The sequence below is a fragment of the Rhizobium sp. P2_G9 genome (genome assembly GCF_056403475.1).
In genome coordinates this window covers 1-94,163 of record NZ_JBFUFK010000032.1, presented here as the reverse complement: position 1 = coordinate 94,163, position 94,163 = coordinate 1, and the positions used below count along the sequence as shown (strand labels likewise).

Here is a 94,163-nt window from a genome sequence, read left to right as displayed (position 1 = left end):
AAACCCGCCGAACCAGAATAAGCAAACCCAAGCGTCGGGCCGGGAGAACTATAAGCCTGACGACTTCAACCGCTCCAACCGCCCGGTGCGGACCCGCATGCCGGGTGGTGTGGGAGGGGCGGAGCTGATTGGCTCCCCCCTATCCCGATGGTGGGTATGAGGTGCAACGCCTACGGAAGTGGAGGTGGCCAACCCCGCCGTTGCCGCGCCACCATCCATTGCGCCGCCGACATCATCAGCGCTGACCCGGCATAGCACCAGAGCCCCGGCTCGGTGAACGCATTCGCCAGCCCCGACGTCTTCGCCGCAGCAATGACGATCGCCACCAGCATCACATCCATCATCGACCATTTCGACAGAAACGGCACCAGCCGCGCGAAGAAACCTTGGCGGGCATCGGGCGCGGCAAGCGCCTCGGCCGCCACCGCCACCATTTTGGCGACGGGAAAGATGATCGAGAACAGCGTCACCAGCGTGGCGAGGAGATAGTCGCCATTGTCGTAGAGCTTGCCGATAATCCCGGTCAGCGAAGGATTGTCCTCGAAGAAATAGAGTTTTTCGAGTGTCATCAGCGGCAGCAGGATGCCGAGGGTGAAGAGGATTGGCGCCGCGATGAAAAACAGCGGCAGAAGCAAGGTCATCGGCGTCCCCATTCGGCGATTGCAATGCCGGCGATCACCATCGCCATGGCGATGAGGTGGAAAGTGTGCAGCGGTTCGCCGAGGAATAGCACGGAGAGCAGGATGCCGAAAATCGGGATGGCGTTGATGAACAGGCCGGCGCGGTTGGAGCCGATCAGTTCGACGCCGCGCACATAAAGCACCTGCGAGACGAGCGAGGGCACGGTGCCGGTATAGAGGACCGCGGCCCAGCCGATGGCGTCGGGGATGATGAAATGGCCGGCGAGGATTTCGCTCGCCAGCAATGGCAGGCAGGCGAGTGCGGCGCCGATGGCGGAAAAGGCCATCAGCGTCTTCCAATGCACGTTCGGTCTCCAGCGCAACGCGACACTGTAGCCGGCGTAGAGGAGCACGGCGACCAGCATCAATCCGTCGCCCAGACCGAGCGACAGGCCGCCGATCGACGTCAGCGAGCCATTGGTGGCGGTCAGTCCGACGCCGAGCAAAGTGAGGGTGAAGCCGAGGATCTGGGCCGGCCTGGCGCTGATCCGGAAGAGCAGGAAATTGCCGATGAAGATGAAACCGGGAATGCCGGCCTGCTCGATGACGCAGTTGATCGCCGAGGTATATTTCAGCGCAGTGTAGAGCAGCGCGTTGAAGCCGGCGAAGCCTGCCGCGCCATAGCAGAGCATCAACAGCCAGTGTCTGCGGATTTCCGGCCAGTCGCGGCGGATCTGGGTGAGCGAGATCGCCAGGATCAATGCCACCGCCATCGCCCAGCGGGCGGCGGAAAGCGTGAACGGGGCGATGTGGTCGACGGAAAATTTGCCGACCACGGCATTGCCGCCCCAGCCAAGCGTGGTGATCAAAAGGAAAATATAGGCTTTCAGGGAATTTGACATATATTCAGGCAGGGCAGGCTCATCGTGATCAGGCAATAGCCATTATCCACCGGGATTGTCACGCAAAAACCCGGCTTGAGGCACAATGAGGGGTCGCTTTCGCGGAACGGAAACAGTATATCTGCGCGGGTTTGAGAGGGCTTGTCGCCCTCGGTGTTCAGTAACAGGAAGTATCTGATGGCGAATGTGGTCGTGGTCGGCACGCAATGGGGCGACGAGGGCAAGGGCAAGATCGTTGACTGGCTTTCCGAACGGGCCGACATCGTCGTGCGTTTCCAGGGCGGCCACAATGCCGGCCATACGCTGGTGATCGATGGCGTCAGCTATAAGCTGTCGCTGCTGCCGTCGGGCGTTGTGCGCCCCGGCAAGCTCGCTGTGATCGGCAATGGCGTGGTGGTCGACCCGCATGCGCTGATCGCCGAAATCGAAAAGCTTGGCGCCCAGGGTGTCGTGATCACTCCGGAAAACCTGCGCGTCGCCGACAATGCGACGCTGATTCTGTCGCTGCACCGCGAACTCGACGGCATCCGCGAGGATGCGGCCTCCAATTCCGGCACCCGGATCGGCACCACGCGCCGCGGCATCGGCCCGGCCTATGAGGACAAGGTCGGCCGCCGCGCCATCCGCGTCACCGATCTTGCCGATCCCGATTCGCTCGGCTTGAAGGTCGATCGGCTGCTCACCCACCACAATGCATTGCGCCGTGGCCTGGGCGAGAAGGAAGTCAGCCATGCGGCCATCATGCAGGAACTGACCAGCGTCGCCGAGCGCATCCTGCCGTTCTCCGAGACCGTCTGGGCGCTGCTCGACCGCGAGCGCCGCAAGGGTGCGCGTATTCTGTTCGAAGGCGCGCAGGGCACGCTGCTCGACGTCGACCATGGCACCTATCCGTTCGTGACTTCCTCCAATACGGTGGCCGGACAGGCTGCCGCTGGCTCTGGCATGGGACCGTCAGCGCTCAATTACGTGCTCGGAATCACCAAGGCCTATACCACCCGCGTCGGCGAAGGACCGTTCCCGACGGAGTTGAAAGATGAGGTCGGCCAGTTTTTAGGTGAGCGCGGTCATGAATTTGGCACAGTTACGGGTAGAAAGAGACGATGCGGCTGGTTTGACGCGGCGCTTGTGCGCCAGTCGATCGCCACAAACGGAGTCACCGGCATCGCTTTGACCAAGCTGGACGTGCTTGACGGGCTCGATGAGCTGAAGATTTGCACCGGCTATATGCTCGACGGCAAGGAAATCGATCATCTTCCGGCAGGCCAGGCGGCGCAAGCCCGGATTAAGCCCCTCTATATAACACTGGAGGGCTGGAAGGAATCGACCGTCGGCGCCCGAAAGTGGGCTGACCTGCCCGCGCAAGCCATCAAATATGTGCGCCAGGTTGAAGAACTGATCGCGGCGCCGGTTTCGCTGCTGTCGACGAGCCCGGAGCGCGACGACACGATATTGGTGACGGACCCGTTTGAAGATTAATCGACGCGCGCCGGAAGGGTGAAAACCCGCCGGCGGGCAGCATTGAGAAAGACATATGGCGGATTTTATTGCAGTCATCCGACGCGCCGTTGACGGCCTTAGCGAAAACACGCCCGAAATGCGCGCTAAGGTCTATGAACGTGCCAAGGCTGCGGTCGTGCGGCAATTGGAGAACATGAAGCCGCGTCCGCCCGAGGCCATGTTCCAGCGCCAGATCGACAAGCTCGACGCGGCAATCGCCGAGGTCGAGGCCGACCATGCCGTGGCATTGCCGGCGGATGACATCGCCGCCGTTGTTGCCGAGGAATTTGCTACGGATGTGCAGGAGCCGGTGACGGTTCAGCCTGCCGAGATGCCGATCGCGGCGCAGTCTGTCGACGTGGCGCCCGTCGAACTGGCCGTTGCGGCCAAACCCGTCGACGTGCCGGTCGAGACGGCTCCCGTTGAGACTGCCGCGGTCGATGTTGTCGTTTCAGAACAGAAGCCGGTCGTTGAAACCACCCTAGACCGGCGTCATGGATCCGAGCCCGATTTTGTCGCGCCGACGCCGGTGCAGGTGGTCGAGGCTCAAGAGCCGCCGTCGCAGCCGGTTGTCGCATCCGCGCCTATCGCTGCGGAGAAGCTGGAACCTATACTGGCTGCGAGGCAGGAATTCCTGCCGGAATCGGCCGTTCCGCCGGTCGTGCATCGCGAGCTGATCCCGGAATCGGCGCTGCAGACCTTTGGTCAGATTCGTCGCATCGAGCCTGCCAAGTCGGCGGTGGTGATCGAATTGCCGAAGAAGCAAGTGGTCGAACCGGCGCCGGAACCGATCCACGTTCCCGAGGCGCTGGCTGCGGTTGAGCCGGAAGCCGACATTCCCGCCTATGCTACCAGCGACGCCGTTGTCGAGGAGCCCGTTGCCCGGCTGCAGCCGGAAGTGCGGCCCGCACAGCTCGACGTCAGCGTCGCGGCAGAAGCGATGACGGCGGAAGACCATATCGCCGAGCTTCTCGGCGGTGCCAAGGCTTTTGCTTCGCCGGGCGGTGCTGCGCGCCAGCCGTTTGTGCCGACCGCTGAGCCGCGCATGGCGCCGGCCGTCGAAGCACGGCGCGAACCGGCTTCTATCCCTGTCGCCCGACCCGTCGTGGTGGACAAGCCGGTACCGGTCGCGCTCGACGATGTCCGTCCGAATCGCACCGAAGACGCCGAGGCGCGCGTGATGCCCGTCGATGAGGCGCCGAAGCCGATGCCGCGGGTGTCCTATGACGAGAGCGATGTCGTCGAGGGTTTCAACGATTTCCTCAAGCAGGAGCTCAACCGCCAGGTCGTGCAGCCGCCGCCGAGCAAGGCGAAAAGCAAGGGCGATTTTTCCTGGGACGAGCCGTTCGACGACCTGCCCGATATTCCGAAGCCGGAAGCCTTCGAGAAGGCGCTCGAAGCCAAGCAGCAGGAGATCGAGGCAGCACCGGAAAAGCGCAAGGGCAAAGCGGGGCGCGCCGAGCCGGCGAGCGCGCGGGCCGAACTCGAGGACCTGCTCGGACTGGAGCCGACGCAGCGCAAGTCCAACGCCGATGCCGGTCTGCCGCCCAATTTCGGCCGCGGCGTTTCACGGCTGGAAGGCAAGGCGTTCAAGACGCAGGCGCGGAAGAAGTCCAGGCAGCGCGGCCGCATGCTGGCGATCGCGCTCGGCGTGGTTGGCCTGATGATCGTCGGCGGTGGCGCCTATGGCGTCTGGCTTTATCGCGACAAGGTGGAGAGCTTCGTTTCCGGGCTGATGCCGGCGAGCAAACCGGTCGATACCGCCGAGCGCAACCTGCCGGCGGACACCAAGACTGACGACACCAAGTCGGCAACGGTAGCCGACGCCAAGCAGCCGATAAAGAGCACTGAGCTCGCCTCTCTCAACACCGATGCAGGGCCGCAGAAATTTACCGAGCGGCTGATGCCGGACGGCACGGAAACCAAGACCGAGACGGCCAAGGTGCCGGTCGATCAGGCGCTGCCGGAAGGCAAGACCGTGGCGACGCAGACTGCCAAGGACAAGGAAGTGGCCGCGGCGACGCCGACGGATACCAAGACCGATACCAGCACCACGACGCAGCCGGCGCAGACGAGCAATCAGCTGCAGAACGACGCCCAGCCGCTCGGCGCGACGCAGAAGATGTTCCTCTATGAGGAACGCCTCGGCCAGACCTCTCCGGTCGCTGTGCCCGGCACCGTCGTCTGGCGCGAGAAGGCTGACACCGACGATGGCAAGCCGGATCCGGCGATCGAAGCCTCGTTGGACGTCCCCGGACGCAAGATCACGGCGCTGATCACCTTCAAGCGCAACACCGATCCGTCGCTACCGGCGAGCCACATCATTGAAATCGTCTTCGACCTGCCGAAGGATTTCGAGGAAGGCAATGTCGACAGCATCCAGCGCGTCGCCTTCAAGCAGACCGAACAGGACCGCGGCAATCCGCTGATCGCCGTGCCGGCCAAGATCACTGACGATTTCCACATGGTGGCGCTGAACGACGACGCCGATGCGCGCAAGGTCAATCTGGAACTGATGAAGACCCGCTCGTGGATCGACATCCCGATCACCTACCGCAACGGCCGGCGTGCGCTGATCACGCTCGAAAAGGGCGCGACGGGCACGGCGGTGTTCGACAAGGTGATGGGCGAGTGGGATGCGCTGGGCTCGCAGACGAGCACGAACCAGTGACATAGGTGCTTGGGGCTTACCCCCTCAGCCCTGCCGGGTAAGGGGGAGCTTAGGAGAATGAGCCTATTCTACCGCTCGTTCCTCTTCCCCAGATGCGCCTCCCAATCGAGCGCCGTCTTCACGATAAACTCCAGGTCATCATATTGCGGCACCCAGCCAAACTCGCGCTTGGCGAGCGCCGGGTTGGCGACAATCATCACGGCGTCGCCGGCGCGGCGGCCGGCATAGCGGATGTCGAAGGGCCTGCCGTGCACCTTGGTAACGGTCTCCAGCACGTCGAGAACCGAGAAACCTCGGCCATAGCCGCAATTGGCGACCAGCGAGCCGCCGCCCGCGCGCATACGCTCCAGGGCCTTCAGATGGGCGTTGGCGAGATCACTGACATGGATATAGTCGCGGATGCAGGTGCCGTCCGGCGTCGGATAGTCGGTGCCGAAGACGTCGATATGGTTGCGCTTGCCCAGTGCTGCTTCGCCCGCCACCTTGATCAGATGCGTGGCGCCGACGGTCGACTGGCCGGTACGGCCCCGGGGATCGGCGCCGGCGACGTTGAAATAGCGCAGCGCAGTATAGGTGAAGTCATGCGCATAGGCCGTGTCGCGCAGCATGGTCTCGGTCATCAGCTTGGATGAGCCGTAGGGCGATTCCGGGTTCAGCGGTTCGGTCTCGACCACCGGCTCCGCGCCCCGCGGCGTGCCGTAGACGGCGGCCGTCGAGGAAAAGACGAAATGCGGCACCTTGTATTTCACCGCCGCGGCGATCAGCGCGCGCGATTTCACGGTGTTGTTTTCATAGTAGGCCAGCGGATTGGCGACTGATTCCGGCACGATGATCGAGCCGGCGAAATGGATGATGGCGTCGATGGTATTCTCGCTGAACACACGGTCATGCAGCGTCTCGTCGGCAATATCGCCCTCGTAAAGCCTGGCTTCTGGCGGAATGGCCCAGCGAAAGCCGGTCGACAGCCGGTCGATTACGGCGACTTGCTCGCCAGCATCGAGCAGCGCCCAGACCGTATGGCTGCCGATATAGCCGCATCCGCCCGTCACCAGTACCGTCATGTCGCCATGTCTCCCGAGATCGAATTTGCCGCATCTATAGGCAATTGCCGGGGATTAGACAATTGCGGCCTCCCGCGCCTGCCGGTGGGGCTGGGGCAATCAACAGAAAACCGTTTTCAAAATGTCCGCCAGCCTCTATCCTGTCGCCATGAACTCGCCATCGGCCCAATCGCTTACGCTCAACGAGCTTTTCCAGCTTATGCATTTCTATGTAGAGGCGGGGGTCGACACGCTCATTGAAGACGAGCCGCAGGATCGCTTCGCCGAATTCGCTGCCTTGTCTGCGCAGCGCGCAAACGCGCAGCGTATGCCAGATGCTGCTGAAGCGCCCGCCGCTGCGAACCGCGCGGCACCTTCAAGGCCTGCACCGCAGCCTGCTGCGCGGCCCAATGTCGCAATCCCCGATGCCGAGGCAGTGGCCGAGGCGCGCAGGATCGCACTTTCGGCGGAAAGCGTTGGCGGACTTGCAGCTGCGGTCGCCAGTTTCACCGGCTGCAATCTGCGCAACAGCGCCCGCAACACCTCTTTCCTGCGCGGTGATCCGGCTGCCGACATTATCATTGCCGCCGGCATGCCAAGCGCCGATGACGACCGCGACGGCCAGCCATTTTCCGGCCAGGCGGGCGCGATGCTTGAACGTATGCTCGGCGGCATCGGGCTTTCGACGAATCAGGTGATGCTTCTTAACCTCATTCCCTGGCGACCACCGGGCAACCGCGCGCCGACCCCGCACGAAGTCGATATCTGCCGGCCGTTCGGACTGCGGCTGATCGAGCTCCTGCAGCCGAAAGCCGTGCTGGCGCTTGGCAATTTCCCGGCGCGCTTCTTCTCCGGCTCGATGGAGACCATCCACGCATTGCGCGGGCGATGGCTGGACGTCGATATCAACGGCCGCCAGACGCGTGTCATGGCGACATTTCATCCGCAGGATCTTATCGCTACGCCACCCTGCAAACGGCTCGCATGGCAGGACCTTCTGGCCTTTCGCCGCGAATTAACGAATTGATAATGTTCGTTAATTTGAAAAGAAATATTCCGGTGTGGCGCATAAGACACGGGCTTTGACACAAAGCCGACACCTTGTCCCCGTACCACGCTTCAGGTCTGGAATTTTTTGCGATGCAACATATTTATGTTGCGATGCAAAAGAGATTCGCCGTCGGGAGGGAAGGAAAGGAATATGCCATGCGCGACATTCGCCGCCCCATCCATTGCGGTTACGAGACGCTGAGACTGCGTCGCGACCCGATGCAGCGTGAAGTGCAGTTCAATCGGAAGCCCTTTCCCGCCAACGAACAGATCACGGCGCTCGGCTTTGCCGCGGCCCGTCGTCCGCAGGGATTTTGGGGTGCAGGGACTTCAAGATAAGCGACAGGATGTAAGGAATCGTAAGGGTTTGTCCTGCGTTCTTTTTGTCGCACCCACTTGAAAAGGCTCGGGTTGTCAGGCTTCTAACCGGGAATGTCGTCGAAGCAGCTTTTCATCGCTTAACGAATGTGCAAGAGAAATGTTGCAAATTCGGACGCAGGTGCAAAACGTACCGGGACGACGAATAAAGGCCTGACGATTTTCCGGGCGAGGAAATCGGGCAGGCGTTGTTGCCTGCCGGAAACGGGGTAGCAGCATAGATATGCGCTGCCGGAGGGAATTTGAGTGACATGCGTCAAGCGGTAATAAACACCACGACACTGGCCCGGATGACGAAATTTGCGGCCAGCACGGCGATCGCTTTGTCTTTCGCTTTGGTTACGGGGTGTACTTCGGCAGTGCCGAACAACGGCCCCATAGCATCGGTCGTCGAGGATTCGGCGGTTCCGAAGTCCGCCTACCAGATCCCCACGAGCAAGACGGCCTATGATGTCGTCGATGTTGATGAGCGGGTCGCTAATTCGGTGACGGCGCTCGGCCAGCCGTCGCTGGCCAGGACCTTTGGCCTGGGCGGCGCGCCCGGAACGCCGGTTGTCGGCGTTGGCGACGAATTGCAGGTGACGATCTTCGAAGCCGGCCCGGACGGCCTGTTCTCGACCACCCAGCACAAGTCGACCACTATTCCCGTCATCGTCCAGCCTGATGGCTATGGGCAGATTCCCTATACTGGCCAGGTGAAATTCGCCGGCAAGACCTTGGAAGGGGCGCGCGAGGAAATCGTCGCCGCGCTGAAAGCCAAGGCCGTCGAGCCCGATGTCATCGTGAATATGTCGAAGAACACGTCGCGCACGGCGTCGGTCCAGGGCGATGTGCGTCAGCCGCAGCTGGTGCAGCTTGGCCTGTCGCCGGCGCCGCTGACCAGCGTGATTGCCGAAGCCGGCGGCGCCGCCAAGGCGTCCTACGATACCTATGTGACGCTGACCCGCGGCCACAGGTCCAGCACCGTGCTGCTGCAGAGCGTGATCGATAACCCCAAGGAAGATATCTACATCATTCCACGGGACAAAATCTTCCTCACCTACGATCCGCAGACTTTCTCGGCGCTCGGCGCCAGTGAAAAGGCCGGCCGCATTCCGTTCGAGACCAGCTCGCTCAGCTTGGTCGAGGCGACCGCGCTTGCCGCCGGCGCCAATCCGGTCCTCGCAGATCCCAAGGGCTACTTCATCTTCCGTTACGAATATGAGGCGGTCTATCGGCAGGTGGTCGGCGAAAGCCGGTTCAACGAGCTGCTTCGCAAGGGCATGATGGCCAACAAGGATGGTCGCTATCCGATCGTCTACCGCATCGACATGGCCGATCCGCAGAGCTATATTATCGCCCAGTCGTTCCCGGTGCGGAGCAAGGACGTGCTCTATCTCGCGCATCACCTGGCGACCGATTTTATCAAGTTCACCAACGTGATCGCGACACCGGTCAGCATTGCGCGCAACGTCCAGTCGATCAGCAATCTGGCAAATCGCAACTGATGGTGGCGATGTTGGCAGCGGAGACAACAGGGGCCTGAGCCCGATGACGGAAAGCCAAGGCCGGCCGCTCTATGCAGTGACCTCGCTCGGGCTCTGGAAGCAGCGCGCCGACCTTGCGATGATCCTCGAAGCCGATATAGCTCCCTGGCCGCTGGTCGGGCCGCGACGGATCGACGGCTTCGTCGGCTGGGGCCGGCGGCCGTCCGGCGCCAAGGCTGCGGCCCTCGGCGCCCGCCACGGCAAGCCGGTGATCACGCTCGAAGACGGGTTCCTCAAGAGCTACGCGCCGGGCCCACTCGAACCGGCGCATTCCTACGTCGTCGACCGCAGCGGCATCTATTTCAATTCCGCCGAGGACAATGATCTCGATCGCCTGCTCGATGGTCCCGCCCCCGATGCGGCCGGGCTTGCGCGGGCGGGGGCGGCGATCGGCCTGATCCGTGAGAGCCGACTGTCGAAATACAACAATTCACCGATGCGGGACCTCGACGAATCGGGGCTGCCGATGGGGAAACCCTTCGTGCTTATGGTCGATCAGGTCGCGGGCGACGCTTCGATCATCGGTGCCCTTGCCGACGATAACCGGTTCGGCAGCATGCTGGAACACGCGCATGCGACCTATCCCGGGGCGACGATCGCGGTTCGGGTCCATCCGGCCGCCGGCGATCGCAGCATGCTGGTGCAGGCGGCCCGCAAGTTTGGCATCGCGATCACCGTCCCGCAGCGCATGAATCCCTGGCCGCTCCTCGAAGCGGCAGAGGCGGTCTATACCGTTTCCAGCCACCTTGGTTTCGAGGCGCTGATGGCCGGCCGAAAAGTGCACTCGTTCGGCGTGACTTATTATTCGCATCGCGGTCTGACCGAGGACCATTGCGCGATCCCCGCGCCACGCAAACCTGCATCGCTCGAAGAGATCTTCCACGCCGTCTATATCGGCTATTCCCACTATCTCGACCTGCATGACCGGCGACCGGTGCAATTGGAGACGGCGATTGCTCAGTTGAGGACCGTGCGCGACCAGCGCAATCAGATCGGCCGTCGCGTCTATACCGGCGGGCTGTCGCCTTGGAAGCGGCGGGCGCTCGATCCGTTCGTGCGCGGGCCGGAAGGGGCGGCAGTGCATTGCCAGCGCATGTCCGAGGCGGTGCGGCAGGCCTCGGAGAAGGGCGGGCAGATTGCACTCTGGGGATCGGGCCGGCCGTTGCCGCAGGGCGTGTCGTCCATGCGGTTCGAAGACGGTTTCATCCGCTCGCGGGGACTGGGCGCCAATCTGGCGCTGCCCTCATCGCTCGCCATGGACGGCGACCATGTCTATTACGACGCGCGGGGCGAAAGCCGGCTCGAGCGGATCATTGCCACGCACCCGTTTCCGGAAGAGCTCACGGCGCGCGCGGCCCGGCTGGTCGAGACGATCGTGCGGCTGGGCGTCTCCAAATACAATGTCGGCGGCGCTGTGGCGCTGCCGCAACCTGAGCCGGGTCGCCTGAAAATCCTTATCCCCGGCCAGGTGGAGAAGGATGCCTCGATCCGCTTCGGCTCGCCCGCGGTGAAGACCAACAAAGGCCTGGTCAGCGCGGTGCGGAAACTGTATCCGGACGCTTTCCTTGCCTACAAGGAGCATCCCGACGTCAGCGGCGGCGTCCGCTCGGGCGGCGAGACGCCCGACGAGGCCGACATCGTCGTCCGGGACGGAGACATCAAGGACTGGATCGCCTGGTGCGACCGGCTCGAAACGATGACCTCGCTCGCCGGCTTCGAAGCGCTGATCCGTGGCAAGCCGGTCGGCGTCCATGGCATCCCGTTCTATGCCGGCTGGGGGCTGACCGACGACAGGCTGGCCGTGCCGAGGCGCAGCCGCAGGATCACCGTGGACATGCTGGGCGCCGCCGCGCTGATCCTTTATCCCTTCTATATCCATCCGCTGAGCGCCATGCCCTGCACTCCCGAAGAGCTTGTCGAGGAGATCGCCCTGAAGCGGATTGTGAAAACTTCTATGTTGCGCCGCCTGCGGCAGAGCGTCGCGCAATCAATTAATCGTGCAGCCGTCAAAATCCGTGATGCCCGAAATTAGGGCAGGCTGTCCCGATTTTGCACAGATTAGTGGGCTTCTACACCTATGGTTAACGGCCACAAGTGTTTGATTTCGTGAAAAAACTGTTAAAATGTGGCGAAATTCCGTCCTTTGTGCGGTGCAAAAACTTTAACTTTTGGTAATGATTGGCCGATAGGGTTCTGCGACGAGGCGGGCTAAGCCGGCTGTGGCATTGTTACATCAGCTGATAAGGAGCTGTCAGCACGCGGTTGAAATACCGTCTACGGTATGTAAGACCAACGCGAGCGGGTTTTCTTCTAGATAAGATTGAAGCAACTTCGACATGACCATGCCTTTTGACGAAAGAAGCCAGGACGCGGTCAATTCCCGTGGGACGCGGGATACCGAGGCCGGCAAGTCGAAGAGCTTGATAACGCTTCCATTTATGGGGCGTGCCAAGCATCGCTTTCCCAACAAGAATGCGCCGCGCGTGGTTCTCCTGCAGGGTCCGGTCGGCAGCTTTTTCCGCCGCGCACAGGAGCATCTCAACGCCAATGGTTTTGACGCCTGGCGGATTTGCTTCAACGCCGGCGACCGCATGGGTTCGCGCGGCGACAAGGTGATGAATTTCTCCGGCTCGCCGGAAAGCTGGCGCAGCTGGTTCACGGCGATCATCAAGGAGAACGGTTTCGATGCCGTCGTCCTGTTCGGCTCCGAGCGCATCATCCATCGCGTCGCCGTCGAATGCGCCGAACAGTGCGGCATTCCAGCGCTTTGCCTCGAAGAGGGCTATATCCGACCAGGCTATGTGACAATGGAGCTCGGCGGCAACAATTGGCGCTCGCCGCTTGCCGGCCAGCTGCCGCCGCCGGAATTCAATTCGCCGCGTAGCGCCGGCCCGAAAGCCTTGCCGCAGCCCGGTTCGTTCAGCGCCATGGCCTGGGGCGCTTTCCAGTATTTCACCATCCGCGCGCTGATCTCGACGCCCGGCGAGCGCCGCCTGTTCCACAAGCAGAAGCGGACGCTGGTGTCGGAAGGTTTTTACTGGATCAAGAATTATTACCGCAAATTCGCCCATGTCGGCCGCAATTACCGGGTTTCTGAGCGCATTCTTGAACATCATGACAAGCGCTTCTTCATCGTGCCGCTGCAGGTGCATGACGATACCCAGCTGGGCCGTGCGGCCAACAGCTGGAACAACCAGAAGCTCATTCTGAAGACCATCGTCTCCTTTGCTCGTAACGCGCCGGAAGACTATCAGCTGGTGTTCAAGATCCATCCGATGGAGCGCGGCCATACGCGCGACTGGAACTTCATCCGCCAGGTCAGCCAGCTCAACGACGTCAAGGATCGTGTGCATGTGCTCGACGGCGGCTCGCTCAGCCTGCTCACGCGCCATTCGGCCGGCATGATCACCATCAATTCGACCTCGGGTCTGTCGGCACTGCATCATGGCGTGCCGCTGGCGGTGATGGGGCAGGCGCTCTACCGTCACAAGGACCTCGCCTTCTGCGTCGAGAAGGGCATGGATCTCGACAAGTTCTGGACCAACAGTTTCGTCGCGCCGGAAGGCGTGCGTCATCGCTATCTCAGCTGGGTTCATCATGAATGCCTCGCCGGCGGCGATTTCTACGCCAAGGATGGCATGGAGGCAGCCGTTCTGTCGCTGACGAACAAGCTTACCAAGGCGCTGGAAGCAGAGCCGGTGCCGGAAAAATCAGCCGAGATCATCACCGCCGTCTTCGGCCAGCAAGCCAAACAGAATACCGATAAATAGACGGCGTTCCCGGAGGAGGAAGCAAAAGGCCCGGCACTGACCGGGCCTTTTGCTTTTTGACAATCCGGAGGCGATGTGGAGAATTAGGGATTGCCTTTCGCCAGCAACCGGAGATTCGATGAAGCGGGAGTTCGTCCTTGTCGAACAGGCGGCAAAGGATTGGTTCAAAGGTCGCTAGATTTGTCGCTGCATATGATGCGCCGAAGGAAGAATTCGTCCTGACCCGGTCATCATCGAAGCCAGCACGCTTATTGATCGTCACGCAGAGTGAGGCTGTAATCGCTGCTTGCCGATAGTACTGCGTTGCGGAAACGCCGTTGCCGGGTCTTATTTCCCTTCACGCCTTGTTTCGGCCACTGATAGAGACTATATCTCTTCTATTGACTTCTGCTTGCGATTTTTGTTCGAGCATCTAGGCTTTCCAGATTTCCCAACATTACTCGACGCAGCGGCAAATGATGTCGCGGCAACTGTAGCGATTGAAAGGAAATCGTCATGAACATTGGCACCGTAAAGTGGTTCAACAGCACCAAGGGCTTCGGCTTCATTCAGCCGGAAGATGGCGCGACCGATGTGTTCGTGCATGTGTCGGCTGTCGAACGGGCCGGTATCCGCTCCCTGGTCGAAGGCCAGAAGCTTCAGTATGACATCGTCAGGGACAATCGGTCGGGCAAAGCGTCGGCCGATAATCTCAGAGCGATGTAATGTCACTCGCCCAAGCTGACCACGGATGTACTGGCAGCAAGCGGTGGAGTGTTGATGGAGGTCGGGCTTAGCCCGGCCTTTTCTATCTCTGATCTCTCCGAAGTGCGAGAGCGTGGGAGCGTGCCATGAGCAAGGCGAAATATGCCGTCGGCGAATATCTCTTTCTCGTCAACGGGCCGGTCCGGACGGGCCGAGCGGATGGTGAATTCCAGGTCATCGGTCTACTGCCGGATGCCGAGGGAGGCGAGGCGCAGTACCGCGTTCAGTCCAAACAAGAAAGCTTCGAGCGTCGCGTCCGCGCGAGTGAAATCGACGCCGAACGGACCGCCAAGCCGAGAGCCGCGGCGTCCGATGGACGAGCCAGCGGCGGCGGGCGGAACTGGGTCGATATCGCCAGCATCCGCGTCAACAAATAAGGCTGCAATTTCATCCGGCCTACGAGAGCGAAACCGCGCGGGCGGCAGCCGGAGCCAGGTGCTGCGAAGGATTAGGTGAAATGGCCATCGACCGAGCGCAGATCTTCAGCCCCACGAAGACGACCCAACAGACCAAGAGCGCCGCAACCGACAATGCGGCACGCCTGATCGTGGCGGCGGAGACCTCCGCACGCGAGAAGAAGACCGCGATGCTCAAAGCATTGCGGCTGCAGCAGGAGCCGGCGGCTGTCGCCGAAATTGGCGTGCAGCCCAAGCGGACGCGGAAGAAATAAATTTTGCACTTTTCGAAGCAGTATATCCGGCATGAATAGCCCCGGTCGCCGATATGCATCCGCCGCGAGGACCGCGGGCTCTGGACGGTCTATGACGTCTTCACCGGCCAGCCCGCGGTCAGCGAAAATCGGGCCACGACCTTTCTGGACAGGGATGATGCCGTCGATGTCTGCGATCGCTTGAGCACCATCGATGTCAAGCGCCAGCCGAAGGATTGACCACGTATCCCGCGGTTAAGCCTTCGACGGCCGATCACCGCCCCGCGGTTTTGGTGCGAAAGCGTACACTGCGGGTTTCTGCGACAAATAAATTGTGCACTGCAGCATTCGTACCTACCTGTAATTCTCGCGCCCATGCCGGGCGAAGGAGATGGATGTGGCCCTGAGACAGAATTCCCGCAACCTGGTGGAAATCACGAGTTTTGGTTCGAATCCCGGCGCCCTGGGGTGCTGGCTGTTCCTGCCGACGATCATGGCCCCCAGGACGCCACTGGTCGTCGTGCTGCATGGCTGCACGCAAACCGTTGATGGGTATGACCATGGCTCGGGCTGGACTCGACTGGCCGAGAAGAACGGCTTTGCCGTTCTGTTTGCCGAGCAGCGGCGCGCCAACAACGCCAATCTGTGCTTCAACTGGTTCGAACCCGCCGACACAAGGCGCGATGCAGGCGAGGCGTTGTCGATCAGGCAGATGATCGACCACGTATCGGCGTCGCAAGGAATCGATCGCGCCAGGGTGTATATTACCGGGCTGTCGGCCGGAGGCGCAATGGCAGGCGCTATGCTGGCAACTTATCCGGATGTTTTCGCCGGCGGGGCGATCGTTGGCGGGCTGCCTTATGGCATGGCCTCTGGCGTCGGCCAAGCGTTCGAGCGCATGCAGGGCCGCAACGCCCCGGCTCGCTTGCAACTGAGATCGGCGGTGGCGACAGCCTCAGCCCATACCGGTCCGTGGCCGATGATTTCGATATGGCACGGCACCCATGATCACACCGTCAAGCCGGTCAACGCTCAGCAGATCGCCATCCAGTGGAGCGGTGTGCATCGGACTGCCGAAGCGCCTGATACGATGGAGACAGTCAACGGCCATACCCGCAAGACATGGCTGGACGAGAATGGAAAGCAGGCGATCGAACTCTATCTGATCAAGGGCATGGCACACGGCGTCCCCTTGTCGTCGGGTGCGAAAACTCCGCTCGGCAATACCGGGCCGTTCATGCTCGAGGCCGGAATTTCCTCGACGGCGAGAATTGCCAGGAACTGGGGCCTTGCCGACGATCAAGATGTCAGGAACGCCGAGGGCATTGCTGAAGCGGCGGCAGAACAGGCGCCGACCGCCGACGGCATCGAAGCCGTTATCGCCAAGGCGATGTCCTATGCGAAGCTAAGAGCCCCGCTCACGGGAACGAAAGGCAAAACCACGGGCGCCCAGGGTGTGACGAAGGTGATCAACGATGCATTGCGCGCCGCCGGGCTGATCTCATGATCGACCTGCGGCGTGTATTGTCGAGTTGAGGCAGCCGGACGTCTCGAAGCTTTTGTGAGGGGTGGGTGAGGAAAGCAAGACTACCCCTCACCAAGTGGGGTCAAGCGATCGCCGACGCTCTCGCGGCCTTGCTGACCCCTCCCACAAGGGGCAAGGAGGGAACTTGCTGCACCGTTGCGGCAGATGCTACCGCCGCGCACCCCAGGCGACGAAATGCCCGTTGGCGAAGTCGCTGTCGGTGGCTTGCGCCGTCTTGCCGTAGCGGAATTCGCGCTCGTTCGTGTCAAGCGTCATGCCGCCTGCTGCCCTGAGCACCGCGTCGCCAGCGGCGGTGTCCCACTCCATCGTCCTGCCGAAGCGCGGATAGACATCCGCCGAGCCTTCCGCCACCAGGCAGAATTTCAGCGACGAGCCGACGGATTTCATTGAGGTGATGCCGCGTTCGGCGAGGAAGTTTTCTGTCTCAGGCGAATTGTGCGAGCGGCTGGCGACGGCAGTCAGTTCGGCCGCGGCCTTGCGGCAGCCGATCGGCTCGCGCGAGGCGATGGAGAAATCGTCGGCGATGACGAGCTTCTCGGCCTGGTTGGCGATACCGGTATAGGCGACCTTGCGGGCAGGGGCGTAGACGATGCCGGCCACCGGCACACCGTCTTCGATCAGCGCGATGTTGACCGTGAAGTCATCGCGCTTGTTGACGAATTCCTTGGTGCCGTCGAGCGGATCGACGAGGAAGAATTTTTTGCCCGAAACATCAGGGATATTGCCGGCCGCCGCCGCTTCTTCAGCGACGACAGGAATATCGGGGAAGGCGGCCGTGAGGCCGGCAAGGATGATTGCCTCGGCGCGCTCGTCGGCCTCGGTCACCGGCGAGGCATCCTGCTTGTAGGATACGCTCGGGCCGGCTTGGTAGACTTCGAGGATCGCCTTGCCGGCGTCGAGCGCCAGCTTTTCAAAGGTGTCGATCACGGTCTTACCTCTTGTTTAGATAATTCTCGATCAGCACGGCCAGTTCCGCTGGCTCGTGCCCGAGCGTATGGACGTGTATTTCAGGATTTTCCGGCGCCTCGTAGGGCGACGAAATACCGGTGAAATTGGCGATCTCGCCGGACTGCGCCTTCTTGTACAGGCCCTTCGGGTCGCGGCGCATGCATTCTTCCAGCGGTGTGTCGATGAAGACTTCGACAAACTCGCCCATCGGGAAGAGATCGCGTGCCATCTGCCGTTCCGAGCGGAAGGGCGAGATGAACGAGACGATGACGATCAGGCCGGCATCGGTCATCAGCTTGGCGACTTCCGAGACGCGGCGGATGTTTTCGACGCGGTCGTCATCGGTGAAGCCCAAGTCGCGGTTCAGGCCATGGCGGACATTGTCGCCGTCGAGCATGAATGTGTGCCTGCCCTGTGCGGCGAGCAGCTTTTCGACATTGTTGGCGATCGTCGACTTGCCCGAGCCGGAATAGCCGGTGAACCAGAGCACCACCGGCTTCTGGCTCTTGAGCGCCGAACGCGCCTCCTTGTTGACCTCCATCGCCTGCCAATGGACGTTGGACGCGCGGCGCAGCGGATGGTCGATCATGCCGGCGCCGACAGTCGCATTGGTGAAGCGGTCGATCAGGATGAAATTGCCGCAGACGCGGTTGTCGCCATAGGCGTCGAAGGCGACCGGCGCCTGGGTCGAGATGTTGCACTCGCCCACTTCGTTCATGTTGAGGTGCTTGGCCGCCTCATGTGCGAAAGTGTTGATGTTGACCTGGTGCTTGAGCGTCGTCACCGTGGCGCTGACGCTGTCGACCTCGGTCCTGAGGATATAGGAGCGGCCGGGGATCATCGGCTGGGCGTCGAACCAGATCACATGCGCCTGGAACTGGTCGGCCACATGCGGACGGTTGGCCGGGTCGACCAGCATGTCGCCGCGCGAAATGTCGATCTGGTCTTCAAGGACGATGGTGATTGCCTGGCCTTCGGCAGCGTTGCGCAGGTTGCCGTCATGCGTGACGATCTGCTTGACGCGCGATTCCTGGCCGGACTTCGCCACCGTCACCTTGTCGCCGACGGCAACCTTGCCCGAGGCGACCTGGCCGGCAAAGCCGCGGAAATCGAGATTGGGGCGCACGACATTCTGCACCGGCAGGCGGAACGGCTTGTCGAGATAGTCGTTCTCGACCGGCACGTCTTCGAGATGCTGGAGCAGGTTCGGCCCCGAATACCACGGCGTCCGCGACGACCCCATGGTGACATTGTCGCCGAAGCGCGCCGACATCGGGATAGGCTGGATGCTCTTGAAGCCGAGATTCTTGGCAAATTCCATATAGTCGGCGACGATATTGTCGAAGACCTCCTGGGAGTAATCCATCAGGTCGATCTTATTGACCGCGAGCACGATGTGGCGAATGCCGAGCAGCGAGGCGATGAACGAATGCCGGCGCGTCTGGCGCAGGATGCCCTGGCGCGAATCGACAAGCACCACGGCGAGGTCGGCGGTCGAGGCGCCGGTCGCCATGTTGCGGGTATATTGCTCATGGCCGGGCGTGTCGGCGACGATGAACTTGCGCTTCGACGTTGCGAAGAAGCGGTAAGCGACGTCGATGGTGATGCCCTGTTCGCGCTCGGCTTCGAGGCCGTCGACCAGAAGTGCGAAATCGATGTTCTCGCCGTCGGTGCCGTGCTTGAGGCTGTCGCGCTCGAGAGCGGCGAGCTGGTCCTCGAAGATCAGCTTGGTGTCGTAGAGCAGGCGGCCGATCAGCGTCGACTTGCCATCATCGACGGAGCCGCAGGTAAGGAAGCGCAGCAGCGATTTCTTTTCCTGGTCGCGCAGATATTCGATCATGTCGCCGGTGACATCGGCGGGAACGCTGACGTTCATCTCAGAAATACCCCTCGCGCTTCTTCTTCTCCATCGAGCCGGCTTCATCCTTGTCGATCAGGCGGCCCTGGCGCTCCGAGGTGCGCGCGGTCAGCATTTCGCGGACGATGTCCTGCAGGGTGGCGGCGTCCGATTCGATGGCGCCGGTGAGCGGATAGCAGCCGAGCGTGCGGAAACGCACGAGCTTCTCTTCGATCACGTCATCCGGGCCGATCGGCATGCGGTCGTCGTCGACCATGATCAGCATGCCGTCGCGTTCGACGACTGGCCGCACGGCGGCGTAATAAAGGGGAACGATCGGGATGTTCTCCTTCATGATATATTGCCAGATGTCGAGCTCGGTCCAGTTCGACAGCGGGAAGACGCGGATGGATTCACCAGGGCCGACGCGGGTATTGTAGGTCTTCCACATTTCCGGGCGCTGGTTCTTCGGGTCCCAGGTGTGCTGCGCATTGCGGAAGGAGAAGATGCGCTCCTTGGCGCGGCTCTTTTCCTCGTCGCGGCGGGCACCGCCGAAGGCGGCGTCGAAACCGTATTTCTCCAGCGCCTGGCGCAGGCCGACCGTCTTCATGATATGCGTATGGGTGTTCGAACCATGGGTGAACGGGCCAACGCCCTGCGCCACGCCGTCCTGGTTGATATGCACCAGGAGATCGATACCGAGTTCGGCCGCCATGCGGTCGCGGAACTGGGTCATCTCCCTGAACTTCCAGGTGGTGTCGACGTGCAGGAACGGGAATGGCGGCTTGGCCGGGTAGAAGGCCTTCATCGCCAGATGCAGCATCACCGAGGAGTCTTTGCCGATCGAATACAGCATTACCGGGTTGGAAAAGGTCGCCGCGACTTCCCGGAATATATGTATTGCCTCAGCCTCAAGGCGCTGAAGATGCGTCAATGTCATATTGGACGTGAGCTCCGCTTCGTGGCTCAAATTAGAATTCGTGTGCGTTTATTGGCTTTGGCCCCTCAACGCAACCTCTTTGAGCAGTTTGGCCCTTTTCATCGCCTGAAATCTTGTTCGCAGCGCAACAATATGTGACAAGCAGGGGTCGGCGCTGTAGGCCGTCAAAGCACGGCGGAATGATGGCGGGCAAAGCAAAAACATGTGCATCGCCCGAAATCGTCAAAAAAACATACAGTGCTGTCGTAAAGGCACGGGGAATCGAACAGTATAGACGGTAGTTCTCCGGCAACAGAGAGCGCGATGTTTCAGGCAATCCGGACAGGTGAAGCGCCCGTTCGGCAAATGAGTGTGAGGACCAGAACTCGATGCGGTTTTCGGCGTTTTCGATCTTCAAGGAAGCATTGCGCAAGAACAGGGGTTGGGCGCCCCATTGGCGGCAGCCGGACCCGAAGCCCTCTTATGAGGTGATCATCGTCGGTGGTGGCGGCCACGGTCTGGCGACGGCCTATTATCTCGCCAAGGAATTCGGCATTACCAATGTCGCGGTGCTGGAGAAATCCTATCTCGGCTCGGGCAATATCGGCCGCAATACCACGATTGTCCGCTCCAACTACATGCTGCCCGGCAACGAGCCGTTCTACGAGCTGTCGATGAAGCTCTGGGAAGGGCTGGAGCAGGACTTCAACTACAATGCGATGATGTCGCAACGCGGCGTGATCAATCTCTTCCATACCGATGGACAGCGCGACGCCTTTGCGCGGCGCGGCAATGCGATGATGATGGAAGGCGTGGATGCCGAGCTTGCCGACCGCGAGCGTATCCGCCGGATCGCGCCCTATCTTAATTTCGACAATGCCCGTTTCCCGATCATGGGCGGGCTCATCCAATGGCGCGGCGGCACGGCGCGGCACGATGCGGTCGCCTGGGGCTATGGCCGCGGCGCCGACAGCCGCGGTGTCGACATCATCCAGAACTGCGAAGTGACCGGAATTATCCGCGGCGCCGATGGGCAGGTAACAGGCGTGGAGACGAATCGCGGCGTCATCGGCTGCGGCAAGCTCGGTCTCGCCACCGCAGGACATTCGACCGTCACCGCCGGCATGGCCGGCTTGCGGTTGCCGATCGAGAGCCACGTGCTGCAGGCCTTTGTCAGCGAAGGGCTGAAGCCGGCGATCGACCAGGTGATCACCTTCGGCATGGGCCACTTCTATATATCGCAGTCCGACAAGGGCGGCCTGGTATTCGGCGGCGATATCGACGGCTTCAATTCCTATGCGCGTCGCGGTGGATTGGCCACTGTCGAGCATGTGTTCGAGATCGGGCTGTCGATGATCCCCGGCCTGTCGCGCTCCAAGGTGCTGAGAACCTGGGGCGGCGTCATGGATATGAGCATGGACGGCTCGCCGATCATCGACAAGACGCCGATCGACAATCTCTATCTCAACACCGGCTGGAATTACGGTGGCTTCAAGGCAGCGCCTGCGTCCGGCTTTACCTTCGCCCATCTGATCGCCAAGAACGAGCCGCATGTGGTGACCCGCGAAATGCGGCTCGACCGCTTTGATCGCGGCTATGCGATCGACGAGACGGGCCACGGCCCGCAGCCCAATTTGCACTGAGGACATTATGGCAAGTCTCATTCACTGTCCCCATTGCGGTATCCGGCCCAAGGAAGAATTTTACGTCAAGGGTGACGGGACGATCGTTCGTCCGGCACCCGATGCATCCGACGAGGACTGGCTCCGCTACATGTTCACCCGCGACAATCCGATGGGCCGCCATAGCGAGCTCTGGCATCATGCATCGGGCTGCCGACGCTGGCTGGTGGTCGAGCGCGACACGCTCTCGCACGAAGTGTTTGCCGTCAGCGACGCGGCCGATGTTCGCAAACGGGGTGCGGCATGAGCGGCTATCGGTTGGACCAGGGCGGACTGATCAACCGCAGCCGCGCGGTGAATTTTACCTTTGACGGCAACACCTACAGAGGTTTCGAGGGCGATACGCTGGCCTCGGCGCTGATCGCCAACAATGTGCATCTCGTCGGCCGCAGCTTCAAATATCACCGGCCGCGCGGCATCGTGACGGCGGGTTCGGCCGAGCCGAATGCGCTGGTGACGCTCGGCAAGGGCGGCCGCACCGAGCCGAATGCACGTGCCACCGTCACCGAACTTTATGACGGGCTGACGGCCGTCAGCCAGAACCGCTGGCCGTCGCTGCAATATGATGTCGGCAGCGTCAATTCGCTGCTCTCGCCGTTCCTCTCGGCCGGCTTCTACTACAAGACCTTCATGTGGCCGAAAGCCTTCTGGGAAAAGGTCTACGAGCCTTTCATCCGCAAGGCGGCCGGTCTTGGCAAGCTGGCGATTTCCGAGCCCGATCCGGATTCCTATGAAAAATGCTGGGCGCATTGCGACCTGCTGGTCGTCGGCGCCGGCCCGACAGGGCTGATGGCGGCGCTTGCCGCGGCGCGCGCCGGCCTGCGCGTCATCGTCGCCGACGAAGGCTTTCGCATGGGTGGGACATTGCTCTCCTCCCGAGCAGTTGTCGGCGGCAACAGTGCTGCGAATTTCGCAGCCTTCACCATTGCAGAGCTGGAAAGCTTCGACAATGTCAGGCTGCTGTCGCGCACGACCGTGTTCGGCTGGTATGACGACATGGTGTTCGGCGCTGTCGAGCGGGTGCAGAAGCATTTGTCCACGCCGCTGCCGGAACGGCCGGTCGAGCGCATCTGGCGCATCGTTGCCAAGCGGGCGATCCTCGCCGCCGGCGCGGAAGAGCGGCCGCTGGTGTTCGGCGGCAATGACCGGCCGGGCATCATGACGGCGTCGGCGATGCGCACCTATGCCAACCGCTACGCTGCCGCGTCAGGCCGCAAGGTGGCTGTGTTCACCAATGGCGCTTCCGGCTATGAGACCGCGCGCGATCTTGTCGCCAACGGCATGGACCTCGTGGCGATGATCGATTCCCGCAATACGGCGCCTGAAGCAGTGCCGGACGGCGTCCGCCATATCCTCGGCGGCGGCATTGTCGACACCAAGGGCAACTGGACGCTGAGGAGCATCTCCGTCGATCGCTCCGGCTTCCATGAGAGCATTCATTGCGACGCGCTGGCGACATCCGGCGGCTGGAGTCCGATCATTCATCTGATGTGCCAGCGTGGCGCCAAGCCGGTCTGGTCGGATGAACACGCGGCATTCCTGGCGCCGGCCGATCCGGCTTTCAAGGCTGCAGGTGCGGCAGCCGGGGTTTATGGTCTTGGCGACTGCCTGGCCGATGGCTGGGCCAAGGGCGCCGATGCGATCGCTGCCCTCGGCGGCAATCCGGCGGCTTACGAAGGACCGTGGATCGAAGGTGACGTGGCCCCCGGCTTCACGCCGCTCTGGTATGTGCCCGGCGCGAAATCCAAGGCCTTCGTCGATTTCCAGAACGACGTGCATGTTGCCGATCTGGGGCTGGCGCTGCGCGAAGGCTATGGCCATGTGGAGCACGCAAAGCGCTACACGACCAATGGCATGGCGACCGACCAGGGCAAGCTCGGCAATGTCAATTCCACCGCGATCCTGGCCTCGATGCAGGGCCTGTCGCCGAAGGATACGGGCACCACGACCTTCCGGCCGTTTTATACGCCAGTGACGTTCGGTGCGCTCGTGGGTGCAGCGCGGCTCGAACATGCCAATCCGATCCGGATTTCGCCGCTGCATGGCTGGGCGAAGAAGAACGGTGCGGTGATGATGGAAGCCGGCCTCTGGTATCGCTCCGCCTGGTTCCCGAGGGCCGGCGAGACGGGCTGGCGGCAGAGCGTCGACCGCGAAGTGCTGACTGTGCGCGAGCATGTCGGCATCTGCGACGTATCCACCCTGGGCAAGATCGAGATCGCCGGTCCCGACGCGGCCGAATTCCTCAACCGCATCTATTCCAATGCCATGCTGAAGCTGCCTGTCGGCAAGGCGCGCTATGGCCTGATGCTGCGTGAGGACGGTGTGGTCTATGACGACGGCACGGTGAGCCGGCTGTCTGAGAACCATTTCTTCATCACCACGACGACGGCCTATGCGGCGGAGGCGATGGCGCATCTCGAATTCTACCACCAGACCGTCTGGCCGGAACTCGATGTCCGCTATGTCTCGGTCACCGATCAATGGGCGCAGATGTCCGTGGTCGGGCCGAAATCACGCGCGGTGTTGCAGGCGCTGATCGCGGATGACCTCTCCGATGCCGCTTTCCCGTTTATGACGGCGCGGGCGGTAAAGCTCAAAAGCGGCGTTCCGGCGCGGCTTTACCGCATCTCCTTCTCCGGCGAATTGGCCTTTGAGCTCGGCGTGCCGGCAGGCTATGGCGAGGCGGTGGCCGATGCGGTCATGGACGCGGGCAGGGTGCACAACATCTGCGCCTATGGCGTCGAAGCGCTCAATGTCATGCGCATCGAGAAGGGCCATGTCACGCATGCCGAACTCGATGGCCGTACGACAGCAGATGATGTCGGCCTCGGCAAGCTGGTCTCGAGCGCCAAGCCGGATTTCGTCGGCAAGCGGATGCTGGATCGCTACGGCCTGAAGGCGGCCGACCGGCCGCAACTGGTTGGCCTGATCCCGGTCGATCACAAGGCGGAGATGAAGGCTGGTGCGCATATCCTCACCGTCGGTACGTCGCCCTCGACACCGGTTGACCAGGGCTGGGTGTCTTCGGTCTGCTTCTCGCCGGTGCTCGGCCATATGATCGCGCTCGCTTTCATCAAGTCGGGCCGCGAGCGGATGGGTGAGACGGTGCTGGTCTGGGACAAGCTGCGCGGAATCGAAACCGAGGCGGTGATCGGGCCGACGACGTTTATCGATCCTGAGAACAAGAAGCTGCACGGCTGAGGGTGAGATGCAAATGATGATGTCAAAACACCCGCTTTCCGACGTTGGCATGCATGGCATTGAAATGCCCGGCGCCAATCATCTCGAAATGGTGGATGGCGCGTGCATCCATTCTGTGCTCGCCTTCAAAGGCCGGGAACAGGCCGTGGCCGGCGTGCTCGGAAGTTTCCCCGCGCACAGTGTCCGCACTGTCGGTCCGGGCGAATGGCTGGTGGTCAGCAGCGATCAGGCTGGAGCACCGGAGATCGATGGTGCCATGGTGGTCGACCAGAGCCATGGGCGGACGCTTTTCCGGCTCAAGGGGCCGGATTCGATCCGGCTGCTGGCCAAGGGCGTGGCAGTGGATATTGCCGGCGGCGGCTTTCCGGCTGGCGCGTCGGGCAGCATGGCCTTCGGGCATCTGACCATCAATCTCGTCCGCACCGGCGACAAGGGGTTCGAGATCATCGGCATGCGCAGCTTTGCCGAAAGCCTGTTCCACGATCTCAAACTGGCCGGTCGTGAATTCGGCCTCAGCTTCGCCGTCGTTGATGGCTGATGGCTGATGGCGCAAACAGAGTAATTCTTTTCGTCTGAGCGACAAGAACCGCAAGTGTTTGAATCTAGGCTGAGCCCGTGAACTGAAGGCGGTTCGCGGGCATTGGCCGTGACGATGGCGTGCCGGGAAGGCCTTTCCAACAACTCGTTTCTTTTGACCGGGGAATCGGCGGATTCCCCGCGCGCGGAGCTATGCTTATGAAAAGTCATGCCAAGGTCGTCGTCATCGGCGGCGGTGTCGTCGGATGTTCGGTGCTCTATCACCTGACCAAACTCGGCTGGACCGATGTCGTGCTCGTGGAGCGCTCCGAATTGACCTCCGGATCAACCTGGCACGCGGCAGGCGGCATGCACACCGCCAATGGCGACCCAAACGTTGCCAAGCTGCAGAAATATACGGTCGAGCTCTACAAGGAGATTCAGGACTATTCCGGCCAGGATGTCGGCTTGCACGTCACTTCGGGTCTGATGCTGGCCGCCACCAAGGACCGTTTCGACTGGCTGAAAACCATCCATGCCAAGGGCCGCTACGGCGGCATGAGCACAGAACTCCTGACGCCCCAGGAAGCCCTGAAGCTGATGCCGCTGATGGATGCATCGCAATTCGTCGGCGCTCTCTATGACGCCTTCGAAGGCCATCTCGACCCCTATGGCGCCACGCATGCCTATGCCCGTTCGGCAAAGAAGAACGGCGCGGAAATCTACCTGCACACCAAGGTCGAGGACCTGGTTCAGCGTGAAGACGGCTCCTGGCGGGTGATCACCAACCAGGGCGAGATCATCGCCGAGCATATCGTCAATTGCGGCGGCCTCTGGGCGCGCGAGATCGGTCGCATGCTCGGGCTCGAACTGCCGGTGCTTGCCATGGAGCATATGTATCTGATCACCGAGGACATGCCCGAGGTCGCCGAGTTCAACAAGACCGCTGGCCGCGAGATGCTGCATTGCATCGACTTCGACGGCGAGATCTATCTGCGCCAGGAGCGCGGCGGCATGCTGATGGGCACCTATGAGAAGGATGGCCGGCCGTGGTCGCCGCTCACCACGCCCTGGGATTTCGGCCATGAACTGCTGCCCGAAGACCTCGGCCGCATCACCAACGAACTCGAAGTCGGCTTCCGCCATTTCCCGGCCTTCAACAATGCCGGCATCAAGAAGGTGATCAACGGTCCCTTCACCTTCTCGCCGGATGGCAATCCGCTGGTCGGCCCGATCCGTGGCATCCGGAATTGCTGGTCGGCCTGCGCGGTCATGGCCGGCTTCAGCCAGGGGGGCGGTGTCGGCCTGGCGCTGGCCAACTGGATGATCCATGGCGACCCGGGTTTTGATGTCTTCGCCATGGATATCGCCCGCTACGGCGACTATGCGACGCTGGCCTATACCAATGCCAAGGTGCGCGAAAACTATTCGCGCCGCTTCTCGATCCGCTTCCCGAATGAAGAACTGCCGGCGGCACGACCGTTGCAGACCACGCCGATCTATGACCGCCTCAAGGATATGGGCGCAGTGTTCGGCGCTTATTACGGCCTCGAACAGCCGCTTTGGTTTGCGCCTGAGGGTGTCGAGGATAAGTTCTCCTGGCGCCGGTCGACCGATTTCGACACGGTGGCCGCGGAAGTGAAGGCGGTGCGCGCCTCCGTCGGCATGATGGAGACGTCGGGATTTGCCAAATACTGGATCAAGGGCAAGGGCGCCAAGGCTTTCCTCGACAGGATGCTGGCGTGCCGTATCCCGCCGGCCGGCAAGATGACACTGGCGCCGATGCTGAAGGATGACGGCAAGCTGATCGGCGATTTTACGCTTTCCACCTTCAGCGATACCGAATTCCTGCTGGTCGGCTCGGGCATTGCCGAGAACTATCACATGCGCTGGTTCGAACAGCACCTGCCGCAGAACGGTTCGGTGACCTTCCAGGCGGTCAATCTCGGCCTTGCCGGCCTCGCCATTGCAGGTCCGAATGCGCGCAAGGTGCTCGCCAAGCTTACCCATCTCGATCTCACGGCGGAAGCCTTTCCGTTCATGGCGATCCGCAAGATGACCATCGGCCTGGCGCCGGCGATTGTCGGCCGTGTCAGCTATACCGGTGACCTGGGCTATGAAATCTGGATGAAGCCCGAATATCAGCGGCACATTTTTGACAAGCTGCTCGAAGCCGGGGCTGAATTCGATATCCGGATGTTCGGCCTCCGAGCGCTGAATTCACTACGCCTGGAAAAGGGCTATGGCAGCTGGGCGCGTGAGTACCGACCGCTCTACGGTCCGTTCGAAGCTGACCTCGGCCGCGTCATTGCGCTCAAGAAGGATGCTGCCTTCATTGGCAAGGCTGCCGCAGCGAAAGAAAAGGCCGAGGGCGGCACGCTTCGCCTGCGTACCTTCATCGTCAACGCCAAGGATGCCGACGTCATCGGTGACGAGCCAATCTGGCACAAGGGAGAGGTCAAGGGCTGGGTCACGTCTGGCGGCTACGCACATGCGCCGGGTCTTTCGGTCGCCATCGGCTATGTGCCGAAGGAGATCGCCGATGAGGAGAGCGGCTGGCAGGTGGAGCTTCTGGGCGAAATGCTCGACGCCAAGCTGCAGGTCGAGCCCTTGTTCGACGCCAATGGCGGCATCATGCGCGGCTGACGAATTTTGGCGTCCGGCGGTTTCACCGGGCGCCGCTTTCTGTTAGAAATATTTCTGTCGTTCTTGCATTTCGTCGCAAGACGGTAATTTTCGTACCGGACGGTACGCCGGTGCTGTGCCGGAATCAGCACCGATGCGAATGCTCCCATTCACATTCGTGATTGTTCCGCCAGCACAAATCGACCAAAATTGCCGCATCTTGCGGGAAAAAACGCCGGATGAATGGCCCTCACGAAAGTTTTTTTGGGAAAGCTAACTTTTGGCTTCACATTTGTTGCGAAAGCGTTATGGAATTCTCGAACCAAAGAGCTCTTCAAGGGCCAGGTTCTAATAAAAAAGGCGGGCAGCATAAAAGCATGCGCGCAGGGGAAAAAGGCGGATGGAGTATTTTATCCAGCAGCTCCTTAACGGGCTGACACTTGGGTCTATTTATGGCCTGATCGCAATCGGTTACACAATGGTCTACGGCATTATCGGCATGGTCAATTTTGCCCATGGCGATGTTTTCATGCTTGGCGGCATGGCGGCGCTGATGGTCTATCTGTTGCTCACGGCGGCCTTCATCGGCGTTCCGGTGGCAGTCGCTTTGCTCATCATGATGGTCATGGCGATGGCAGTCACCAGCCTGTGGAACTGGTCGATCGAAAAGATTGCCTACCGGCCGCTGCGCGGCTCGTTCCGGCTGGCGCCACTGATCACTGCGATCGGCATGTCGATCCTGTTGTCGAACTTCGTGCAGGTCACGCAGGGCCCGCGCAACAAGGCGATCCCAGCCATGGTATCGCAGACCTGGACGATCGACGGCGTGACTGTCTCGCTCAAGCAGATCATCATTTTCGTCATCACCACGGTGCTGCTCACCGGCTTCTGGTATCTGGTCAACCGCACCTCACTTGGGCGCGCGCAAAGAGCGACGGAGCAGGACCGCAAGATGGCGGCGCTGCTCGGCATCAATGTCGACCAGACGATTTCGGTGACCTTCGTCATGGGCGCCGCACTCGCTGCCGTCGCCGGCACCATGTATCTCATGTATTACGGCGTCATCTCCTTCAACGATGGCTTCGTTCCGGGTGTCAAGGCCTTCACCGCCGCGGTCTTGGGCGGTATCGGCTCACTGCCGGGCGCAGTGCTCGGCGGTCTCCTGATCGGTCTCATCGAGGCGCTGTGGTCGGCTTATTTCAGCATCGATTACAAGGATGTGGCGACCTTCTCGATCCTTGCGATCGCCCTCATCTTCAAGCCCTCGGGCATTCTCGGACGTCCCGAAGTCGAAAAGGTTTGACGCCATGAGCAATGCATCTTCCCCCAAGGCGGCGACCCCCGGTTTGACCGCCTACGCCATCCGTGAATCGTTTTTTGCCGGCCTTGTCGCGCTCGGCATGTTCATCCTGTTCATCGGTCTCGAATCGCATCCGAACATGGACAACAAGCTGATCGTGCAGCCGCATTGGATATTCCTTGCGGCCTCGATCCTGCTGGTCGTGGTGGTTCGCTTCTCGCTGATCGTCTGGATCCGGCCCTATCTTGCGCATCAGAAGGAGATCAAAGCTGCGAAGCCCGCGGTTGTGCGTGAGCCCGGCTTTGTCCGCCGCCACTTCACCAAGTTCCTGATCGTAGCGCTGTTCCTCTACCCCGTCTTTATCTATGCGATAAAGGGTGCCGCGGGATCGCTGACCTATATCGACAATTTCGGCATCCAAATCCTCATCTATGTGATGCTCGGTTGGGGGCTGAATATCGTTGTCGGCCTCGCCGGTCTGCTCGATCTCGGTTACGTGGCCTTCTACGCGGTGGGGGCCTATTCCTATGCGCTTCTGTCGCAGCAATTCGGTCTGAGCTTCTGGATCCTGCTGCCGCTCGCCGGCATCCTCTCTGCCTTCTGGGGCGTCATCCTCGGCTTCCCGGTGCTGCGCCTCAAGGGCGACTACCTCGCCATCGTCACGCTGGCTTTCGGTGAAATCATCCGGCTGGTGCTGATCAACTGGCGGGATGTGACCAATGGATCGGCCGGCATTTCCGGCATCCCCAAGGCGTCGATCTTCGGTATATGGAGCTTCGATGTTGCTGCGCCGAACAATTTCGCCAAGTTCTTCCACTTGCCGATGTCCTCGGTCTATTACAAGATCTTCCTGTTCTACGTCATCCTGATGCTTTGCCTGATAACGGCCTTCGTCACAATCCGCCTGCGGCGCATGCCGATCGGACGGGCCTGGGAAGCACTGCGCGAAGACGAAATCGCCTGCCGCTCGCTGGGCATCAACACCACGAATACCAAGCTGACGGCCTTTGCCATCGGTGCCATGTTCGGCGGCTTTGCCGGCTCGTTTTTCGCGGTGCGCCAGGGCTTCGTCTCGCCGGAATCCTTCGTCTTCCTGGAATCGGCGATCATCCTTGCCATCGTCGTTCTCGGCGGCATGGGCTCGTTGGTCGGAACGGCGGTGGCTGCCATTGCCATGATCGGCGGCACGGAGCTGCTGCGCAACATGGACTTCCTCAAGGAGATATTCGGCGACAATTTCACGCCTGAACTCTACCGCATGCTGATCTTCGGCTTTGCCATGGTCGTCATCATGGTGTGGAAGCCGCGTGGCTTCGTCGGCAGCCGCGAGCCTACAGCCTTCCTCTTCAAACGTCGTGCCGTGTCCGGCAGTTTCACCAAGGAAGGCCACGGCTGAGGCAATGACAATGAATAACAAGAAACCTCTGCTCGAAGTCGAGCATCTGTCGATGAAGTTCGGCGGCCTGATGGCGATCAACGACCTGTCGTTCAACGCCTATGAAGGCGACATCACCGCACTGATCGGCCCGAACGGCGCCGGCAAGACCACGGTGTTCAACTGCATCACCGGCTTCTACAAGCCGACCATGGGCATGATTCGCTTCCACCAGAGCGACACGCGCATGTTCCAGTTGGAACAGATGCCGGATTTCCGCATCACCTCCCGCGCCAAAGTGGCCCGCACTTTCCAGAACATCCGGTTGTTCTCGGGCATGACGGTGCTCGAAAACCTGCTCGTGGCGCAGCACAACAAGCTGATGAAGGCTTCGGGCTTCACCATTCTTGGCCTGGTTGGCCTCGGCCCCTATCGCAAGGAGAGCCGGGCGGCGATCGATCTCGCCCGTTTCTGGCTGGAAAAGGCCAATCTGGTCGAGCGCGCCGACGATCCGGCCGGCGACTTGCCCTATGGCGCCCAGCGCCGGCTGGAGATCGCCCGCGCCATGTGCACCGGCCCGCGGCTCTTGTGTCTCGACGAGCCGGCCGCAGGCCTTAACCCACGTGAATCGCTGGCGCTCAATGAGCTCCTGCGCTCGATTCGCACCGAAACCGGCACCTCGATCCTGCTTATCGAGCACGACATGTCGGTGGTCATGGAAATTTCCGACCATGTCGTGGTGCTGGAATATGGTCAGAAGATTTCCGACGGTACGCCGGCCCAGGTGAAGACCGATCCCAAGGTTATCGCCGCCTATCTCGGCGTCGATGATGAAGAAGAAGCAGCCAAGATCGCGGGAGGCAAACTCTGATGTCCCAGCCTCTCCTCAAAGTCCAAGGCGTCGAGACCTTTTATGGCAATATTCGTGCGCTTGGCGGCGTCGATGTCGAGGTCAACCTGGGTGAGATCGTCTGCCTGATTGGCGCCAACGGCGCCGGCAAGTCGACGCTGATGATGACCATCTGCGGCAGCCCACAGGCACGCAACGGTAGCGTCACCTTCGAAGGCCGCGACATCACGCACATGCCGACCCATGAGATCGCCCGGCTCAGGATCGCGCAATCGCCGGAAGGCCGCCGCATTTTTCCGCGCATGACTGTCTACGAGAACCTGCAGATGGGCGCGGCGCTCGACAAGCAGAAACATTTCAACGAGGACGTCAAGCGCATCTTCGCGCTGTTCCCGCGCCTCGAGGAGCGCCAATACCAGCGGGGCGGCACGCTTTCCGGCGGCGAGCAGCAGATGCTCTCCATCGGCCGCGCGCTGATGTCCCGGCCCAAGCTGCTGCTGCTCGACGAGCCGTCGCTTGGCCTCGCGCCGCTGATATCCAAGCAGATCTTCGAGGCGATCGGCAAGCTCAACAAGACCGAGGGGTTGACCGTGTTTCTGGTCGAGCAGAACGCCTTTGCGGCGCTCCGCCTGGCCCATCGCGGCTATGTGATGGTCAATGGTCTCGTCACCATGAGCGGCTCCGGTCAGGAACTGCTCGCCAATCCGGAAGTGCGGGCTGCCTATCTCGAAGGCGGCCACCATTAATTGCAGGAAACGCTTGCGCGGATCGCGCAATCGAATAGGTTTCCGCATAAGGGAGTTTGGGACATGGGAATCATTTATGAGGAGTCGAGCTTCTGGGTCTTCGGCCTCGTGACGTTCGTGATCGGCGGCTGGACGGCGTGGCGCACGGGCAAGGGCGTGGCCACCGGCTGGGGCGACGTCTTTCCGCATCTGGTGATTTATACGTTGCTGCTCGGTATCGGCATCCGCTTCGTGCACCACGCGCTCTACGGCGGCACAATGTTCTCGCTGCACTACTATATCGTCGATACGATCGTGCTGGCGATCTTCTCGGTTCTCGGTTTTCGCTACACGCGGGCCAAGCAGATGGCCACCAACTATTACTGGCTTTACGAAAAATCCGGACCCTTCGCCTGGAAGAAAAAGAGTGTTTGACAAGTTTCGATCCGCTGTGAACAGATAGCGGAAACGAAATAACCTTTGGCGCCAAAAGGCGGGCGGCCGAGGGGTAAAAATGGAACCAGCCCGCCTCAAATATTGGGAGTTACAAATGAAGAAGATGCTTCTCTCAGCCGTGGCCGTGGCGGCCATGGTTGGCTTTGGCGGCATCGCCAGAGCCGACATCCTGATCGGCGTGGCTGGTCCGCTGACGGGCCCGAACGCTGCCTTCGGCGCCCAGCTCCAGAAGGGCGCGGAACAGGCGGTCAAGGACATCAACGATGCCGGCGGCGTCAACGGGGAAAAACTCAAGCTCGAACTCGGCGACGACGTCTCCGACCCGAAGCAGGGCATTTCGGTCGCCAACAAGTTCGTCGGTGACGGCGTGAAGTTCGTGGTCGGCCACTTCAACTCGGGCGTGTCGATCCCGACCTCGGAAGTCTATTCCGAAAACGGCATCCTGCAGATCACGCCTGCTTCGACCAATCCGAAGTTCACCGAGCGCGGCCTGTGGAACACCTTCCGTACCTGCGGTCGTGACGACCAGCAGGGCGCGGTTGCCGGCCAGTACATCTTCGATCATTTCAAGGACGCCAAGGTTGCCGTCGTGCATGACAAGACGCCTTATGGCCAGGGTCTTGCCGACGAAACCAAGAAGAAGATGAACGCTCTCGGCCTGACCGAAGTGGTTTATGAAGGCATCACCCCCGGTGAGAAGGACTATTCGGCCCTGATCGCCAAGATGAAGGAAGCGGGCGTGACCTTCGTCTATTACGGCGGTCTGCACACGGAAGCCGGCCTCATCCTGCGCCAGATGGCCGACCAGGGCCTCAAGGCTCCGATGATGTCGGGTGACGGCATCACCTCCAACGAACTTGCCTCGATCGCCGGCGACGCCGTCAACGGCACCTTGATGACCTTCCCGCCGGATCCGCGCAACAATCCGAACGCCAAGGATGCGGTTGCCAAGTTCCGTTCTGCCGGCTTCGAACCGGAAGCCTATACGCTCTACTCCTATGCTGCCGTGCAGATCATCGCCGACGCAATCAAGGCTGCCGGCGACAGCGACCCGACGAAGGTTGCCGATACGATGAAGGCCAAGGGTCCGTTCAAGACCGTCATCGGCGACATCGGTTTCGACTCTAAGGGCGATATCACCCGTCCCGATTACACCATGTATGAGTGGAAGAAGGGCGCCGACGGCAAGTACAACTACTTCGAAATCGGCCTGAAGTAAGATCCGATTTCATCAGGGAATGCTCGAGCCCGGCGGCGACGCCGGGCTTTTTCGTCGGGCGGGCGAGCGATTCACCCCTCACCAACTTCGGCCATGGGTTCGCTATGCTCACCCGGCCTTCGTATCCTCTCCCGCAAGGGGCGAGGAAAAACTCGCGGCAGCGCCCTTGCATCAACCGCGACGTTGAGTTTGGCTGCGAGAGTGCAGCGAGTCTTCCTCGCCCCTTGCGGGAGAGGATAGTAAGGCCGTGAGAGGCGTAGCCGATCACTTGGCCGCGCTTGGTGAGGGGTGACTGGCACTGGCAAAAAGGAAAGCGGGCCTCTCGACCCGCTTCCCGCATATCTTGAAATCCGTTCGACTTACTTCGAAGCGGCTGCCGTGATCTCGTCCGTGTAGGCGCCGACCGGCTTGTCTTTGATGATCTTCTGGTCGAGCAGCGCCTTCTCCGTGCGGTCGTAGAGCGTATGGTCGAGCTTGCCGTCGGCATTGCCGAGCAGTTTTGCCACTTCACCCATCATCCGCTTCTGGTGGTTTTCGTCCTGGCCGCCATTGTCCATGACGATGCCGGCGGCTTCATCCGGATGTTCCTGGGCGTATTTCCAGCCCTTCATCGACGCGCGCACGAACTTGACCATCTCGTCCTTGAACTTCGCATCCTTGAGCTTGTCTTCCATGGCGTAGAGGCCGTCTTCCATCAGGTCGTTGCCCATGGCGGCATAGTTGAAGACGATCAGGTCATCGGGCTTGAAGCCGGCGTCGATCAGCTGCCAGTATTCGTTATAGGTCATGACCGAGATGCAGTCGGCCTGCTTCTGGATCAGCGGCTGCACGTCGAAGGACTGTTTCAGCACGGTCACGCCGTCCTTGCTGCCGTCGGTCTTGAATCCGAGCTTGTTCATCCAGGCATAGAACGGATATTCGTTGCCGAAGAACCAGACGCCGAGCGTATGGCCCGGGAAATCCTTCTCGGTCTTGATCGGGCCGTTTTTCGGGCAGACGAGTTCCATGCCGGCCTTGGCGAAGGGCTGGGCGATATTGACAAGCTTGACGCCCTTTTCGCGAGCCGCGAGCGCCCCGCCGGCCCAGTCGACGATCACATCGGCACCGCCGCCGGCAATCACCTGTTCCGGCGCGATATCCGGGCCGCCCGGCTTGATGTCGACGTCGAGACCTTCATCGGTATAAAAGCCTTTATCCTTGGCGACGAAGTAGCCGGCAAATTGTGCCTGAGCCACCCATTTGAGCTGCAAAGTCAGCTTGTCGGCGGCGAGCACGCTGCCGGCCATCAGCGACATGGCAAGTGCGAGTGTGAGTTTCATCGTCTTTTTCATGTTTTCTTCCCCTTGGTTGTGGCTCTATCGATAAGACGGATGCCAGAAAGTCACGGCGCGTTCGAGAAGTGCGATTGCGCCATAGAACAACGACCCGACAATGGCCGCAAGGGCTATTTCGGCCCAGACCATGTCGAGGTTCATCCGACCCACTTCGGTCGAGATTCGAAAGCCCATGCCGACCACCGGCGTGCCGAAGAATTCGGCCACCAGCGCGCCGATCAGGGCGAGCGTCGAGTTGATTTTCAACGCGTTGAAGATGAAGGGCATGGCCGCCGGCAGGCGCAGCGAAAGCAGTGTCTGCCAGTGGCTGGCGCCATAGGTGCGCATCAGATCGCGCTCCATATGGCCGGCTGCGGTCAGGCCGGCCAGCGTGTTGACCAGCATCGGGAAGAAGGTCATGACGATGACCACGGCGGCCTTGGATTGCCAGCCGAAGCCGAACCAGATGACCATGACCGGCGCCACGCCGATGATCGGCAAAGCCGAGACGAGATTGCCGATCGGCAACAGCCCGTTCGACAGGAAACGGTAGCGATCGGCCAGCACCGCGACCAGGAAACCGGCGCCCGAGCCGACGACGAAACCAAACACGACAGCCTTCAAGACGGTCTGCTGGAAGTCGGCGGCGAGGATCGGCAGCGATGCCATGATACGCACGCCCACGGCGGATGGCGGCGGCAGCAGCACGAAGGGAATGCCGGCGCCGCGGGTGAGCGCCTCCCAGAGGATCAGGATCCAGACGCCGAACAAAGCCGGCACTATGATCCGCCCAAGAATGCCGCCACCTGAGCGCTTCGAACCATCGCCGGACAGCACGGTCACGAGCCGCCAGGCGAGCAGCCAGCAGGCGATGAGGATGAGGAAGAAGCTCGCGGTGGCAGTCCCTTCTGATCCGGCAATCGTGGAGATCAGCTCGAAGACCGCGATATGGGTCAGCAGGAACAGCGCCCAGATGCCGGCCTCGCGGCCAAAATTGATTACTGATGCCAGGATGGCGGCAGCCGTGACCACCAGGATTGCGGTCGTGGTTTCCTCCGACGCCGTCTTGCTCAGCGGCAGGAGGAAAAGTGCTGCGATGAAGAGGAGCGTGGCAAGGACCGATTGCCAGTGAAGTGTCAGCGATCTCATGACGGCCGTGCTCCCATGCCCTTGGCGGTCAGCTTGGCGACGATGTCGACGACAGTGACCAGGATAACGGCGACGATGGAGCCGGCGATCAGTGCCGCCCAGACGTCGATCGTCTGGCTGTAATAGGAGCCGGCGAGCAGTTTCGAGCCGATCCCGGCGACAGCGCCGGTTGGCAATTCGCCGACAATGGCGCCGACCAGGCTGGCGGCGACCGCGACCTTGATCGAGGTGAAGAAGAACGGCACCGAAGCCGGAACCCTGAGCTTCCAGAAGGTTTGCCATTGGGTGGCGTTATAGGTGCGCATCAGGTCGAGATGCAGGATTTCCGGCGAACGTAGGCCCTTGACCATGCCGACGGCGACCGGGAAGAAGGACAGGTAGGTCGAGATCAGCGCCTTGGGAAAGATGCCGGTAATGCCGACCGCGGCGAGCACGACGATGATCATCGGCGCCACGGCGAGGATCGGGATCGTCTGCGAGGCGATGATCCAGGGCAGGAAGGAGCGCTCCAGCGCCGGCACATGCACGATGCCGACGGCGATCAGAATGCCGAGCGCGGTGCCCATGGCAAAGCCGAGCAGGGTGGAGGAGAGCGTCACCCAGCTGTGGTAGACGAGGCTGCGCGCCGACCAGGGTTTGACGGTGAAGATGTTCTTGTAGAGGTTTTCCGCCACTTGGTGCGGCGCTGGCATGGTCGGCTTGGGCTGCGACCAGGTCTTTTCGATCAGCTCGATCGTTGTCGAGGTGACGCCCATGCGCTGGTCCTGATCGCGCTGGAAGGGCGCGTTCATGAAGATCGCGGCGAGATACCAGACGACGATGATAATGACGGTGATCGTCAGAACCGGGATGATCTTGTCGGAGGTGCGTGCGGGCCTCTGCATCTCACGCTCCGCCCCGTTGCGGCCACATCATCAGCATCACGGCGACGAGGCCAAGTGCGATGCCGCCCAACTGCACGACCGAAATCCGCTCGCCGAAGAAGCCGAAGGCGATCAGGTTGGCGAGCACCAGCTGCGCGATGGCCGAGATCGAGATGGCAAGCCCCAGCCCGCCCTCGCGCATCAGCCGGATCATGATCAGGTTGCCGACGATATAGAGCGACAGCGACAGGACCACCCAGAGCGCATTGCTGGTGGAGACATAGAGGCGCGAAGCGGTGGCGGCGCTGACGAAAATCACCGCGGAAACGCTGATCCAGAGAACAAAGCTGAGCTTCATGAGAGGGCGCCTTCAAACATGTTCTTCATAGGAATGGCCGGCGCGCAGGCCCTCCCGAACGCGATGGGCGATTTCCAGAAATTCCGGCGATTCGCGGATATCGAGCGGGCGATGGCTTGGCAGTGGTGAATCGATGATGTCGGTGACGCGGCCGGGCCGCGGGCTCATCACCACGATCTTGGTCGAGAGATAGACGGCCTCGGGGATCGAGTGGGTGACGAAACAGATGGTCTTGTTGGTGCGGTCCCAGAGTTTCAACAGTTCTTCGTTGAGATGGTCGCGGACGATCTCGTCGAGTGCGCCGAAGGGTTCGTCCATCAGGAGAAGATCAGCGTCGAAAGCGAGCGCGCGGGCGATCGAGGCGCGCTGCTGCATGCCGCCGGAGAGCTGCCAGGGGTATTTCTTGCCGAAGCCTTTGAGGTTGACGAGATCGAGCACGCGCTCGATGCGGGCTTTGCGTTCGCGCTTGGGATAGGCCATGATTTCGAGCGGCAGCGCGATGTTCTTCTCGATCGTGCGCCAGGGATAGAGCGCAGCGGCCTGGAAGACGTAGCCATAGGCGCGGTGATGGCGCGCCTGTGATGGCGTCATGCCGTTGACCAGAATGGAGCCTTCCGTCGGCTGTTCGAGATCGGCGATAGCGCGCAGGAATGTGGTCTTGCCGCAGCCGGACGGACCGATGAAGGATACGAAGTCACCCTTCTTGATATCCAGGTCGACGCCGGTCAGCGCCGTTACCGGTCCGTCATTGGTCTCGAACGTGAGCCCGAGCCCGCGCGCCGCCACCACGGTTTGATTGGATTTCGTCATGTTCACCCAGTATGTTCTTGTCGTTCCCCGAGCGGTTCGACCGCCCTTTGATTTATTTGGAAGAGGTATTTCTATGTCATCATCCGAGCTTCCCGAATGCAAGCTGATCCGTCCCCAAATTCCCTATGACGGCAAGCAGGGTTTTTCCTACCTCGAAGGCATATCGAAGGAATCCTCGGGCTCCAAGGGCATTGCCATGATGCTGCTCACCGTACCGCCGGGCGGCCGCGCCAAGGCGCATATGCATGAGGGGCATGAGACGGCGATCTTTGTTCTGTCGGGAGAAGTCGACACGTTTTATGGCGAAAAGCTCGAACATCGCGTCGTCACCAAGGCCGGTGACATGTTCTATATCCCGGCCGGCGTACCGCACCTGCCGGTCAACCGGTCGAAGACAGAGTCTGCGACTGCGGTGATTGCGCGGACGGATCCGAACGAGCAGGAAAGCGTGGTGCTGCTGCCGGAATTGGAGAAATTTGCGGATTGAGGTCATGCAAACCTCCATTTGCCAAACCCCAACCCGAAGCCGATGGCGCCGAAAAGATATGTCGCAATGATGCCTGCCGGCAGGGACGTCCATGCCATCCGCGCTAGGCCGTCGGTGATAGACGCACCACCACCCAGCAGGATGTTGAGTGTCATGAGGGCGATCGTCGGACAGAGGATGCCAACGATCATGAAGACAATCCAGTTGCGGGGCAGCAGGAACCGGAAGACAAGCGCGCCGACAATCGTATAGGGCAGTGCGAAGACCCCGCCAAAGACGAAGCCGACCACGCATAGTTGCCACATCTGGCGAGCCAATTGGCTGACATCTGCCGCCGGATCGACGAGGGACCCATCGGGGAAAAGACATTCAACCAGCGAGAACAGAAAGGTGCCTGCCGCGATTGCTACAACATATCCTAGCACGAAGCGTCCGGCGAGATTAAGCAGGCGTAAACTGCTTTGCATCGGCGCCGGATGTGGCTGTACATCGCTCATGGCTGCTCTCCCACTCGCTGCCTCATGAACGAGCGCCTGTTGTCGAGATGGCGATCTGCCCTTATTTGCATCGCTTGAACGGCCCCCATGACGTTCCGTCGCTGAAATCGACGCGGTAGCTGTCGTGGCCGGTGCGGATCACGTTCGCCGTCATCGTCGTCTCTCCCGCCTCGCCTTCGTCAGCGCAGGAGAGCGTGGTGCTCACCGTGTTGCCGGACGTCTTGTCGATGCTCTTGATACTGCAAAAGGCGACAGAACTTCTGATGGCATCGGGCGTCAGGAGAATGAAATCGCTATCACCCGTCGATTCCTCGGTCTTGCCAAATTGGCACCCCAACTTGTCGCCATATTGACCATCGATGGCCAGGGATGCAGCCCCTGCGGAAAGCGGCGCCACGCAGATCAACAAAAATGCGATGATGAGGCGGCACCGGCTCATATCAAACCCCGCTTGCCGGGATGCCGGCGCGCTGCACCTTGCGCGGCGCGGTGACCTCTTTCCACTTCGTCAGCGCGGACGACACCGCCGGGAAGGGTTCGCGGGCGACAAACTGGCCGTGGCCTTCGCGTGTCTTCACCGTCGCTTCCTCGATCGCGACATAGCCGCGGGTCAGGGTAAAGCGCGGCAGGCCGGTCACGGTCTTGCCTTCGAAGACGTTGTAATCGATCGCCGACTGCTGCGTTGACGCCGAAATCGTCTTCGAGCGGCTCGGGTCCCAGACGACGATATCGGCATCGGCGCCGACCAGGATCGCGCCCTTCTTTGGATAGATGTTGAGGATCTTGGCGATATTGGTCGAGGTCACGGCGACGAATTCATTCATCGTGATGCGACCGGTGGCCACGCCGTGCGTCCAGAGCATCGGCATGCGGTCTTCGAGACCGCCGGTGCCGTTGGGGATCTTGGTGAAATCGCCGACGCCGGTGCGCTTCTGCTTGGTGGTGAAGGCGCAGTGGTCGGTCGCCACGACCTGCAACGAGCCTGCCTGCAGGCCGGCCCACAGGCTGTCCTGGTGGCGCTTGTCGCGGAAGGGCGGGCTCATCACCCGGCGGGCGGCATGATCCCAATCGGGGTTGGCATATTCGCTCTCGTCGAGCGTCAGATGCTGGATCAAGGGCTCGCCATAGACGCGCATGCCGTTCTGGCGGGCGCGACGGATGGCTTCATGCGCCTGTTCGCAGGAGGTGTGCACGACATAGAGCGGCGCGCCGACGGCGTTGGCGATGATGATGGCGCGATTGGTGGCCTCGCCTTCGAGCTCGGCGGGACGGGAATAGGCATGCGCTTCGGGGCCGTTATTGCCTTCGCCGAGCAGCTTTGCCTGCAATTGTGCCACGACGTCGCCATTTTCCGCATGCACCAGCGGCAGGGCGCCGAGGGCTGCACAGCGCTGGAAGGACGAGAACATTTCGTCGTCGTCCACCATCAGCGCGCCCTTATAGGCCATGAAGTGCTTGAAGGTGTTGATGCCCTTTTCCTTGACGACGGTTTCCATCTCGTTGAACACCTGCTCGCCCCACCAGGTGACCGCCATGTGGAAGGAATAGTCGGCATTGGCGCGGGTCGACTTGTTGTCCCACATCTGCAGCGCTTCAAGCAGCGATTGGCCAGGCGAGGGCAGGCAGAAATCCACCACCATGGTCGTGCCGCCGGCAAGCCCTGCGCGGGTGCCGCTCTCGAAATCATCGGAGGAATAGGTGCCCATGAACGGCATTTCGAGATGCACATGCGGATCGATGCCGCCGGGCATGACATAGCAGCCGGTGGCATCGAGCGTCTCGTCGCCGGAAAGGTCTTGCCCGATCTCGACGATCTTGCCGCCGTCGATCTTCACATCAGCCTTGTAGGTCAGGTCGGCGGTGACGATGGTTCCGCCCTTGATGACTTTAGACATCTTCATTACTCCCAGTCAGATGGCTTTTCGCTTGGCGAATATAGAAGTCGTAGTGCTCGCTGAAGATGATCGGATTGAGTTTTTCGAGGCATGCTTCAAGCGCCCAAAGCGCAGTTCTTTCCGGTTCATCGAACAGTCCGATTTCATCGAGTTTTTTCTCCAATCGTTCCAGGCAATCCGAGAGAACCAGCAATTCGGCCATGCTCAAAAGCACCGGCACGTCCTGGCTCATGTCGATGGTCGGCCTCAGAGATACAGGTTCAAGCGTCATGCCTCGTCCTTGGCTGCTACGGCGACGACTTTCGAGTTTCCGCTCAATCCGGCTTTCAGAGCTACTGCAAACCAGATCACCATTGTCGGCAGAATGCCAAGCAGGAGAACAAATTCCAACGCGTCGAGATATTCTCCTCTTGCCGTTGACATATATTCGAACATGTCTGCCAAGCTATCTCCGGTCGCGCTTCTGACATTCCTTTGTCCCTGGTCGAACAGCTGCATCATGTTTTGATGCTCTCGCCAGAGACTAGTGTATGTGCTGCGCAGTTCGACGAGGTTGACGACCTTTACCAGCAACCCAATCCAGACCAGCGGGGCAAAGAGCCATATGAGCGCCAGCTCTGGAGACGGCTTTTTCACTCCACAATCCCTGCCGTCTCCACCACCGCGCGGAGTAGCACGTCGGCGCCGGCTGTGGCCCATTCCTTGGAGATGTCCTCGGCCTCGTTGTGGCTCAGACCGCCGACGCAGGGGCACATGACCATGGTGGCGGGCGCTACTTTGGAGGCCCAGCAGGCGTCGTGGCCGGCGCCGGAGATAATGTCCATATGGCTGTAGCCAAGATCTTCCGCGGCCTTGCGCACCGAGGCGACGAGGCCGGGGTCGAAGGTGACCGGGTCGAAATGGCCAACGGCCTCGATCGAACAGCCGACACCCAGCGCAGCACAAATGTCCGCCGCCTTGGATTCGATCTCGGCCCGCATCTTGTCGAGCTTGGCCTGTTGCGGCGAGCGGATGTCGACGGTGAAGATCACCGTGCCGGGCAGCACGTTGCGCGAATTGGGCGAGAATTTCACCTGGCCAACGCCGCCAACGCAGCCAGGCTGGTTTTCCATGGCGACGCCCTGGACCATTTCCATGATCCGGGCCATGGCGAGGCCGGCATTGACGCGCAGGTTCATCGGCGTCGAGCCGGTATGCGCCTCGCGGCCGGTGAGCGTGAATTCCAGCCACCACAGGCCCTGACAGTGGGTGACGACGCCGATCTGCTTGTTTTCGGCTTCGAGGATCGGTCCCTGTTCGATATGGTATTCGAAATAGGCATGCATCTTGCGCGCGCCGACCTGTTCGTCGCCGACCCAGCCGATGCGCTTCAACTCGTCGCCGAACAGCTTGCCGTCCGGGTCCTTGCGGCTATAGGCATAATCCTGCGTATGCACGCCGGCGAAGACGCCGGAGGCGAGCATGGCGGGGGCGAAACGGGCGCCTTCCTCGTTGGTCCAGTTGGTAACGACGATCGGGTGCTTGGTCTTGATGTCGAGATCGTTCATCGAGCGGACGACTTCCAGCGCCGAGAGCACGCCGAGCACGCCGTCATACTTGCCGCCCGTCGGCTGGGTGTCGAGATGCGAGCCGACATAGATGGGCAGCGCATCCGGATCGGTGCCGGGGCGGGTGGCGAACATGGTGCCCATCGTGTCGATGCCCATGGTCAGGCCAGCGGCGTCGCACCATGTCTTGAACAGGTGCCGTCCTTCATTGTCGCTATCGGTCAGCGTCTGGCGATTGTTGCCGCCCGCGACGCCGGGGCCGATCTTGGCCATGTCCATCAGCGAGTCCCACAGACGATCGCCATTGACACGCATATTTTCGCCGGGTGCAGCCACGATTCATTCTCCCTCGGGCGATCCGCCCGTTCCTGGCGCCTTGATCGGCGCAGCATGTTGTTCCCACGCGGTCTTTCGGGCTGTTGATTGTTGCTTTTCCCGAAATGGACAGTTGCGTTTCGGCGACGTTTTGTCCAATAATTTGACCGTTTGGTAAACATTACAATTTCTGACGCAGCACTCAAGCCGAAAAGAACGGATCTCTACAATTTTCGGCGTGGGATGAGGCAGGATCGGCAGACGTCATGGCAATACCCAGGGCAGCCCGGACACAGCGTCGCACGCGTATCCAGGAGGAGAAGGAAGAGCAGATCCTCGAGGCCGCCCTCGATGTCTTTTCCATGCATGGTTTCCGTGGCGCGACCATCGACCAGATCGCCGAGGTTGCCCGCATGTCGAAGCCGAACCTGCTCTACTATTTCCGCACCAAGGAGGCGATGCACCGGGCGCTGATCGAGCGCGTGCTCGACACCTGGCTGGATCCGCTCAGGGCCTTCGACGCTGAAGGTAGTCCCGAGGCCGAGATTCGATCCTATATCCGCCGCAAACTGGAAATGGCGCGCGATTTTCCACGCGAAAGCCGGCTCTTCGCCAATGAAGTGCTGCGCGGCGCGCCGCTGATCGAAGATGAACTCAAGGGGCCGCTGAAACAGCTGGTCGATGAAAAGGCGGAGGTGATCCGCGCTTGGGCCAAGGCCGGCAAGATCGCCAAATGCGACCCCTACCATCTGATCTTTTCCATCTGGTCGACGACGCAGCATTATGCCGACTTCGATGTGCAGGTGCGGGCGGTGCTAGGGCAGGAAAAGGCGGGTGAGGGGCGGTTCGAAGATGCGGCGCGCTATCTCGAACAGCTTTTCATGGGCGGGCTGAGTATTTCGAAGTAAGCGAGAGTATCATCTTTTTCCCTCCGATTCGCTCAAGATCTGCCGCCTCCAAATGCACTTCCTCGCCATCATCGAAGGCACGCTCGCGGCTTATCCGGTCAAGACGCTGGCGCTGCTGTTCATATCCATCCTGGTCGCCGGCGTCGCGCGCGGCTTTTCCGGTTTCGGTGCGGCACTGATTTTCGTGCCGCTGGCGAGCGCCTTGATAGGCCCGAAGATGGCAAACCCGATCCTGCTGGTGATCGATGCTGTTTGCGCTTCGAGCCTGCTGCCAGGCGCAACAGGCAAGGCGGACAAGAAGGATGTCGGTGCGATGTCGATCGGCGCTTTGTTCGGGGTGCCGGCCGGCGTCGTGCTGCTCGTGCATCTTGATCCGATCGTCGTGCGCTGGGTGATCTCGATCACCGCGCTCGGCTTTCTCGGACTGCTGATTTCCGGCTGGCGATATCGCGGCAAGCCTTACCCGCCGCTTGCGGCCGGGGTCGGGCTCGTGGCTGGAGTTTATAGCGGCGCAGCGCAGCTCGGCGGGCCGCCTGTGGTCGCCTATTGGCTGGGTGGTGCCAATTCGGTCGCGACTGTGCGGGCCAATATCGTGCTCTATTTTGCCATCTCGTCGATCTTCTCGGCTGTAAGCTATTATTATGCCGGCCTTTTCATCACCGACGTCTTCCTGTTGTCGGTGATCTGTGGTCCGCTCTACGCCATTGGCCTGTTTATCGGGGCGCGATCCTTCGGGCTTGCCAGCGAGCAGACGTTTCGGCGCATCTGTTACGTGCTGATCGGCGTGGCGGCGGTCAGCAGCCTGCCGCTACTCGACGGGTATCTGCGTTAGAGCTCAGTGACTAACCGATTTCGACACGAGATTGATGATCAGCACGCCGGCGATGATCAGCGCCAGACCGATCACGGCCGCCAGGTCCAGCTTCTGGCCGAACAGCAGCCAGCCGGCCATGGCAACCAGCACGATGCCGGCGCCGGACCAGACCGCGTAGACGATGCCGACTGGCACCGTGCGGGTCACCAGCGACAGGAGATAGAAGGCAAGGCCGTAGCCGAGGATGGCGAGGACGCTCGGCATAAGACGGGTAAACCCGTCCGTCCGCGCCAAGGCGGAGGTGGCAATGACTTCGGCGACGATGGCAGCGGCAAGCAGGATATAGGTCATGATGGCAGCCTGAATATCGGTTGCTACCGCCTTTCGCTACTCTCGCGCCGGCAGAAATCGCCGCCGACAGATCATCGCGTCATTGCCGACGAGACGAGTCATTGGCTCACCTTCCTTCCCATCGTCAATTCCGCTCAAAAAATAAGCGTGCACAATATTTCACTTGAAATGTTTTGTGCTCGTTAGCCGGCTTGAAATTGGCCTGAACAGGTCTACATTGGAATCATCGTCAACGTAGTGAAAGGAAGGTGATCCAATGTCTAATGAGTTTGCGGTACTCGTGTCCGGCTTTGGAAAAGTGGTGAAGATTGCGGGGCAGCCCTCGCTCTGAACCCACCTTCCTTAGGGTCGCGCCAATGCGATCCGGCCTGACACAGGCCAATTCTCATGGGGGCCGCTTTAGAAAGCGGCCCTTTTGATTTTCTGGAGGTTCGATGCCCAAAGGCGGATTCCTGATGCGGCGGACCAGCCTGCCCGGGATCGAGGCAGTCGAGGCCGATAGCAATCATCGTTTTCCAAAACACACGCATGAGCAGTTCGGTATAGGGGTCATTTTGCGCGGTGCCCAGACGTCGCTCAGCGGTCGCGGCGTGGTGGATGCCGGGCCGGGCAACGTTATCACCGTCAATCCCGGCGAAGTGCATGATGGCCTGCCAATCGATGATCAGGGGCGGGCGTGGCGGATGCTCTATTTCGATCCGGCAATCATGCTCGATGTGCTCAGCGATATTTTCGACGAAAAGGGTGTCCAGGAATTCCACCATCCGGTGCTGGCGGACGGCATGGCTGCGACGCAATTTCTGACACTCTACGCGCTGGCGACCTCTGGCCAGACGAATGCGGCTTTAGCACAGCAAAACCGGCTTTTTCTTCTCATCGAGAGCCTGGTCTTCGATCACGGCGTGGAGGCAGCATATGGTGTCCCCGATGCGCTGCGCCGCGTGCGTGCGTTGCTCGATGACGTCCCCGCAGACGATGTCACGCTTGATGATCTGGCGCGGGTCAGCGGTCTCAGCCGCTTCCAGGTGCTGCGCGGGTTCTCGCGCCTGACCGGGCTGTCGCCGCATGCCTATCTGATGCAGAGGCGGGCGGATCGCGCCCGGCAATTCATCCGGCAGGGCATGGCGCTGGCGGAGACTGCCGTGGCGAGCGGCTTTGCCGACCAGAGCCATATGACGCGCATTTTCGTCGGCAAATATGGCGTGACGCCTGGCGTCTATGCCGCGGCTTTCCGCTGATCTGCAATCCTGTTCAAGACCGCTGGCACGGTTCCGGCTCATCTCTGCGGTGTCTCACAGGGAGGTCGCCATGAGCCCGGAATTTCTGATCACCAGTTTCATCATCGTTGCTTCGCCCGGCACGGGTGCGATCTTCACAATTGCCACCGGGCTTTCGCGCGGGGCGCGGGCGAGTATGGTCGCCGCCTTCGGCTGCACGCTCGGCATCGTACCGCATCTCGCTGCCGCGATCGGTGGGCTGGCGGTGATCCTGCATACGAGCGCGCTCGCCTTCGAACTGTTCAAATATCTCGGCGTCGCCTACCTGCTCTACATGGCCTGGCATTCCCTCAGGGAAGGCGGTGCGCTGAAGGTCGAGGGCGAGAAGAAGGAGCGTTCGGCGTTGCAGGTCATTGTGCATGCGGTGCTGATCAACATCCTCAATCCGAAATTGTCGATCTTCTTCCTTGCCTTCCTGCCGCAATTCGTCACCACGCGCGATCCGCATCCGCTTCAGAACATGCTGATGCTGAGCGGTGTGTTCATGGCGATGACCTTCGTCGTCTTCGCGCTCTACGGCCTGTTCGCCGCGTCGGTGCGCGACCGGATCATTTCGAGGCCGGCGGTAATGGCCTGGATGCGGCGAAGCTTTGCTGCTGCCTTCGTGCTGCTGGGGGTACGGCTGGCCTTGGCGGAGCGTTGAAGTTAAAAGCCCGCTTGTTTCTGATGTCGGAAAGCCAGAATGATGACTTGGTCAGTGGGCCGCTCGTAGATGTAAAGCGCCACATAGCCTGAGTCACCGAAGGGGATCAGCAACTCCCGGAGCTCGGTGTTTTTCGTTGATGGCCTTCCCATTTCAGGAGAGGTCTTTAGCGACATGAAATGTGCAGTGATCTCAACAAATGCACGTTTTGCTGCTTCCGGATTTTTCGATGTCAGGAATTYTCGGCAGCGATCAATGCCTCGCCGTGCTGTTTCGGTAATGATTACTTGTGGCATTCGGGTGGATCAGTCTCTTCGTCCGTGCCCCAGCCTTTCAGCCAATCGTGTACTTCTTCGACCGTCAGATGCAAGCCGGTTTCCTTGTAATGCTGCCAAGATGCGAGCGCCTCCTTTTCGAACGAGGACCTCGCTTCTTCCGCCTCGACATATTGCCGGATAGCCTCCTTCATGATCCAGTGAGGCGAACGCTGCTGCTCTTCCGCCAGGGCGCGAACACGCTCTTTCATCGCGTCGTCAAGTTTGATGGAAAGTGCCATTGTCGCTTCCGGTATTACCTATCGATACCCACAGTATACCTGATCTCGCTGCAATGTCGACATCGTGCGGGTGAACCCACCGACCCATAGAGTCGTTACCGCCGATGTGGGCAAATCACTACTGCTTGAAACTGTCACGCTTCGGTATATCTCTTGGCTATGCGCGCTTCCGACCTGCTTCTGCCGATGCCGCAGGGCCTCTATTGCCCGCCCGGCGACTTTTATATCGATCCCGTTGTGCCGGTGGCGCAGGCGCTGATCACGCATGGCCATTCCGATCATGCGCGTTCCGGCCATGCCAAGGTGCTGGCGACGGCTGAGACGCTCGACATCATGGCAATCCGCTATGGCGACGGTTATGCCGGGCAAAGGCAGGCGGTGCGGCTCGGCGAAGTGATGGATATGAATGGCGTCACGGTGAAATTCGTACCCGCCGGGCATGTCCTCGGCTCCGCGCAGATCGTCGTCGAGAAGGACGGCATGCGCATCGTTGCCTCCGGCGACTACAAGCGGCGAAAGGATGCGACCTGCCTGCCGTTCGAGCCGGTCGAATGCGATGTGTTCATCACCGAGGCGACGTTCGGGTTGCCGGTGTTCCGCCATCCTGACGATGGCGATGAGATCGGGCGGCTCTTGCATTCCGTGGCGCAATTTCCAGAACGTACGCATCTGGTCGGCGCCTATGCGCTCGGCAAGGCGCAGCGGGTGATCAGCCTGCTCAGACAGGCGGGCTATGACCGGACGATCTATATCCATGGGGCGCTGGAGAAGATTTCTTCCTATTACCAGAGCCGCGGCGTGGATCTTGGCGAACTGGCGCCGGCGACGCTGGAGAAGGGCAACAAGGCGGATTTTGCCGGCGAAATCATCGTCTGCACGCCATCGGCCTTTTCCGACCGCTGGGCGCGGCGGTTTGCCGAACCAGTCACCTGCTTTGCCTCCGGCTGGATGCAGATCCGCCAGCGCATAAAGCAGCGCGGTGTCGAACTGCCGCTGGTGCTGTCGGATCATTCCGACTGGGACGAGTTGACGGAGACGATCACTGAGACCGGCGCCTCGGAAATCTGGGTGACGCATGGCCGCGAGGAGGCTTTGGTGCGCTGGTGCGAATTGCACCAGATTTCCGGCCGGCCGCTGCATCTGGTGGGCTATGAGGACGAGGCGGAATGAAGGCGTTTTCCGAACTCATCGACCGGCTGGTGCTGACGCCATCGCGCAACGGCAAGCTCAAATTGCTGAAGGATTATTTCGCCGAGACGCCCGATCCCGACCGCGGCTATGCGCTGGCGGCGCTGACCGATGGGCTCGACATTCCGGCGGTCAAGCCGGCCCTGCTCAGGGCGCTGGCAGTCGAGCGGATCGATGAGGTTCTGTTCGCCTATAGTTACGACTATGTCGGCGACCTCGCTGAAACGGTGTCGCTGGTCTGGCCGGAGAACGAGGTTCTGGCCGACCTCGATCCTCTGCCGCTCTCCTTTGTCGTCGAGACGCTGATGAAGGCGTCGAGGACCGAGGCACCGAAGAAATTCGCGGCCATCCTCGATCAGCTCGACGCGCCGGGGCGTTATGCGGTGATCAAGCTGGTCACCGGCGGCTTACGCATCGGCGTGTCTTCGGGGCTGACGCGGCAGGCGCTGGCGGATTTCGGCGGCCAGGACGTGGTCGAGATCGAAGAACTGTGGCACGGGCTGAAAGTGCCCTACACCGATCTGTTCGCCTGGCTGGAGGGCAAGACCGGCAAGCCCGAGAATGCCGCCAAGGCACTGTTCCGGCCGGTCATGCTTGCCAATGCGGTGCAGGACGGTGATCTCGATGGCCTGAGCCCCGAAGACTATCGCGTGGAATGGAAATGGGACGGCATCCGCGTGCAGGTGAGTTCCGAGGGCGGCGTGCGAAAGCTCTATTCGCGCAGCGGCGACGAAATCTCCGGCGCCTTTCCTGACTTGATGGCAGCGATCGATTTCGAAGCTGTGATCGATGGCGAGCTCCTGGTCGGCAAGCCGCCGGGCTATGTCGGCACGTTCAGCGAGTTGCAGCAGCGGCTGAACCGCAAGACGGTGTCGGCGAAGACGCAGGCGCAATATCCGGTCTTTGTACGCTGCTATGACCTTCTCATGGAGGGCAGCGAGGACACGCGCGACCTACCGTTTGACCAGCGTCGCGCTCGGCTGGAGACGCTGGTCACAAAACTCGATCCGGATCGCTTCGACCTGTCGCCGCAGCTCGATTATGACAGCTGGCAGCATCTCGACGATCTGCGCCGCAAGCCGATCCATCCGATCATTGAAGGCGTGATGCTCAAGCACAAGGATTCACCCTATCTGCCGGGTCGCAAGAAGGGGCCATGGTTCAAATGGAAACGTGATCCGCACACGATCGATGCGGTGCTGATGTATGCCCAGCGCGGACATGGCAAGCGGTCGAGTTTCTACTCCGACTATACGTTCGGCGTCTGGCAGGAAGAGGAAGGCATCCGCACGCTGGTTCCGGTCGGCAAGGCCTATTTCGGCTTCAGTGACGAGGAACTGGCCCAGATCGACAAATATGTGCGCGACAACACGATCGAGCGGTTCGGGCCGGTGCGTTCGGTCAAGGCGACCGAGGAGCACGGGCTGGTGTTTGAAGTGGCGTTCGAAGGCATTGCGCGCTCGACCCGGCACAAGTCCGGTGTGGCGATGCGGTTTCCGCGGATTTCGCGGCTGAGGTGGGACAAGCCGGCGGCGGAGGCCGATACGATCGAGACGCTGGAAGCGATGCTGGATGAGAAGGCGGTATCGCCGACCGCCTGAGGCACTGGCGCCTCACGAAATGGCGATGATTTCCAGTTCCTGATCGCCCACGGTCACGACGTCGCCAATAGACTTTCCCATGAGACCTCTCGCCACCGGCGAGACGAAGGAGATCGACCCCGCCTTGGGATCGGCCTCATCCTCGCCGACGATACGATAGGTCTGCACGCGCCCGTCGTCGCGGCTGAATTTGACCGTATTGCCAAAGGCGACGATGTCGAACGTGGTCGGGTCGGCGATGACCTGGGCCGTGCGCACGCGCTCGGTGAGATAGCGGGCATCGCGCAGCGGAATGGCCGCCTGCCGCCGGCGCTCATTGACATCCTCGATCCCGCTTACCGCGTCATAGGCCATGCGCGCCTCCCGAAGCTGCTGCTCCAACGCCTTCAACCCGGCCTCCGTCACGAGGTTGGGGTGCGGGGAGATGGCACGGTCGGGAAGCAGGGTTTCCGAAGCGGTTTCGGCACTCTCTTCCTTCGTGAAGGCAACGCTCAATTGTCGAACTCCCATTCGATTGCCGCGAACTCCGGCCGCGGCTGATGCGCAAGCCCGCAAGCTTGCCAGATACATAGATAGGATGGCAACCTGAGAAATCGAACTTCTCGGAGTGCGATGAGCGGTGGTCGACCTCCGCGCTCGTCAGTTCTCTTCCCCATCGTCCAGCTTCTGCGTCGCCGCCAGCACGGATCGCAGCGCATTTCTGAGCGCCTCGATCTCCTCCGGGCTCGTCAGTTCCGCCCAGCGCGCGTCGACGGCGCGACCGGCGGCGCGGGCGATGGGGCTGATCTTCTTGCCGCGTTCGGTGACGAAGACCAGTCGCGCACGCTTGTCGCTAGGGTCAGGTCTGCGTTCGACAAGCCCGAGTTTTTCCAGCTCCTCGATGGTCTGCGTCATGCTCTGCTTGCGCACATGCGCAAGCTTTGTCAGTTCGGCAACCTGGATGCCCTCGGGTGGCACGAAGGTGAAGACATTGGCGTAGTGCGGACGCAGGTCGCCGAAACCTTCCTCGGCAAGCTTGGTGTCCACGGCCAGCGTCCATTGCTGATAGGTGAGCCTGAGCAGCAGGCCGAGCGAATTGTAATGCGAATTTTCCGTCATCGATATTGACAGGTGCCTGACTAAATTCCATATTGGTCAGGTACCTTACTATATTGGTTCCGGAAAGGACAGTCCCATGCCCGACATCAATGTGCTTGCCTCCCATATCCATTATGAAGACTGCGGCGAAGGCGTGCCCTTCGTTTTCCTGCATGGCAACCCCGCCTCGTCCTTTGTCTGGCGCAAGGTGTTGCCGCATTTTGCCGATGTCCGCTCGCTGGCGCCGGACCTGATCGGCATGGGCGGTTCCGGCAAGCCTGAGATCGACTACAGTTTTGGAGATCATGCCGCCTATCTCGACGCCTGGATGGATGCGCTCGGGCTCGATGGCGTTGTTCTTATCGGCCATGACTGGGGCGGGGCGCTGGCCTTCGACTGGGCCTCGCGGCATCCCGAGCGCGTGCGCGGTGTTGCCTTCATGGAGACGATCATCCGGCCGATGGGCTGGGACGACCTGCCCGGCGCCGGCTCGCGGCCGCGCTACGAAATGCTGCGTTCGCCGGCCGGTGAGCAGAAAGTGCTGGACGAGAATTTCTTCATCGAACAGGCCTTGCGCGCCACGATCATGAGCGGCCTGAGTGATGCCGACCTCGACGTCTATCGCGCGCCTTATCCGACGCGCGAAAGCCGCCGACCGCTGCTCGCCTGGCCGCGGTGTACACCGATCGAGGGCGAGCCGAAGGATGTCGTGGCGCGGGTCGAGGCCTATGACCGCTGGCTGGCAGCCAGTCCTGACGTGCCGAAACTGCTACTGACATTCGAGGGCAGTCCGGAGACACTGCTGATCGGCCCGGCAATGATCGACTGGTGCTGCGGCAATATCGCCGGCCTGGAGGTGGCCGGCTGCGGACCGGCAAAGCATGTCGTGCCGGAGGACCAGCCGGATGCGATTGCGCACGCGGTGATCGGCTGGGCAGAGGGGAAGGGGCTTATGCGCTCTCGCAACAACATTGGCATCGGAAATGATCGGCCAAATGAGGCGAATCTGACCATCGCCTAAAGGCCTCGATCGCCTGTTTGAGGATGACGCAAGCCTCTCTCGGGAGGTTGCGACGATAAATTGGATGCGGAACCATTCTTTTCGACGTTGCGTTTGGCAGGCATTGCCAACCGTAGCGGAGCGGAGCATGAATCCCCAACCAACCGATATCCTTGTCGCCGTTCGCGCGGCGATCGCGCAGGCCGGCGCGCTGTTGGTGCAGTATTCCTTCTCGATTGTCGGTGCTTTCGTGCTGCTGGTGGCCGGCTGGGTTGCGGCACGCTACCTGCATCGCTGGGCGCTGTCCGGCATGCAGCGCATCCATGGTTTCGACGTCACGCTGGCGCATTTCCTGTCGAACATCATCCGCTACGCCATAATGATCATGGTGCTGATTGCGGTGCTCGGCCAGTTTGGGGTGCAGACGGCCTCGATCCTGGCCGCGCTCGGCGCCGCCGGCCTGGCGATCGGACTTGCGCTCCAAGGCACGCTGCAGAACATCGCTGCCGGCATTATGCTGTTGATTCTCAGGCCATTCCGGGTCGGCGAAACGATAGAGGCGGGCAATGTCTCGGGCACGGTGCAGGAAATCGGTCTCTTCGCCACCGAACTCCGGACCGGCGACGGGCTTTACCTGATCGCGCCGAATGCGACGCTGTGGAACACGCCGGTCAAGAATTTCAGCCGCCTGCCGACGCGGGGGCTCAGCCTGGCGATCATCGTCCCGGCTGATACCGATGTGCGGCAGGCCGATATCATCCTGCGCGGCATTGCCACCCGTGACCAACGGGTGATGACCAATCCCGCGCCGTCGGTCGGCGTTTCGGAGGTGACGCAGGACACGCTCAAGCTGACGCTCAGCGCCTGGACCAGCAATTTGGACCATGGCAGCGTGTCGCAGAATCTCGCCAAATCCGCCAAGATCGCGCTCGACCAGCTTCGCGGCGCAAAGTCCGAGACGGAGCCGGAAGCGAAGGTGCGCGTCGAGCCGCCGCCGGAGCTGCGGGCAGCGCAGCGGGCGCGCTGAGGTGGATCATTCCACCGTCCGAATGCTTGGAACACCATCGATCGACAACGTTATCCTGCCGCGGCCGGAATGAGCAAGCCGAACCGGGAACTGCTTCGCCTCTAGTCGCCGCCTCAGCAGCAGTAGCCGGGTTTCGAGATTGTCCTTGAGGTCGGGCAGGCGCAGCCCATCCGCCAGCCGGATTTCGCGATTGCTGAATTCCGTGCGACCTTCCCGAAGATAGCGGTCGATCAGGAAGGCGAGCAGCCGGCCTGCGACACCCTTGATGACGTAGTTGTTGTCGATGAAGACGCTATCGTCGAAGCTGTGATGGACGATCTGCACCGTCCTTCCGTTCGGCCGGACGCTCGGCGGCGATTCGGCTTCGGCCTCAACGTCATCATCGGCGTCCGCCAGCGCCAGGGCAGCCGCAGCCTGCCGCGCCAGCATTTCGATCGCCGTCACGTCCTCGTCACGGAAAGCCATGCGCTCGCGGCTTTCGACGAAGACGACGCCCCGCACGTTTGCGCGGACGATCATCGGCACCGCGAGCTGGCTCATTGCATCGGCGAGCCGCGGGAAAAGAATGGTGCGGGTGAGATTCTCGTCGCGGTTCGATTCCTTGATGATCGCCCGGCCGAAACGCTCGATCCGGCTCATGTCGCTGACCTTGATCGAACGGCCATGGGCGGCGGCCGAGGCGATCAGGTCGTCCTTGTTGCGAATTTCGGAACCGAGGCCTGATGTCTCGTAGCCGATGCTGCCGACCGTGGTCAGCGTGCCGCATTCGGCATCGTTGAGCAGGATCAGTGCGCTTTCGCAACGCAGTTCGCGATGCAGACCGCAGAGCAGCGCGTCGATAATCCCATCAGCGCGCGTTTCCGCCTCGATTGCCTTAGCGACGTTTGCGACCTCGGCAAAGCTTACTGGCCGGCGTCTGGGCGTCGCGGTGATCTCGGCGGCGGAGGGCACGGCACGCAGTGACAGGACCTCAAAAATGTCGGCGCTCTTCAGCCGCATGATACCGGCCATGCCGACCTGGGCGCTGCTCGCCTTGAGCTGCAGCGCGATGCGCTCGAACAATTCGCCGTCGTCAACCGAGCGCTCGAAGCGAATATCGAGCGTATATTGCTGGCCGTCATTGCCGTCGACCAGCAACAGGGTGACGTGCGGATTGGCGCGGATATTGGCGAGCGTCTTGGCGAAGAACTGGTTGGAGAGCGCGACATGGTGTTCGTCCACCATGACCACATGCGAGAGATAGGAAATGTTCGGGGTGCCGTCCGCCGAGGTCGTGGCGACGATCGATGGGATCACGCCTTCGAAGCAGCCATGCAGGTCGGATAAACGAAGGCTCATCGACGCGACCCCGCCAACATGCCGGCATTGGGCCCAGGCGTCTGCACATAGACCTCGCTAACATTGAGCGTTGCCAGCAGCGGTTCACGGGTCGTCAGCCAGGGGCCGATGAGATTGCGCGGTACGCCGGGGCCGTGCAGTTCCGCTTCCATGCTGCGGATGTAGTCGTCCGATCGTTCGATCTCAGTCGGCTTCGGCGTGCTGACCCAGGCCTTGCCCTTGATCTGGTAGGAGGTGTATTTCGAAGGGCTGACCACGGTCACTGCCATCCTGCCGGTCTCGCGGATATTCTGTGCAGTTTCCGGCCATTGCCAGGCGGAAAAGACGATTTCCAGATGGCCTTCCTGCTCGGCTTCATGGACGCCCATGCCGCGCGCGACTGCGGGCCTGAGATCGGTGCTGGCCGTGCCGAGAATGATCATCAAGGGCTCGCGCAGGAACTGTTTCAGGCTTTCGCTGAGTTGCACGTCCATCCCTCAATTGCCTCTCGAAATGTTGTTTAGCAAAGATTTAGGAAACGTACATCGGGGGTTAGGGACCATTTAGGAACGGGCAGACGGAAAAGCAGGTATCGAGCTTTCATCGCAAATTCGTGGAGCTCAACCATGCAGAACGTCGTTCCCCATATCATGCCTTCCCGCACCGCCGCCGTCATCGGCGCCGGCCCTGCCGGTCTTGCGGCTGCCCGCTGGCTCACGCAGCGCGGCTTCGAGCCGATCATCTTCGAAGCCTCCGCTGGTCTCGGCGGTCAATGGAACCAGGGTGCGGTGCATAGCGCCGTCTGGCCTGGCATGCGCACCAATACCAGCCGGATCATGACTGCTTTTTCCGATCTCGATTATCCCGAGGGCACGGCGACCTATCCGCGCCACGACGAGGTTCTGGCCTATCTCCAAGCCTATGCCGAAAAATTCGACCTCACCCGGCTAATCCGCTTCGGCACGCCCGTGAAACTGCTCGACCGGGCGCCCGGGCAAGGCTGGGTGATCCATTCCAGGCAAGATGGCCATCCGCATGCGGAAGTCTTTGGCCAGGTCGTGGTGGCGAGCGGCCGGTTCGACAAGCCGCGGCTGCCCGATATTGCCGGTCTCGAAGGCTTCTCCGGCGACCTGGATGTGATCCACACGAAGGATTATCGTGGTGCGCAGGTCTATGAAGGCAAGACCGTTCTGGTCGCCGGCTGCTCGATCAGTGCGCTGGAGATCGCCTCCGACCTGGCATATGGCGGCGCCAAGGGTGTGGTCGCCAGCTATCGGCGGCAGCGCTATGTCCTGCCGAAGCTGATTGCCGGCGTGCCGACCGACCATGTGATGTTCACCCGTGCAGCGTCGCTGGCTGGCAAGGCGGTTCCGTTCGAAATGCTGGCGGCGGGAATGAAGGAGAAGGTGGTGTCGGTGTCAGGCTGCCCAAGCCGGTTCGGTGCAATGGTGCCGCACCAAAACATCTTCGCTGCCGGCATCACCCAATCCCAGCATTTCCTGCCCGCCGTGGCCGAGGGGCGGATCAAGGTCGCGCCGTGGATCGAGCGCATTGATGGACGTACGGTTCTGTTCAAGGACGGCACCATTGCCGAGGCCGATGGCATCATCTGCGGCACCGGCTATGACATCTCGCTGCCCTGGGTGGCGCCTGCGATCGCAGAGACGCTTGCGATCGAGTGCGACCGCATCGATCTCGCCCAGCATACATTCCATCCCGAGCTGCCGGGGCTGGCTTTCCTCGGCCTCTATGACGCGATAGGTCCGACCTTCCCGGTCATGGAACTGCAGGCGCGTTGGGTTGCCGCGGCGTTGTCGGGCACGGTGCCAATGCCGTCGGCCGACACCCTGCGGCATGGCGTCGAGGTCGCGCGTGCCGGCCGTGCCGGTCCTGCCGGCGTGCCGATGCACGATCTGGCGCTCTTGTTCGCTGGCAATGCCGGCTGTGAGCCGAGCCTGATGGCGAGGCCGGAATTGCAGCGAGCACTCCTCTCCGGACCGCTTTCGGCGGTCTCGTTCCGGCTCGAAGGGGCCGACATCCTGCCTGATGCTGTCGAGCGAACCAAGGCAGCAGCCGCGGCTTTCGGCCATATCGCCTCCAGTGACTCTACGCCGGAGGAAAGCAAGATGCTGTCGATCATCCTGCCGGAGATGCAGGCGGCCTGATCCCGCTGGCAATTCCGGATGCAGCCCGGGCGGTCTATGCCCCCGCCTGGGCTGCATAATTCGGACGGTCAGCGTCGCGCCACCACCGATACGAAAGGTCGTGCCGGTGGAGTGGGGGCGCAGTTATTCTGTTGCTTGACGGGCATCACCTGTAATCGACGCACCGTTGGAGACGGCCCCTCATCCGGCTGCCGCCACCTTCCCCCGTTGAAACGGGGAGAAGGGACTTGTGGCAATGTCGGTGCCCCATCTGCCTTCGCCCCGCGGGCGGGGAGAAGGTGCCGGCAGGCGGATGAGGGGCCGGCCGCAGCAGTGGATCCAATGACGGGCGGTGCCCGTCCATCAGCTCAAAACAACTACTCCGCCGCCTGCTTTGCCATCGGATTGTTCGGATGCGTGGTCCAATTGGCATAGGTATCGCTGACCACCTTGCCCGTCCGCTTGTCCATTTCACCCGCCGCGAGCTGCTCCATGGAGATACAGTTCTCGACCGGGCAGACATCGACGCAGAGGTTGCAGGCGACGCATTCTTCCTCGATCACCTCGAAATGGCGCACGCCGTCCTTCATCGACATGATCGCCTGGTGCGAGGTATCCTCGCAGGCGGCGTAGCAGCGGCCGCACTTGATGCAGGCGTCCTGGTCGATCCTGGCCTTGGCGATGTAGTTGAGGTTGAGATACTGCCAGTCGGTGACGTTGGGCACGGCGCGGCCGCGGAAATCTTCCAGCGTCGCGTAACCCTTCTCGTCCATCCAGTTTTCCAGGCCGGTGATCATCTCCTCAACGATCTTGAAGCCATAGGTCATGGCGGCGGTGCAGACCTGGGCATTGCCGGCGCCGAGCATCATGAATTCGGCGGCGTCGCGCCAGGTGGTGATGCCGCCGATCGCCGAGATCGGCAGGTCGCGGGTTTCCGGATCGCGGGCGATCTCGGCCACCATGTTCATGGCGATCGGCTTGACGGCCGGGCCGCAATAGCCGCCATGCGTGCCCTTGCCGTCGATCGACGGCGTGGGGGAACAGGTGTCGAGGTCGACGCCGGTGATCGAATTGATCGTGTTGATCAGCGACACCGCATCGGTGCCGCCACTGCGGGCGGCGCGGGCCGGGCGGCGGATATCGGTGATGTTTGGCGTGAGCTTGGTGATGACAGGCATGCGCGAATATTGCTTGCACCAGCGCACGACCATTTCGATATATTCCGGCACCTGGCCGACCGCGGCACCCATGCCGCGCTCGGACATGCCGTGCGGACAGCCGAAATTGAGCTCGATGCCGTCGGCCTCGGTTTCCTCGACCAGCGGCAGGATCGCCTTCCAGGCATTCTCCTCGCAGGGCACCATGATCGAGGCGATCAGCGCCCGGTCCGGCCAGTTCTTCTTGACCATCTTCATTTCCTGCAGGTTGACCTGCAGAGGGCGGTCGGTGATCAGCTCGATATTGTTGAGGCCGAGCAGACGGCGGTCGGCACCCCAGATGGCGCCGTAGCGCGGGCCGTTGACATTGACGACCGGCGGGCCTTCTTCGCCCAAGGTCTTCCAGACCACGCCGCCCCAGCCGGCCTTGAAGGCGCGCTCGACATTGTAAGCCTTGTCGGTCGGCGGCGCCGAGGCCAGCCAGAAGGGGTTGGGCGATTTGATGCCGACGAAATTGTTGCGGATATCAGCCATTTTTCAATCCTCCCTTCAAGCGACTGCGGTGGCCGGCTGGGTCGCGGCCATGAATTGACGATGGATGGATTCGGCCGCATCGCGGCCATTGGCGACGGCGGCGACCGTTAGGTCCTCGCCGCCGAGAATGCAGTCGCCGCCCGCCCAGACATTGGCGAACGAGGTGCGGCCTTCGCTATCGGCGACGATGCGGCCGCCTTCGAGTTTCAGGCCGGAAAGGGCAGGGGCGTCGAATTTCTGGCCGATTGCCTTGAAAATCTGGTCGGCGGCGATGATGCCGGCTTCGCCCGTGGTGACCAGCTTGCCGTCGCGGATTTCGGTATAGGCGACTTCGATGCCGGCGACCTTGCCGTCCTGGCCGATCACCGCTTTCGGCGCCAGCCAATGGCGGATGGTGACGCCCTTGGATGCGGCCAGGTCCTGTTCGTATTCGGAGGCGTTCATATGCTCCTTGCCGCGGCGATAGCAGATCGTCACTTCCTCGGCGCCAAGCAGCTTCGACTGGATCGCGGCATCGATGGCGGTCATGCCGCCGCCGAGGACCACGACGCGGCGGCCGACCGGCACGTCGTTCTTGGTCTTGGACTGGCGCAGGCCGGCGATGAAATCGACGGCGTCGGAGACGCCATCCAGGTCTTCGCCGCCGACATTGAGCGCGTTGACGCCGGCAAGGCCGAGGCCGAGGAAGACGGCGTCATACTGGCCTTGCAGATCGGCCAGGGTGAAATCGCGGCCAAGCGCCTTGCCGTTTTCGATGGCGATGCCACCGACCGAGAGGATGTAATCGACCTCGTCCTGGGCGAAATCGCCGGGCGCCTTGTAGGCGGCGATGCCATATTCGTTGAGGCCGCCGGATTTTTCGCGAGCGTCGAGAATGGTGACGCTATGGCCTTTCAGTGCGAGGCGGTGGGCGCAGGCGAGACCGGCCGGGCCGGCGCCGACCACGGCGACCTTCTTGCCTGAGGGTGCGGCGCGCTTATAGAATTGCTTGTCGGCCTTCATCGCCGCGTCCGTGGCGTAGCGCTGCAGGCGGCCGATCTCGACCGGCTTTTCCTCGGCCGCGTTGCGGACGCAGGCCTGTTCGCAAAGCGTTTCGGTGGGACAGACGCGCGCGCACATGCCGCCGAGAATGTTCTGGTCGAAAATCGTCTTGGCGGCGCCGATCGAGTTGCCCGTCGATATCTGGCGGATGAACATCGGGATATCGATGGAGGTGGGACAGGCCGTCATGCACGGCGCGTCATAGCAGAAATAGCAGCGGTCGGAGGCGACCAGCGCCTCGTGTCTGTCGAAAGCCGGATGCAGGTCGGCGAAATTGGCCTCATAGGTCGGTTGATCGAGCCGACCGGGATGGATTCCGGGCGCGAGATTGCTCATCTTTGTCGTTCCCCTTTTTGTTTCATTGAAGGGAAGGTAACAAAGCTCTAAAAATTTATCAAACGGTAAAATTTTTGTTCGTGAAAAATTCCGCTCAGCGGTTTCTTGCGGTTAGGCGGCCGACCAGCGTGGGCATATCGGTGACGAACCAGATCCAGCGGCCGCGATTGCAGTCGCGGATGAAATCGGCAAACGGTTGGCTGTCCGGCACGCGCGCGGCGATGTCGCCGACAAAGGCGACGGTGATGCGATAATTGACCAGCCTCTGGCTCATCGCCACGGCCACGCCGGAGCGCAGATGGAAAAACTCTTCGGGCAGGCAATCGACGGGAATGACGATGGTCGAAACCGATTGCGCCCAGGCCTGGGTGATCAGCTGGTTGACATGGTGCTTGATGTCGAACAGATGGCTGCCGTCGCGAACGGCGAGGATGCGATGGCTGCCGAAAGTCTCGACCGCCGTCGCTATCGCATCTGCACTGTGCTCGATGACCGCCATAACGTTACCTCTGCCTTACAGGTAGAGGCGTAACGTTTCAAAACGGCTTTACGATCACCAGAATCGCGATAACCGCGAGAAAAATTATCGTGAGAAGCGCCGATTGCCTCAAAAATCCGGAAATCGGCTTGTCCGGCATGGTCTGCAGGCGGCGGAAAGCGCCCGATTGCATGCCATGCAGAGCCGACAGGATCACCACCAGCAGCATTTTCACATGCAGCCAGCCGTCATTGAACAAGCCGCCCATATAGGCAAGCGTCAGGCCGAGGATCCAGACGAAGGTCAGCGCGATGCCGGTCACCGGCCCATTCCAGCGTTTGGCCGCCGCGGCGATCCGGCTCGTCTCCGGTGTTCCCGGTTTCAGTGTGAGCAGCAGGAAACCGTTGAGGATCATGCCGCCGACAAAGACGAAGACGGCGAAGACATGCGCGGCCTTAAGCCAGGTATAATAATCCATTGGGGAGCCCTCCGTTTGGAGGGTATATAGAGAGCGGGGTTTCGTCGCGCCAGAGAGGCGGTCACCGCTATCACAGACTTTCAAATGATTGCATACGGGGGTGGGCTTGTTCTTCGGCAGTTAGTGAATTCTCTGAAATGGCCAAAGATCGCAACACGGTCAAAGTTTCGGTCTCTTGACCACTTGAGCCAAGAAGAAACTCGATGTCGCGCCTCTGGCGTGAGAGCTCGCGTTGCACGATGGGATGCGAAATAATTGCGGCTTCGTTATAACTATCTCGGCCTTCATCAAGAATTCGAATCACGGCCTGATCTACCAATTCATAAGCACGCCTTGCCGCCCAGCCAGCCTCCTGCGGATCGCCGTTGCCAATGCAGCGGATCGCATAGATGAGTGAACATATGGCGTGTTCGGCAACCGCGTGACAAACAACGTATTTCTCCGGTTCGTCGTCGCGCGGAATCGGTATTTCCAGTTGTTCCTCCATGTCGAACCAGGCCGAAGGAATGAGAGTGTTGGTTAGAATTTCGATCCAAAGCCGCTCGGTTACGTGGCGCATGATATCGAGATTTTTGGGGTCAAATTGACGCGCGTACCATTCCCAGTTGCCGATCTGGCGTGTCGCGGCGGCGAGCGCGAAAGCGATACGCCCCCGCACATCGATTTGCCCAAGCTCGGCTACGAGCGCGTCTTCGTCATAGTTATACATTGGCGCTTGCCTATAACTTTGCCATGGCAACAATCGAGCGACAGGGCATCGAGCTGCTATTCCGCCGCCTGTTTCGGCCGCGCCGAGCGGCTCCTCTCACGTTCGCGGAATTGCCGCGGCGTTTCACCGGCTTCGCGGGAAAAGAAGCGGGTGAAATAGGCTGGGTCGGCGAAGCCGAGAGCGTAGGCGATTTCCTGTGCCGTGGCGACGGTGAAGACGAGGTCGCGCTTGGCCTGGGAGATGATCTTGTCGCTCAGGAGCTCGTTCATCGTGCGGCGGGTCTGGGCCTTGGTGATGCGGTTGAGATGCGTCACCGAGACGCTGAGCTCCCTGGCGTAGAATTCCACCGGCAGGTGTTCGCGGTAATGCGCGCCGATCAGCTCCTTGAGGCGGGCGACGCGAGCCATGTCGCGGCTGGCGGCGGGGTCTTCGTCGGCAAGCGGGCTTGCAATCGCGGCGGCCAGCGTCAACACCGTCGTCACATAGGCCTCGACCAGGCCGTAGCGGGCGCCGAAGCCGGAGGCGAGCTCGCGACCGATCCGGTCGAGCGTGGCGGCGATATAGGCGCTGTCGGGATGATCGTCGGCGAGTTTGACCAGCCGCGGCCGGCTGGCGAACAGGCGAAAACTGTCGCGGCCGCTGAACTCCACCCTTTCAGTGAGGATGGTGATCACCTGGCCGTCGATGTCGCGCGAGAAGCGGAAGCCATGCGTGACCTTTTCCGGCATGAAGACCAGGGCGCCTGGTTCCAGCCGATGGACCTCGTCGCCGATCAGGGCGTCGCCGCTGCCGCTCCTAACCTGCAGGATTTGAAAGAAATGATCGTGACGATGCTGCTTGATTTCCCAATTGTGGCGGCTCGATCGCTCGAAGATCGATTCAGCGTGGATCCAGAAGTCAGGCGTGGCTTCTCCGGCCTCTCCGTAGAGGCCGTAGGTCGGTACGTTGGTTTTCATGCCCTCCTCCCGGGCAGTCGCACGGGTGCACTTCTCCGAGCCCCGTGTTCTGAAAATGCAATTCTTTGCTGGAAAACTGCATTCCAGGAGTGTGACCGCCGAATTACCTTTTGGCAAGAGTGAAGAGGTCGAAGTCAGCAGATTTCTTCACGTCCGGGGAGGAAAACATGCGCAGCCAGGTTGTAATTATCGGTTCGGGTCCCTCGGGACTGCTGCTCGGGGCTTTGCTCGATAATATCGGCGTCGACAATGTCATCCTCGATCGTGTCGACCGCGACTATATCCTCGGCCGGATCCGCGCCGGCGTGCTGGAAAGCGGCACGGCCGGCATGCTGGATCAGGCCGGCGCGGGGGGGCGGATGCATGCCGAAGGGCTCAACCATGATGGCTACAATCTCTCCTTTTCCGGACGGCTGTTGCGGATCGACCTCAAGGGCCTGACCGGGCGGTCGGTGACGGTCTACGGCCAGACCGAACTGACCCGCGACCTGATGGACCATCGCGACAGATCCGGTGGCAAGACGATTTACGATGCCAAGAATGTCATCCCGCATGATTTCGATGGAAGGCCTTATGTGACCTTCGAGAAGGATGGCGTGACGCAGCGGATCGACTGCGATTTCATCGCCGGTTGCGACGGGTTTCACGGCGTGTCGCGCGCCGCGGTCGAAGGCAAGGGGCTGCAGCATTTCGACAAGCTCTATCCGTTCGGTTGGCTCGGCGTGCTTGCCGACGTGCCGCCCGTGCATCACGAACTGATCTATGCCAACCATCCGCGCGGCTTTGCGCTCTGTTCTCAGCGTTCGCACACCCGCAGCCGCTACTATGTGCAGGTGCCGCTGGAGGACAAGGTCGAGCAATGGTCCGACGACGCCTTCTGGGACGAGTTGCGCCGCCGCCTGCCGAAAGACGTGGCCGAGGCCATGGTCACCGGTCCGTCGATCGAGAAATCCATCGCGCCGCTGCGCTCCTATGTGGCGGAGCCGCTGCGTTTCGGCGCGCTGTTTCTCGTCGGCGATGCCGGCCATATCGTGCCGCCGACCGGAGCCAAAGGGCTCAACCTCGCGGCGTCGGATGTGCATTACCTGTTCGAGGCGTTGCGCGACTTCTATGTCGAAAAGTCGCTCGCCGGCCTCGACGCCTATTCCGGGCGGGCGCTGGCGCGCATCTGGAAGGCCGAGCGTTTTTCCTGGTCGATGACGACGCTGATGCACCGTTTTCCCGCTAATGGCGAGTTTGATCAACGGGTGCAGGAGGCGGAGCTCGACTATCTCTCGTCGTCGCATGCGGCGCAAACGGCGATGGCGGAAAATTACGTCGGCCTGCCCTATTGAGCAGGTCGCTCGCCGCCGCGTGATTTTTATTGACTAAAAAACTCAAGTTTAATCTTTACTAGAATAGTCAACTTATATATCCCTGGCGCTATCGAAACGGATTCGGAAGCGGCAGATGAGCAAAAAGTCCGGCAAGACCAATCGCGGCGGCGGTGAAAAGACGAGTGCGGCGAACCGCCAGATCCTGTATGTCGGCGGCCGCGATTGCCAGGTGGCGCATTTGCGCGAAATCGCCGAGAATTTCGGCCGCGAACTCATTCATCATGATGGCGGCCTGCGCGAGGCGGTGTCGCGCATCGACACCGTCCTGCCCTCCGTCGAATGCGTCTTCTGCCCGATCGACTGTATCAGCCATGACGCCTGCCTCAGGGTGAAGACGGGCTGCAAGAAGACCGGCACCTCTTTCATTCCCCTGCGCAACGGTTCGAAATCGAGTTTTGAGCGCGCCATGCAGGAACTGAGCGATCGGGCCAGGACCCGATGAGCGAGTGGGGATTGCCGCTGCTGCTCGGCCTGCACCGGTTGGTCGAGACGTCTGGCGCGGGGCGTGTTCCGGAATTGCTGGCGCTTCGTGCGGCGGTCGCTGGGTTTAGTGCGGAACAATCCGAATGGCCGGGCAAGGAGCCGGTCCAGAAACGCAGATCAACGTCGACAAGGCCGCCGAGCAATGACAATGTCATCCCGTTCCGGCCCTATCTGCTTGCCAGGATCAGACGACGGAGTTGACGCCATGTACATCGCCATGAACCGCTTCAGGGTCGCCGCCGGCCGCGAGACGGAATTCGAAACCGTGTGGAAGAACCGCGATTCCAGCCTTGCTGCGGTGCCGGGCTTTGTCGAGTTCCGGCTTTTGCGCGGCAAGACGGTCGCGGACGAAGGCTATACGCTGTTCGCCTCGCATACGATCTGGGCGTCCGAGGCGGATTTCCAGGCCTGGACGCGGTCGGACAATTTCCGCCAGGCGCATAAGAGCGCCGCCGACCATCGCGACCTCTACAAGGGGCCGCCGGTCTTCGAAGGGTTCAACGTGGTGGACGGCGCATGAGCCGCGCGATCACCGAGGACGACCGGGTCGAGGTTCTGCCGATCCTGCCGTCGCTCGACATCGCCGAGACGCTGGCTTTTTATCGCGACTATCTCGGCTTCGAGACGGTGGGCTATGAGGCCAAGGATTATCTGATCATTTCGCGGATGTTCGCCGGTCATCGGATGGAGCTGCATTTCTGGCTGGCGGATGATCGGGCACTCTGTGAGAAGTCGGCGATCTATATCCGCGGCGGGGGCATCGATGTGCTGCATGCCGAGTTCGCCGCGAAGAACCTGCCGAAGCTGACGCCGATGAAGGTGCAGCCCTGGGGGATGGAAGAATTTTATGTGCTCGACCCGCATGGGAACCTGTTGAAGTTCGGGCGGATACCGCAGGAGTAATCGGGCCGGACGGGCCAGCCGATCGGCATCGGTTTCCATCCGCGCCGAGGGGCTGGGAATGGCCGCCACAACCTGTTGATCTACCGAAAATAAGCTCTCGCCTGGTCGGGTTCGTCGCCCAGCGCCGCCGTCTATAGCCGTGAAATCACGCGAAAATTCACAATGAGTATCTACAATACCTCAATGATAATTTATCAATGAGGTATTGTAGATACTCAATGAATGTATCAAGCAAAGATCTTCGCGAGAAAATCACCCGTTGGGGCCTCTCCCAAGCGGAGTTCGCCCGATGGCTTCAGGTGTCACCTGGTGCGGTGGCCCAGTGGCTGGCGGAATCCCGGTCAATCCCTGGACCGGTCAGTGCCTTCATCACATTGTTCGAAAGCCTCCCGCCTTCCTTGCAGGATCGGGAGCTTTCTCAGCTGAAGAAAGGAAATGTCGAGATGGACGGAATGTATGCGGTGGAATTCGCCGGCAGCGCCGGTATCGGAGGCGTCAGCCTGACTTTCAAGGATGGCGTCGTGTACGGCTTTGATCTAGGCGGCGCCGTTTATGACGGGCGGTATAGCCCGGGTGAAACGCCTGGCATGACCACGGTAGAGCTCGCCGTGAAAATAGCCGCCGGCCGGCCAAGTGTCATTCGTGGCATTGTCCAACCTTTCGACTGGACGGTGCTTGCCAAGACTGAATTTCCAACCAATGCGGCTGACGGTCTGGTCAAGGTCAGCACCAATATGGGTGAAACTGTCGATGCCACGTTCACGCGCATGCGCGACGTGCCGTCAGCGATGAAATCCTGAAATAGCATCCGCGCGCGGATATTATCTGGCGTTCCCTCGCGGGAAAAACGCCGCTGCGGCCACGGCGACCCAGCCCAGGATCATCATCGTCCCGCCGATCGGCGCAGCCATCGGAAACAGTCCGTGGCCGAACTTCGCCAGGATCGACACATCGCCGGCGAACAGGACACAGCCCACGGTGATCAACAGGCTCGCCACCGGTGCCGTCCGCACCATGCGCCAGCCGATGAACAGTGCGAGCAGCGCCGGCGCCTGGGTGAGGCAGATGAGGGCGGCGGCGCCGTAGAGCCTTGTGTCGCCGCCATGGGCGGCAAGGGCCGAGAAGCCGACGCCGAAGGCGCCGATCAGGCCGGCGAAGAACAAAGCGAGGCGGGGCATAAGCGCAAAAATCATTCGCCGCTCTCCTCGCGGTTCTGCATGTGGAAGGCGAGGCGTTCGATCGGCGCCCAGATGACCTCGCGCAGCTTGGGATGCTCGATCGCCTCGTCCATCGCCTGGCGGAAGCAGAGGATCCATTCGTCGCGTTCCTTCGGGCCGATGGCGGCGATGAAATGGCGCGAGCGCAGGCGCGGATGGCCGTATTTGTCGGTGTAGAGCGGCGGGCCGCCGAGATAGCCGGTCAGGTATTCGTAGAGTTTCTGCTCGGCATTGGCGAGACTTGGCGGATGCACGGCGCGGACATGGCTCGCTTCCGGCAGCGTGTCCATCAGTTCGTAGAAGCGGCGCACCAGCGTGCGGATGGTCGCATCGCCGCCGATGGCCTCATAAAGGATGATCGTCTCTTCGCTCATGCCGCCCATATGCGGTGCCGGCGCATGGCCGTCAATGCGACAAGAGGATTAATCGCTGATGTAGACTGCGTCGCTGTCGCCCGGGACCAATTCCACGGGCCAGACTTTGCGTGTGATGCCCTGCGGATAGGCCGCAGCATAGTCGGGTATGGTGGCCAGCAGCGCCTCCGCCAAGGCCTCGCCAAGATGCCGCAGCGACGCCTTGAAGCAAGTGAGGCTTGGCGCCAGGATGGTCGCCTGCGGGCTGTAGCGGCCGATGACCGCGATGTCGCGCCCGGGCTTGATGCCGGCGTCCTCGAAGCCGCGATAGAGCCCGAGCGCAATGGTTTCATTGACCAACACCACGGCGGTGGGGCGGTTCTGGCTCGCCGCAATGTTGCGGGCAATCTGATAGCCGCCTGCCTCGTTCGGTGTCGACGGGAAGATCAGACTGTCGTCGAGCGTCAGGCCGTGCCTGGCCATCACTTCGCGACAGCGGTCGACAAAGAGATAGCCGAGATTGATCTCGTCATGCGGCTTGGTGACCGCGATGCGGCGATGACCGCGCGCAATCAGCCGCTCGATCGAAATCTCTGCGATACTCTCGAAATCGAGATCGAGCCAGGGCTGTCCGACATCGGTCAAACTGCGTCCAAGCGATACGAACGGAATATTGTGCTCGGCGAGGAATTCGATGCGCGGGTCTTGCCGACGGGTCGCGGAAATGATCACCCCATCGGCAAAGCCGCGCGCCACCATGCGCCGGAGATAATCATACGGATCTTCTTCCGAGGAGCAGAGCAAGGCTACGAGATCGAGCTTGTGACGGGCGAAAACGGTCTGCACGCCATCGAATACGCTCATGAAGAATGTGTCGCCCTGGCCGGTGATCTCCGTGCCGGTCTGCATCATGAAGCCGATGACGCCGGTGCGCCCCTGCCGGAGACTGCGGCCGGACTGGTTGGGCGCATAGCCATGAGCCTTCGCCGCCTCCAGCACGCGCTTGCGCGTTTCCGGATTGACATCGGGCTTCCCGTTCAGCGCCCGGGACACCGTTCCAATCGAGATGTCGAGGTGCCGGGCAAGCTGCTTTATGCCCTTCATTGCGGTGTCCTGTCTGCCTGAATGAGCAAAGTATGAAATCCTCCTATTGACATAGAACATTTTTACGGCATAGTCATCGTAAACGTTTACGGAAATCATATTTCCGGCGAAATCAGACCCGGGGAGGGGATTTGTGCGGAGGAATACCGTTATTTGCGGCTGCGGCGGGATGGCGAAAGGGTGGCTCAGGGCCATAACCGAGCATGCTGCGCTCGCCGATCAGATCCGGATCGTCGGGTTCGTTGATCTCGATCTTACGACGGCCAAAAAGCTCGCCGCCGAGTTCAATCTCGCGGATGTCAAGTGCGGCACCGATCTCGCCTCCGTCCTGCAGGAAACCAAAGCTGAACTCCTGTTCGACATTGTTGTTCCACCGGCGCGGATGAATGTGGTGAAAATCGGCCTCGATCATGGTTGCCATGTGTTGTCGGAGAAGCCGATGGCGACGTCGATCGCCCAGGCCGACGAGATGATCGCGCTCGCCGAAAAGGCCGGTCGTGTCCATGCCGTGGTGCAGAACCGCCGTTACATCCCCGGGATCCGCCGGCTGCGCGCCTTCGTCGAAAGCGGTGCGATCGGCGAATTGACCGGCGTGCATTGTGATTTCTTCATCGGCGCCCATTTCGGCGGCTTTCGCGAAGAGATGGACAACGTGCTGCTGCTCGACATGGCGATCCACACCTTTGACGCGGCCCGCTTCGTCTCCGCCAAGGTGCCGGAGGCCGTCTACTGCCATGAGACCAATCCGAATGGTTCTTGGTACCGGCATGGTGCTTCGGCCTTTGCCATCTTCGAAATGTCGGATGCCGTGACCTTCACCTATCGAGGATCATGGTGCGCGGAAGGCGCCAATACAAGCTGGGAAAGCCGGTGGCGGATCACCGGCACCAAGGGCACGGTACTCTGGGACGGCGCAGAGATTTTCGACGCGCATCGCGTTGCCGCCGACGAGGGTTTTTTGCGCGAGCAGGAGGAAATCTCCGTGCCCGACGCGGTCAACGCATCGGAGAAGGAAGGCCATGCGAGCGTTATCGCCGCCTTCCTCAAAGCCGTCGAGACCGGCGGGAAGCCGGAAACAATCGGCGAGGACAATATCAAAAGCCTGGCCATGGTGCTTGCCGCGATCGAAAGCGCCAAGACCCGCCAGCGCGTCACGATTGGAGAGAAGTGAAGTGAGCAATCCGGCAAAATCCATCCGCATCGGCACGATGATCAGCGCCAGCGCCGGCAAGGCGGCGACGCGTATCGGCCAGATCGCCGATATGGGCTTCGAGAGTTTCGAGCCGTTCTTCTGGCAGACCACCAATGGCCAGGACCTGGCCGAACTCGGCAAGCGCTGTAAGGAAGCGATCGGGGATCGCGACATCACCATTTCGACGCTCGGCATGTTCGGCAATCCATTGGAGACGACGGCGATCGATCTCGATACGCTGCAGGGCTGGAAGGACTGCATCGACAATGCGCATCATTTCGGCGCCACCTGCGTTGCCGGCTTCACCGGCCGCATCCGCAACAAGGTGCTAACCGACAGCCTGCCGCGCTACAAGGAGATCTGGACCGATCTCGCCAAGCGTGCCGCCGACAAGGGCATCAAGATTGCCTTCGAGAACTGCGCCATGGACGGCAATTGGGCGACCGGCGACTGGAACATCGCCCACAATCCGGATGCCTGGGAACTGATGTTCAACGAGACGCCGTTCGACAATATCGGGCTCGAATGGGAGCCCTGCCACCAGATGGTCTACCTGATCGAACCGATCCCGCAGATCCGCAAATGGGCGCATAAATTCTTCCACGTGCATGGCAAGGACGCGACCATTCGTTGGGACGTGATCCGGGAACACGGCATTTTCGGCAAGGAGAAATTCCTCTTCATGCGCACGCCGGGCTTCGGCGACACCAACTGGACGGATGTGATTTCCGAACTGCGTCTTGCCGGCTGGTCGGGCTCGATCGATATCGAGGGCTGGCATGATCCGGTCTATCGCGATGCGCTGGAAATGACCGGCCAGGTGCACGCTTTGAACTATCTGAAGAATTGCCGTGGTGGAGAATTTGTTGTCGATCCCTGATCGCTAACATATGCTCTTGCATATCGGGCTGGGAGGCCCGATATGCCACGGCCGGGTTTGATTTGGCGCGGCGCTGCCGCATTTTTGGGAGGAAAGCATGAAAGCGATAAAGAAATTTGCCTTGGCGCTCGGCGTGTCGATGCTGATGACGGCGACCGGCCATGCCGAAGGAAAGACCTTCAAGATCTGGTGGTTCGAGGATGCGCCTTCGGCCCAGGGCATTACCTGGAAGAAGGCACTTGAAGAATTCAAGGCGAAGCACCCGGATGTGACCGTCAGCTTCGAACAGAAGACTTTTCAGCAGTTGCAGGCCTCCGGCAGCATGATCCTCAATTCGGATCAGGCGCCCGACGTTCTCGAATATAACAAGGGCAATGCGACGGCCGGCCTCGTCTCCAGCCAGGGGCTGCTGACCAATCTCGATGACTATGTGAAAAAGGAAGGCTGGGACAAGATCCTCAACGAGGGCGATCTGGTGCTCAGCAAGTATGACGACAAGGGCATCTACGGCTCCGGCCATGTCTGGGGCATCTCGGTCTACGGCGAATATGTGTCGTGCTTCTACAATATCGACATGTTCGAAAAGGCCGGCCTGAAAGTGCCGACGACGATCGACGAATGGGTCGCCGACATGGATGCCTTCAAGCAGAAGGGCATCACGCCCCTGGCGCTTGGCGCCATCGACACCAGCGGCCAGCATCTGCTTGCCACGCTCGCCTATACCAAGGCGGACGACAATTGGGTGCACAACTATCAGGGCCTGAAGGCACCGCTCGATGGTGCTCCTTATCTCTATGCGGCCAAGACCGCGCTGGACTGGGTCAGCAAGGGCTATATCAGCAAGGACTCGACGGGCATGAAAGACCCCGACGCGGCCCTGCTCTTTACCTCCGGCAAGGCGCCGATGTATGTCTCCGGCACCTRGAACCTCGGCCTGTTCTCCTCGACCATCAAGGACTTCAAGTGGGGTCAATTCGTGATCCCGACGCCGAAATATTCGGTTGGTTCGACGGGTAACCTCTGGGTCATTCCCAAGGGCTCCAAGAACCCCGATCTCGCAGCCGAGTGGATCAGCCTGACGCTGTCGCCGAAATACCAGGCCGAACTCGGCAACAATGGCGGTGTGCCGATTGCGGCTGATGCTTCTGCGATCACCAATACGGTCGGCAAGAACGCTGCTGCGGTGTTCAAGCAGATCTCGGACAAGAACGGCCTCGGCTTCTACCCTGACTGGCCGGTCCCGGGTTATTACGACGTGCTTATCCAGAAGGGCACGGGCCTCTTCCAGGGGAGTTTGACCGCGGAACAGTTCGTCGAGCAGATCAAGCAGGTCTACGACGACGCGCAGTCCAACCAGTAACGACTTGCAAAGCCAGGCTGCGCCCTCGGGCGCAGCCAATAGGGGACGTGAGAGGAAGAACGACATGGCCGCAGCCAGCCAGGGACCGAGCGACAGCCGGTGGAGCTATCGCCTATACCTCATCCCGGGGCTGATCGGCTTCATCCTGATCGTGCTCATACCGCAGCTTGCCAATTTCGGGCTGAGCTTCACGGCATGGAAGGGCGTCGGCACCCCGCGCCCGGTTGGCCTGCAGAATTATCATCGGCTGCTCACGGACGATCAATTCTGGGGGTCGATGTATCATACGCTGCTGTTCATCATCTCGATGACGATCATTCCCGTCTGCATCGGCCTGGTGCTGGCCGCCCTGCTCTTCGATTATATCAGGGACCAGTTCGGGGAATGGGTCGCAAGCCTGTTCAGGGCCGGCTTCTACCTGCCGCAAATTCTCCCGGTGACGGTCGCAGGCGTGCTTTGGGGGTGGATCCTCAATCCTCTCGGCGTTATCAATATCGTGCTCAAGGCAATCGGCCTTGGAGCCCTGGCGCAGAATTGGGTTGGCGACGCCACATACGCGCTTGCCGCGGTCTCTCTCGTCATCGTCTGGATCCAGGTCGGCTATTGCCTGGTCGTGTTCATGGCCGGCCTGTCGCGCATCGACCCTTCGCTCTACGAGGCGGCTGAACTCGACGGCGCTGGCTGGGGGAGCCGGTTCCTGACGATCACCATTCCGCTCTTGGCGCCCGAAATTTTCGTTGTGGTCCTGACGACGCTGATCGCGGCGCTCAAAGTGTTTGCGCCGATCTTCGTCATCACCGCGGGCGGGCCTGACAATGCCACCCTGGTACCCTCCTATCTGACTTACTATCACTTTTTCACAACGCAGCGCGTGGGCTATGCCGCAGCAATCGCGGTCGTGCAAACGATCCTGACGATCGTTCTGGCGGTGATCTTCCTGCGCTTCCAGGCACGCCAGGAGCGGACGGAGTAGATCATGGCCTATTCAGCTGTCAGCGACGGTGTGACCAAGACAAAGGCTGCTGCGACAGCCCATCGGCCGCAGCGCGGTTCAGCGCGGTGGGTGGTGCTGGCGTTCCTTATCCTGCTGCTCGCCTTCACGCTGTTTCCGTTTTTCCTTGCTCTGCTCAACGCCGTCAAGGCGAGCGCCGAATATGCCGTCGGCGGGCCGCTTTCGATCCCGCATTCGATCGACCTGACGTCGATCGAGAAATTCTGGACGGTCTCCGATTTCACCCGCAAACTGCTCAACAGCGTGCTGATCAGCTTCGGTGTCGCGGTGCTCGGCGTGTTGATCAGCCTGTTCAACGCCTATGCGATCGGCGTGGGCAAGGTGCCGGGCTCGCGCCTGATCCTGGTGGTCTTCCTGATGGGCATCATGGTGCCGCAGGAATCGATCATCTACCCACTCTATTACATGGCCAAGGCGACCGGCCTCTACGACACACAGCTCGTCGTCATCATCATTTTCGCGGTCCTGCAAAGCGCTTTCGGCACTTACCTGCTATCGACGGTGCTCAGCACATTTCCCCGGGAGATCCTCGAAGCGGCGGAGATGGACGGCTCGAACCACTGGGACACGTTGTGGCTGGTGATCGTGCCGGTGCTCAGGCCGACGCTCATGGTTTTGGGAACCTTCTTCTTCATCTGGACCTGGAACGAATTCCTCATTCCGCTGGTCATGCTGGTGTCCAACGACAATCAGACAGTCTCCGTGGCCATGGGGCTGACCCGCGGCCAGAACATGTCGGACCCGGTGCTGCAGGCGTCGGCCGCGTTCCTCGGCATCATACCGACCGTGATCTTCTTCCTGATCTTCCAGCGCACGCTGACGCGCGGTATCGCGGCCGGAGCGGTCAAATGACGGCGCTCTCCACTCTCGGGCATTCCATCGGTCTCGTTGCGGGACCAGCAAGGGTTTCGGCATGAACCAGGACATCCAGATCGAGCTTTCCGGCATCGAGAAACATTACGGCGCCTTCCATGCGTTGAAGGATATCAACCTGACGATCCCGAAGGGCATGTTCGTTGCCCTGGTCGGCCCGTCCGGTTGCGGCAAGTCGACGCTGCTGCGCTCGCTCGCCGGTCTCGAAAAGATCACCGGCGGCACATTGAAGATTGCCGGCGAACTGATGAACGACGTGCCGCCGCGCATGCGCGACATCGCCATGGTGTTCCAATCCTACGCGCTCTATCCGCATATGACGGTGGAGCAGAACCTCACCTATTCGCTGAGAATGCGCAAAGTGCCGAAGCCGGAGGCGAAAAAGAAGGCCGAGGAAGTGGCGGCGATTGCCGGCCTTTCCGGCTTGCTCGACCGCTATCCGCGGCAGCTGTCCGGCGGCCAGCGCCAGCGCGTCGCCATGGGCCGCGCCATCATCCGCAATCCCAAGGCTTTCCTGTTCGACGAACCACTGTCCAATCTCGATGCGGCTTTGCGCGTGTCAATGCGCAAGGAAATCCGGGCGCTGCACGACCGGCTCGGTGCGACCTCCGTCTATGTCACGCATGACCAGATCGAGGCGATGACCATGGCCGACCATGTCGTGGTGATGCGCGACGGCGTGATCGAGCAGCAGGGCGCGCCGCTCGAGCTCTACGACCGGCCGGCCAATCGTTTTGTCGCCGGTTTCATCGGCTCGCCGGCAATGAATTTCCTGCCGGCGACCGGCATCGAGGGCGGCCGGATCGTTCTCGATGTTCCCGGCCGGCCGTCGATCCATTGTGCCGAGCCGGTCGCCGTCGGCCGGAAGGTTCTGGCCGGCATGCGGCCGGAACATCTGCGCGTCGCCCATGATGGATCCGATGGCTTCGAAATGCCGGTGATCGGCATCGAATCGACAGGCTCGCTGACCTATATCACCCTAGGCGCCGATCCCGAGATTACGCTTGTCGAGCAGGGTCGGGAGCGCGTCCGTCCCGGCGACACGCTGATGCTGGCGATCAACCCCAGCCTTGTGCATTTGTTCGATCCCGACACGGGCAAGCGGGTTTGATTATTTTCCGCTCAAGCCTCGGATGGCCAGATCGCTTTCGACCATATCGGAGTTGTGCATCTTCCTGACTGTCAGCGTGTCGTCAATCTTGAACAGCAGATGACGGAGGGTGTCACAGCATGAAGTCCGCCTTGGCGAAGTTTATGGAGCCGTCGATACGGATCGCGAAGTCGGCGCCATTGATCCCATCGGTGTCGGCGTAGACATAAGTGTCGCCACCGTCCTTCTCGAAGCGGAGTTCGCCTGCCTTTCCAGAGAAATCCTGGGAACCGATGAAGGTAAAATCCTGATTGCCCTTCGTGTTGCCATTGGCGTCGATGGCGTGCAGATCGATCCTATCTCCATCGGAATGGCTGAAATCCTTGATGACGTCGAGTGCGGCGCCACCGTCATTCAGTTTCAGACTGTCGAGACGATCGATATAGATAAACTGGTCAGCGCCGCCGCCGCCGGTGAGATCGTCGCCGCCGCCACCGCCGGTGAGCCGGTCATTGCCACCACGTCCATCCAACATCCCGCGGCTCCCAAATCCTCCTCCGGCGACGACCACATTGGCTTTGTCATCACCAGAGAAAGCAGTAGTCGTCCCAGTAAGGTTAAATATCTCGACATTGTCGAATGCCGTTCCGGCCGCAGCGCCGGAGTTGTTGGCTGGTGTTTCGAGATCGATGCTGGCGTCTCCATCGATCCGAACCGTGTCGCGCCCGGTTCCACCCTTGATCGTGTCGCCACCACCATCGACCCCAACGAAATCGTTGCCGCCACCCATGACGAAACTGTCGTCACCACCGCCAATGCTTTCGACATGCTCTGCCGCAGTTGTGCCGACGAAGCCAACGGTGGTGTTGGAAAACAGGAACTCTTCGACGCTGGTGATCACGTCGCCCTTGGCGTCTCCGATGTTGTTGGCAGGATTTATGAGATCGACAATTGTCGTCGTCAGGTCGGGGCCGTATCCGCCGAAGGCAATTTGGTCCGTGCCGCCGCCTCCCGAAAGAACATCCCCGCCTTCACCGCCGTTGAGAAAATCGTTACCTTTGCCGCCGATCAGAATATCATTGCCCTCGCTGCCAGCCAGGCGGTCATTACCGTCCAAACCTTTCAGTGTGTCGTCGCCGGTACTGCCCAAGAAGACGTTGGTTGCTKTGCTGCCGATGACGATATCGTCGAGGATCGTGCCTTCGATATCCTCGACATGGCTGAGCCTGTCGGTCTGGCCATAGGGATTGATRACCAAGCCCGTGATGAGGTTCGCGTTAAGGCCATTGTGCGCGGAAATATCGAGATAGCTAACCTTGTCCTCGCCGGCCCCGCCATCGAAAGTCAGTCTGCCTTTGTAGCCACCGCGATCGACTGTTTCGTTGGCAAGCCCGCCATGGACGATGTCATTGCCGCTGCCGGTGTACAAAAAGAGGCTATCGCCGACGTCCCCCCTACCGTAGATGATGTCGTTGCCCGACAATGCTTTGTCCACAAGTCCCGTGAGGCCAGTTTTTCCGATAAGCAGATTCTCGTATTTAGCGAGTGAAAGATGAATATTGCTGATCGTGAACAGCCTCTCGCCTTCTGCGCCTTTCACAGTAAAATCGGTCACAAAGGCGTTTGAGTTATCTAGAGTGGCCGTTATACTTCCATATGGRCTAGATGAGGCTTGCAATCTACTGCCCGGTGATGGGTGCCCAAAATCGAGGTCCGCATTTATCTTATGCCCTTGGAGAAAAAACGCAGTAATATCAATGACGTCAAATTGATCAGACGCGAATAAACTAATGAATTTAAAAGTATTCTCAATGGCTTGACCGTCTGTTGTCGCAGGCAACATTACAGTTCTCCAGAAAATTGACGATTGCCAAGCGATATGCCTGATGGTGCGGAGCTGGTCTCTCGTCCGCTCCGGCAAGATGTCATTCTCAGTCTATGGCAAATTATCCTTTGGTCCCCCCACAAACAGGGTAGTTTAACTAAAATAATTGCGACTGTGAAAATCACTGTGCCGAGCGCGATTTGATGTTTACCCCAGCCGCCTGCGGCGGCAAGATTTGGTCCAACATGATAAGGCGCGGCGCCGTTCGGCGGAACAGGCGATGACTCATGCGTCAACCGGCCGCCGCCGACAGGAAGATCGCCGCGTGGTCCATAATGGACTCGAAGGCTTCGAAATGCCGGTGGCCGGCATCGAATCGACGCGCTCGCTGACCTATATCACCCTGGGCGCCGATCTCGAGATCACCTTGGTCGAGCAGGGCGTGAACACGTCCGGCCGGGCGACATGATGCGGCTTGCGATCGATCGGGGGCTCGTGCATCTCTCCGATCCGGAGAGCAACCGGCGGATTTGAGCCCGGAGGTATCAAAGGTGGAAGTTCGGTGCGCGAGCCGCTTGCTCCCTCTTCTCTCCGAGGGGAGAAGAGGGAGCCGCTGCCGGCGTTTCCGCCAAAATCCTGCTACGCGCCGGGTATCTCAAAACGTTAAAATCGACATTGCGGATATCCGCTCTATTTGCCGACCGAAGGCCTTGCCAGAGCCCTGAGGCTCGGCTAACGTTGTGAAAATTGAAAGCGCTTTCAAATTCGTTTGAAAGCTGGATGATGGAGAAAGTTCATGGCCATTCGCACAGTGGTTTGGGGCGAAAACATTCACGAGCAGACCAACAAGATCGTCGCCGAGATTTACCCGGAAGGCATGCATACGACGATCGCCAAGGCGCTGAATGCCGACGCCGCCATTTCCGCCACCACCGCGACGCTGCAGGAGGCCGAGCATGGCCTGCCGCAATCGCGCCTCGACGAAACCGACGTGCTGCTCTGGTGGGGCCATAAGGACCATGGTGCGGTTGACAACGAAATCGTCGAGCGCGTCGCCAAGCGCGTGTGGGAAGGCATGGGCCTGATCGTGCTGCATTCGGGCCATTTCTCCAAAATCTTCAAGCGGCTGATGGGCACGCCCTGTGCGCTGAAATGGCGCGAGGCCGGCGAGCGCGAACGGCTCTGGGTCGTCAATCCCGGCCATCCGATTGCGCAGGGCCTGGGCGACAATTTCGTCATCGAATATGAGGAAATGTACGGCGAGCACTTTTCCGTGCCGGAACCGCTCGAAACCGTGTTCATCTCCTGGTTCCAGGGCGGCGAAGTGTTCCGCTCCGGCATGACCTGGCGCCGCGGTGCCGGCAATATCTTCTATTTCCGCCCCGGCCATGAGACTTATCCGACCTATCACCAGGCACCGGTGCACAAGGTGCTGCAGAACGCCGTCAAATGGGCCTACAACCCCATGCCGACCTACAAGGCCGTGCATGACGCGCCGAACGTGCCGGTCGAAAAGGCGCTGGAGCCGATCACCGAGCGCGGCCCCAGGCTGCATCAGGCGGGCGAAGCGGGTTATCGATAAGCTTACACGAACGGGGGCGGAATATGCGTTTGCTGATTCTCGGCACGGGCGGCATGGCCAATCAACATGCCAATCATTTCAAGCAGATAGAGGGAGTGGAGGTCGTCGCGGCGGTGGATGTCGACCCGGTGCGGGTTGCGGACTTCGCGCTGACGCACGACATCCCCAAGACGTTCACCTCGCTCGACGAGGCGCTCGCCTGGGACGAGTTCGACGCGGTCGCCAATGTGACGCCCGACCGGGCGCATCATCCGACCACGATGCAGCTCATCAAGGCCGGCAAGCACCAGTTCTGCGAAAAGCCGCTAGCGGAAAATTTCGAGCTCGCCATGGAAATGACCGAGGCGGCCGAGGCGGCCGGCCTGATCAACATGGTCAACCTCACCTATCGCAACGTGGCGCCGCTGCAGAAGGCGCGCGCCATGGTGCGCGCCGGCGATATCGGCTTCGTCAAGCATGTCGAGGCGTCCTACCTGCAGAGCTGGCTGGTGTCGAAATCCTGGGGCGATTGGCGCACGGAAAGCAAATGGCTGTGGCGGCTCTCCACCGCGCATGGCTCCAACGGCGTGCTTGGCGATATCGGCATCCACATTCTCGATTTCGCCTCTTACGGCGCCGGCCTCGAGATCGACCACATTTTCGGCCGGCTCAAGACCTTCGACAAGGCCGAAGGCGGCAAGATGGGCGACTATGTGCTCGACGCCAATGACAGCTTCGTCATGTCGGTGGATTTCTCCAACGGCGCGCTCGGCGTCATCCACGCAACCCGTTGGGCCGCCGGCCACTATAACGACCTGCGTCTGAGGATCTACGGCGACAAGGGCGGCATCGAGGTGCTGCACACGACCGAGGGCTCCTGGTTGAAAGCCTGTATCGGCGAAGACGCCGAGAGCGCCGAATGGGACGAGATCGACGCCGGCGATGTGCCGACCAATTATATGCGCTTCGCCGAAGCGGTGAAGACCGGCGTCAACGACGAACCGAACTTCCGCCACGCCGCCAACCTGCAGCGGGCGCTGGACCTGGCCTTCGTTACCGAGAAGGAGCGCGTCGAGCACAAGGTCTGATCGATGCCTGCCGTAGGTGAAAACCGGTTTCGGCAGGCACGTGAGAACTGCGGGCGAAAGCGCGGGCGAGCCCCAATGATCGCGGCGCGTCTTACGTCCGCTCTTCGGCCAGGTGGTCTTCGAGCGCGTCGATCACAGCCGCCTGGCTCTCGGGTCGCCACTGCAGGCGAATCTGGCCTTTCGCACCGTCATCCATCCTGATGAACAGCGACAGGCCGTCCTCGTGGGGAAGAAAGCTCGACGTCAGGAACATCCAGCTTTCACCCTCGACATGGCTGACGCCGTCATAATCGACAAAGGCGCGCACGACCCGATAGCGCCGACCTGGCTGCAGATGTTTGAAAGCCTGTGCCGGTTCCTGCATGGGCAGAGCCTGCTTCGATCCGAAGAGTTTTGGAAATTGCATGCGTCCCACATAGCACTCTGCCGGGCACTTCGCGAGGTCRACCGACATGCCGCAGACGCCATTCCGAAATTCCACCACCCCGCCGCGGAAATTCGCCATTGAAGTAGGCCGGAGACTAGGCTAAGAGACCCTACCGGCCCCGCGGAATCGCCTCTCTGTTTCGCGCAAAAGCACCCGTAGCTCAGCTGGATAGAGTGTTGGATTCCGATTCCAAAGGTCACAGGTTCGAATCCTGTCGGGTGCGCCATTTCCGAAAATCTCGAAGTAGCTTTCGAGGCAATTTGTTCCTGTAGTCAGCTGCTTCACAAAAACGAGCCGCATTCGGCGTGGTCTCATGCTGCGCGGCGGAAGAAGAATGTCTTCTGATCCGTCGTTGAGACCAAGCCCATGCGGAAAAGTGAGGACAATACGGCTTCGACGGATTTGCGCGAACGCTGCCCCTGCTTGAAGCGCGAGGCAATGATGGCGGCATCGAGCGGCTCTTCGGCCTGCATGAGCTGATGCAGGACAGCCGGCGTCTGGTCGCGTTCGTCGGTCGGGAAGCTGGGTTTAGCGCCTGCTTTCTCCGGCGCTGCCTCGCCGAGGTCGGCTTCCAGCTGTTCCGCCTTCTCCTTCTCCGAGCCGAAACGCGGGATCTGGTAGTCGGGTCGCAGCCAGCGCACGAGCCCGCGCTTTTCCTCCTTTGCCCGCTCCTTGTTGAGCGTGACGAGACGGGCCAGCACCTCCTCTTCCGGCAGGTCGACCGGCCAGCCGTAGGCTTCGGCCACGGCGGCATCGAGCCGATCATGCAATTCCTTGAGGATCAGGACGAGTCCGTCATCGAAGATGCGGCGCTCCTTGGGGTCGAGGTCGTCGGGCTTTGCGCCGGATTTTAGTCGCTCCAGCACGTTATAGAGGCCGGTGAGGGTGAGATGAGAATGGCAGGCAAGGACGCGCTTGCGGTGGGCATCCAGCTCTTCGGCAATTGCGCCGATCTTCCGTTTTTGTTCATCGGTGCCGGCGGGGAAAGGAAATGGATCGAAGCAACGTGATTTTGAATAACGTGGATCGTTGCCGATTCCTAACCAGCCGCCTGCACGCAATGCCCAAGCTGCGTGGAGACGTGACGACAGTACGCCAAGGGGATAGCCATCACTCAGGCCGATGGCGACCAGCATGTTGTCAGGCAGAATCGAAGCATCAAGGAATTGGAAGACCCGATGCTTGGCCGTCTCGACGGTCGCTAAGTAACGTGCAAGCCCAAAGAGCGCTGGGCGCAATTCTCTCCGAGGCTCGCCAAAAATCCACCAGTTATCGCGATATGTCGCACGATTATTTTGGTCACGCTCCGGCTTAACAGTCGACAGCACGTGCTGGTAGACCTCTGGAAATTGGTCTCGCACGTCATCTGCTGTCAAACCAAAAAGATCGATCACCATGACACCGCGCGGCCGGTCCGTCAGATCACGGCCGTTCCGATAGAGGCGAATGTGATGTTCCAGGCCTGGACGCCGGCTCAGACCTAAATGTTCTGCTTCCTGCGGCGAGACTATGAAGCCTGAGCCATGAAGCTTCATGCCTGGCGAACAGATGGCAGAATTCGCTTTTAGCTCCATAGCTCCCGTGACATCCACTCCCACAGTTAAGTCGGGATTGATGTTACCAACTTTGTCGGCAAACAGGATCACAGGACTGTCGGTTTCCACAGCCTCTTCCGCTGTCACCTCCTGCAGCAGCCCATCCTTCTTGCCAGTTTCCGCCACAGTCATCGCAATGCGCACTGCGGCGCTGTCGCGGGTCACCTTCGTCCAGGGATGATCGGGGATCGCCATAACCAGCGAAAGCGGTTTCTTGGCATTGAGATATTGCTCCATCACTCGCCGTTGGAAGACCTGGCTGATCGAGTTTGTTGTGACGAAACCGAAGCGTTTCAGTCGCGACTTTGGCCTGAGCAAAATGTCGGCTGAGCGATCCCACCAGTACATGACGAAATCGGCGCTCTCGTTCATGTGTTTGTGCGCTGCCCACAGAGCCTCGGCATAGCCGGACCCCATTCTGGCGCGGATATCCTTGCCACCGACAAAAGGCGGATTACCGACAATATAATCTGCCTCCGGCCATTTCGGCCGCCGTGGATTGGGATAGGCCTCCTTTCCATCCACCACTTGCGGCAGCGGATAGCCATCCCAGAGCAGCACCGCATCCACGTTCTGGATATTGTGGAAGGCTTTCAGGATCGGTTCCGAGGGCGCCACGCCGCGATTGCGGAAATGCCATTGCAGATGACCGATCCACAGCACCAGTTCGGCGATGGCGGCGGCGCGCGGATTGATCTCCATGCCGAGAAACTGATGCGGGTCGACGGTATGCGTATCGAGCGCAAACGCCTCCTGGCCGCCGAGATCGTTCAATGCCTCCAGCACCTCGCCCTCCAGCCGCTTCATCAGTTCGAGCGAGACATAGAGGAAGTTGCCGGTGCCACAGGCCGGGTCCAGTACGCGAGTTTCGCAGAGCTTGTCGTGGAAGGCCTGCACCGTCTTGATCGCTGCGTCGTTCTTGCCCTCCGATTTTTGCCGGTCGGCGGTCGAGCGGGCCGCATCCCATTCGGCGCGCAGCGGATCGATGACAGTGGCAATCACCAGCCGTTCGACATAGGCGCGCGGGGTGTAGTGCGCCCCCAGCTTGCGCCGGTCGGCCGGATCGAGCGCCTGTTCCAGAAACGTGCCAAAAATCGCCGGTTCGACATCGCGCCAGTCATAGGCGGCTGCGGCCGCCAGTTCGCCGATCTCTTCGCGGGCGAGCGGCAATGCGCGGCGCCTCTTGAAGAACTCGCCGTTGATTTTCTGACCTTGTGTTGGATCGCCGCGGCGAAGTCGCCTACGTCCATCGCCTTCCAGAGGTTTTCCATCATGCCCGGAAAGATTTCCGGCTTCTCGGCGCAAAGCTTCAGCAGGTCCTTGAAGCTATCCGTTGGCAGCAGTTCTACGTCTTCTGCAAACATGGTGAAGAGCACGCGCATCAAGAACATTGCAACCTCGTCGGGCGCGTGGCCGGCCTTTTCCAGGGCTTGCGACACCTTGGCGATACGGGTGGCAATGTCGCGCGTGACTTTGGCTGCGTGGCGGGACGGATCGAGCGACAGCGGATCGGTCCAGATCGCGACAAGCAGATCGCGGATTTCCTTCAGCCGCAGGTCTTCGAGAAAGATGCGGAAGGAACGACGGTCGGGGAATTGGTCATAGGCTTTTCCGTCGCGGCGGAAATTGGCATAGACCTCGATGCAGTGGCCGACATCGCAAACCAGGACAAAAGGCGGCGGCTCATGCGACGGCGGCAGCAGCCGGACGTAGTTCTCCGCCTGAGTGCGGGCGTTCATCATCAGCACGTCCCAGGAACGATTGGCGCTGGCCCGCCGGCCGCGCGGTGCTGCTTCCAGGCCCGGCAATCGCGGCGCCTCGGCAATCTTCTTGTCGCCTGAAAATCGGCTCTGCTTGGCCTCCAGTACGAAGCAATCGCGCTTGTAGAGGTCAATCCGCTTGGCGGAGGTCGAACCGTCGCGGGCGGTTTCCTTGACCGCGCGCTCGAAGACGTAATCGTTCAGCTCCGTTGTCGCCGAGGCGGGATCAGCGTGCGCTAACCCGAGGACATCGCAGAGTTCGGTGAGAAACAGGGCATAGTTCGCCCTCTCTTGTCCGCCTTCGTGACCCTGCCAGCGACTGATGAAAGACTCGATATTAGATTGCATGCGAAATTGCCCCCGTCCCCCTTTTTACGACGCGGGGTTTCAGGTGCAAGTGGTCTTTTGTGGAAGTGTCATCATTGAAAATTCAGCACACAAGAGCAATGGACTGTCGTGAATGGATGCAGGAGCGGGCGGGCATGAACGTCGTTCATTCTAGGCTTGAAGTTGGCCGTCAGGCGATATTGGGCAGTTTATCTGGAACGATCTTTTGCAGTTTCCGATAAAGCGTCTGCGCTTTGGCAAGCCGGCCGTCATCTGCCTTTTCAGGTTTTCTTCTCGCTGTTTCATACCATGGATCCGCGAAACCCTCTCCAGACAAGAAGAGGGCAGTGGCGGCTAATTCAAGCTCTATGGAATCGGCTTCAGCTGCTTCCGTCGCCAGATTCAGTCGCGCTTGGTTAGCGGTCGAGGTATGTAGTAACGGCACCGAGAAGTCGGAATAGAACCCGCCCCAAGATGCGGCGAAAACCTTCTCGACGATGCCACCCAATGCGACCGCGTCCTGTGCTGCGGCTGCAAGATCTTCGCTAAAAGGACCATAGTGCTTATATTTGAAGCGGAATCCTTCACCGAGCGCAGCCGCTTCGAGGAAGAAGCAGACTTTCTGCAACTTTGTCCGGCCGACAATTCTGCCGCCAGCATCAAGAATTATATTCCTGACTTTGTCAGTGTCGCGTAAGGTCACCGCGGATCTCCCCATCTATTATCGCGTTGACGACATTTTGCGCGTCGGCGTCGTTGCGCTTAAGGTAAACCCTGAAAAGCTTGAAGGGTTTCACCGCCGCGACGACCGCGGAACGCTGCTTCAAATCGATCAGGTCGCCTCCAGAAGTCAAAATATTTATCCGGTCAAGTGCCCCCTCGGATTCTTCAACTGATTTATATGGAGATCGAGACGCCTCGTCCGTATGAATTCGAGGTAATTCGTCGCTTTGCCCGGCCGTCCAGTCGGACAATTTCTCTTTGATTTTTGCGCATATCGCGTCGACCTCTGTGCTAGCGCCGGCTGTGTCTTCCAACGCGTGGGCTACCTTTTCCCTGACATCGATGCATTTCCCCAGTTCTCTATCCCTCAACGATTGAGCCAAGCTGGCGATGACATGGTCCTTCGCCTCACACATCAAAGGGAGTGCGCCCCAGATTGTTGTGTCGTCGAGTGAAAGGGCCGACTCGACCTCAGCAGGGTTCCATGCGAAGCGAACTATGGGATGATTACTCGGCAATCCCGTCTGATTGAGGCTATCACCCCGCACGAGAGTGATCGCGCGATAGAGTAGGTCGCCAAAGACCTTCTCGGCGCCTCTGGTTGCTTTATGAAAATAGACTGTTGGATAAAGTTGGAACAATCCAAGGACGTACGCCTCGGCAGCAAAGATGGCTTTCGGACCAAGAACGAACGTTTCGATTTGGCCAATCGACTCTTTGTCCACGCCATAAGGTACACTGGCAATTTGGAGATTAGCAGTCAGCCACTTGAAGTCGATGGCCGCGTGCTGAGTGCCGGTCATTAGCCGGTCCCGTCGCATATAATCCAATCGGTCGGCATCGAATTGGCTGGAGACGACCGCACGGTAGACATTCTTCTTACCGCGCCCGCGGATGATATCCGCGACATCGTCGGCGAATCCGCTTCCTAACTCGTTCAGCTCCTTTGCCACTTCACTTTGGCGAATTAAGATGTCACTAACATGCTCGTGGTCAGCCATCGGCAAATCGAGCCGCTTTCCAACCATTTCAAAGGCATGGCTAAACGGGCCATGGCCGAGGTCGTGCACTAGTGCCGCGGCGAGCGCACGATGCATTTTTGACTCCTCCACTTTCGGAACGTGTTTCCGAATTACGTCCATCAAGGCGCGTGCGGTATGGAAAACGCCGATGCTATGTGCGAATCGAGAATGCGTTGCTCCGGGATAAACCAGGTCAGAAAATCCAAGCTGCTTCACACGCCTAAGTCGCTGAAAAGGTCTAGTTTGAATCACCTTCCAAAGAACGTCCTCAAACTCGTCCCGCTCAGTATCAAACTCAATAAGGTCATGCAGCGGATCTCGAACTCGCTGGCTTACCATCAATGTTCCCATAATGTTCTTGTTTTGACGCAAAGTCAAGGTCGCAGATTCGCCTCAAATGTTCAGCCAGCGAAAAAGGTTGTTACCAGATATATTTCTCGCGCCCTGCGGTCTGATGCCGCCACACCGCCAATTTTTTGGATGGGCGCGGCCCGCCTACAAGAAAAATACCGCTTGTAGTTTTCGAGCCAGCGGCGTTTCTCACACCAACTCCGCTCTCACGACCCCATCACAGATCAAACGACCCCGCCTTCAGCGTCAGCGCCCCATCCAGATGGATAATAAAATCCGCCTTGCCGTCGCCATCCACGTCACCATAAACATAAGTCTCGCCCTTCACCTGGTCGTCCCGCAGCTCTCCCGCGTGATGGCCGAACGCATCGCCCCCGATAAAGCTGAAATCCTGGTCCCCCTTCTTGGCCGCATTGGCGTCGATGGCGCTGAGGTCCAGCATATCATTGTCCTTGACGACAAAGTCGGTGATTTCGTCGGCGGTCTTGGTGGTGTTGCCGGTGTCGCCGGCGGCGAAGAGGAAGGTGTCGGCGCCGGTGCCGCCGGTCAGGTGGTCGAGGCCGGCGCCGCCGGAGAGTTTGTCGTCGTTGGCGCCGCCGTCGATCGTGTCCTTGCCGCTGCCGGATTTGATCGTGTCGGCGCCGGTGCCGGCATCTATGTCGAGCTTGCCGCTGACCGCCGTCAGCGTATCGGCGCCGGCGCCGAGCAGGATCTGGCCGTTGACGATCGAGCCGTCGAGGAGCTTGACCTTGTCATTGCCGTCACCGAGCGAAACGTCGCCGAAAATCGTGCCGGAATTGGTCAGCGTGTCGCCGAAAGTGCCGATGATGGTGATCGCGGCGCCAGTATTCCCCTCGATCAGGCCGGCATTGGTGATCTTGGTGGCGGCCAGCGCGTTGCCTTCGGCGCTGTCGTCGATCTGGATGGCGCGGTCGAAGCCGTAGATCACGCCGCCGGCCTTGTTGTTGATGGTGCCGCCGCCGGCGGCGATGCCTTCGGCGTGGTTGTCGCCGCCATCATGCTGGCCATTGGCGCCCATGCCGCCGATGAAGCCGAAATTGTCGATCTGCACCAGGCCATCGGCATCGACCGCATCGCCGTCGCTGTCGGTATAGGTCTGGGATTCGCCCATGATCGTGCCGTGATTGGTGACGGTGAGCTTGGTCGCGTCGAGATCGCCGGTATTGTTGTCGAAGTTGAGGCCGGAGCCGTTGCGGCCGACGATCGAGGCGCCGGCATCGTTGATGACCACGGCGCCGACGCTGCCGGTGACAGCGTGATGAGACGCTTCGATCAGCGCGCCGGCATAATTGTGCACGGTGTTGCCGGCGCCGTCGCCGAAATCGACGCCGTCACCGCCGGAAAAATCATCGTCCGGCGTGCCGTCAGGGTTGATCACGTCGGCCTTGGAAATGATCTTGCCGTGATTTTCGAGGAAGACATTGGCGCCATCCTTGATGACGTCGTTGCCGGCATCCTGGGTGATGACGCCGGTGGCCTCGTTGATCAGGTGGAAGGTCGAGCCGGCGGTGGAGAATTCGAGCGCGTGGTCGCCGTCCTTGCCGGACATGAGGCCGGCATTGTCGACCGTCACCGTGGCGCCATTGCTGTCGATATCGTCGAAGCGGACGCGGCCATTGATGGTGGCGCCGACATGATTGTTGAAGGCGATGACGCCGGTGACGTCCTTGTCGGCGCGGAAAGCGCCTTTGGTGCCGGTGACGATGCCGTCATTGGTGAAAGAGACGCTCGTGGCGCTGCCTTTCCAATCGATCGAATAGTCGTCTGCCGCGGAATTCAACGTGTCGGCGGCGGCGACCGAGGCTGTGTCGTTTCCGGTGAGATGGATGGTCGTGGTGATGGTCGTCATAGGTCTCTCCCTGTTGGCATGACGATCAGCCCGGAATGGTTGGGCCGAGCCTCTATCCTCCGAGCCCCCGCTGGAGGAATTTTGCGCAACGACGCGCGTGGCAACCGGAGAGGTTGGCGTTCATCGATGCGGAATGAGATGATGGCGTTTTATGCGCAGCTGCGATGACAGTATGATGACCGCTTGATTATGATCAAGTCATGCTTTCGGCGAAGGTATTCTCGACAGATGCTGATGGCGATACTGCTGTCGGTGCGGGGGCAGATGGCGAATTGACGCCTGGAGAGATCGACCGTGCCGGAGAGGGGGGACGCCGGCTGCCCCGATATCGGCATCGACAAAGCCATCCTACCCCTGCTGACCTGACAGGGGGACCATGACCGACAAAAAAGGCGCCGGTGGAAGCCACCGGCGCCAAGGTTGGGAGTCACGTGATTGGATCAGGCGGCGACCGAAGCCGAGCCTGCGGTCGGGACTTCCGAAATCGTCTTCAGAACCTGGGAAGCGATCTGGTAGGGGTCGCCTTGGGAGTTCGGGCGGCGGTCTTCGAGATAGCCCTTGTAGTCGTTCTTGATGAACGAGTGGGGCACGCGGACGGAGGCGCCGCGGTCTGCCACGCCGTAGGAGAACTTGTTCCACGGGGCGGTTTCATGCTTGCCGGTCAGGCGCTTGTCGTTGTCCGGGCCGTAAACCTCGATATGGTCCATCAGGTTCTTGTCGAACTGGGCCATCAGGGCTTCGAAATAGGCCTTGCCGCCGATTTCGCGCAGATATTTGGTCGAGAAGTTGCAATGCATGCCCGAGCCGTTCCAGTCGGTGTCGCCGAGCGGCTTGCAGTGGAATTCGATGTCGATGCCGTACTGTTCGCACAGGCGGAGCAGCAGGTAGCGCGCCATCCAGACCTGGTCGGCTGCAGTCTTGGAGCCCTTGCCGAAAACCTGGAATTCCCACTGGCCTTTGGCCACTTCGGCATTGATGCCTTCGTGGTTGATGCCGGCAGCCAGGCAGAGGTCGAGATGCTCTTCGGTCAGCTTGCGGGCGATGTCGCCGACATTCTTGAAGCCGACGCCGGTGTAGTAGGGACCCTGCGGTGCGGGATAGCCGGATTCCGGGAAGCCGAGCGGGCGGCCGTCCTTGTAGAAGAAATATTCCTGTTCGAAGCCGAACCAGGCGTCCGCGTCGTCGAGAATGGTGGCGCGCTTGTTGGAGTCGTGCGGGGTGACGCCATCCGGCATCATGACTTCGCACATGACCAGAACGCCGTTGGTGCGGGCCGGATCCGGGAAAACAGCGACCGGCTTGAGCACGCAATCGGACGAACGACCTTCGGCCTGCATCGTCGACGAGCCGTCAAAGCCCCAGAGCGGCAGTTGTTCCAGTGACGGGAAACCGTCGAATTCCTTGATCTGCGTCTTGCCGCGCAGGTTTGGTACAGGCGTGTACCCATCGAGCCAAATATACTCGAGCTTGAACTTCGTCATTACAGACCTCTCATAGGTTACAAGTCACGTGAGATCGGAGACCCCAAACGAACCGCGCCGGGCATATTTGCGCTGCCTCCGGCTTCGGACCGCAGCAATACATGCACGTCACGTGCCAGTTCGGCCGGGTGCGACAAAATTTCAGCAAAGGCGAAGCTTTTCATCAGTTTTGGACTTCGAAAATCAACCATAAGGAGAAATGCGGAAAATTGCTTTTTGAGGGGCAGAAATCGGATTTGGCAAAAAATCAGCCGTTTTGCGCACGATCGTGTTAAGAGTCGTCACTTTGCGTGAGAAATTGCCGCGAAATCCGAAAGAAATTTCAGAATCGAAGCCAAAAATCTCAAAAATAGGCCAGAAATCGGATACAACTTAGTCACAGAGATGGATTGCTTAAAAAATAAGCAGACTGAATTTTTTTTGAGCAGTTTATGGCGATATTAGCAACCTTGTGCTATATATCGGGTTCACGGTCGGAAGAGTCCGAGCCAGATAAAGCAAGAGTTGAACGCCATGAGATTTGAAGCCAGGCATGAAGGCGCGWCCATCATCTCCTTTCCGGATACATTTCAGCGCAAGGCGAAGCGTTTCGAGCAGGAAGTGAAGCGCATCGTCGAAGCGCCTTATGAAACGGTCTCCGATTATGAGGGTGGATGGTACCACACCGACGCCATCGATGCCGACCGGAATACCAAACAATAATGTCGATCGTGCCGGAACGCATTCCTGCGCTGCAGGCCGACATCCAAGTGAGAAACTAGCCCGGCGCCGAGAGGTGGCCGGGCTTTTATTTCAGGCCGATGAGCATAAAGCCGGCGATGGCGAGCGGCCAATTCCATCATGTGCCACACCTTCCGACGATTTTGCAAAAGGCGTTTTCCCCGGTTTGACCAATGGGGCGTCATCGAATAGGCATGTGGGCGTGTTAACGCATGCCAGACGTGCAAATCGAGGACAATGATATGATCGAACCCATGGGGATTCTGCTATACGGTTACGAAGGCGAAGACGAAGTCAGCGTGCTTCTTGGCGAGGATCACGACGATATCGCCTTCCGCTTCATCACCCTCGTGGGTGGCACGTCCGGGCAGACGCTCCGTTTCGAATCGAGCGATGGCTTGACGGTTGGCGAATTCTTCGAGGCGCTCGACGACGAGACGGAAAATCCCACCGAAACCGCGATCATCGATTTCCTGCGCAAGGAACGCGACGCCGCCGTGCTCGTTGCCTTCGACGGCGACCCGCGGACGTTTGATTTCGAGGAGTAAGGTCGCCGGGGTGGGTGTGACTGAAACGTCGTGCCATGCCCCATCCTGCTGCTTTGGGTCGAGACCGGTGGCTCGACCCCGGTCAGTGCCGAGCGAATGCGAGGCGATGAGGGGGCGCCCCAACCGCGAAGTCCCCCTCATCCGACCCTTCTGGGTCGAGCCACTCGTCTCGACCCGTCCTTCGGACCCTTCTCCCCGCTGGGGGAGAAGAGGGAGCTGCCGGCGGCGCCGCCAAACGCAGCGTTTCACTTCTCTACGATGCTCTTGGCTGTGAGGTGAAGAACGATCTGCAGGACGCTGACGTAGCGCGGCACGAAAGATTGCGATGGCTGGACGGGCGTTGTTATTCGACGCCGTCAGGTACCGCCCAAGAGGCTCGTCAACACGTCGATCGGGTTTTCCAGAAGGTCGTCCGATGTGGTCTCGGTCCCAACAAATGATTGCGTTGCGGCGACCGTATCACTGCTGTTCGGCTGGTTGAAGGTCGAACCGGCGTCGTCCGTTTCTGTCGCCGCCGTCCTGTCCTCGCGGCTGTCGTCGCGCGACGTTCCATCATTGCTGGGCGTGTTGAAGAAGGCCGACCGATAGGGCAGGCTGAATTCGAAGCGGCTATCTGGCGCTTCCTTGACCTGCCGGGTGACCGGAAGCTTCACCGGATTGCCGGCACGGCCGCCATCGGGGTCGATCTCATCCGTGACATTGGACGAGAAGCCGGTTACGTCGTCGCTGGTCGACTGGCGGGCGCGGTATGCGGGCGTATAGGCATAACGGTTTGCCGATTGAATTACCGTCATGGCGATATCTCCTGGATCGCAATATGCATGTGATACGCTCGCAGGCTTGCGTCGCGCTTGCGGATTGGTGCAGTGCGAAATGTGAGCACGTGCTCATGGATGCCGCGTGGCCATGCGATCGTCACGCCTGGGGCCAGAAGCCACCTTCCTTGCGGCGCTCGCAGAATATGCCGGTTTCTGCCAGACGAGGTGGAACTTTTAGGAAGAAAGCACGTTATCCGTGCAGTAACGCAGGACTGTTCCGGTCTCGATTTCAGGAGCGGCAATGATTGCTTTCTTCTATGTCTGGGCCGTCGGAACCATGGCCCTGTTCACGCTGGCATTCATTTTTTCCTACGACGTCGACGTGGGCTATCGTCAGACATTGTCGGTTGCCGCCCTCTCCATTGCCTGGCCAGGTGTCGTGGCAGCGATCGTGCTGTTGCTGACACTCATCCTGCTTTTCCAGTTGCGGGATGCCATGATGCGCCTCGTCGCTTCGCGGAAGCGCGGGTCCATGCCGCATGGAAGGCAAAAGATGGAGGGGGCGGTGCATCGCGGCGCGCTCGCGCGAAACATGCAAGCAGGCACCTGGCGACGCTGGGCGGCCACCTTGCGTGCACACCTGTAAAAGTGTTGCAACCGCTGTAAGCAGAAATTAGCGAACAACGACTATTGTGTGCCACAAAGGGGCGCTCCGGATGCTGTTGACCGAAGAATGTCATGAAATCGAGCGACTGAAGGTTCTCGCTGACCTTCGCATCATGCATACGCCGGTTTCGCCGGCCTTCGACGCGATTGTCGAGGCCGCCGCGGGGATTTTCGACTGCCCGATCGGGCTGGTCTCGCTGGTGGCGCAGGATAACCAGTGGTTCAAGGCCAAATGCGGCATCGCGCTCGAAGGTACGGATCGCTCGGTGGCCTTCTGCGATCACACGATCCGCAGCCGCAGCGAGCTGATCGTCGCCGACGCGCGCAAGGATCCGCGTTTCGCCAACAATCCCTTCGTGCTGGGTGAGCCGCATATCCGCTTCTATGCCGGTATTCCGCTTTCCGTCGACGGCGAATATTTTGTCGGATCGCTCTGCGTCATCGGCACGATGCCGAGGATGGTCTCGAATGTCGAGCTCAGCCAGCTCAGGCGCCTGGCACGCGCCGTCGAAGGGCTGCTGCTCGCCCATCGCGCCAATGTCCGCACCAGCGAAGCGCTGGAGGAGGCCGAAAAACAGCGACAGCAGGCCGAGGCCAGGGAAAGACTGCTCGCCCATGTCGAAAGCATGGCGGCGATCGGGGCCTGGCGGGTGGATCTCGCCGCCGGCACGGTCTCCTGGTCCGATGAGGTGCGCCGCATTCACGAGCTCGACGAGGAGGTCATCCCGCTTGAACTCGGCTTCGGCTTCTATGCGCCGCATGATCGCGACAGGGTCCGCGACACGGTTTCTAAGGCAATCGAAGCCGGTGGGCGATTTCATTTCGATGCCGACCTGATCACCGCGACGGGGCGTGAGCGGCGCGTGCGTGTGTCGGGCGATGTCGAGTATCTGGATGGCGCGCCGACCCATATGATCGGCATTTTCCAGGACATTACCGACGCTTATCACGCCGAGCAGCGGCTCTGGCGCAGCGCCAATATCGATGCGCTTTGCGACATGCCCAACCGCATCTGGTTCCAGACCATGCTGGCGGAGAAGCTCGGCTCCGAGGCGCCGTCCGATGCGACGCTGTCCCTGCTGCTGCTCGACCTCGATGGGTTCAAGGAGATCAACGACACGCTTGGTCATCCTGCGGGCGATGCCGTGCTGCGTGCCGTCGCCCGGCGCCTGCAGGGGCTGGCGGGAGACATGGCGGCGATTGCGAGGCTTGGCGGCGATGAATTCGCGCTGCTTTTCGATGCGCGCCTTGGCGATGACGAGCTGAGGCGGCTGTCGGAAGAAATCCTGCAGGATGTGCGCAAGCCGGTGCAGTTCGAACGGCGGTCGATCTATTTCTCGGCCTCGATCGGCATTGCGCATTATCCGCAGGACGCAGCGACGCCGGATGATTTCATGCGCGCCGCCGACATGGCTCTCTACAAGGTCAAGCGCGGCGGTCGCGGCAGCGTCGGCCGTTTCAGCCCGGAAATCGCCACCATTTTCGACACCCGCCGCGTGGCGATCGAAAAGGTGCGGCGCGCCGGCGCGGAAAGCTGCATCGTTCCCTTCTACCAGCCGAAGGTGCGGCTGCCGGATCGCTCGGTCTACGGTTTCGAGGCGCTGGCGCGCATCCGCAATGCCGACGGCACGATCAGCAGCCCCGCCGACTTCTGGTCGGCCTTTGCCGATGCAACGAGTTCACGGCTGATCACCCAGCATATCATGGCAGGGGTCACGGAGGACATGGCGCGCTGGCTCGACCAGGGCCTCGATCCGGGCGTCGTCAGCTTCAATGTCGGCGAACACAGTTTCCATACCCAGGATTTCGCCGCCCAGCTCATCCGCGCTCTGGACCAGAAGCGGATTCCGCGGTCGCTGATCGAGATCGAAGTGACGGAGACCGTGTTCTGGGGCGACGATCCCAGGCTTGTCGGACGTACGCTCGAGCAATTGCATGGCGAAGGCATCCGTATTTCGCTCGACGATTTCGGCACCGGCTATGCGTCGCTCACTCATCTCAAGGATTTTCCGATTGATTGCCTGAAGATAGACCAGACCTTCATTGCCGGCCTCGGCGCCCGGCCGCAGGACATGACCATCGTCAACGCTATCGTCGATCTCGGCCACAATCTCGGCATGGACGTGGTGGCGGAAGGCATCGAAACAGAGGCGCAGTGCGAATTTTTGCGCCTGGCGCGCTGCAATGGCGGCCAGGGCTATCTGTTCGGCAGGGCGATGCCGGCTAGCGACGCGGTCAACCTGCTGGGCCCCGCCAATGTCGCCCGGCGCGCTTAAGAGCATGTCGCCTGAAAGCGGGAACCGGTTTCAGGATAACGACATGCGCAAAACAAAGGTTTAGAGCGTGCTCTGACGTCAACTTTTCTGCAGGGCGGCTTCGATCTTGCCGCGCCGTGTGACGAATTCCCGCCAGATGGTGAACAGGCCGGCGCCAACGATGATCGCGGAGCCGATGACGATGTTGAGCTTGAGCGGCTCGTGAAACACCACGATGCCGAGCGATGAGGCCAGCACGAGCTGGAAATAGCCGAGCGGCTGCACGACCACCGCGTCGAGATAGTCGAAGGATTTGATCAGGCAGAAATGGCTGGCGATGCCGGTGAAGCAGATGACGGCGAGCCAACCCCAATCGGTSGGCGCCAACGGCGTCCAGAAGAATGGGCCGATCAGGGTCAGCACGATGACGCCGCCGACGCCGGTGTAGAAGAAGCTGGTGGTCGCCGGATC

94 protein-coding genes and 1 tRNA gene are annotated in these 94,163 nt (G+C 60.6%); 52 read left to right on the top strand and 43 right to left on the bottom strand.

Going from position 1 to position 94,163, the window contains the following annotated elements; translation table 11 throughout:
* Nucleotides 1-170 precede the first annotated feature (170 nt).
* Both AC1DYF_RS24755 and AC1DYF_RS24750 read right to left on the bottom strand, forming a co-directional pair.
* Nucleotides 171-641 (bottom strand): paraquat-inducible protein A, encoded by a 471-nt coding sequence (locus tag AC1DYF_RS24755; protein WP_477879466.1) that lies wholly within the window; start codon nt 639-641, stop codon nt 171-173.
* On the bottom strand, nt 638-1,522 hold the full coding sequence (locus AC1DYF_RS24750) for a DMT family transporter (RefSeq protein WP_477879479.1): 885 nt from the start codon (nt 1,520-1,522) through the stop codon (nt 638-640). The genes AC1DYF_RS24755 and AC1DYF_RS24750 overlap by 4 nt, the downstream gene beginning before the upstream one ends.
* A 177-nt stretch (nt 1,523-1,699) precedes the next feature.
* Here AC1DYF_RS24750 and AC1DYF_RS24745 point away from each other — a divergent pair, with 177 nt between their 5' ends.
* Nucleotides 1,700-2,998: an adenylosuccinate synthase gene (locus AC1DYF_RS24745; protein WP_477879464.1), complete on the top strand. Its 1,299-nt coding sequence runs from the start codon at nt 1,700-1,702 to the stop codon at nt 2,996-2,998.
* Nucleotides 2,999-3,053: 55 nt separating this feature from the next.
* Complete coding sequence (locus AC1DYF_RS24740) at nt 3,054-5,690, top strand: hypothetical protein (protein WP_477879462.1); 2,637 nt, start codon at nt 3,054-3,056, stop codon at nt 5,688-5,690.
* A 68-nt stretch (nt 5,691-5,758) separates the two neighbouring features.
* On the opposite strand, the gene galE is transcribed toward AC1DYF_RS24740, so the two are convergent.
* Nucleotides 5,759-6,751 (bottom strand): UDP-glucose 4-epimerase GalE, encoded by a 993-nt coding sequence (galE, locus tag AC1DYF_RS24735; RefSeq protein ID WP_477879460.1) that lies wholly within the window; start codon nt 6,749-6,751, stop codon nt 5,759-5,761.
* A 121-nt stretch (nt 6,752-6,872) separates the two neighbouring features.
* Between galE and AC1DYF_RS24730 the strand changes: the two genes are divergently transcribed.
* The 9 genes from AC1DYF_RS24730 (at nt 6,873) to AC1DYF_RS24690 (ending at nt 16,354) form a co-directional block, all read left to right on the top strand.
* Entirely contained in the window at nt 6,873-7,757 is an 885-nt protein-coding gene (locus AC1DYF_RS24730) for a uracil-DNA glycosylase (RefSeq protein ID WP_477879459.1), read from the top strand.
* A gap of 179 nt (nt 7,758-7,936) precedes the next feature.
* A complete protein-coding gene (locus AC1DYF_RS24725) occupies nt 7,937-8,119 on the top strand; it encodes a hypothetical protein (protein ID WP_477879457.1) in 183 nt (60 codons plus the stop codon).
* A gap of 290 nt (nt 8,120-8,409) precedes the next feature.
* Nucleotides 8,410-9,645, top strand: coding sequence for a polysaccharide biosynthesis/export family protein (locus AC1DYF_RS24720; protein ID WP_477879477.1), 1,236 nt, complete (start codon nt 8,410-8,412; stop codon nt 9,643-9,645).
* Between the two features lie 43 nt (nt 9,646-9,688).
* On the top strand, nt 9,689-11,716 hold the full coding sequence (locus AC1DYF_RS24715; protein ID WP_477879455.1) for a capsular polysaccharide biosynthesis protein: 2,028 nt from the start codon (nt 9,689-9,691) through the stop codon (nt 11,714-11,716).
* Between the two features lie 304 nt (nt 11,717-12,020).
* Nucleotides 12,021-13,454 carry a capsular polysaccharide export protein, LipB/KpsS family gene (locus AC1DYF_RS24710; protein ID WP_477879454.1) on the top strand — a complete coding sequence of 478 codons (1,434 nt, stop codon included), beginning with the start codon at nt 12,021-12,023 and terminating at the stop codon, nt 13,452-13,454.
* Nucleotides 13,455-13,949: 495 nt separating this feature from the next.
* On the top strand, nt 13,950-14,159 hold the full coding sequence (locus tag AC1DYF_RS24705) for a cold-shock protein (RefSeq protein ID WP_477879452.1): 210 nt from the start codon (nt 13,950-13,952) through the stop codon (nt 14,157-14,159).
* 125 nt (nt 14,160-14,284) lie between these two features.
* Entirely contained in the window at nt 14,285-14,575 is a 291-nt protein-coding gene (locus tag AC1DYF_RS24700; RefSeq protein WP_477879450.1) for a cold-shock protein, read from the top strand.
* 80 nt (nt 14,576-14,655) lie between these two features.
* Nucleotides 14,656-14,868: a hypothetical protein gene (locus AC1DYF_RS24695; RefSeq protein ID WP_477879448.1), complete on the top strand. Its 213-nt coding sequence runs from the start codon at nt 14,656-14,658 to the stop codon at nt 14,866-14,868.
* A 376-nt stretch (nt 14,869-15,244) separates the two neighbouring features.
* Nucleotides 15,245-16,354, top strand: a complete 1,110-nt coding sequence (locus tag AC1DYF_RS24690) for an extracellular catalytic domain type 1 short-chain-length polyhydroxyalkanoate depolymerase (RefSeq protein ID WP_477879446.1) — start codon at nt 15,245-15,247, stop codon at nt 16,352-16,354.
* 186 nt (nt 16,355-16,540) lie between these two features.
* Here the strand turns inward: AC1DYF_RS24690 and cysQ are convergent, their stop codons facing one another.
* From cysQ to cysD, 3 genes are read right to left on the bottom strand one after another with little or no spacing between them, the layout of a single operon-like run.
* Nucleotides 16,541-17,320: a 3'(2'),5'-bisphosphate nucleotidase CysQ gene (cysQ, locus tag AC1DYF_RS24685; RefSeq protein ID WP_477879445.1), complete on the bottom strand. Its 780-nt coding sequence runs from the start codon at nt 17,318-17,320 to the stop codon at nt 16,541-16,543.
* Nucleotides 17,321-17,324: 4 nt separating this feature from the next.
* Complete coding sequence (gene nodQ, locus AC1DYF_RS24680; RefSeq protein ID WP_477879476.1) at nt 17,325-19,181, bottom strand: bifunctional sulfate adenylyltransferase/adenylyl-sulfate kinase NodQ; 1,857 nt, start codon at nt 19,179-19,181, stop codon at nt 17,325-17,327.
* A gap of 37 nt (nt 19,182-19,218) precedes the next feature.
* Nucleotides 19,219-20,148 (bottom strand): sulfate adenylyltransferase subunit CysD, encoded by a 930-nt coding sequence (cysD, locus tag AC1DYF_RS24675; protein ID WP_477879443.1) that lies wholly within the window; start codon nt 20,146-20,148, stop codon nt 19,219-19,221.
* A gap of 338 nt (nt 20,149-20,486) precedes the next feature.
* On the opposite strand from cysD, the gene AC1DYF_RS24670 reads away from it, so the two are divergent.
* The 11 genes from AC1DYF_RS24670 (at nt 20,487) to AC1DYF_RS24620 (ending at nt 34,046) form a co-directional block, all read left to right on the top strand.
* The gene (locus AC1DYF_RS24670) at nt 20,487-21,740 is read left to right on the top strand and encodes a sarcosine oxidase subunit beta family protein (RefSeq protein WP_477879441.1); all 1,254 of its coding nucleotides are present in this window, start codon (nt 20,487-20,489) and stop codon (nt 21,738-21,740) included.
* A gap of 7 nt (nt 21,741-21,747) precedes the next feature.
* Nucleotides 21,748-22,026: a sarcosine oxidase subunit delta gene (locus tag AC1DYF_RS24665; protein WP_477879440.1), complete on the top strand. Its 279-nt coding sequence runs from the start codon at nt 21,748-21,750 to the stop codon at nt 22,024-22,026.
* Entirely contained in the window at nt 22,023-24,980 is a 2,958-nt protein-coding gene (locus AC1DYF_RS24660; RefSeq protein WP_477879438.1) for a sarcosine oxidase subunit alpha family protein, read from the top strand. Before AC1DYF_RS24665 ends, AC1DYF_RS24660 begins: the two co-directional genes overlap by 4 nt.
* A gap of 13 nt (nt 24,981-24,993) precedes the next feature.
* Nucleotides 24,994-25,518, top strand: a complete 525-nt coding sequence (locus AC1DYF_RS24655) for a sarcosine oxidase subunit gamma (RefSeq protein ID WP_477879436.1) — start codon at nt 24,994-24,996, stop codon at nt 25,516-25,518.
* 197 nt (nt 25,519-25,715) lie between these two features.
* A complete protein-coding gene (locus AC1DYF_RS24650; RefSeq protein WP_477879434.1) occupies nt 25,716-28,142 on the top strand; it encodes a GcvT family protein in 2,427 nt (808 codons plus the stop codon).
* A gap of 379 nt (nt 28,143-28,521) precedes the next feature.
* Nucleotides 28,522-29,424, top strand: a complete 903-nt coding sequence (locus AC1DYF_RS24645; RefSeq protein ID WP_477879432.1) for a branched-chain amino acid ABC transporter permease — start codon at nt 28,522-28,524, stop codon at nt 29,422-29,424.
* A 4-nt stretch (nt 29,425-29,428) separates the two neighbouring features.
* Nucleotides 29,429-30,817 carry a high-affinity branched-chain amino acid ABC transporter permease LivM gene (gene livM, locus AC1DYF_RS24640; RefSeq protein WP_477879430.1) on the top strand — a complete coding sequence of 463 codons (1,389 nt, stop codon included), beginning with the start codon at nt 29,429-29,431 and terminating at the stop codon, nt 30,815-30,817.
* A 4-nt stretch (nt 30,818-30,821) separates the two neighbouring features.
* Nucleotides 30,822-31,667, top strand: a complete 846-nt coding sequence (locus tag AC1DYF_RS24635; protein WP_477879428.1) for an ABC transporter ATP-binding protein — start codon at nt 30,822-30,824, stop codon at nt 31,665-31,667.
* On the top strand, nt 31,667-32,392 hold the full coding sequence (locus tag AC1DYF_RS24630; protein ID WP_477879426.1) for an ABC transporter ATP-binding protein: 726 nt from the start codon (nt 31,667-31,669) through the stop codon (nt 32,390-32,392). Before AC1DYF_RS24635 ends, AC1DYF_RS24630 begins: the two co-directional genes overlap by 1 nt.
* A 63-nt stretch (nt 32,393-32,455) precedes the next feature.
* Nucleotides 32,456-32,806 carry a DUF6867 family protein gene (locus tag AC1DYF_RS24625; RefSeq protein WP_477879425.1) on the top strand — a complete coding sequence of 117 codons (351 nt, stop codon included), beginning with the start codon at nt 32,456-32,458 and terminating at the stop codon, nt 32,804-32,806.
* 115 nt (nt 32,807-32,921) lie between these two features.
* Nucleotides 32,922-34,046, top strand: a complete 1,125-nt coding sequence (locus tag AC1DYF_RS24620; protein WP_477879423.1) for a branched-chain amino acid ABC transporter substrate-binding protein — start codon at nt 32,922-32,924, stop codon at nt 34,044-34,046.
* Nucleotides 34,047-34,405: 359 nt separating this feature from the next.
* On the opposite strand, the gene AC1DYF_RS24615 is transcribed toward AC1DYF_RS24620, so the two are convergent.
* The 5 genes from AC1DYF_RS24615 to AC1DYF_RS24595 are packed head-to-tail and all read right to left on the bottom strand — an operon-like array spanning nt 34,406 to nt 38,539.
* Nucleotides 34,406-35,377, bottom strand: coding sequence for an ABC transporter substrate-binding protein (locus tag AC1DYF_RS24615; RefSeq protein WP_477879422.1), 972 nt, complete (start codon nt 35,375-35,377; stop codon nt 34,406-34,408).
* Nucleotides 35,378-35,401: 24 nt separating this feature from the next.
* Nucleotides 35,402-36,508 carry an ABC transporter permease gene (locus AC1DYF_RS24610; RefSeq protein ID WP_477879420.1) on the bottom strand — a complete coding sequence of 369 codons (1,107 nt, stop codon included), beginning with the start codon at nt 36,506-36,508 and terminating at the stop codon, nt 35,402-35,404.
* Entirely contained in the window at nt 36,505-37,392 is an 888-nt protein-coding gene (locus AC1DYF_RS24605) for an ABC transporter permease (protein WP_477879418.1), read from the bottom strand. The genes AC1DYF_RS24610 and AC1DYF_RS24605 overlap by 4 nt, the downstream gene beginning before the upstream one ends.
* Before the next feature lies 1 nt (nt 37,393).
* Nucleotides 37,394-37,729, bottom strand: a complete 336-nt coding sequence (locus tag AC1DYF_RS24600; RefSeq protein WP_477879417.1) for a hypothetical protein — start codon at nt 37,727-37,729, stop codon at nt 37,394-37,396.
* Nucleotides 37,730-37,741: 12 nt separating this feature from the next.
* Nucleotides 37,742-38,539 (bottom strand): ABC transporter ATP-binding protein, encoded by a 798-nt coding sequence (locus tag AC1DYF_RS24595; RefSeq protein WP_477879416.1) that lies wholly within the window; start codon nt 38,537-38,539, stop codon nt 37,742-37,744.
* A gap of 73 nt (nt 38,540-38,612) precedes the next feature.
* Here AC1DYF_RS24595 and AC1DYF_RS24590 point away from each other — a divergent pair, with 73 nt between their 5' ends.
* Nucleotides 38,613-39,026: a cupin domain-containing protein gene (locus AC1DYF_RS24590; RefSeq protein ID WP_477879415.1), complete on the top strand. Its 414-nt coding sequence runs from the start codon at nt 38,613-38,615 to the stop codon at nt 39,024-39,026.
* 2 nt (nt 39,027-39,028) lie between these two features.
* On the opposite strand, the gene AC1DYF_RS24585 is transcribed toward AC1DYF_RS24590, so the two are convergent.
* The 6 genes from AC1DYF_RS24585 to AC1DYF_RS24560 all read right to left on the bottom strand — a co-directional run bounded on the left by AC1DYF_RS24585 (nt 39,029) and on the right by AC1DYF_RS24560 (nt 43,304).
* The gene (locus tag AC1DYF_RS24585) at nt 39,029-39,523 is read right to left on the bottom strand and encodes a hypothetical protein (protein ID WP_477879414.1); all 495 of its coding nucleotides are present in this window, start codon (nt 39,521-39,523) and stop codon (nt 39,029-39,031) included.
* A 61-nt stretch (nt 39,524-39,584) separates the two neighbouring features.
* Complete coding sequence (locus AC1DYF_RS24580; protein WP_477879412.1) at nt 39,585-39,962, bottom strand: hypothetical protein; 378 nt, start codon at nt 39,960-39,962, stop codon at nt 39,585-39,587.
* A 1-nt stretch (nt 39,963) separates the two neighbouring features.
* Entirely contained in the window at nt 39,964-41,418 is a 1,455-nt protein-coding gene (hydA, locus tag AC1DYF_RS24575; protein WP_477879410.1) for a dihydropyrimidinase, read from the bottom strand.
* Nucleotides 41,411-41,689 (bottom strand): hypothetical protein, encoded by a 279-nt coding sequence (locus AC1DYF_RS24570; RefSeq protein ID WP_477879409.1) that lies wholly within the window; start codon nt 41,687-41,689, stop codon nt 41,411-41,413. The genes hydA and AC1DYF_RS24570 overlap by 8 nt, the downstream gene beginning before the upstream one ends.
* Nucleotides 41,686-42,054 carry a hypothetical protein gene (locus tag AC1DYF_RS24565; protein ID WP_477879407.1) on the bottom strand — a complete coding sequence of 123 codons (369 nt, stop codon included), beginning with the start codon at nt 42,052-42,054 and terminating at the stop codon, nt 41,686-41,688. Before AC1DYF_RS24565 ends, AC1DYF_RS24570 begins: the two co-directional genes overlap by 4 nt.
* Nucleotides 42,051-43,304: a Zn-dependent hydrolase gene (locus tag AC1DYF_RS24560; RefSeq protein WP_477879474.1), complete on the bottom strand. Its 1,254-nt coding sequence runs from the start codon at nt 43,302-43,304 to the stop codon at nt 42,051-42,053. The genes AC1DYF_RS24565 and AC1DYF_RS24560 overlap by 4 nt, the downstream gene beginning before the upstream one ends.
* Nucleotides 43,305-43,546: 242 nt before the next feature.
* Here AC1DYF_RS24560 and AC1DYF_RS24555 point away from each other — a divergent pair, with 242 nt between their 5' ends.
* Both AC1DYF_RS24555 and AC1DYF_RS24550 read left to right on the top strand, forming a co-directional pair.
* On the top strand, nt 43,547-44,188 hold the full coding sequence (locus AC1DYF_RS24555) for a TetR family transcriptional regulator C-terminal domain-containing protein (RefSeq protein WP_477879406.1): 642 nt from the start codon (nt 43,547-43,549) through the stop codon (nt 44,186-44,188).
* Between the two features lie 52 nt (nt 44,189-44,240).
* On the top strand, nt 44,241-45,020 hold the full coding sequence (locus AC1DYF_RS24550; protein WP_477879405.1) for a sulfite exporter TauE/SafE family protein: 780 nt from the start codon (nt 44,241-44,243) through the stop codon (nt 45,018-45,020).
* Nucleotides 45,021-45,023: 3 nt separating this feature from the next.
* Here AC1DYF_RS24550 and AC1DYF_RS24545 read toward each other — a convergent pair whose 3' ends face one another.
* A complete protein-coding gene (locus AC1DYF_RS24545; RefSeq protein ID WP_477879472.1) occupies nt 45,024-45,356 on the bottom strand; it encodes an SMR family transporter in 333 nt (110 codons plus the stop codon).
* Between the two features lie 431 nt (nt 45,357-45,787).
* Here AC1DYF_RS24545 and AC1DYF_RS24540 point away from each other — a divergent pair, with 431 nt between their 5' ends.
* The gene (locus AC1DYF_RS24540; protein ID WP_477879404.1) at nt 45,788-46,591 is read left to right on the top strand and encodes an AraC family transcriptional regulator; all 804 of its coding nucleotides are present in this window, start codon (nt 45,788-45,790) and stop codon (nt 46,589-46,591) included.
* 70 nt (nt 46,592-46,661) lie between these two features.
* A complete protein-coding gene (locus AC1DYF_RS24535) occupies nt 46,662-47,273 on the top strand; it encodes a LysE family translocator (RefSeq protein ID WP_477879402.1) in 612 nt (203 codons plus the stop codon).
* Between the two features lie 2 nt (nt 47,274-47,275).
* Here the strand turns inward: AC1DYF_RS24535 and AC1DYF_RS24530 are convergent, their stop codons facing one another.
* Both AC1DYF_RS24530 and AC1DYF_RS24525 read right to left on the bottom strand, forming a co-directional pair.
* Nucleotides 47,276-47,569, bottom strand: coding sequence for a type II toxin-antitoxin system RelE/ParE family toxin (locus AC1DYF_RS24530; protein WP_477879400.1), 294 nt, complete (start codon nt 47,567-47,569; stop codon nt 47,276-47,278).
* Nucleotides 47,557-47,829 carry a CopG family ribbon-helix-helix protein gene (locus tag AC1DYF_RS24525; protein WP_477879398.1) on the bottom strand — a complete coding sequence of 91 codons (273 nt, stop codon included), beginning with the start codon at nt 47,827-47,829 and terminating at the stop codon, nt 47,557-47,559. The genes AC1DYF_RS24530 and AC1DYF_RS24525 overlap by 13 nt, the downstream gene beginning before the upstream one ends.
* A gap of 159 nt (nt 47,830-47,988) precedes the next feature.
* Here AC1DYF_RS24525 and AC1DYF_RS24520 point away from each other — a divergent pair, with 159 nt between their 5' ends.
* Together AC1DYF_RS24520 and AC1DYF_RS24515 are read left to right on the top strand one after the other, a co-directional pair.
* A complete protein-coding gene (locus tag AC1DYF_RS24520; RefSeq protein ID WP_477879470.1) occupies nt 47,989-48,999 on the top strand; it encodes a ligase-associated DNA damage response exonuclease in 1,011 nt (336 codons plus the stop codon).
* A complete protein-coding gene (locus tag AC1DYF_RS24515) occupies nt 48,996-50,618 on the top strand; it encodes a cisplatin damage response ATP-dependent DNA ligase (protein ID WP_477879397.1) in 1,623 nt (540 codons plus the stop codon). Before AC1DYF_RS24520 ends, AC1DYF_RS24515 begins: the two co-directional genes overlap by 4 nt.
* Nucleotides 50,619-50,630: 12 nt before the next feature.
* On the opposite strand, the gene greA is transcribed toward AC1DYF_RS24515, so the two are convergent.
* A complete protein-coding gene (greA, locus tag AC1DYF_RS24510; protein WP_477879395.1) occupies nt 50,631-51,113 on the bottom strand; it encodes a transcription elongation factor GreA in 483 nt (160 codons plus the stop codon).
* Between the two features lie 144 nt (nt 51,114-51,257).
* Nucleotides 51,258-51,716: a MarR family winged helix-turn-helix transcriptional regulator gene (locus AC1DYF_RS24505; RefSeq protein ID WP_477879392.1), complete on the bottom strand. Its 459-nt coding sequence runs from the start codon at nt 51,714-51,716 to the stop codon at nt 51,258-51,260.
* Between the two features lie 76 nt (nt 51,717-51,792).
* On the opposite strand from AC1DYF_RS24505, the gene AC1DYF_RS24500 reads away from it, so the two are divergent.
* Nucleotides 51,793-52,716: a haloalkane dehalogenase gene (locus AC1DYF_RS24500; protein ID WP_477879391.1), complete on the top strand. Its 924-nt coding sequence runs from the start codon at nt 51,793-51,795 to the stop codon at nt 52,714-52,716.
* Between the two features lie 127 nt (nt 52,717-52,843).
* Nucleotides 52,844-53,722, top strand: coding sequence for a mechanosensitive ion channel family protein (locus AC1DYF_RS24495; RefSeq protein WP_477879390.1), 879 nt, complete (start codon nt 52,844-52,846; stop codon nt 53,720-53,722).
* A 6-nt stretch (nt 53,723-53,728) separates the two neighbouring features.
* Here AC1DYF_RS24495 and AC1DYF_RS24490 read toward each other — a convergent pair whose 3' ends face one another.
* Nucleotides 53,729-55,060 (bottom strand): pyridoxamine 5'-phosphate oxidase family protein, encoded by a 1,332-nt coding sequence (locus AC1DYF_RS24490; RefSeq protein ID WP_477879389.1) that lies wholly within the window; start codon nt 55,058-55,060, stop codon nt 53,729-53,731.
* Nucleotides 55,057-55,533 (bottom strand): pyridoxamine 5'-phosphate oxidase family protein, encoded by a 477-nt coding sequence (locus AC1DYF_RS24485; RefSeq protein WP_477879387.1) that lies wholly within the window; start codon nt 55,531-55,533, stop codon nt 55,057-55,059. Before AC1DYF_RS24485 ends, AC1DYF_RS24490 begins: the two co-directional genes overlap by 4 nt.
* Nucleotides 55,534-55,665: 132 nt before the next feature.
* On the opposite strand from AC1DYF_RS24485, the gene AC1DYF_RS24480 reads away from it, so the two are divergent.
* Nucleotides 55,666-57,204 carry a flavin-containing monooxygenase gene (locus AC1DYF_RS24480; protein ID WP_477879385.1) on the top strand — a complete coding sequence of 513 codons (1,539 nt, stop codon included), beginning with the start codon at nt 55,666-55,668 and terminating at the stop codon, nt 57,202-57,204.
* A 356-nt stretch (nt 57,205-57,560) separates the two neighbouring features.
* On the opposite strand, the gene preA is transcribed toward AC1DYF_RS24480, so the two are convergent.
* The 6 genes from preA to AC1DYF_RS24450 all read right to left on the bottom strand — a co-directional run bounded on the left by preA (nt 57,561) and on the right by AC1DYF_RS24450 (nt 62,872).
* Nucleotides 57,561-58,874 carry an NAD-dependent dihydropyrimidine dehydrogenase subunit PreA gene (gene preA, locus AC1DYF_RS24475; RefSeq protein ID WP_477879383.1) on the bottom strand — a complete coding sequence of 438 codons (1,314 nt, stop codon included), beginning with the start codon at nt 58,872-58,874 and terminating at the stop codon, nt 57,561-57,563.
* Nucleotides 58,875-58,889: 15 nt separating this feature from the next.
* Nucleotides 58,890-60,251 (bottom strand): NAD(P)-dependent oxidoreductase, encoded by a 1,362-nt coding sequence (locus tag AC1DYF_RS24470; RefSeq protein ID WP_477879382.1) that lies wholly within the window; start codon nt 60,249-60,251, stop codon nt 58,890-58,892.
* A 94-nt stretch (nt 60,252-60,345) separates the two neighbouring features.
* Nucleotides 60,346-60,750 (bottom strand): DUF4180 domain-containing protein, encoded by a 405-nt coding sequence (locus tag AC1DYF_RS24465; RefSeq protein WP_477879381.1) that lies wholly within the window; start codon nt 60,748-60,750, stop codon nt 60,346-60,348.
* A 37-nt stretch (nt 60,751-60,787) separates the two neighbouring features.
* A complete protein-coding gene (locus AC1DYF_RS24460) occupies nt 60,788-61,207 on the bottom strand; it encodes a CopD family protein (RefSeq protein WP_477879380.1) in 420 nt (139 codons plus the stop codon).
* A 70-nt stretch (nt 61,208-61,277) separates the two neighbouring features.
* A complete protein-coding gene (locus tag AC1DYF_RS24455) occupies nt 61,278-61,916 on the bottom strand; it encodes a DUF416 family protein (RefSeq protein WP_477879379.1) in 639 nt (212 codons plus the stop codon).
* A gap of 56 nt (nt 61,917-61,972) precedes the next feature.
* Entirely contained in the window at nt 61,973-62,872 is a 900-nt protein-coding gene (locus AC1DYF_RS24450; RefSeq protein ID WP_477879377.1) for a helix-turn-helix domain-containing protein, read from the bottom strand.
* Between the two features lie 167 nt (nt 62,873-63,039).
* Between AC1DYF_RS24450 and pobA the strand changes: the two genes are divergently transcribed.
* The 6 genes from pobA (at nt 63,040) to AC1DYF_RS24420 (ending at nt 66,434) form a co-directional block, all read left to right on the top strand.
* Complete coding sequence (gene pobA, locus AC1DYF_RS24445; protein ID WP_477879376.1) at nt 63,040-64,206, top strand: 4-hydroxybenzoate 3-monooxygenase; 1,167 nt, start codon at nt 63,040-63,042, stop codon at nt 64,204-64,206.
* Nucleotides 64,207-64,321: 115 nt separating this feature from the next.
* Entirely contained in the window at nt 64,322-64,690 is a 369-nt protein-coding gene (locus AC1DYF_RS24440) for a DUF2325 domain-containing protein (protein ID WP_477879375.1), read from the top strand.
* On the top strand, nt 64,687-64,932 hold the full coding sequence (locus tag AC1DYF_RS24435) for a hypothetical protein (RefSeq protein WP_477879374.1): 246 nt from the start codon (nt 64,687-64,689) through the stop codon (nt 64,930-64,932). Before AC1DYF_RS24440 ends, AC1DYF_RS24435 begins: the two co-directional genes overlap by 4 nt.
* 4 nt (nt 64,933-64,936) lie before the next feature.
* The gene (hmuQ, locus tag AC1DYF_RS24430) at nt 64,937-65,251 is read left to right on the top strand and encodes a heme-degrading protein HmuQ (protein ID WP_477879373.1); all 315 of its coding nucleotides are present in this window, start codon (nt 64,937-64,939) and stop codon (nt 65,249-65,251) included.
* A complete protein-coding gene (locus tag AC1DYF_RS24425) occupies nt 65,248-65,634 on the top strand; it encodes a bleomycin resistance protein (protein ID WP_477879372.1) in 387 nt (128 codons plus the stop codon). Before hmuQ ends, AC1DYF_RS24425 begins: the two co-directional genes overlap by 4 nt.
* Nucleotides 65,635-66,077: 443 nt before the next feature.
* Nucleotides 66,078-66,434 (top strand): hypothetical protein, encoded by a 357-nt coding sequence (locus tag AC1DYF_RS24420; RefSeq protein ID WP_477879371.1) that lies wholly within the window; start codon nt 66,078-66,080, stop codon nt 66,432-66,434.
* A 21-nt stretch (nt 66,435-66,455) separates the two neighbouring features.
* Here the strand turns inward: AC1DYF_RS24420 and AC1DYF_RS24415 are convergent, their stop codons facing one another.
* The 3 genes from AC1DYF_RS24415 to AC1DYF_RS24405 are packed head-to-tail and all read right to left on the bottom strand — an operon-like array spanning nt 66,456 to nt 68,308.
* Nucleotides 66,456-66,827 (bottom strand): DUF423 domain-containing protein, encoded by a 372-nt coding sequence (locus AC1DYF_RS24415; protein ID WP_477879370.1) that lies wholly within the window; start codon nt 66,825-66,827, stop codon nt 66,456-66,458.
* Nucleotides 66,824-67,225 carry a group II truncated hemoglobin gene (locus AC1DYF_RS24410; protein WP_477879369.1) on the bottom strand — a complete coding sequence of 134 codons (402 nt, stop codon included), beginning with the start codon at nt 67,223-67,225 and terminating at the stop codon, nt 66,824-66,826. Before AC1DYF_RS24410 ends, AC1DYF_RS24415 begins: the two co-directional genes overlap by 4 nt.
* A gap of 48 nt (nt 67,226-67,273) precedes the next feature.
* On the bottom strand, nt 67,274-68,308 hold the full coding sequence (locus AC1DYF_RS24405; RefSeq protein ID WP_477879368.1) for a substrate-binding domain-containing protein: 1,035 nt from the start codon (nt 68,306-68,308) through the stop codon (nt 67,274-67,276).
* Between the two features lie 169 nt (nt 68,309-68,477).
* On the opposite strand from AC1DYF_RS24405, the gene AC1DYF_RS24400 reads away from it, so the two are divergent.
* The 6 genes from AC1DYF_RS24400 (at nt 68,478) to AC1DYF_RS24375 (ending at nt 74,736) form a co-directional block, all read left to right on the top strand.
* On the top strand, nt 68,478-69,479 hold the full coding sequence (locus AC1DYF_RS24400) for a Gfo/Idh/MocA family protein (protein ID WP_477879367.1): 1,002 nt from the start codon (nt 68,478-68,480) through the stop codon (nt 69,477-69,479).
* Nucleotide 69,480: 1 nt separating this feature from the next.
* Nucleotides 69,481-70,380 (top strand): sugar phosphate isomerase/epimerase family protein, encoded by a 900-nt coding sequence (locus tag AC1DYF_RS24395; RefSeq protein WP_477879366.1) that lies wholly within the window; start codon nt 69,481-69,483, stop codon nt 70,378-70,380.
* A 97-nt stretch (nt 70,381-70,477) separates the two neighbouring features.
* Entirely contained in the window at nt 70,478-71,740 is a 1,263-nt protein-coding gene (locus tag AC1DYF_RS24390) for an ABC transporter substrate-binding protein (protein WP_477879365.1), read from the top strand.
* Between the two features lie 64 nt (nt 71,741-71,804).
* On the top strand, nt 71,805-72,713 hold the full coding sequence (locus tag AC1DYF_RS24385) for a carbohydrate ABC transporter permease (protein ID WP_477879364.1): 909 nt from the start codon (nt 71,805-71,807) through the stop codon (nt 72,711-72,713).
* A 3-nt stretch (nt 72,714-72,716) separates the two neighbouring features.
* Nucleotides 72,717-73,604 (top strand): carbohydrate ABC transporter permease, encoded by an 888-nt coding sequence (locus AC1DYF_RS24380; protein ID WP_477879363.1) that lies wholly within the window; start codon nt 72,717-72,719, stop codon nt 73,602-73,604.
* 61 nt (nt 73,605-73,665) lie between these two features.
* Entirely contained in the window at nt 73,666-74,736 is a 1,071-nt protein-coding gene (locus AC1DYF_RS24375) for an ABC transporter ATP-binding protein (RefSeq protein WP_477879362.1), read from the top strand.
* A gap of 112 nt (nt 74,737-74,848) precedes the next feature.
* Here the strand turns inward: AC1DYF_RS24375 and AC1DYF_RS24370 are convergent, their stop codons facing one another.
* The gene (locus tag AC1DYF_RS24370) at nt 74,849-76,558 is read right to left on the bottom strand and encodes a calcium-binding protein (protein ID WP_477879361.1); all 1,710 of its coding nucleotides are present in this window, start codon (nt 76,556-76,558) and stop codon (nt 74,849-74,851) included.
* 262 nt (nt 76,559-76,820) lie between these two features.
* On the opposite strand from AC1DYF_RS24370, the gene AC1DYF_RS24365 reads away from it, so the two are divergent.
* The 3 genes from AC1DYF_RS24365 to AC1DYF_RS24355 all read left to right on the top strand — a co-directional run bounded on the left by AC1DYF_RS24365 (nt 76,821) and on the right by AC1DYF_RS24355 (nt 79,189).
* Complete coding sequence (locus tag AC1DYF_RS24365; RefSeq protein WP_477879360.1) at nt 76,821-77,009, top strand: hypothetical protein; 189 nt, start codon at nt 76,821-76,823, stop codon at nt 77,007-77,009.
* Between the two features lie 327 nt (nt 77,010-77,336).
* Entirely contained in the window at nt 77,337-78,122 is a 786-nt protein-coding gene (locus AC1DYF_RS24360; protein ID WP_477879359.1) for a ThuA domain-containing protein, read from the top strand.
* Nucleotides 78,123-78,145: 23 nt separating this feature from the next.
* Nucleotides 78,146-79,189 carry a Gfo/Idh/MocA family protein gene (locus AC1DYF_RS24355; RefSeq protein ID WP_477879358.1) on the top strand — a complete coding sequence of 348 codons (1,044 nt, stop codon included), beginning with the start codon at nt 78,146-78,148 and terminating at the stop codon, nt 79,187-79,189.
* A gap of 91 nt (nt 79,190-79,280) precedes the next feature.
* On the opposite strand, the gene AC1DYF_RS24350 is transcribed toward AC1DYF_RS24355, so the two are convergent.
* Nucleotides 79,281-79,553 carry a DUF3601 domain-containing protein gene (locus AC1DYF_RS24350; protein WP_477879357.1) on the bottom strand — a complete coding sequence of 91 codons (273 nt, stop codon included), beginning with the start codon at nt 79,551-79,553 and terminating at the stop codon, nt 79,281-79,283.
* A gap of 212 nt (nt 79,554-79,765) precedes the next feature.
* On the opposite strand from AC1DYF_RS24350, the gene AC1DYF_RS24345 reads away from it, so the two are divergent.
* A tRNA-Arg gene (locus AC1DYF_RS24345) sits at nt 79,766-79,842 on the top strand.
* Nucleotides 79,843-79,927: 85 nt separating this feature from the next.
* Here AC1DYF_RS24345 and AC1DYF_RS24340 read toward each other — a convergent pair.
* From AC1DYF_RS24340 to AC1DYF_RS24315, 6 genes are all read right to left on the bottom strand, one after another.
* Nucleotides 79,928-82,108, bottom strand: a complete 2,181-nt coding sequence (locus AC1DYF_RS24340) for a class I SAM-dependent DNA methyltransferase (protein WP_477879468.1) — start codon at nt 82,106-82,108, stop codon at nt 79,928-79,930.
* Nucleotides 82,109-82,209: 101 nt separating this feature from the next.
* Nucleotides 82,210-83,319: a type IIL restriction-modification enzyme MmeI gene (locus AC1DYF_RS24335; protein ID WP_477879356.1), complete on the bottom strand. Its 1,110-nt coding sequence runs from the start codon at nt 83,317-83,319 to the stop codon at nt 82,210-82,212.
* Nucleotides 83,320-83,488: 169 nt separating this feature from the next.
* Entirely contained in the window at nt 83,489-84,001 is a 513-nt protein-coding gene (locus tag AC1DYF_RS24330; RefSeq protein ID WP_477879355.1) for a hypothetical protein, read from the bottom strand.
* Nucleotides 83,982-85,394 (bottom strand): HD domain-containing protein, encoded by a 1,413-nt coding sequence (locus AC1DYF_RS24325; RefSeq protein ID WP_477879354.1) that lies wholly within the window; start codon nt 85,392-85,394, stop codon nt 83,982-83,984. The genes AC1DYF_RS24330 and AC1DYF_RS24325 overlap by 20 nt, the downstream gene beginning before the upstream one ends.
* A 217-nt stretch (nt 85,395-85,611) precedes the next feature.
* A complete protein-coding gene (locus tag AC1DYF_RS24320) occupies nt 85,612-87,264 on the bottom strand; it encodes a calcium-binding protein (RefSeq protein ID WP_477879353.1) in 1,653 nt (550 codons plus the stop codon).
* A gap of 440 nt (nt 87,265-87,704) precedes the next feature.
* The gene (locus AC1DYF_RS24315) at nt 87,705-88,745 is read right to left on the bottom strand and encodes a glutamine synthetase beta-grasp domain-containing protein (protein WP_477879352.1); all 1,041 of its coding nucleotides are present in this window, start codon (nt 88,743-88,745) and stop codon (nt 87,705-87,707) included.
* A 513-nt stretch (nt 88,746-89,258) separates the two neighbouring features.
* Between AC1DYF_RS24315 and AC1DYF_RS24310 the strand changes: the two genes are divergently transcribed.
* The gene (locus AC1DYF_RS24310) at nt 89,259-89,447 is read left to right on the top strand and encodes a hypothetical protein (RefSeq protein ID WP_477879351.1); all 189 of its coding nucleotides are present in this window, start codon (nt 89,259-89,261) and stop codon (nt 89,445-89,447) included.
* 230 nt (nt 89,448-89,677) lie between these two features.
* Nucleotides 89,678-90,013, top strand: a complete 336-nt coding sequence (locus AC1DYF_RS24305) for a hypothetical protein (protein WP_477879350.1) — start codon at nt 89,678-89,680, stop codon at nt 90,011-90,013.
* 356 nt (nt 90,014-90,369) lie between these two features.
* On the opposite strand, the gene AC1DYF_RS24300 is transcribed toward AC1DYF_RS24305, so the two are convergent.
* Nucleotides 90,370-90,807, bottom strand: a complete 438-nt coding sequence (locus AC1DYF_RS24300; protein WP_477879349.1) for a hypothetical protein — start codon at nt 90,805-90,807, stop codon at nt 90,370-90,372.
* Nucleotides 90,808-91,072: 265 nt separating this feature from the next.
* Here AC1DYF_RS24300 and AC1DYF_RS24295 point away from each other — a divergent pair, with 265 nt between their 5' ends.
* Together AC1DYF_RS24295 and AC1DYF_RS24290 are read left to right on the top strand one after the other, a co-directional pair.
* Nucleotides 91,073-91,417 (top strand): hypothetical protein, encoded by a 345-nt coding sequence (locus AC1DYF_RS24295; RefSeq protein ID WP_477879348.1) that lies wholly within the window; start codon nt 91,073-91,075, stop codon nt 91,415-91,417.
* Between the two features lie 70 nt (nt 91,418-91,487).
* Nucleotides 91,488-93,713, top strand: a complete 2,226-nt coding sequence (locus tag AC1DYF_RS24290) for a sensor domain-containing phosphodiesterase (protein WP_477879347.1) — start codon at nt 91,488-91,490, stop codon at nt 93,711-93,713.
* Nucleotides 93,714-93,791: 78 nt separating this feature from the next.
* Here AC1DYF_RS24290 and AC1DYF_RS24285 read toward each other — a convergent pair.
* On the bottom strand, nt 93,792-94,163 hold a 372-nt coding region (locus tag AC1DYF_RS24285), incomplete at its 5' end, for an EamA family transporter (protein ID WP_477879346.1).

Bases quoted from the DNA above. Each gene is read 5' to 3' on its own strand.
- AC1DYF_RS24755 (WP_477879466.1), bottom strand. From the start codon at position 641: ATGACCTTGCTTCTGCCGCTGTTTTTCATCGCGGCGCCAATCCTCTTC.
- AC1DYF_RS24750 (WP_477879479.1), bottom strand. From the start codon at position 1,522: ATGTCAAATTCCCTGAAAGCCTATATTTTCCTTTTGATCACCACGCTT.
- AC1DYF_RS24745 (WP_477879464.1), top strand. From the start codon at position 1,700: ATGGCGAATGTGGTCGTGGTCGGCACGCAATGGGGCGACGAGGGCAAG.
- AC1DYF_RS24740 (WP_477879462.1), top strand. From the start codon at position 3,054: ATGGCGGATTTTATTGCAGTCATCCGACGCGCCGTTGACGGCCTTAGC.
- galE (WP_477879460.1), bottom strand. From the start codon at position 6,751: ATGACGGTACTGGTGACGGGCGGATGCGGCTATATCGGCAGCCATACG.
- AC1DYF_RS24730 (WP_477879459.1), top strand. From the start codon at position 6,873: ATGTCCGCCAGCCTCTATCCTGTCGCCATGAACTCGCCATCGGCCCAA.
- AC1DYF_RS24725 (WP_477879457.1), top strand. From the start codon at position 7,937: ATGCGCGACATTCGCCGCCCCATCCATTGCGGTTACGAGACGCTGAGA.
- AC1DYF_RS24720 (WP_477879477.1), top strand. From the start codon at position 8,410: ATGCGTCAAGCGGTAATAAACACCACGACACTGGCCCGGATGACGAAA.
- AC1DYF_RS24715 (WP_477879455.1), top strand. From the start codon at position 9,689: ATGACGGAAAGCCAAGGCCGGCCGCTCTATGCAGTGACCTCGCTCGGG.
- AC1DYF_RS24710 (WP_477879454.1), top strand. From the start codon at position 12,021: ATGACCATGCCTTTTGACGAAAGAAGCCAGGACGCGGTCAATTCCCGT.
- AC1DYF_RS24705 (WP_477879452.1), top strand. From the start codon at position 13,950: ATGAACATTGGCACCGTAAAGTGGTTCAACAGCACCAAGGGCTTCGGC.
- AC1DYF_RS24700 (WP_477879450.1), top strand. From the start codon at position 14,285: ATGAGCAAGGCGAAATATGCCGTCGGCGAATATCTCTTTCTCGTCAAC.
- AC1DYF_RS24695 (WP_477879448.1), top strand. From the start codon at position 14,656: ATGGCCATCGACCGAGCGCAGATCTTCAGCCCCACGAAGACGACCCAA.
- nodQ (WP_477879476.1), bottom strand. From the start codon at position 19,181: ATGATCGAATATCTGCGCGACCAGGAAAAGAAATCGCTGCTGCGCTTC.
- AC1DYF_RS24670 (WP_477879441.1), top strand. From the start codon at position 20,487: ATGCGGTTTTCGGCGTTTTCGATCTTCAAGGAAGCATTGCGCAAGAAC.
- AC1DYF_RS24665 (WP_477879440.1), top strand. From the start codon at position 21,748: ATGGCAAGTCTCATTCACTGTCCCCATTGCGGTATCCGGCCCAAGGAA.
- AC1DYF_RS24660 (WP_477879438.1), top strand. From the start codon at position 22,023: ATGAGCGGCTATCGGTTGGACCAGGGCGGACTGATCAACCGCAGCCGC.
- AC1DYF_RS24655 (WP_477879436.1), top strand. From the start codon at position 24,994: ATGATGATGTCAAAACACCCGCTTTCCGACGTTGGCATGCATGGCATT.
- AC1DYF_RS24650 (WP_477879434.1), top strand. From the start codon at position 25,716: ATGAAAAGTCATGCCAAGGTCGTCGTCATCGGCGGCGGTGTCGTCGGA.
- AC1DYF_RS24645 (WP_477879432.1), top strand. From the start codon at position 28,522: ATGGAGTATTTTATCCAGCAGCTCCTTAACGGGCTGACACTTGGGTCT.
- livM (WP_477879430.1), top strand. From the start codon at position 29,429: ATGAGCAATGCATCTTCCCCCAAGGCGGCGACCCCCGGTTTGACCGCC.
- AC1DYF_RS24635 (WP_477879428.1), top strand. From the start codon at position 30,822: ATGACAATGAATAACAAGAAACCTCTGCTCGAAGTCGAGCATCTGTCG.
- AC1DYF_RS24630 (WP_477879426.1), top strand. From the start codon at position 31,667: ATGTCCCAGCCTCTCCTCAAAGTCCAAGGCGTCGAGACCTTTTATGGC.
- AC1DYF_RS24625 (WP_477879425.1), top strand. From the start codon at position 32,456: ATGGGAATCATTTATGAGGAGTCGAGCTTCTGGGTCTTCGGCCTCGTG.
- AC1DYF_RS24620 (WP_477879423.1), top strand. From the start codon at position 32,922: ATGAAGAAGATGCTTCTCTCAGCCGTGGCCGTGGCGGCCATGGTTGGC.
- AC1DYF_RS24615 (WP_477879422.1), bottom strand. From the start codon at position 35,377: ATGAAAAAGACGATGAAACTCACACTCGCACTTGCCATGTCGCTGATG.
- AC1DYF_RS24610 (WP_477879420.1), bottom strand. From the start codon at position 36,508: ATGAGATCGCTGACACTTCACTGGCAATCGGTCCTTGCCACGCTCCTC.
- AC1DYF_RS24605 (WP_477879418.1), bottom strand. From the start codon at position 37,392: ATGCAGAGGCCCGCACGCACCTCCGACAAGATCATCCCGGTTCTGACG.
- AC1DYF_RS24600 (WP_477879417.1), bottom strand. From the start codon at position 37,729: ATGAAGCTCAGCTTTGTTCTCTGGATCAGCGTTTCCGCGGTGATTTTC.
- AC1DYF_RS24595 (WP_477879416.1), bottom strand. From the start codon at position 38,539: ATGACGAAATCCAATCAAACCGTGGTGGCGGCGCGCGGGCTCGGGCTC.
- AC1DYF_RS24590 (WP_477879415.1), top strand. From the start codon at position 38,613: ATGTCATCATCCGAGCTTCCCGAATGCAAGCTGATCCGTCCCCAAATT.
- AC1DYF_RS24585 (WP_477879414.1), bottom strand. From the start codon at position 39,523: ATGAGCGATGTACAGCCACATCCGGCGCCGATGCAAAGCAGTTTACGC.
- AC1DYF_RS24580 (WP_477879412.1), bottom strand. From the start codon at position 39,962: ATGAGCCGGTGCCGCCTCATCATCGCATTTTTGTTGATCTGCGTGGCG.
- hydA (WP_477879410.1), bottom strand. From the start codon at position 41,418: ATGTCTAAAGTCATCAAGGGCGGAACCATCGTCACCGCCGACCTGACC.
- AC1DYF_RS24570 (WP_477879409.1), bottom strand. From the start codon at position 41,689: ATGACGCTTGAACCTGTATCTCTGAGGCCGACCATCGACATGAGCCAG.
- AC1DYF_RS24555 (WP_477879406.1), top strand. From the start codon at position 43,547: ATGGCAATACCCAGGGCAGCCCGGACACAGCGTCGCACGCGTATCCAG.
- AC1DYF_RS24550 (WP_477879405.1), top strand. From the start codon at position 44,241: ATGCACTTCCTCGCCATCATCGAAGGCACGCTCGCGGCTTATCCGGTC.
- AC1DYF_RS24540 (WP_477879404.1), top strand. From the start codon at position 45,788: ATGCCCAAAGGCGGATTCCTGATGCGGCGGACCAGCCTGCCCGGGATC.
- AC1DYF_RS24535 (WP_477879402.1), top strand. From the start codon at position 46,662: ATGAGCCCGGAATTTCTGATCACCAGTTTCATCATCGTTGCTTCGCCC.
- AC1DYF_RS24525 (WP_477879398.1), bottom strand. From the start codon at position 47,829: ATGGCACTTTCCATCAAACTTGACGACGCGATGAAAGAGCGTGTTCGC.
- AC1DYF_RS24520 (WP_477879470.1), top strand. From the start codon at position 47,989: ATGCGCGCTTCCGACCTGCTTCTGCCGATGCCGCAGGGCCTCTATTGC.
- AC1DYF_RS24515 (WP_477879397.1), top strand. From the start codon at position 48,996: ATGAAGGCGTTTTCCGAACTCATCGACCGGCTGGTGCTGACGCCATCG.
- AC1DYF_RS24505 (WP_477879392.1), bottom strand. From the start codon at position 51,716: ATGACGGAAAATTCGCATTACAATTCGCTCGGCCTGCTGCTCAGGCTC.
- AC1DYF_RS24500 (WP_477879391.1), top strand. From the start codon at position 51,793: ATGCCCGACATCAATGTGCTTGCCTCCCATATCCATTATGAAGACTGC.
- AC1DYF_RS24495 (WP_477879390.1), top strand. From the start codon at position 52,844: ATGAATCCCCAACCAACCGATATCCTTGTCGCCGTTCGCGCGGCGATC.
- AC1DYF_RS24490 (WP_477879389.1), bottom strand. From the start codon at position 55,060: ATGAGCCTTCGTTTATCCGACCTGCATGGCTGCTTCGAAGGCGTGATC.
- AC1DYF_RS24485 (WP_477879387.1), bottom strand. From the start codon at position 55,533: ATGGACGTGCAACTCAGCGAAAGCCTGAAACAGTTCCTGCGCGAGCCC.
- AC1DYF_RS24480 (WP_477879385.1), top strand. From the start codon at position 55,666: ATGCAGAACGTCGTTCCCCATATCATGCCTTCCCGCACCGCCGCCGTC.
- preA (WP_477879383.1), bottom strand. From the start codon at position 58,874: ATGGCTGATATCCGCAACAATTTCGTCGGCATCAAATCGCCCAACCCC.
- AC1DYF_RS24470 (WP_477879382.1), bottom strand. From the start codon at position 60,251: ATGAGCAATCTCGCGCCCGGAATCCATCCCGGTCGGCTCGATCAACCG.
- AC1DYF_RS24465 (WP_477879381.1), bottom strand. From the start codon at position 60,750: ATGGCGGTCATCGAGCACAGTGCAGATGCGATAGCGACGGCGGTCGAG.
- AC1DYF_RS24460 (WP_477879380.1), bottom strand. From the start codon at position 61,207: ATGGATTATTATACCTGGCTTAAGGCCGCGCATGTCTTCGCCGTCTTC.
- AC1DYF_RS24455 (WP_477879379.1), bottom strand. From the start codon at position 61,916: ATGTATAACTATGACGAAGACGCGCTCGTAGCCGAGCTTGGGCAAATC.
- AC1DYF_RS24450 (WP_477879377.1), bottom strand. From the start codon at position 62,872: ATGAAAACCAACGTACCGACCTACGGCCTCTACGGAGAGGCCGGAGAA.
- pobA (WP_477879376.1), top strand. From the start codon at position 63,040: ATGCGCAGCCAGGTTGTAATTATCGGTTCGGGTCCCTCGGGACTGCTG.
- AC1DYF_RS24440 (WP_477879375.1), top strand. From the start codon at position 64,322: ATGAGCAAAAAGTCCGGCAAGACCAATCGCGGCGGCGGTGAAAAGACG.
- AC1DYF_RS24435 (WP_477879374.1), top strand. From the start codon at position 64,687: ATGAGCGAGTGGGGATTGCCGCTGCTGCTCGGCCTGCACCGGTTGGTC.
- hmuQ (WP_477879373.1), top strand. From the start codon at position 64,937: ATGTACATCGCCATGAACCGCTTCAGGGTCGCCGCCGGCCGCGAGACG.
- AC1DYF_RS24425 (WP_477879372.1), top strand. From the start codon at position 65,248: ATGAGCCGCGCGATCACCGAGGACGACCGGGTCGAGGTTCTGCCGATC.
- AC1DYF_RS24420 (WP_477879371.1), top strand. From the start codon at position 66,078: ATGGACGGAATGTATGCGGTGGAATTCGCCGGCAGCGCCGGTATCGGA.
- AC1DYF_RS24415 (WP_477879370.1), bottom strand. From the start codon at position 66,827: ATGATTTTTGCGCTTATGCCCCGCCTCGCTTTGTTCTTCGCCGGCCTG.
- AC1DYF_RS24410 (WP_477879369.1), bottom strand. From the start codon at position 67,225: ATGAGCGAAGAGACGATCATCCTTTATGAGGCCATCGGCGGCGATGCG.
- AC1DYF_RS24405 (WP_477879368.1), bottom strand. From the start codon at position 68,308: ATGAAGGGCATAAAGCAGCTTGCCCGGCACCTCGACATCTCGATTGGA.
- AC1DYF_RS24400 (WP_477879367.1), top strand. From the start codon at position 68,478: ATGGCGAAAGGGTGGCTCAGGGCCATAACCGAGCATGCTGCGCTCGCC.
- AC1DYF_RS24385 (WP_477879364.1), top strand. From the start codon at position 71,805: ATGGCCGCAGCCAGCCAGGGACCGAGCGACAGCCGGTGGAGCTATCGC.
- AC1DYF_RS24380 (WP_477879363.1), top strand. From the start codon at position 72,717: ATGGCCTATTCAGCTGTCAGCGACGGTGTGACCAAGACAAAGGCTGCT.
- AC1DYF_RS24375 (WP_477879362.1), top strand. From the start codon at position 73,666: ATGAACCAGGACATCCAGATCGAGCTTTCCGGCATCGAGAAACATTAC.
- AC1DYF_RS24365 (WP_477879360.1), top strand. From the start codon at position 76,821: ATGACTCATGCGTCAACCGGCCGCCGCCGACAGGAAGATCGCCGCGTG.
- AC1DYF_RS24360 (WP_477879359.1), top strand. From the start codon at position 77,337: ATGGCCATTCGCACAGTGGTTTGGGGCGAAAACATTCACGAGCAGACC.
- AC1DYF_RS24355 (WP_477879358.1), top strand. From the start codon at position 78,146: ATGCGTTTGCTGATTCTCGGCACGGGCGGCATGGCCAATCAACATGCC.
- AC1DYF_RS24350 (WP_477879357.1), bottom strand. From the start codon at position 79,553: ATGCAGGAACCGGCACAGGCTTTCAAACATCTGCAGCCAGGTCGGCGC.
- AC1DYF_RS24335 (WP_477879356.1), bottom strand. From the start codon at position 83,319: ATGCAATCTAATATCGAGTCTTTCATCAGTCGCTGGCAGGGTCACGAA.
- AC1DYF_RS24325 (WP_477879354.1), bottom strand. From the start codon at position 85,394: ATGGGAACATTGATGGTAAGCCAGCGAGTTCGAGATCCGCTGCATGAC.
- AC1DYF_RS24320 (WP_477879353.1), bottom strand. From the start codon at position 87,264: ATGACGACCATCACCACGACCATCCATCTCACCGGAAACGACACAGCC.
- AC1DYF_RS24315 (WP_477879352.1), bottom strand. From the start codon at position 88,745: ATGACGAAGTTCAAGCTCGAGTATATTTGGCTCGATGGGTACACGCCT.
- AC1DYF_RS24305 (WP_477879350.1), top strand. From the start codon at position 89,678: ATGCCAGACGTGCAAATCGAGGACAATGATATGATCGAACCCATGGGG.
- AC1DYF_RS24300 (WP_477879349.1), bottom strand. From the start codon at position 90,807: ATGACGGTAATTCAATCGGCAAACCGTTATGCCTATACGCCCGCATAC.
- AC1DYF_RS24295 (WP_477879348.1), top strand. From the start codon at position 91,073: ATGATTGCTTTCTTCTATGTCTGGGCCGTCGGAACCATGGCCCTGTTC.
- AC1DYF_RS24290 (WP_477879347.1), top strand. From the start codon at position 91,488: ATGCTGTTGACCGAAGAATGTCATGAAATCGAGCGACTGAAGGTTCTC.